The sequence below is a fragment of the Streptomyces sp. NPDC087845 genome, from assembly GCF_044742755.1.
Lineage (GTDB): Bacteria > Actinomycetota > Actinomycetes > Streptomycetales > Streptomycetaceae > Streptomyces.
In genome coordinates this window covers 396726-512068 of the sequence record NZ_JBIUVC010000004.1, presented here as the reverse complement: position 1 = coordinate 512068, position 115343 = coordinate 396726, and the positions used below count along the sequence as shown (strand labels likewise).

Annotated in this window: 90 protein-coding genes, 3 tRNA genes and 3 pseudogenes (2 of these 96 cut by a window edge); 46 read left to right on the top strand and 50 right to left on the bottom strand. The window is 71.9% G+C overall.

Annotation, left to right across the window (positions count from 1 at the left end; genetic code table 11):
• From ACIOMQ_RS14235 to ACIOMQ_RS14225, 3 genes are all read left to right on the top strand, one after another.
• Window positions 1-189 carry the 3' end of an FG-GAP and VCBS repeat-containing protein gene (locus tag ACIOMQ_RS14235; RefSeq protein WP_402189065.1) on the top strand. It extends 1335 nt beyond the left edge of the window, so only the last 189 of its 1524 coding nucleotides appear in the window; its start codon lies off the left edge, out of view; the stop codon is at window positions 187-189.
• A gap of 95 nt (window positions 190-284) precedes the next feature.
• On the top strand, window positions 285-1577 hold the full coding sequence (locus tag ACIOMQ_RS14230) for a sensor histidine kinase (RefSeq protein WP_402189063.1): 1293 nt from the start codon (window positions 285-287) through the stop codon (window positions 1575-1577).
• Entirely contained in the window at window positions 1550-2209 is a 660-nt protein-coding gene (locus ACIOMQ_RS14225) for a response regulator transcription factor (protein ID WP_362206811.1), read from the top strand. Before ACIOMQ_RS14230 ends, ACIOMQ_RS14225 begins: the two co-directional genes overlap by 28 nt.
• Window positions 2210-2434: 225 nt before the next feature.
• Here ACIOMQ_RS14225 and ACIOMQ_RS14220 read toward each other — a convergent pair.
• Window positions 2435-2507, bottom strand: a tRNA-Arg gene (locus ACIOMQ_RS14220).
• Between the two features lie 328 nt (window positions 2508-2835).
• Here ACIOMQ_RS14220 and ACIOMQ_RS14215 point away from each other — a divergent pair.
• The 7 genes and pseudogenes from ACIOMQ_RS14215 to ACIOMQ_RS14185 all read left to right on the top strand — a co-directional run bounded on the left by ACIOMQ_RS14215 (window position 2836) and on the right by ACIOMQ_RS14185 (window position 11920).
• On the top strand, window positions 2836-4488 hold the full coding sequence (locus ACIOMQ_RS14215) for an ATP-binding protein (protein WP_362206850.1): 1653 nt from the start codon (window positions 2836-2838) through the stop codon (window positions 4486-4488).
• The gene (locus ACIOMQ_RS14210; RefSeq protein WP_402189061.1) at window positions 4485-6434 is read left to right on the top strand and encodes a GTPase; all 1950 of its coding nucleotides are present in this window, start codon (window positions 4485-4487) and stop codon (window positions 6432-6434) included. The genes ACIOMQ_RS14215 and ACIOMQ_RS14210 overlap by 4 nt, the downstream gene beginning before the upstream one ends.
• A gap of 100 nt (window positions 6435-6534) precedes the next feature.
• Window positions 6535-6900 (top strand): annotated as a pseudogene (locus tag ACIOMQ_RS14205) (single-stranded DNA-binding protein); the annotation flags it as partial.
• 553 nt (window positions 6901-7453) lie between these two features.
• On the top strand, window positions 7454-8899 hold the full coding sequence (locus ACIOMQ_RS14200; RefSeq protein WP_401753101.1) for an LAETG motif-containing sortase-dependent surface protein: 1446 nt from the start codon (window positions 7454-7456) through the stop codon (window positions 8897-8899).
• 242 nt (window positions 8900-9141) lie between these two features.
• Window positions 9142-10806: an energy-dependent translational throttle protein EttA gene (gene ettA, locus ACIOMQ_RS14195; protein WP_362206815.1), complete on the top strand. Its 1665-nt coding sequence runs from the start codon at window positions 9142-9144 to the stop codon at window positions 10804-10806.
• Between the two features lie 5 nt (window positions 10807-10811).
• Entirely contained in the window at window positions 10812-11234 is a 423-nt protein-coding gene (locus tag ACIOMQ_RS14190) for a thioesterase family protein (RefSeq protein WP_266361441.1), read from the top strand.
• Complete coding sequence (locus tag ACIOMQ_RS14185) at window positions 11231-11920, top strand: hypothetical protein (RefSeq protein ID WP_362206816.1); 690 nt, start codon at window positions 11231-11233, stop codon at window positions 11918-11920. The genes ACIOMQ_RS14190 and ACIOMQ_RS14185 overlap by 4 nt, the downstream gene beginning before the upstream one ends.
• 93 nt (window positions 11921-12013) lie before the next feature.
• On the opposite strand, the gene ACIOMQ_RS14180 is transcribed toward ACIOMQ_RS14185, so the two are convergent.
• The 6 genes from ACIOMQ_RS14180 to ACIOMQ_RS14155 all read right to left on the bottom strand — a co-directional run bounded on the left by ACIOMQ_RS14180 (window position 12014) and on the right by ACIOMQ_RS14155 (window position 22634).
• Entirely contained in the window at window positions 12014-13210 is a 1197-nt protein-coding gene (locus ACIOMQ_RS14180) for a serine hydrolase domain-containing protein (protein ID WP_402189059.1), read from the bottom strand.
• A complete protein-coding gene (locus ACIOMQ_RS14175; RefSeq protein WP_402189057.1) occupies window positions 13207-14739 on the bottom strand; it encodes an alpha/beta hydrolase in 1533 nt (510 codons plus the stop codon). Before ACIOMQ_RS14175 ends, ACIOMQ_RS14180 begins: the two co-directional genes overlap by 4 nt.
• Window positions 14740-14884: 145 nt before the next feature.
• On the bottom strand, window positions 14885-15847 hold the full coding sequence (locus ACIOMQ_RS14170; protein WP_401753107.1) for an ABC transporter ATP-binding protein: 963 nt from the start codon (window positions 15845-15847) through the stop codon (window positions 14885-14887).
• Window positions 15844-18672: an FtsX-like permease family protein gene (locus ACIOMQ_RS14165; RefSeq protein WP_402189055.1), complete on the bottom strand. Its 2829-nt coding sequence runs from the start codon at window positions 18670-18672 to the stop codon at window positions 15844-15846. Before ACIOMQ_RS14165 ends, ACIOMQ_RS14170 begins: the two co-directional genes overlap by 4 nt.
• A gap of 1 nt (window position 18673) precedes the next feature.
• The gene (locus ACIOMQ_RS14160; RefSeq protein WP_402189053.1) at window positions 18674-21991 is read right to left on the bottom strand and encodes an FtsX-like permease family protein; all 3318 of its coding nucleotides are present in this window, start codon (window positions 21989-21991) and stop codon (window positions 18674-18676) included.
• Between the two features lie 238 nt (window positions 21992-22229).
• Complete coding sequence (locus ACIOMQ_RS14155; RefSeq protein WP_362206822.1) at window positions 22230-22634, bottom strand: globin; 405 nt, start codon at window positions 22632-22634, stop codon at window positions 22230-22232.
• Window positions 22635-22744: 110 nt separating this feature from the next.
• Here ACIOMQ_RS14155 and ACIOMQ_RS14150 point away from each other — a divergent pair, with 110 nt between their 5' ends.
• Window positions 22745-23728, top strand: coding sequence for a methyltransferase domain-containing protein (locus ACIOMQ_RS14150; protein WP_402189051.1), 984 nt, complete (start codon window positions 22745-22747; stop codon window positions 23726-23728).
• 13 nt (window positions 23729-23741) lie between these two features.
• On the opposite strand, the gene ACIOMQ_RS14145 is transcribed toward ACIOMQ_RS14150, so the two are convergent.
• The 14 genes from ACIOMQ_RS14145 to ACIOMQ_RS14080 all read right to left on the bottom strand — a co-directional run bounded on the left by ACIOMQ_RS14145 (window position 23742) and on the right by ACIOMQ_RS14080 (window position 43209).
• The gene (locus ACIOMQ_RS14145; protein WP_402189049.1) at window positions 23742-24959 is read right to left on the bottom strand and encodes an FHA domain-containing protein; all 1218 of its coding nucleotides are present in this window, start codon (window positions 24957-24959) and stop codon (window positions 23742-23744) included.
• Between the two features lie 136 nt (window positions 24960-25095).
• The gene (locus tag ACIOMQ_RS14140) at window positions 25096-26454 is read right to left on the bottom strand and encodes a VWA domain-containing protein (RefSeq protein ID WP_401937932.1); all 1359 of its coding nucleotides are present in this window, start codon (window positions 26452-26454) and stop codon (window positions 25096-25098) included.
• A 141-nt stretch (window positions 26455-26595) separates the two neighbouring features.
• A complete protein-coding gene (locus ACIOMQ_RS14135) occupies window positions 26596-28029 on the bottom strand; it encodes a protein phosphatase 2C domain-containing protein (protein ID WP_402189047.1) in 1434 nt (477 codons plus the stop codon).
• 2 nt (window positions 28030-28031) lie between these two features.
• On the bottom strand, window positions 28032-30893 hold the full coding sequence (locus tag ACIOMQ_RS14130; protein WP_402189045.1) for a tetratricopeptide repeat protein: 2862 nt from the start codon (window positions 30891-30893) through the stop codon (window positions 28032-28034).
• 61 nt (window positions 30894-30954) lie between these two features.
• The gene (locus ACIOMQ_RS14125; RefSeq protein WP_362206828.1) at window positions 30955-32280 is read right to left on the bottom strand and encodes a hypothetical protein; all 1326 of its coding nucleotides are present in this window, start codon (window positions 32278-32280) and stop codon (window positions 30955-30957) included.
• A 103-nt stretch (window positions 32281-32383) separates the two neighbouring features.
• Complete coding sequence (locus tag ACIOMQ_RS14120) at window positions 32384-33430, bottom strand: glutamate ABC transporter substrate-binding protein (protein WP_362206829.1); 1047 nt, start codon at window positions 33428-33430, stop codon at window positions 32384-32386.
• An 11-nt stretch (window positions 33431-33441) separates the two neighbouring features.
• Complete coding sequence (locus ACIOMQ_RS14115; protein ID WP_362206830.1) at window positions 33442-34776, bottom strand: hypothetical protein; 1335 nt, start codon at window positions 34774-34776, stop codon at window positions 33442-33444.
• 365 nt (window positions 34777-35141) lie between these two features.
• Window positions 35142-36116 (bottom strand): BadF/BadG/BcrA/BcrD ATPase family protein, encoded by a 975-nt coding sequence (locus ACIOMQ_RS14110; RefSeq protein WP_362206831.1) that lies wholly within the window; start codon window positions 36114-36116, stop codon window positions 35142-35144.
• A complete protein-coding gene (locus tag ACIOMQ_RS14105) occupies window positions 36107-37372 on the bottom strand; it encodes a 6-phospho-beta-glucosidase (protein WP_401264186.1) in 1266 nt (421 codons plus the stop codon). Before ACIOMQ_RS14105 ends, ACIOMQ_RS14110 begins: the two co-directional genes overlap by 10 nt.
• 2 nt (window positions 37373-37374) lie before the next feature.
• Window positions 37375-38277 carry a carbohydrate ABC transporter permease gene (locus tag ACIOMQ_RS14100; protein WP_362206833.1) on the bottom strand — a complete coding sequence of 301 codons (903 nt, stop codon included), beginning with the start codon at window positions 38275-38277 and terminating at the stop codon, window positions 37375-37377.
• Window position 38278: 1 nt separating this feature from the next.
• Window positions 38279-39160: a sugar ABC transporter permease gene (locus ACIOMQ_RS14095; RefSeq protein WP_362206851.1), complete on the bottom strand. Its 882-nt coding sequence runs from the start codon at window positions 39158-39160 to the stop codon at window positions 38279-38281.
• A 79-nt stretch (window positions 39161-39239) separates the two neighbouring features.
• The gene (locus tag ACIOMQ_RS14090) at window positions 39240-40577 is read right to left on the bottom strand and encodes an ABC transporter substrate-binding protein (protein WP_362206834.1); all 1338 of its coding nucleotides are present in this window, start codon (window positions 40575-40577) and stop codon (window positions 39240-39242) included.
• A 70-nt stretch (window positions 40578-40647) separates the two neighbouring features.
• A complete protein-coding gene (locus ACIOMQ_RS14085; protein ID WP_401937922.1) occupies window positions 40648-41871 on the bottom strand; it encodes an ROK family protein in 1224 nt (407 codons plus the stop codon).
• Between the two features lie 270 nt (window positions 41872-42141).
• The gene (locus tag ACIOMQ_RS14080; protein ID WP_362206836.1) at window positions 42142-43209 is read right to left on the bottom strand and encodes a mechanosensitive ion channel family protein; all 1068 of its coding nucleotides are present in this window, start codon (window positions 43207-43209) and stop codon (window positions 42142-42144) included.
• Between the two features lie 342 nt (window positions 43210-43551).
• Between ACIOMQ_RS14080 and ACIOMQ_RS14075 the strand changes: the two genes are divergently transcribed.
• Window positions 43552-44088: an HNH endonuclease gene (locus ACIOMQ_RS14075; protein WP_362206837.1), complete on the top strand. Its 537-nt coding sequence runs from the start codon at window positions 43552-43554 to the stop codon at window positions 44086-44088.
• Window positions 44089-44154: 66 nt separating this feature from the next.
• Here the strand turns inward: ACIOMQ_RS14075 and ACIOMQ_RS14070 are convergent, their stop codons facing one another.
• Window positions 44155-47211 carry a beta-N-acetylglucosaminidase domain-containing protein gene (locus ACIOMQ_RS14070; protein WP_402189043.1) on the bottom strand — a complete coding sequence of 1019 codons (3057 nt, stop codon included), beginning with the start codon at window positions 47209-47211 and terminating at the stop codon, window positions 44155-44157.
• A 310-nt stretch (window positions 47212-47521) separates the two neighbouring features.
• Here ACIOMQ_RS14070 and ACIOMQ_RS14065 point away from each other — a divergent pair, with 310 nt between their 5' ends.
• From ACIOMQ_RS14065 to alc, 5 genes are all read left to right on the top strand, one after another.
• Window positions 47522-47788 carry a hypothetical protein gene (locus ACIOMQ_RS14065; RefSeq protein WP_362206839.1) on the top strand — a complete coding sequence of 89 codons (267 nt, stop codon included), beginning with the start codon at window positions 47522-47524 and terminating at the stop codon, window positions 47786-47788.
• Window positions 47789-49990: a 4-alpha-glucanotransferase gene (malQ, locus tag ACIOMQ_RS14060; RefSeq protein WP_402189041.1), complete on the top strand. Its 2202-nt coding sequence runs from the start codon at window positions 47789-47791 to the stop codon at window positions 49988-49990.
• A gap of 123 nt (window positions 49991-50113) precedes the next feature.
• The gene (locus ACIOMQ_RS14055; RefSeq protein WP_362206841.1) at window positions 50114-50344 is read left to right on the top strand and encodes a hypothetical protein; all 231 of its coding nucleotides are present in this window, start codon (window positions 50114-50116) and stop codon (window positions 50342-50344) included.
• A 148-nt stretch (window positions 50345-50492) separates the two neighbouring features.
• Window positions 50493-51416, top strand: coding sequence for a LysR family transcriptional regulator (locus ACIOMQ_RS14050; protein ID WP_401264171.1), 924 nt, complete (start codon window positions 50493-50495; stop codon window positions 51414-51416).
• Window positions 51417-51471: 55 nt separating this feature from the next.
• Window positions 51472-52611 carry an allantoicase gene (gene alc, locus ACIOMQ_RS14045; RefSeq protein ID WP_401264169.1) on the top strand — a complete coding sequence of 380 codons (1140 nt, stop codon included), beginning with the start codon at window positions 51472-51474 and terminating at the stop codon, window positions 52609-52611.
• Window positions 52612-53370: 759 nt separating this feature from the next.
• Here alc and pepN (ACIOMQ_RS14040) read toward each other — a convergent pair.
• On the bottom strand, window positions 53371-55938 hold the full coding sequence (gene pepN / locus ACIOMQ_RS14040; protein ID WP_362206844.1) for an aminopeptidase N: 2568 nt from the start codon (window positions 55936-55938) through the stop codon (window positions 53371-53373).
• 99 nt (window positions 55939-56037) lie between these two features.
• Between pepN (ACIOMQ_RS14040) and ACIOMQ_RS14035 the strand changes: the two genes are divergently transcribed.
• A complete protein-coding gene (locus ACIOMQ_RS14035; RefSeq protein WP_362206845.1) occupies window positions 56038-56268 on the top strand; it encodes a ribbon-helix-helix domain-containing protein in 231 nt (76 codons plus the stop codon).
• Window positions 56255-56602, top strand: coding sequence for a type II toxin-antitoxin system PemK/MazF family toxin (locus ACIOMQ_RS14030; RefSeq protein ID WP_401264166.1), 348 nt, complete (start codon window positions 56255-56257; stop codon window positions 56600-56602). The genes ACIOMQ_RS14035 and ACIOMQ_RS14030 overlap by 14 nt, the downstream gene beginning before the upstream one ends.
• A 74-nt stretch (window positions 56603-56676) precedes the next feature.
• Here the strand turns inward: ACIOMQ_RS14030 and ACIOMQ_RS14025 are convergent, their stop codons facing one another.
• From ACIOMQ_RS14025 to ACIOMQ_RS14005, 5 genes are all read right to left on the bottom strand, one after another.
• Window positions 56677-57705 (bottom strand): aspartate-semialdehyde dehydrogenase, encoded by a 1029-nt coding sequence (locus ACIOMQ_RS14025; protein WP_402189038.1) that lies wholly within the window; start codon window positions 57703-57705, stop codon window positions 56677-56679.
• Between the two features lie 217 nt (window positions 57706-57922).
• On the bottom strand, window positions 57923-61240 hold the full coding sequence (locus ACIOMQ_RS14020; protein WP_362193796.1) for a S8 family serine peptidase: 3318 nt from the start codon (window positions 61238-61240) through the stop codon (window positions 57923-57925).
• 181 nt (window positions 61241-61421) lie between these two features.
• The gene (locus tag ACIOMQ_RS14015) at window positions 61422-62477 is read right to left on the bottom strand and encodes a hypothetical protein (RefSeq protein WP_402189036.1); all 1056 of its coding nucleotides are present in this window, start codon (window positions 62475-62477) and stop codon (window positions 61422-61424) included.
• Between the two features lie 304 nt (window positions 62478-62781).
• Window positions 62782-63450 carry a response regulator gene (locus ACIOMQ_RS14010; protein ID WP_401264161.1) on the bottom strand — a complete coding sequence of 223 codons (669 nt, stop codon included), beginning with the start codon at window positions 63448-63450 and terminating at the stop codon, window positions 62782-62784.
• Entirely contained in the window at window positions 63447-64589 is a 1143-nt protein-coding gene (locus ACIOMQ_RS14005; RefSeq protein WP_402189034.1) for a sensor histidine kinase, read from the bottom strand. The genes ACIOMQ_RS14010 and ACIOMQ_RS14005 overlap by 4 nt, the downstream gene beginning before the upstream one ends.
• Window positions 64590-64708: 119 nt before the next feature.
• Between ACIOMQ_RS14005 and ACIOMQ_RS14000 the strand changes: the two genes are divergently transcribed.
• From ACIOMQ_RS14000 to ACIOMQ_RS13990, 3 genes are all read left to right on the top strand, one after another.
• The gene (locus tag ACIOMQ_RS14000; protein ID WP_362193808.1) at window positions 64709-64888 is read left to right on the top strand and encodes a hypothetical protein; all 180 of its coding nucleotides are present in this window, start codon (window positions 64709-64711) and stop codon (window positions 64886-64888) included.
• Window positions 64889-64977: 89 nt separating this feature from the next.
• A complete protein-coding gene (locus tag ACIOMQ_RS13995; RefSeq protein WP_401264159.1) occupies window positions 64978-65877 on the top strand; it encodes an ABC transporter ATP-binding protein in 900 nt (299 codons plus the stop codon).
• Window positions 65874-66866, top strand: a complete 993-nt coding sequence (locus ACIOMQ_RS13990; RefSeq protein WP_402189032.1) for an ABC transporter permease subunit — start codon at window positions 65874-65876, stop codon at window positions 66864-66866. The genes ACIOMQ_RS13995 and ACIOMQ_RS13990 overlap by 4 nt, the downstream gene beginning before the upstream one ends.
• A gap of 91 nt (window positions 66867-66957) precedes the next feature.
• Here ACIOMQ_RS13990 and pepN (ACIOMQ_RS13985) read toward each other — a convergent pair whose 3' ends face one another.
• Window positions 66958-69576: an aminopeptidase N gene (pepN, locus tag ACIOMQ_RS13985; protein ID WP_402189030.1), complete on the bottom strand. Its 2619-nt coding sequence runs from the start codon at window positions 69574-69576 to the stop codon at window positions 66958-66960.
• A 132-nt stretch (window positions 69577-69708) separates the two neighbouring features.
• On the opposite strand from pepN (ACIOMQ_RS13985), the gene ACIOMQ_RS13980 reads away from it, so the two are divergent.
• Together ACIOMQ_RS13980 and ACIOMQ_RS13975 are read left to right on the top strand one after the other, a co-directional pair.
• Entirely contained in the window at window positions 69709-70359 is a 651-nt protein-coding gene (locus ACIOMQ_RS13980; RefSeq protein ID WP_362193820.1) for a DsbA family protein, read from the top strand.
• Window positions 70360-70635: 276 nt separating this feature from the next.
• The gene (locus ACIOMQ_RS13975) at window positions 70636-71094 is read left to right on the top strand and encodes a GNAT family N-acetyltransferase (protein ID WP_362193823.1); all 459 of its coding nucleotides are present in this window, start codon (window positions 70636-70638) and stop codon (window positions 71092-71094) included.
• Window positions 71095-71152: 58 nt separating this feature from the next.
• Here ACIOMQ_RS13975 and ACIOMQ_RS13970 read toward each other — a convergent pair whose 3' ends face one another.
• Together ACIOMQ_RS13970 and ACIOMQ_RS13965 are read right to left on the bottom strand one after the other, a co-directional pair.
• A complete protein-coding gene (locus ACIOMQ_RS13970; protein WP_402189027.1) occupies window positions 71153-72079 on the bottom strand; it encodes an NADP-dependent oxidoreductase in 927 nt (308 codons plus the stop codon).
• Between the two features lie 83 nt (window positions 72080-72162).
• Window positions 72163-73377, bottom strand: coding sequence for an MFS transporter (locus ACIOMQ_RS13965; RefSeq protein WP_401937886.1), 1215 nt, complete (start codon window positions 73375-73377; stop codon window positions 72163-72165).
• A 61-nt stretch (window positions 73378-73438) separates the two neighbouring features.
• Here ACIOMQ_RS13965 and ACIOMQ_RS13960 point away from each other — a divergent pair, with 61 nt between their 5' ends.
• Entirely contained in the window at window positions 73439-74434 is a 996-nt protein-coding gene (locus ACIOMQ_RS13960) for an ArsR/SmtB family transcription factor (RefSeq protein ID WP_401753137.1), read from the top strand.
• 19 nt (window positions 74435-74453) lie between these two features.
• Window positions 74454-74588, top strand: a pseudogene (locus ACIOMQ_RS13955) (DUF397 domain-containing protein); the annotation flags it as partial.
• On the opposite strand, the gene ACIOMQ_RS13950 reads toward ACIOMQ_RS13955, so the two are convergent.
• Both ACIOMQ_RS13950 and ACIOMQ_RS13945 read right to left on the bottom strand, forming a co-directional pair.
• Window positions 74578-75417: an MOSC domain-containing protein gene (locus ACIOMQ_RS13950; protein WP_401753139.1), complete on the bottom strand. Its 840-nt coding sequence runs from the start codon at window positions 75415-75417 to the stop codon at window positions 74578-74580. The pseudogene ACIOMQ_RS13955 and the gene ACIOMQ_RS13950 sit on opposite strands and share 11 nt — an antisense overlap.
• Window positions 75414-76064: a CatB-related O-acetyltransferase gene (locus tag ACIOMQ_RS13945; RefSeq protein ID WP_389796262.1), complete on the bottom strand. Its 651-nt coding sequence runs from the start codon at window positions 76062-76064 to the stop codon at window positions 75414-75416. Before ACIOMQ_RS13945 ends, ACIOMQ_RS13950 begins: the two co-directional genes overlap by 4 nt.
• A gap of 77 nt (window positions 76065-76141) precedes the next feature.
• Between ACIOMQ_RS13945 and ACIOMQ_RS13940 the strand changes: the two genes are divergently transcribed.
• The 3 genes and pseudogenes from ACIOMQ_RS13940 to ACIOMQ_RS13930 all read left to right on the top strand — a co-directional run bounded on the left by ACIOMQ_RS13940 (window position 76142) and on the right by ACIOMQ_RS13930 (window position 78480).
• Window positions 76142-76810, top strand: coding sequence for an O-methyltransferase (locus tag ACIOMQ_RS13940; RefSeq protein WP_362193841.1), 669 nt, complete (start codon window positions 76142-76144; stop codon window positions 76808-76810).
• Window positions 76811-77282: 472 nt separating this feature from the next.
• Window positions 77283-77537 (top strand): annotated as a pseudogene (locus tag ACIOMQ_RS13935) (enoyl-[acyl-carrier-protein] reductase FabV); the annotation flags it as partial.
• A 70-nt stretch (window positions 77538-77607) separates the two neighbouring features.
• Window positions 77608-78480, top strand: a complete 873-nt coding sequence (locus ACIOMQ_RS13930) for an alpha/beta fold hydrolase (protein WP_402189025.1) — start codon at window positions 77608-77610, stop codon at window positions 78478-78480.
• Window positions 78481-78606: 126 nt separating this feature from the next.
• On the opposite strand, the gene ACIOMQ_RS13925 is transcribed toward ACIOMQ_RS13930, so the two are convergent.
• The gene (locus ACIOMQ_RS13925) at window positions 78607-79248 is read right to left on the bottom strand and encodes a superoxide dismutase (protein ID WP_362193847.1); all 642 of its coding nucleotides are present in this window, start codon (window positions 79246-79248) and stop codon (window positions 78607-78609) included.
• Between the two features lie 226 nt (window positions 79249-79474).
• Between ACIOMQ_RS13925 and ACIOMQ_RS13920 the strand changes: the two genes are divergently transcribed.
• Entirely contained in the window at window positions 79475-80401 is a 927-nt protein-coding gene (locus tag ACIOMQ_RS13920; protein WP_362193850.1) for an NAD(P)H-binding protein, read from the top strand.
• Window positions 80402-80595: 194 nt separating this feature from the next.
• Window positions 80596-81096, top strand: coding sequence for a pyridoxamine 5'-phosphate oxidase family protein (locus ACIOMQ_RS13915; RefSeq protein ID WP_401264146.1), 501 nt, complete (start codon window positions 80596-80598; stop codon window positions 81094-81096).
• Between the two features lie 125 nt (window positions 81097-81221).
• On the opposite strand, the gene ACIOMQ_RS13910 is transcribed toward ACIOMQ_RS13915, so the two are convergent.
• Genes ACIOMQ_RS13910 through ACIOMQ_RS13875 form a run of 8 tightly spaced genes read right to left on the bottom strand, consistent with a single transcriptional unit; the run spans window position 81222 to window position 90227 of the window.
• A complete protein-coding gene (locus tag ACIOMQ_RS13910; RefSeq protein WP_401986345.1) occupies window positions 81222-82625 on the bottom strand; it encodes an FGGY family carbohydrate kinase in 1404 nt (467 codons plus the stop codon).
• 14 nt (window positions 82626-82639) lie between these two features.
• Window positions 82640-83767 (bottom strand): NAD(P)-dependent oxidoreductase, encoded by a 1128-nt coding sequence (locus ACIOMQ_RS13905; RefSeq protein WP_362193859.1) that lies wholly within the window; start codon window positions 83765-83767, stop codon window positions 82640-82642.
• Window positions 83764-84855 (bottom strand): ABC transporter ATP-binding protein, encoded by a 1092-nt coding sequence (locus tag ACIOMQ_RS13900; protein ID WP_401753147.1) that lies wholly within the window; start codon window positions 84853-84855, stop codon window positions 83764-83766. Before ACIOMQ_RS13900 ends, ACIOMQ_RS13905 begins: the two co-directional genes overlap by 4 nt.
• Window positions 84856-84875: 20 nt before the next feature.
• Window positions 84876-85694, bottom strand: coding sequence for a DeoR/GlpR family DNA-binding transcription regulator (locus ACIOMQ_RS13895; protein ID WP_362193865.1), 819 nt, complete (start codon window positions 85692-85694; stop codon window positions 84876-84878).
• Window positions 85691-86992 (bottom strand): ATP-binding cassette domain-containing protein, encoded by a 1302-nt coding sequence (locus ACIOMQ_RS13890; RefSeq protein ID WP_402189022.1) that lies wholly within the window; start codon window positions 86990-86992, stop codon window positions 85691-85693. Before ACIOMQ_RS13890 ends, ACIOMQ_RS13895 begins: the two co-directional genes overlap by 4 nt.
• On the bottom strand, window positions 86989-87828 hold the full coding sequence (locus tag ACIOMQ_RS13885; RefSeq protein ID WP_362193871.1) for a carbohydrate ABC transporter permease: 840 nt from the start codon (window positions 87826-87828) through the stop codon (window positions 86989-86991). The genes ACIOMQ_RS13890 and ACIOMQ_RS13885 overlap by 4 nt, the downstream gene beginning before the upstream one ends.
• Window positions 87825-88790, bottom strand: a complete 966-nt coding sequence (locus ACIOMQ_RS13880) for a carbohydrate ABC transporter permease (protein WP_402189020.1) — start codon at window positions 88788-88790, stop codon at window positions 87825-87827. The genes ACIOMQ_RS13885 and ACIOMQ_RS13880 overlap by 4 nt, the downstream gene beginning before the upstream one ends.
• 3 nt (window positions 88791-88793) lie before the next feature.
• A complete protein-coding gene (locus ACIOMQ_RS13875; protein WP_362193877.1) occupies window positions 88794-90227 on the bottom strand; it encodes a sugar ABC transporter substrate-binding protein in 1434 nt (477 codons plus the stop codon).
• Between the two features lie 161 nt (window positions 90228-90388).
• Between ACIOMQ_RS13875 and ACIOMQ_RS13870 the strand changes: the two genes are divergently transcribed.
• Together ACIOMQ_RS13870 and ACIOMQ_RS13865 are read left to right on the top strand one after the other, a co-directional pair.
• Window positions 90389-91816, top strand: a complete 1428-nt coding sequence (locus ACIOMQ_RS13870) for an FGGY-family carbohydrate kinase (RefSeq protein WP_401264135.1) — start codon at window positions 90389-90391, stop codon at window positions 91814-91816.
• A gap of 184 nt (window positions 91817-92000) precedes the next feature.
• Window positions 92001-92636, top strand: coding sequence for a histidine phosphatase family protein (locus tag ACIOMQ_RS13865; protein ID WP_362193884.1), 636 nt, complete (start codon window positions 92001-92003; stop codon window positions 92634-92636).
• Here the strand turns inward: ACIOMQ_RS13865 and ACIOMQ_RS13860 are convergent.
• Window positions 92626-94053, bottom strand: a complete 1428-nt coding sequence (locus tag ACIOMQ_RS13860; protein WP_401264132.1) for an amino acid permease — start codon at window positions 94051-94053, stop codon at window positions 92626-92628. The genes ACIOMQ_RS13865 and ACIOMQ_RS13860 overlap by 11 nt on opposite strands.
• A gap of 415 nt (window positions 94054-94468) precedes the next feature.
• Here ACIOMQ_RS13860 and ACIOMQ_RS13855 point away from each other — a divergent pair, with 415 nt between their 5' ends.
• Window positions 94469-95065, top strand: coding sequence for a biotin transporter BioY (locus ACIOMQ_RS13855; protein WP_362193890.1), 597 nt, complete (start codon window positions 94469-94471; stop codon window positions 95063-95065).
• Here the strand turns inward: ACIOMQ_RS13855 and ACIOMQ_RS13850 are convergent.
• Together ACIOMQ_RS13850 and ACIOMQ_RS13845 are read right to left on the bottom strand one after the other, a co-directional pair.
• On the bottom strand, window positions 95046-96359 hold the full coding sequence (locus ACIOMQ_RS13850; protein WP_402189018.1) for an FAD-binding oxidoreductase: 1314 nt from the start codon (window positions 96357-96359) through the stop codon (window positions 95046-95048). The genes ACIOMQ_RS13855 and ACIOMQ_RS13850 overlap by 20 nt on opposite strands.
• Window positions 96360-96456: 97 nt before the next feature.
• Window positions 96457-97905, bottom strand: a complete 1449-nt coding sequence (locus tag ACIOMQ_RS13845; protein WP_362193896.1) for an amino acid permease — start codon at window positions 97903-97905, stop codon at window positions 96457-96459.
• A gap of 281 nt (window positions 97906-98186) precedes the next feature.
• Between ACIOMQ_RS13845 and ACIOMQ_RS13840 the strand changes: the two genes are divergently transcribed.
• Together ACIOMQ_RS13840 and ACIOMQ_RS13835 are read left to right on the top strand one after the other, a co-directional pair.
• Window positions 98187-98675, top strand: a complete 489-nt coding sequence (locus tag ACIOMQ_RS13840) for a ribose-5-phosphate isomerase (protein WP_362193899.1) — start codon at window positions 98187-98189, stop codon at window positions 98673-98675.
• Window positions 98676-98758: 83 nt separating this feature from the next.
• A complete protein-coding gene (locus ACIOMQ_RS13835; RefSeq protein WP_401264128.1) occupies window positions 98759-99568 on the top strand; it encodes an Fpg/Nei family DNA glycosylase in 810 nt (269 codons plus the stop codon).
• A gap of 25 nt (window positions 99569-99593) precedes the next feature.
• Here the strand turns inward: ACIOMQ_RS13835 and ACIOMQ_RS13830 are convergent, their stop codons facing one another.
• Window positions 99594-100826: a GNAT family N-acetyltransferase gene (locus tag ACIOMQ_RS13830; RefSeq protein ID WP_401264126.1), complete on the bottom strand. Its 1233-nt coding sequence runs from the start codon at window positions 100824-100826 to the stop codon at window positions 99594-99596.
• A gap of 105 nt (window positions 100827-100931) precedes the next feature.
• Here ACIOMQ_RS13830 and ACIOMQ_RS13825 point away from each other — a divergent pair, with 105 nt between their 5' ends.
• On the top strand, window positions 100932-102077 hold the full coding sequence (locus tag ACIOMQ_RS13825) for a PP2C family protein-serine/threonine phosphatase (protein ID WP_362193908.1): 1146 nt from the start codon (window positions 100932-100934) through the stop codon (window positions 102075-102077).
• Between the two features lie 223 nt (window positions 102078-102300).
• Here the strand turns inward: ACIOMQ_RS13825 and ACIOMQ_RS13820 are convergent, their stop codons facing one another.
• The gene (locus ACIOMQ_RS13820; protein ID WP_401753161.1) at window positions 102301-103503 is read right to left on the bottom strand and encodes a cation:proton antiporter; all 1203 of its coding nucleotides are present in this window, start codon (window positions 103501-103503) and stop codon (window positions 102301-102303) included.
• 341 nt (window positions 103504-103844) lie between these two features.
• On the opposite strand from ACIOMQ_RS13820, the gene ACIOMQ_RS13815 reads away from it, so the two are divergent.
• From ACIOMQ_RS13815 to ACIOMQ_RS13805, 3 genes are read left to right on the top strand one after another with little or no spacing between them, the layout of a single operon-like run.
• A complete protein-coding gene (locus ACIOMQ_RS13815) occupies window positions 103845-104690 on the top strand; it encodes an ABC transporter ATP-binding protein (RefSeq protein WP_402189016.1) in 846 nt (281 codons plus the stop codon).
• The gene (locus ACIOMQ_RS13810; RefSeq protein ID WP_401753163.1) at window positions 104690-107170 is read left to right on the top strand and encodes an FtsX-like permease family protein; all 2481 of its coding nucleotides are present in this window, start codon (window positions 104690-104692) and stop codon (window positions 107168-107170) included. The genes ACIOMQ_RS13815 and ACIOMQ_RS13810 overlap by 1 nt, the downstream gene beginning before the upstream one ends.
• Before the next feature lie 9 nt (window positions 107171-107179).
• Entirely contained in the window at window positions 107180-107686 is a 507-nt protein-coding gene (locus ACIOMQ_RS13805; RefSeq protein WP_362193919.1) for an HD domain-containing protein, read from the top strand.
• A 10-nt stretch (window positions 107687-107696) separates the two neighbouring features.
• Here the strand turns inward: ACIOMQ_RS13805 and ACIOMQ_RS13800 are convergent, their stop codons facing one another.
• Window positions 107697-108851, bottom strand: coding sequence for an acyltransferase family protein (locus ACIOMQ_RS13800; protein WP_401264120.1), 1155 nt, complete (start codon window positions 108849-108851; stop codon window positions 107697-107699).
• Between the two features lie 478 nt (window positions 108852-109329).
• Here ACIOMQ_RS13800 and ACIOMQ_RS13795 point away from each other — a divergent pair, with 478 nt between their 5' ends.
• A complete protein-coding gene (locus ACIOMQ_RS13795) occupies window positions 109330-109524 on the top strand; it encodes a hypothetical protein (protein WP_362193925.1) in 195 nt (64 codons plus the stop codon).
• Between the two features lie 127 nt (window positions 109525-109651).
• On the opposite strand, the gene ACIOMQ_RS13790 is transcribed toward ACIOMQ_RS13795, so the two are convergent.
• Window positions 109652-109725: transfer RNA gene (locus ACIOMQ_RS13790), tRNA-Gly, on the bottom strand.
• A 167-nt stretch (window positions 109726-109892) separates the two neighbouring features.
• On the opposite strand from ACIOMQ_RS13790, the gene ACIOMQ_RS13785 reads away from it, so the two are divergent.
• The 5 genes from ACIOMQ_RS13785 to clpX all read left to right on the top strand — a co-directional run bounded on the left by ACIOMQ_RS13785 (window position 109893) and on the right by clpX (window position 114627).
• A tRNA-Pro gene (locus ACIOMQ_RS13785) sits at window positions 109893-109969 on the top strand.
• 169 nt (window positions 109970-110138) lie between these two features.
• Window positions 110139-111536: a trigger factor gene (tig, locus tag ACIOMQ_RS13780; protein WP_362193928.1), complete on the top strand. Its 1398-nt coding sequence runs from the start codon at window positions 110139-110141 to the stop codon at window positions 111534-111536.
• A 265-nt stretch (window positions 111537-111801) separates the two neighbouring features.
• A complete protein-coding gene (locus ACIOMQ_RS13775; RefSeq protein ID WP_176729207.1) occupies window positions 111802-112407 on the top strand; it encodes an ATP-dependent Clp protease proteolytic subunit in 606 nt (201 codons plus the stop codon).
• Between the two features lie 80 nt (window positions 112408-112487).
• Window positions 112488-113171: an ATP-dependent Clp protease proteolytic subunit gene (locus ACIOMQ_RS13770; RefSeq protein ID WP_124717721.1), complete on the top strand. Its 684-nt coding sequence runs from the start codon at window positions 112488-112490 to the stop codon at window positions 113169-113171.
• Window positions 113172-113328: 157 nt separating this feature from the next.
• Window positions 113329-114627, top strand: a complete 1299-nt coding sequence (gene clpX, locus ACIOMQ_RS13765) for an ATP-dependent Clp protease ATP-binding subunit ClpX (protein WP_362193931.1) — start codon at window positions 113329-113331, stop codon at window positions 114625-114627.
• A 76-nt stretch (window positions 114628-114703) separates the two neighbouring features.
• Here clpX and ACIOMQ_RS13760 read toward each other — a convergent pair whose 3' ends face one another.
• Window positions 114704-115343: the 3' portion of a hypothetical protein gene (locus tag ACIOMQ_RS13760; RefSeq protein ID WP_362194890.1), read on the bottom strand. 353 nt of this gene lie beyond the right edge of the window; 640 of the gene's 993 nt are visible here — the last part of the coding sequence; its start codon lies beyond the right edge, outside the window; its stop codon occupies window positions 114704-114706.

The window sequence follows — 115343 nt, the reverse complement described above, 5'->3', positions numbered from 1 at the left end:
GACGCCGACCGCGACGGCCGCACCGAACTGATCGTCGGCGCCCCCGGCGAGAACGCGCACGCGGGTTCCCTGTGGGTCTTCCCCACCACGGCGTCCGGTGTGACGGCCAAGGGTTCGTCCACGTTCGGCCACGGGACGCTGGGCACGGTGGGAACGGACGCGGAGCTGGGTTCGTCGTTCAACCGCTGACCATTTCCAGGTCCGGGGGGGGTAGGGCCGGCCCCACCCCCGGGACTCGGGCAGCACGGATGTACGGTCCCGGGACCGTCTCCTACGGTGAGGCCATGCGCCCTCGCACCGTGTGGCAGGCCCTGCCGGCCCCCCGCTATCTGCTGACGTCCTGGCCCTGGCGGTCGGCCGGCTACCTGGTCAGCGGCGCTTCGGCCGGCGCGATCGTCCTGGTGGTGATCGTGACCGGTGCGGTGGTGGGCGGTGCGCTCTCCCTCGTACTGATCGGACTGCCGCTGCTCGCCGTCCTCGCGCTCGCCGGAATTCCGGTCGCGGCCCTGGAGCGGCTCAGGCTCCGCCTGATGGACCGCACCCGCGTCCCCGACCCGCACCGCCGGCCGGCCGAACCGGGCCTGTGGAGCTGGGTGACGTGCCGGCTCCGGGAGCGGGCGACCTGGCGGGAACTCGGCTACGCGCTCCTGTTCGCCGTGGTCCTGTGGCCGCTCGACGCCCTTGCGGTGGGCGCCTGCGCGGGCGTCCCACTGGGAGTGCTGAGCACCCCCGTGGTGATGGAGGTGTACGGGGACGGCGAGGAGGCCCGGGTCGTGAAGCTGTGGACGGTCACGACGTGGCCCGGGGCCTTCGCGACCGCGGCGGGCGGACTCGTACTCCTGGCGCTCGGCTGCTACTTCCTGGGCCTGCTTGCCGGAGCGAGGGCGGAACTGACCCGCCTCCTGCTCACTCGCGGAGCGACCGACCTGGACGCCCGCCTGGGGGAACTCACCCGCTCCCGCGTCCGCCTGGTCGACGCTTTCGAGGCGGAACGCCGCCGCATCGAACGCGATCTGCACGACGGGGCCCAGCAGCGCATCGTCGCCCTCACGATGATGCTCGGCCTGGCCCGCCTGGACGCCCCGCCCGGCCCTCTCGCCGACCAGCTGACCAGGGCCCACGAAGAGGCCGGCAGGGCCCTCTGCGAGCTGCGCGAACTGATCCACGGCATCCACCCCAAGGTCCTTGCCGACTACGGCCTCCAGGCCGCGGTCGCCGACGCCGCCGACCGCTCCGTGATCCCCGTCGACCTCGACCTCGAACTGCCCGGCCGGTTCCCCGAAGCCGTCGAGGCGGCCGCGTACTTCGTGGTCTGCGAGGCACTCGCCAACGTCGCCAGACACAGCGGCGCACACCGCGCCGCGGTCAGCGGAGGCCACGCCGGGGGCCGGCTGTTCCTGGAGATCCACGACGACGGGCGGGGCGGTGCGCACACGTCCGGCGACGGCAGCGGGCTGACCGGTCTGGCCGACCGGGTGTCCGTACTGGATGGCAGACTTGCGCTGTCCAGTCCGGCCGGGGGCCCGACCCGATTGCGTGTGGAGATTCCTTGCGAGTGGACCGATCGCTCCGCGTAGTTCTGGCCGAGGACAGCGTGCTGCTGCGCGAGGGACTGATCGGCCTGCTCGCCCGCTTCGGCCACGAGGTGGCCGCGGCTGTCGGCGACGCGGAGGCGCTCGTGGCGGCGGTGGCGGAACACGGTCCGGACATCGTCGTCACCGACGTACGGATGCCGCCCGGCTTCCAGGACGAGGGCCTGCACGCGGCGGTGAGACTCCGCAGGTCGAGACCCGCCCTTCCGGTACTGGTCCTGAGCCAGTACGTGCAGCGTACGTACGCCGCGGACCTCCTCGACTCCGGGGACGGCACGGGCGTCGGCTATCTGCTCAAGGACCGGGTCGGCCAGGTCGAGGAATTCATCGACGCGTTGAGGGAGGTCGCCGACGGCGGCACGGTCGTCGACCCGGAGGTCGTACGCCAACTCCTGCGCCGCCGCCGGGATCCCCTGGAACGCCTCACCGCGAGGGAACGCGAGGTGCTCGCCCTGGTGGCCCAGGGCAGGTCGAACGGCGCGATCGCCCGCGACCTGGTGGTCTCCGAGGCCGCGGTGGGCAAGCACATCGGCAACATCCTCGCCAAGCTGGACCTCCCACCGGCCGAGGAGACCCACCGCAGGGTGCTGGCGGTCCTGACGTTCCTGCGGTCCTGACGCCCCTGCGGGCGTGTCCCCGCCCTCACCGTTCCTTCCGCGGACTTCCGCGGCCTTCCGCAACAGGGTGACGGCGCGGCGCTGAAATGACAACGGACGGCAGCCCGGCCCACCAGGGAGCCTGTCAGGTCTTACGCTGCCACTACGCCGCGTTCGCTAACGTGCCCCGACCAGCAAAAAGGCCCTCCCGAAGGGAGGGCCGAACGCGTGCGGTGCGTGTATGCGTGCCCCCGGCAGGACTCGAACCTGCGGCCAAGCGCTTAGAAGGCGCCTGCTCTATCCACTGAGCTACGGGGGCCGGGTGGTGGCCTCGGCGGCCTGGAGCCCTGGGGCCTGGCCGGTCGGTGACCTGCCGGGACAAGGATAGGGCTCCGAACGCCTCGACCCGGTTGCTTCACCTGCGTGGCACGATGTGGAGGTTCGGTGAAGCGAACCGATAATCGCAGGTGGGTGGGATTTGCGCATCGCTTTTGACGCCTCGCGCCCCGGGTGTTGTGCACTCGTTATGCCTGCGCCCCACTCGTCCCCTCTGTCCCGACTCCGTCCTGAGGGGAGAACCGGCGCGCAGAGGTGGCTATACGCTTCAAAAAGGCGCCAAAATTGGGCATTCTTCGCATGTGGTGACCTTGGACGTACGGCCTCAGCTCATCGACGCACTTTCCGCCCTGCGCGACCGTGTCGCTGCCGTGCGTCTCCCACTTCCGCTGCCGGGGGCCCCGCGCGCCCGCCAGACCCGGAGCGAGCTGCTCGCCCAGCTCGACGACTATCTGCTTCCCCGGCTCAGGGATCCTGAGGCGCCCCTCCTCGCGGTGATCGGCGGGTCCACCGGAGCCGGGAAGTCGACGCTCGTCAATTCGCTGGTGGGGCGGCTGGTCAGCGAGGCCGGGGTGCTGCGGCCGACCACGCGGACGCCCGTACTCGTCTGCCACCCGGACGATCACCACTGGTTCGCGGGGGTACGCGTGCTGCCGCAGCTGACCAGGGTCTGGCTGCCGCCCGAGGAGTCCGGGGATCCGGGCCGGTGCGACGGCCTCGACGGGTTCGACGGGACCGGGGAGGAGGACGGGACCGTGCTGCGCGTCGAGACGGCCACCGGGCTGCCGCGCGGGCTCGCGCTGCTCGACGCGCCCGACATCGACTCGCTCGTGGTACGGAACCGGGTCCTGGCCGCCGAGCTGATCTGCGCCGCGGACGTGTGGGTGATGGTGACGACGGCCTCCCGGTACGCGGACGCGGTGCCGTGGCATCTGCTGCGCACCGCCAAGGAGTACGACGCCTCGCTCGTCACCGTCCTCGACCGGGTACCGCACCAGGTGATCGCCGAGGTGTCGCGGCAGTACGGAGCGCTGCTCACCAAGGCGGGCCTCGGTGAGGTGCCGCGCTTCACCATCCCCGAGCTGCCCGAATCGGCCGGCGGCGGCAGCGGGCTGCTGCCCACCACCGCGGTCGCCCCGTTGCGGGCCTGGCTCAGCCACCGCGCCCAGGACCCGGCCGCCCGTCAGCAGGCGGTCGGGCGGACGGCGGCCGGGGTCATCGACTCGCTGGACGTGCGGATGCCCGCGCTGGCCGGGGCCGTCGCGGCGCAGTACGCGGCGGCCGTGCGGCTGACCGGTGTGGTCGAGGACGCGTACCGCGCCGAAGGCACCCGGGTCCGGCGGCGGCTGCGGAACGGCGGTGTGCTCGCCGGGGACGCCCGCACCCGGTGGCGCGGGTACCCGCTCTACAGCACCTCCGAGGAACTCCTCGAAGCGCTGGTGGAGAGCCTCGCCGCACTACTGCAGTGCGCCGTGGCCGCCGCCGACGAACAGATCCGCACGACCTGGCGGAGCGAACCCGCGGCCGGGGCGTTCGGCTTCGAGGACGTCGGCCGGGAGGCGGGCGGATGGGGACCGGCCGAGGACATCCGGGGCCGCATCACCATGGCCGTACGGCGGTGGTGGCGGGTGCTGGAGGAGCTGGCCGAGGAAGAGGTGCGCCGGCTCGAACGCAGCGCCGCACCCGACACCGGGACCGTGGCGGCGCTCCTGGCCGCCGCACTGCTCGGCGGCCGGCGCACCCGCGGCGCCGGGGAGCAGCTCGCCGAACGGATCGGCGCCCAGGGCGCGCTGCGGCTGCGCGACAAGGGCGGCGCGCTGCTCACCGGCTGCCTCGACCGGGTGCTGGACGGCGAGCGCGACCGGCGGCTCGCACCGCTCGACGCACTCGACGTCGCCCCCGAGCCGCAGGCCGAACTCATCGCCGCGCTGTCCGTACTGCAGAAGGAGAGGTGGCAGCGATGACTGCCGTCATTGACGAGGGGACCGGCCGGGGCGAGAGTCCCGCACCTCACGAGGGCCGCGATCACCCGGGCCGGGGGAGGACGCCCGGCGGGCGCGCCGGCGTGCCGGAGGCGGGCGGCGGCTGGAACGACGGGCTCATCGCCCGGCGCGCGGCCGCCAAGGAGTCGGACCCCGAACCCGGGACCGCCCCGGACGACGACGTACGACCGCCCCAGGTCGAGGCGTACGTACCGTCCGGCGGTCCGCTCCGGCCTCGGCTCGACGCGCTGCGTGAACTCGTCGGGCTGTCCAGGGCCAGGCTCGACGGGGCCACCCTCGCCGAAGCGGGACGCGTGCTCGACGAAGCGGCGGCCCGGCGACGGCTCTCCTCCCGGCACACCGTCGTCGCCATCGCCGGGGCGTCCGGCAGCGGCAAGTCGACGCTCTTCAACTCCCTCGCGGGAGTCCAGATCTCCGACACCGGGCTGCGCAGGCCGACCACCGCCGCCCCCCTCGCCTGCTCCTGGACCGACGGGGCCGCCGGACTCCTGGACCGGCTCGCCATTCCCGGACGGCTCAGGCGCAGGCCGCAGCAGGGCGGTACGGAAGCCGACGAGGCGCTCCAGGGACTCGTCCTCGTCGACCTGCCCGACCACGACTCGGCGGCGCCCGGACACCGTGAGCAGGTCGACCGGGTGCTCGCGCTGGTCGATGCGGTGATCTGGGTCGTCGACCCGGAGAAGTACGCGGACGCGGCCCTGCACGAGCGCTACCTGCGGCCGCTCGCCGGGCACGCCGAGATCACCTTCGTCGTCCTCAACCAGATCGACCGGCTGCCCGGCGACGCCGCCGACCAGGTCCTCGACGACCTGCGCCGGCTGCTCGACGAGGACGGCATGGCGCTCGGCGAGCACGGCGAACCGGGAGCCACCGTCATGTCCCTGTCCGCGCTCACCGGCGAAGGCGTCGGCGAAATGCGCGAGGTGCTCGGCCGTTTCGTCCAGGGGCGCACGGCGGCCGCGCGCCGGCTCTCCGCGGATGTGGACGCCGCCGCTGCCAGGCTCCGTCCGGTCTACGTCGCCGAAGGGCGGCCCGGACTCGGCGAACGGGCCCGCGAGGAGTTCGCTGACCGGCTTGCGGAGGCCGTCGGAGCGGCCGCGGCGGGCCAGGCCGCCGAGCGTGAGTGGCGCAGGAACGCCGGACGGGCGTGCGGCACGCCGTGGCTGAGGCTGTGGCGCTGGTACGAGTCCACCCGGCGGCCCGGAAGCCTGGAGTGCCCCGTGCGGCCCGCGCCCCCCGAGGAGGAGCTCACCGCCCGGCAACGCGTCGAACAGGCGGTGCGGACGGTGGCGGACGAGGCCGCCGACGGGCTGCCCGGCCCCTGGGCCCAGGCGGTCCGGGAGGCCGCGGTGAACGGTGCGGAAGGGCTGCCGGAGGCGCTCGACGAGCTGGCGGAGAAGGCCGGTGGCGAGGACGGGCGCGGGCGGACGGCGAGCTGCTCCTCGGGCGGGCCGGGCGGCGGTGCGGGCGGTGCGACGGTCATGGCGACGGGAGTGGCCGGGGCCTGCGGTGTGGCGCACAGCGGTCGGGTGGGCGGAAAGCCGCCGCGGCCCAGGTGGTGGCCCGCCGCCGTGCTGGCACAGGCGTCGATGACGCTGCTGCAGATCTTCGGCGGTCTCTGGCTGGTCGGCCAGATCGTCGGCGTTCTCGAACCGGGATTCCTCACGCCCGCCCTGGTGATGCTGGCCGGGGTCGTCGGCGGACCACTGGTGGAGTGGTCGTGCGCGGCCGCGGCCCGGGGACCGGCGCGGCGGTACGGGCAGGAGGCCGAGCGGCAGTTGCGCGAGGCGGCGGCGGCCTGTGGGCGGGCGCGAGTGCTCGATCCGGTGGCTGCGGAACTCGTGCGCTACCGCGAAGTGCGCGAGCGGTACGTGGCGGTGACGGAGTTTTCCACAACTGCCGGGTAGTCCACAGGCGTCAGCGGGAATCCCGCCTCTCCTTCAACCTGGATTCGGTGACCGCGCGGGTGCGGTCACCGGAACCGAAGGCCGAAGGGGAGGCGGAGTCATGAACGACACCTTGGTGACACTGGTGGGCAACGCGGCGACGGGCGTGGAGTTCAGGGAGACCGCGACCGGCGGAATGGCGCGATTCCGGTTCGCGGTGACGCCGCGCCGCTGGGACCGCGAAAAACAGTTCTGGACGGACGGGCACACCAGTTTCTACACCGTGTGGGCCTGGCGAACCCTGGCGTCGAATCTGTCCGGCTCCATTTCCGTCGGAGAACCGCTGGTCGTGCACGGCAGGTTGAAGGTGCGCGAGGAGGAACGGGAGGGCCGGTGGCGGACGTCCGTGGACATCGAGGCGGTCGCGGTGGGACACGATCTGACACGGGGTACGGCCGCGTTCCGGCGCGTGACGAGGGGCGATCCGGGGGCGATGGCACGCGCGGGGAGCGCGGACGGTGCGGTGGACCAGGGCGACGGGCCGGTGCGTTCGGACGAGCCGGACTGGTCGGGCGGCCCGGCGCGGGAGGCACGGGAAGCGCGGGAGGTGAGCGAGGCGCGGCCGGGTGGTTCGCGCGAAGCGTCACGGGCCGAGGGGGACGAGCGGGAGGGGGGAGGCGAGCGGAGCGAGCAGCCCGGTCGGGCCGACCGGGCTGAACAGCCGGAACGGGTCGGGCGACAGCGAGTGCAGCGCCCGACGGGGCGTCAGAAACGCGGTCAGGAACTTGCGTCGGCGTCCTGACCGGACAGGAGCGAGGCGACGGATCTGACGGGAAGTCGGATCGGGGGGCGTCGAGGCGCCGCGCGCGACACCGGCGATAACGATTCCGATTCGGAATGGTTGTACGACGGTATGAGGGGGGATTGTTCATCTCTTCATCCTTAGGATTCCCCCGTACTCACGGGGCACTTGAGTCGACTGGCGGGACAGTCCCCACACGCGCATCAGGCGCGAAGGGTCCCGCCCGGAGGGGAATTCTGTGTTTTCTGCTTCTTCAGCGACCGTTTCGTCGTCCTCGAGGGCGGCCGATTCTCCACGGCGGCGGGGCATGGCCCGGCTGGCCGCGTCGGTGATGGCGTCCGGTCTTGTCATGGCAGGCGCCCTCGTCGGCGCGGGCAGCGCGGTCGCCGACGAGGCGCCGCAGCATCAAGGTGGCGCGGCGGCGGTCCTGGACGGCTTGAAGACCTACGACCGCGCCGTGCTCCACTCGGGCGGCAGGAACCAGGAGCTGCCCGCCGGACTCTTCGAGATGACCGTCGACGGCGGCGGCAAGCTCAAGACGTACTGCATCGACATCCACAACCCCACCCAGGACCAGGCGAAGTACCTGGAGACCCCCTGGAACCAGACCTCGCTCGGCAGCAACAAGAACGCGGGCAAGATCCGCTGGATCCTGGAGCACTCCTACCCGCAGATCGACGACCTCGCGGCGCTCGCCGAGCAGGCCGGCACCGGGCCGCTCACCGAGAAGACCGCTGCGGCCGGCACCCAGGTCGCCATCTGGCGCTACTCGGACAACGTCGACGTCGACGCGGCCGACGGGCAGGCGGGGAAGCTCGCCGACTGGCTGGAGCACAACGCCACCGACCAGGCCGAGCCCAAGGCGTCCCTCGCCCTGGACCCGGCCGCGGTCTCCGGCAAGTCGGGTGAGCGGCTCGGGCCGGTCACCGTCCGCACCAATGCGAGCCAGGTCTCCGTGACCCCGCCCGCCGACGCCGCCAGCGGTGTCAAGGTCACCGACAAGAGCGGCAAGCCCGTGACGGCCGCCGCCAACGGTGCCGAGCTCTACTTCGACGTCCCGGCGGGCGCCGCCGACGGTTCCGCCTCGCTGACCGTCCAGGCCACCACGTCGGTTCCGGTCGGCCGGGCCTTCGCCGGGGTGACCAAGAGCCAGACCATGATCCTGGCCGGCTCCAGCGAGTCCACGGTCTCCGCGACCGCCACCGGCACCTGGGCCAAGCAGGGCGCCATCCCGGCCGTCTCGGCGAAGAAGAACTGCGCCAAGGGCGGCGTGGACGTCACCGCGACCAACAAGGGCGACGAGGCGTTCACCTTCGAGCTGGCCGGGGCGAAGCACACCGTCGAGGCGGGCAAGTCCGAGACCGTGACCGTCCCGGTCGCCGAGGACCAGGCGTACGACATCACGGTCACCGGCCCCGGTGGCTTCTCGGAGACGTTCAAGGGCGTCCTCGACTGCAAGACCAGCGGCAGCGGCACCGGCGGCACCGACACCCAGACCGGCGGGGACAAGCCCGCCCCGGCCACGGTCGGCGGCAGCTCGACCGGTGGCTCCGGTGACCTCGCCGAGACCGGTGGCTCCAGCGCCACCCCGGTCATCGCGGGCGTCGCGATCGCCCTCGTCGTCGTCGGCGGCGGCGCGGTCTTCCTCCTCCGCAGGCGCAAGACGCAGACCTCCGCCCAGTAGTCGCGGCAGGACCACGCCACTGACAGCGGAGTGACGAACGGCAGGCAGAGTGTCACACCTGCCTGATGACGGCCCCGGTACGCGGACGCGCACCGGGGCCGTCGCATGCCCGAAGGCGGGGGCCGGCGGGTGCCGGAGGGCGGACGGGACGTACCGCGGACCGGACTGGGTTTCCGTCCCGGGACGGCCGTCAGGCAAGATGGGGTGTATCTGCCCACACATCGATAGCCGGACGGTTTCTCTTGGCTGAGTACATCTACACCATGCGCAAGACGCGCAAAGCGCACGGCGACAAGGTGATCCTCGATGACGTCACCCTGAACTTCCTGCCCGGCGCGAAAATCGGTGTCGTGGGCCCCAACGGCGCCGGCAAGTCCACGGTGCTGAAGATCATGGCGGGCCTGGAACAGCCGTCCAACGGTGACGCGTTCCTCTCGCCCGGTTTCAGCGTCGGCATCCTCATGCAGGAGCCGCAGCTCGACGAGACGAAGACGGTCCTGGAGAACGTCCAGGACGGCGCCGCCGAGATCATGGGCAAGCTCAAGCGCTTCAACGAGGTCGCCGAGCTCATGGCGACCGACTACTCCGACGCGCTGATGGAGGAGATGGGCAAGCTCCAGGAGGACCTGGACCACGCCAACGCGTGGGACCTGGACGCCCAGCTGGAGCAGGCCATGGACGCCCTGGGCTGCCCGCCCGGCGACTGGCCGGTCGTCAACCTCTCCGGTGGCGAGAAGCGCCGCGTCGCGCTCTGCAAGCTGCTGATCGAGGCACCCGACCTGCTGCTCCTCGACGAGCCCACCAACCACCTCGACGCCGAGTCGGTGAACTGGCTGGAGCAGCACCTCTCGAAGTACGCGGGCGCCGTGGTCGCCGTCACCCACGACCGCTACTTCCTGAACAACGTCGCCGAGTGGATCCTCGAACTCGACCGCGGGCGCGCCCTGCCGTACGAGGGCAACTACTCCACGTACCTCGACAAGAAGGCCACCCGGCTCAAGGTCGAGGGCCGCAAGGACGAGAAGCGCGCCAAGCGGCTCAAGGAAGAGCTGGAGTGGGTCCGCTCCAACGCCAAGGGCCGGCAGACCAAGTCCAAGGCACGTCTCGCCCGTTACGAGGAGATGGCGGCCGAGGCGGACAAGATGCGGAAGCTGGACTTCGAGGAGATCCAGATTCCGCCGGGCCCGCGGCTCGGTTCCATCGTCGTCGAGGTCGAGAACCTCTCGAAGGCCTTCGGCGACAAGGTCCTCATCGACGACCTGTCGTTCACGCTGCCGCGCAACGGCATCGTCGGCGTCATCGGTCCGAACGGCGCGGGCAAGACCACGCTGTTCAAGATGATCCAGGGCCTGGAGACCCCGGACACGGGCTCCATCAAGATCGGTGACACGGTCAAGATCTCCTACGTCGACCAGTCCCGCGCCAACATCGACCCGAAGAAGACCCTCTGGGCCGTCGTCTCGGACGAGCTGGACTACATCAACGTCGGACAGGTCGAGATGCCCTCGCGGGCGTACGTCTCCGCGTTCGGCTTCAAGGGCCCGGACCAGCAGAAGCCGGCCGGTGTCCTCTCCGGTGGTGAGCGCAACCGCCTCAACCTGGCGCTGACGCTCAAGGAGGGCGGCAACCTGCTGCTCCTCGACGAGCCCACCAACGACCTCGACGTCGAGACCCTGTCCTCGCTGGAGAACGCCCTGCTGGAGTTCCCGGGCGCCGCTGTGGTCATCTCCCACGACCGCTGGTTCCTGGACCGCGTCGCCACGCACATCCTGGCGTACGAGGGCGACTCCAAGTGGTACTGGTTCGAGGGCAACTTCGAGTCGTACGAGAAGAACAAGGTCGACCGCCTCGGAGCGGACGCGGCACGCCCGCACCGTGCCACGTACAAGAAGCTCACGCGAGGCTGATCGTCTTGGCACGTCACATCTACAACTGCCCCCTGCGCTGGTCGGACATGGATGCCTTCGGCCACGTGAACAACGTGGTCTTCCTCCGCTATCTGGAGGAGGCGCGCATCGACTTCATGTTCCGGCTGGCGCCGGGGGACGGTTCGCCGTCCTTCTCGGGCGGGTCCGTCGTGGCCCGGCACGAGATCGACTACGTGCGCCCGCTGGTCCACCGGCACGAACCGGTGACCGTCGAGTCGTGGGTCACGAAGATCGGCGCGGCTTCGCTGACGATCGCGTACGAGATCAAGGACCCGGACCAGGTGTATGTACGGGCCTCGACCGTGGTCGTGCCGTACAACCTGGCCGAGGAGCGGCCCCGGCGGATCTCCGCCGAGGAGAAGCTCTTCCTCCAGCAGTACCTGGCCGAGGAGCCCGCCGCAGCATGACGGTGCCCGTGCGGTCGCTGGAGTTCGCCGACGCGAGGGAGGCCGCGGATCTCGCGGCCTTCCTCGGCCGGCTGCTCCACTACGACCGGGCCGCCGCGGTGCGGATGCAGGCGGGCGGCGGCGCGCTGGCCGTGTTCGGCAGGCCGCCGTCGTTCGAGGTCCTGGCGATCCGGGCGGCGCGGCTGGCCGGATCGCACGACTTCGACACCACGGTGTCCGCGGGTGAACTCCTCGAATCCCTCGACGCCGAGGGCGCGGCAGCCGGTTCGGGCTCCCTGCCCGCACCGGTCACCGGACCGCCGTGGACGGGTGTCCTCCCGCCCCGCGGCGGCTGGCGCGAACTGCCGGGCCTGCCCGATCCGGTCGCCCTGCGCACAGCGGTCACCGCGGCGGTGGCGGAGTTCCGCGCCCGCGACGAGGCGCTGCCCGAGGAACGCCGTACCCGGGCGGAGCGCGACCTGATCGGCCGCGAGATCTGGTCCCGGACGCTCGCCGCCACCGGACTTCCGCTGCGGGCCGTCCACGCCGCCCAGTCCCTCGGCTTCCTCCGGCCGGCGCCCGACTTCCCGGTCGCCCTGCTCGCGGCCGGGTCCTGGCTGCGGCTGCGCACCCCGTTCGGCTCGGTCGCCCTGCGCGGACCGGGCGGCGGGCTCGGCACGCTCGCCGTGTCGGTGGGCGCGGGCTGAACACCGGCCCGTCGACGCGGCCCGTCCGGACGGGGTGACCCGCCCGGACCAGCCGCGGGGCACGGTCCAGCCGGACAGGCCGCAAGGCACGCCCTAGCCGGTCAGGGCCCTGTCCACCAGCCGCAGCGCGGCCGCGTCCTGGGCGTCCTGAGCCGGGTCGCCCATCCGCAGCGTGAACGTGGCGCTGGTCGCGGCCCGCGCGCCGTCCGGCGTCACCCCGCTCTCGGAGACGATCCCCAGATGGGTTCCGCCGTGGAACCAGATCCCGCCGCTGCTCCCCGCCACCGGGCGCCAGGCGATGCCCAGTCCGTAGCGGACCCCCGGCGCCGCACTCCAGTCCTCGGCCACCACCGTCTCCTTCATCGCGGCCAGCTGGGCCGGGCGCAGCAGCCGGCCGCTCATCAGGGCGCGCAGGAAGACGCCGTGGTCGTGGGTGGTGCTGATCACGGAGCCGTCCGCCCCGCCGCCGGAGGCGAGCGTCGTGTCCACCGGCCGGGCACAGCCGGGGAACCAGGTGTGCGCGGTGGCCGTGGGACGGGGCACGTACGGGGAGGTTCCCGGTGTGAACGTGTGGCGCAGGCCCAGGGGTTCGATGATCCGGTCGTGGATCTCCTGCGCCCAGGGGTTGCCGGTCACCTGCTCGATGACCAGGCCCGCCACCACGTAGTTGGTGCTGGAGTAGCCCCAGCGCCGTTCCCGGGCGGGGTGTTCGGCGTCCGGCACCCACAGGGGCGGCCGGCTCAGGGCCGCCTTCAGCTGGTCCTCGGGGGCCGTGGTACGGAACCGCGACCGGCGGTAGCCGTCCGGGGTGGACGCATCGGCCGCGTCCGGTGAGACGGCGAGGTAGTCGTTCAGCCCGCTGGTCTGGCGCAGCAGATTGGCGACCGTGATCCTGCGGCCGTCGTTGCCGTTGCCCCGTACGGCGCCCGGCAGCCACCGCTCGACGGTGTCCGTGAGCGCGAGCCGCCCCTCGCCGGCCAGTTGGAGGGCGAGCGTGGCCGTGAACGTCTTGGTGTCGCTGCCGATCCGGTAGTAGGCGTCCCAGGGGACCGGGTGGTGCGGGGCCTCCAGGGCGGCGGATCCGGCGCGGGCCGTCGTCCGGCCGTGGGCGCTCTGCACCTCGGCGAGTACGCCGGTGGCCCCGGTGGCCAGGATCGCGTCCACATCGCGCTGGAGGCGGTTGCGGAGCCCGGGGCCGTGGTGGGGTGCGGCGGCCGTCGCCGCGGGTCCGGACGCTCCGGTGAGCAGGGCCGCTGCCGTGGCCGCCAGGCCCGTACGTCTGCTGATCACCGGTCCTCCCCGGTGCGGGGGCAGGTCAGGTCGGCGCCGGGCAGTGTGCCGTCGCGCAGGTAGTCGTCGACCGCCGCGTCGGCGCAGGGGACGGGGGTGAGGCCGTCGAGTCCGCGTCCGTACACCCCGTGCGAGCGGATGTCCGCCGTCACCAGCCGTGAACCGGTCAGCCGGTGGTGCAGGGCCAAGGCCCCTTCGTAGGGGACGTTGTTGTCGCGCCGGGCCTGGAGCATCAGCACGGGTACGTCGTTGCCGATCACCGTGGCGGGCTCGCGGGACGTGCTCGTCCAGAACGCGCACGGGGCAATCATGCTGTTGACGAGCGGGCCGAAGACGGGCTGGGCGGCGCGGCTGCGTTCCATGTTCCGCCAGTACGTCTCCGGGTTCCCCGGCCAGCCGCCGGCCGGCCAGCCGCGGTCGCCGCACATGAAGAGGGTTCCGCCCAGCATGCTGTCCGCCAGCTCGGGCGACGCGAGCATTTCGAGCATGGCGGCGAGCTCCGGGCCGGGCTCGACCGGCCTGCCCGCGGCGGCGTCGGTCAGGTCGCGCACCGTGCCGGCGAGCGCCGGGTCGTACTCCTCGTGCTGGATGAACTGCCGCAGCATCAGCCGCAGCACCGGCGCGTCGAGCCGGACGCCGGAGACGGTCACCGGGCGCCGCTCGGCCCCGTCGAGCAACAGCTGGACGCTCGCCCGGACTTCGGCCGGTGTGCTGCCGAGCCGGTAGGTGCCGTCCCGCCGCGCGGTCCAGCCGGCCCAGGCGTCCAGTGCCTCTTCGAGCGGCTTGCCCGCCCGCTGGAAGAGTTCGTACTGGGTGGCCGTCGGGTCGGTCGAGGAGTCGATGACGATGCGGTCGGCGCGGCGGGGGAACATCTGGGTGTAGACGGCGCCCAGATCGGCGCCGTAGGAGACGCCGTAGTACGACAGTCTGCGCTCGCCCAGCGCCGCGCGGATCGCGTCCATGTCGCGGGCGACGTTCCTGGTCGTGGCGTGCGGGAGGAGCCGGGCGTTGTCCCCGTGCTCCTGGCAGCGGCGTGCGGTGTCGCGCGCGGACCGTACCGACTGCTCGAAGTCCTCGCGGCGGGTCGTGACCGGTCCGGGCGCGGGCACGGGGGCGGCGGGGTCGCAGGTGAGGGGGGTGGACTCGCCGAGGAAGCGGGGATCGAAGCCGATCAGGTCGTAGCGGTCCGCGACGTCCTTCAACGCGGGCCGCAGATAAAGGGTGCTGGTGAGTCCGGTGCCGCCGGGACCGCCCGGGTTGGACAGCAGGACGCCCCGTCGCTGCCCGTGCTTCGCGGTGGCCTTGATACGGGAGACGGCGATCCGGATGGTCCGGCCCCCGGGGTCGGAGTAGTCGAGCGGGACGGTCACCTTCGCGCACTGCGCGCCCGCCTCGTTCAGTTCCTGCTGCTGCGGCGAGCAGGGGCCCCAGACGAGCCGCTGGTGGGAGGGGGTGGCCGACGCGGGTACGTTGCCCGTCAGCAGAGAGGTCAGGCCCAGGCCGACGGCGGCCAGTGTGGCGACGCGCATGGTGCTCCTCGGGATCAGGTGGATGACTCCCGCACGACGCTAGGGGCGTACGTGGCGCGGGAACATCCGGTCACCCGGTCGAAGCGGCCGGGGGCTGGCCCCACCCGCTCCCGTCACGGGCGGGGGCCGGCCCCACCCGCTCCCGTCACGGGCGCGGCTGGTCGTCCGGCCAGACCCCGATGTGGTCCTGCTCCAGCTCCAGCATCACGCGGTGCTCCATGCCGAGCGCCTCCGTGTAGTCGGCGGGCAGTTGCAGCCGGCCCGCGCGGTCGAGCATCGCGTACTCGCGGGCCACCTGGGACTCCAGGCCCGTCGCCGCGTCGACCTCGGTGCGGCGCAGCACCTCGGAGGACGTACGGCCGTCGCGGATGGCGACGGTGCGGCGGACCTCGCTCGCCACCGCCTGGTCGTGCGTGACGATCACGATCGTGGTGCCGAGCTCCTCGTTGGCGCGGCGGAACGCGGCGAAGACCTGCTCGCCGGTGGCCGAGTCGAGTTCGCCGGTCGGTTCGTCGGCGAGCAGCACCGACGGGTTGTTCGCGAGCGCGACGGCGATCGCCACCCGCTGCTGCTGGCCGCCGGAGAGCTGCTCCGGGCGCCGGTCGCGGCATTCCTCCAGCCCCAGCATGCCGAGCAGCGACTCGGCGCGCGCGGCCCGTTCCCGGTTGCGGCCCCGGCCGCGCAGCTGCATCGGCAGGGTGATGTTCTGGACGGCGGTGAGGTACGGGAGCAGATTGCGGGCGGTCTGCTGCCAGACGAACCCGACGACTTCCCGGCGGTAGTGCAGCCGTTCCTTCGTCCCCATCGCCAGCAGATCGGACCCCGCGACCTTCGCCGACCCGGCCGTGGGCACGTCGAGCCCCGCCAGGATGTTCATCAGGGTCGACTTGCCACTGCCGGAAGCGCCGACCAGGGCCATCAACTCGCCCTCGGTGACCAGCAGGTCGAGGCCCTGGAGGGCCTGCACCTCCACCCCGGCCGCCGAGAAGATGCGGACCACGCGGTCGCAGGCGATCAGCGCGTCGTGCCCGTACGAGGGCCGGTCGCGGTGTGCGGTGGCCCGCTGTTCGAGCTCGGCCAGCGTGGTGTCGGTCGACGGCGACGTCATCGGGGGTCTCCTGACCTGAGTTCGGTGATCGGTCCGCGGCTCCCGGCCCACCAGGCCTGAACGGTGGCCACCGCGGCGGTGAGGACGACCACGCCGAGCGCCGGGAGCGTCAGCGACCACGGGTCGGCCCGCAGCGGAACGGTGTCGAGTGTGCCGGAGCCGGGTCCGGTGGAGAGGGCGAGGTTCAGCAGGTCGACGCCCGGCGCCAGCAGGGCGGTCGTCGCCCATCCGACGAACAGCCCGCCGACGGCGGCCAGCAGCGCCTGAGGCATCGCTTCGAGGCCGAGGAGCCGTCGGCCCTGCCGGGAGGTGAGGCCCATGGTCCGCAGCCGGGCCAGCAGGGCGGTGCGTTCCGGGGCGGTCTGCAGCAGCGACAGCAGGACGGCCAGCAGGGCGTAGCCCGCGCCCGCCGCGAGCGCCGCCGTGTAGATCCCCCCGGCGCCCCGCTGCATGGGGGTGTCGACGAAAGCGCCGCGTGCCTCGGAACGCAGCTGTACGGAGATGCCCTTGCCCGCGTGGTGCGCCGCCGTGCGGAGCGCCTTCGTGTCCAGGGAGCCACCGGTGACCAGCAGCGAGGTGGTCTGCCGACGGGTGAGGGACGCGGCGTCGACGATCAGGAAGTCGCTGTCGGACACGGCCGGAGTGCGGGTGACGGTACCCGCCACCCGGACCTTGAAGTTCCCGGCCGCCGTGGAGAGGTCGCGCGGCCGGTCGCCCAGCCGCTCGGCGACGGAACGCGAGGCGATGACCGGCAGCACCCGGCCATCCGATGCGTCCGCCCCCTCCGACGCGTCCGCCCCCTTCGGCGCCGAGGTCTTCAACCGGTCGGCGGGGAACGCCCCGAGGCCCGTCGCGCGGGCCAGCCGGGCATACGCCGCCGGGTCGACGCCCACCAGGGTGGCGCCCTTCGTGCGCGTGTTCCCGGCCCCGTCGGTCGGCAGTGGAACGCCGTACTCGATCTGCACGCGCGCCACCTCCCGCACGCCGCCCGCTCCCTCCACCTCCCGGATCAGGCGGTCCGGCAGGGCCACGGAGTTGCCCGGACCGCCGATCCTGGCGTCCGCGCCGGTCGCGCGCACCGCCGCGCCGTCCCGCGCGTTCTCGATACCGGCGAGCACCGAGCCGCCGAACGCCGCCGTGGTCAGCGCGATCAGCAGCGCGAGCAGCGGCAGCGTGCCGCCCGCCGAGGTACGCCCGGCGCGGGCCAGCGACAGGAAGCCGACCGCCCCGCGCCGCCGGGCGACGGAGCGCGAGGCGAGACGCAGCGGCAGCGGCAGGATCCGCACGAGGACCAGGGCGGCGATCAGCCCGACGAGTACGGGGGCCGCGCTGACCAGCAGGTCGCTGCCGCCCTCGCCGCCCGTGCCGCGCCGGCGCAGGGCGACGACCGCCCCGACGGCCAGCACCAGCAGGGTGAGTTCGGCGACCGTGCGCGGCCGTGACGGGCGGGCGTGCATCAGGTCGTCGCGGGCTCCGTGCAGCTGCGGCCTGCGGTGCGGCAGCGCCGTACGCAGCGGCAGGGCGGCGCAGACCACGACGGCGACGGCGGCCGCCGCGGCGACCGCGGGCCACAACCGGGCCTCCCCGATGGTCAGTACGGCGATCAGTAGACCCAGCGCCGCCGCGGGCACGGCGGTCACCACCGTCTCCGCGAGCAGCCGGCCGGCGATGCCGTGCAGCGACGCGCCGCGCGAGCGCAGCAGGGCCAGTTCGCTGCGGCGCCGCGCGCCCAGCAGCCCGATGGTCATCAGCAGGACGACGGCGGCGACGGCCCCGATGCCCACGGCGGCGACCGTGACGACCGGGCCGATCGCGGTACGCAGGGTGTCGTACCCGGAGAGGATCTCGTCCAGATCGGTTCTCAGCGCCGCGTTGCTGCCGGCCACCGCGCGCAGTTTCACCAGCCCGGGACCGCCCTCCAGCGAGGCGACCGAGGAGCGCAGTTCCGGCAGGTCGGTGGCGGCGAGGCGGGAGGCGTCCGGCGCGATCCGCCAGAACACTTCCGGCTGGCCGGCGGTGGCGAGCAGCGCGGGCGCGGCATCCGGCGGCAACAGGACGCCGGCGGTCCAGTAGAAACGCGTTCTGTCCTTCGGCGGGGGCACCAGGGACGGGGTCCGGAGCAGCGGCTGGGCCGACCAGTAGGAGGCCTCGGGACGCTTCGGAGCGACGATGCCGGTGATCCGCACGGTCAGCGGCGTCCCGGCCTGGGTCGGTACGGAGACGACCGAACCGGCCTTGATCCTCAGGGCCTTCGCCGTCTCCTCGGTGACCGCACCCTCGATCTCCGGCCCGTCCGTCGTGACCTCGCCGTGGACGGTGGGCCATGTCCCCGCGCGCAGGGTGGCGTGGTCCCGGAGGGCGGGCAGGGTCGAGTAGGTCAGCGCGGGGTCGATGCCGTACGGCCGGGGCAGCCAGGACTCTCCCGCGGCGATCGGTTCCGCGGTGCGGAAGCCGTACGCGGACTGGGTGGTGTCGGGCCGCACCACGTCGGGAAGCCCGGACAGCACCTGGCGGTGGACGGCCGCCAGCGGTGCGTCGCGCACCGCCGCCTCCCGCGCCGTCCGGTCCAGCTGCAGGTCCGGCTGCGGCGCGCTCAGCTCCAGGACGCTGAGCCGGGGGTCCGCGGCGGCGATGTCGTGCCGCAGCCCCTCGGCCTCGTAACGGTCGACGGCGCGCGGGAACGCGGCGGCGAGGAACGCCGTCAGCAGCACCAGCAGCCCGAGCGCCCAGGCCGCACCGGGGGCGGTACGCAGCCGGGTACGGACCCAGGGCGCGCAGGAGGCGGGGGCGCGACGGCCCCGGTCGGAACGCGAACGCGGGCTCATGTCAGTTGTCCCCTTGGTGGCGCAGCGAGGTCGCGGGGTCGGCGCCGCGCAGGGCGAGGCACGCGACGATCACCAGCGGCAGCGCGGCGACGCCGGCCAGCAGCGCCGCGATCTGCCCGGCCGGCAGCTGCACCAGCACGGTGGGCACCGGCGCGGTGGCCTGCCCGGTCAGCACGATGAGCGGCACGACGGCGCGGTTCAGTACGGCCCCGAGCGCCGCCCCGACCAGCAGGGCGATCGCGATCAGCAGGCCCTGCTCGACGGCGATCATCCGGGTCAGCCGCCGGCGCGGCGTCCCCAGCGCCCGCAGGACGGCGAACTCGGCGTTCCGTTCGCGCTGGGCCCCGACGGCGCTCACCGCGAAGCCGACCGCGGCCAGGGCCGCGGCGACGAGCGCCACCGCGGGCAGCGCGGCCTGCGGACCGGCGCCCAGCGGATCGCTGACCAGCTCCTGCGCGATCTCGTCGCGCACCCGGACCTGTGTCGGATCGGTGTCGGGCTGCGCCCGCAGCGCGGCGGCGACCTTTCCGGACTCTCCCGGGCCGGCGCTCAGCCACCACTCGTTGGCGGTCAGCGCGGCGCTCGGGCGGTGGGCGAGGACCTGGCCGACGGCCCTGAAGTCGAGCAGCAGGGCGCCACCGTCCCGGGCCCGGTCGGAGCCGGTCCCGGAGGCGTCGGAGCCGGGGCCCGTGGTCGGCAGCCGGCGTACCGCGTCGATGATCTTCACCCGGACCGTCTCGCCGGCCAGGGTGATGTCGACGCTCTGGCCCTTCTTCGCCCCGGCCGCCGTGAGGTACGCGTCGGTGGCGATGGCGTTCAGTGCCGGGGCCTTGCCGCGGTGCACGGCGGCCCGGACGCTGAAGGAGGGCGCCCATTCCATCGGCAGGGCGTCCGTGGTGGAGCCGGTCTCGTAGCCGAGGGCCAGTGCGGTCTTCGCGGAGGCGGTCGCGGCCACCGGCTGGCTGTTGGGCTCGGTCTCGCCGAATCCGGAGGCGCTCAGCTCGGCGTCCCAGCCGAAACCGCCGGGAACCGTGACCGGCTGCTCGGACCCGCCGGCCGTCACGGCCCTGAGGCCGCTGACGCCGAACCGGTGCGTCTTGCTCCGGCCGGCCGGACGCTTGCCGTCCAGCTCGAACCCGGTCACGGCGAAGTCGCCCGCGGCGGACACCGTGAACGTGAACGGATGCGTCTTCCCGTCGACGGGTACGGTTCCGGCCTGCACCCGGTACGGCAGGCCGTACCGGTCCTCCAGCAGCACGGTGAGGAGCGGTCCGGTGCCGGACGACGACGGCCGCCCGGACCCCCCGGACGAAGTGATCCGCGCGTCGAACCGGACCTGCTCGCTGTTCTTCGGCAGCGGCAGCCCGGCCCGTGCCGCCTTCGGCGGGGCGAGCGAGTCGAGCAGCTGCTCCTTCGGCCGGTCGCTGAGGTCGTCGCGCATCAGCATCCGCTCGCCGGCGTGCGCGGTGTCCAGGACGAGGACGTCGGCCGTGCGGTCACCGGAGAGCTCCGCCGTCGTACGGAACGCGGGCGCCGCGTCCCGTACGCCCGGCATCCGCGCGTACGCGCCCGCCTTCGCCGGATCGCCTTCGATGCCGCCCACCATGCGCAGCGACGCACCGGCCCTGAAGTCCGCCTGGTCGCCCTGCGAACGGTCCCAGGACGCGCGCTGCCCGACCGCCAGCATGCCCATCGCCACCGACAGGATCAGCAGCAGCACCGGCCCGGCATTGCGCAGCGGGCGCCTGCTGAACTGCCAGCCGGCCAGGGCCGTGATCAGTCCCCGGCCGCCCGCCGCACGGCGTTCCGCGAGCCGGGCCGCGGGCGGCAGCAGCCGCAGCGTCAGTACGGTGCCCGCGAGCAGCAGCAGGGCCGGAGCGGCGACCAGCAGCGGGTCGACGCCGAGACCGCCCTGCCGGTCGCCGCTCAGCGCACCGCTGCCCGACCCCGTCGTCTGGCGGTCGAGCTGCCAGTACGCCACGGCCGCGATGACCAGCAGGCCGATGTCGGCGCCCGCCTTCAGCGGTGCGGGCAGGGCGACGGCACGGCGGGAACCGCGCTCCCCGGAACCGGCCGCCAGCGCGGGCGCCACGACGGCCAGCGCACACGTCAGCGCGGTGACGACGGCGACCAGCCACACGGTGGCGGTGGCACCCCCGTCGAGCCTCAGCCCGAGCCGGGACAGCCCGCCGCGGTCCGCGAGCAGCCGGGTCAGCGGCCCGGCGAGCAGCGGGGCGGCCAGCGCGGCGGGCAGGGCGAGCAGCAGCGCCTCGATCGCGGCGAACGCGGTGATGCGGCCACGCGATCCGCCGCGGGCCCGCAGCAGCCGGGTCTCTCCGTCGCGCTCACTGCTCAGCAGCCGGGCCACCAGCAGCAGCGCGTAACCGGCGAGCATCACCAACTGGACGGCCACGATCATCACCGTCGAGCGGGAGACCAGCAGCGCCCGGTCGATCTGCTCCAGCACCTGGGGGAGCGAGGTCCGCACGGTGGCCCCGCTCCTGAACTCGGGCGTGGCCTGCAGCTTCTTGGGCGCGGCCGTGGCGGCGCCGCGCAGTGCGTCCATCCGGCCCGTGGTGACGGTGCGGAAGTCGGCGGACGCCAGCCAGGACATCTCGCCGGAGCTGACCCGTCCGGACCCGGTCACGGAGGGGTCGGCGAGCAGCGGACCGTATGTCGTGAAGTCGACCTTCCGGACGCCACGCCCGCCGAGCTCGTCCAGCTGCCAGTACGGATCGGTCTGGTCGGACACCTCGTAGACCCCGGTGACCAGCACGCGCAGCGGCTTGTCGTCCAGCCGGTCGGTGAGGGTCAGCCGCGAGCCGGGCCCCAGCTTCAGGGCCTGGGCGGCGGTGCGCGGCAGGGCGACCTGGACCGGATCGCCGGCCTTTCCGCTCCCCGCCGCCGGCATGCGGCCCTCGGCGATCCGGATGCGGCTGCGGTCGAGCGAGGCGAAGTGGGTGAGATCCGGGTCGCTTCCCCGGACGGCCGGGGCCCGCGGATCGCGGGGCAGCGCGTACGCCGCCGACGTCTCCAGCGTCCGGACGGTCACGGGAAGGCCGTCGAAGGTGTCGCGGGCGACCCTCCGGGCCGCCGCGTCGGCCGTGTTCCGCTGCGCGGGCTCCACCTGCGCGGACATGACGAGGGAGGCGGCTGCCGCCGCCCGGTGCGTGAGGGAGTGGCGCAGCGCCGCGTCGCCGATGGAGCCGGAGAAGGCGGTGAGCGCGGCCAGTACCGATGTCGTGAGCAGTACGGCGAGCACGGCAGCGGCGAGCAGGAGCCGATAGGCCCTCACCCGGAGAAAGACGAACCCCGTCACACGTGCCCCCCTGGACCCTCACCGCACACACGCCCCCCGGCGTTCCCCGGATGCTTTCAGGCCACACCGGTCATTGGAAAGCACTTGTGTGCACAACTTGATGGGATCGTGACCGTTATCCGGCGACGGGGGTACGCATTTCGTGCCCGAAAGGCCCGATGAATTCGTGTTCGACGGACCCGGGGATTCCGTGCCCGGCGGGCCCGGGGAAGGGGAGGAAGAGGAACGGTTCGAGTCCTCAGCCCTCGGCGTTCACCATCGAGGCTGCGGCATACGTGAGGTAGTCCCACAACTGCCGCTCGTGCTCCGGCGCCAGCCCGAGCTCGTCGAGAGCGATCCGCATGTGGCCGAGCCACGCGTCGTGCGCCGCGCGGTCCACCCGGAACGGGACGTGCCGCATCCGCAGCCGCGGATGTCCGCGCTGCTCACCGTAGGTGCGGGGCCCGCCCCAGTACTGGATCAGGAACAGCCTGAACCGCACCTCGGCCGGACCCAGATCCTCCTCCGGGTACATCGGCCGCAGCAGCGGGTCCTCGGCGACCCCCTGGTAGAAGCGGTGCACCAGGCGCCGGAAGGTCTCCTCGCCACCGACCTGCTCGTAGAAGGTCTGCTCCTGCAGCGTGTCGCGCGGAATCTCTGTCACCCGTCCATCGTCGCAGACGCACCGGCCGAGGTCCGGGGTCCTAGGACTCCGGACCCCGGCCCCCGGCCCGGTTCCTGGCCCCGGGGCCCCCGGCGCAGGAAGGTGGAGGCATGGACGACGCGCACCCCGATCCCTTCGCCGCGGCCGCCGCCGAGGAGCGGTGGGCGATGGTGCGCGGGATCGCGGCCGGCGGGGCGCTGACCGACCCGCGATGGCGGGCCGCGTTCGAAGAGGTGCCGCGCCACCTCTTCGTGCCGTACTACTTCGTGGGCGGCGGAGCGGACCGCCTGTGGTGCCAGGATCCCGACCCGGTGAGGCGGGCCCAGTGGCTGGGCGGGGCGTACGCGGACGGGGCGCTGGCCACCCGGATCCGGGACGGCGAGCTGATCTCGTCGTGCAGCCAGCCGTCGCTGATGGCCCGGATGCTCGAAGAGCTGGCCGTGCGGGACGGGCAGCGGGTCCTGGAGATCGGCGCGGGCAGCGGCTACAACGCGGCGCTGCTCTCGCACCGGCTCGGCGACGGCGCCGTGACCACCGTCGACCTCGACCCGGAGATCACCGAGTCGGCCCGCCGGCATCTGGCGGCGGCCGGATACCGGCCGGCGGTGATCACCGGGGACGGGACGCGGGGCTGGCCCCCGCGCGGCCCGTACGACCGGATCATCGCGACCTGCACCCTGCCGTGCGTACCGCAGACCTGTCTGAGCCAGTGCGCGCCGGACGCACGGATACTGGCGCCGTTCGCCACCGGGCTGATCGCGCTGCGGGTGCACGAAGGGGAACGCGGGACGTACGCCGAGGGCCGGTTCCTGCACACACCCGCGTACTTCGTACCGCTGCGCGGCACACCGCCGAGGCCCGAACGGCGCCCGCACCCGGGCACACTGCCCCGGCGCGTCGGCGAGAACCAGCTCTTCCAGTTCCTGCTGGCGCTGACCGGGGCCGCCCTCGACCCCCGCGAAGCCCTCTCCCTCTGGCAGCGCGAGGGGCGCCCCGAGCGGGAGAGGTTCGGCGTCACGGTCCGGGACGGGCGGCAGTGGGCCTGGCTGGACGACCCCGAGGGGCCGTACGCCTGGCCACTGCCCGGCGGGTAGCGCGGCCCGGTCGTCAGTCCCGGCGGACCGTGATCGTCGTCCACGCCCCGACATGCACCCGGTCGCCGTCCTGGAGCGGGACGGGGACGTACGGCTGGATCGGGTCCTCGGCGCCGTTGAGCGTGGTGCCGTTCGTGGAGTTCTGGTCGACCACGGCCCAGCCGCCGTCGGGCTGCTGCACCAGCACCGCGTGCTGGTGCGAGACGCCCGGGTCCTCCGGCGGCACCGACAGATCGATGTCGGGGGACTCGCCGGTGCTGTGCCTGCGGCGGCCGACGGTGACCTGGCTGCCGGTCAGCGGAAGCTGCTGCTCCGGGGAGTACGCGGGCAGGTTGAGCCCGGTCGCCTCGGGGCCGCTGCGCTGCATCATCGCCAGGAAGTACTCGCGGTCCGGGGCGATGACCGCGGTCCAGCTCGCGGGCGGCTGGTTCTGGTTCTGGCCCGGGAAGGGCGGTTGCTGCTGCGCCGGGGCCGGTGGCTGCGGAGCCTGGGCCCCGGACGGCGGCGACAGCATCCAGTCGTCGTCGCCGCCGGACCGCGGCGGCTGCGCCTGCTGCGGGGCGGGCGGCTGCGGTGCGGGCGGGGCGGGCGGACCGGGCTGGTCGAACGAGGGCGGCGCCGACTGCTGCTGGAACGGCGACGGAAGCGGCGGCCCCTGCTGCTGGAACGGCGGGGGCGGTGCCGACTGCTGCTGGAAGGGCGGCGGAGGCGGCCCCTGCTGCTGGAAAGGCTGCGGCGGCTGCGGCGACTGGGGCCCCTGTACCGCGGGCCCGGGGTGGCCGCCCCGGTCGGCGGAGAGCGGCTCGGCCGGGCGGTTCACCTGCGAGGGCCGCGAGCCCTGGTACTCGAACGGGTCGCGCTGCTGCTGAGGGCCCGGCGGATGCTGGGCCTGGAAGCCCGGCGGCAGGTTGAGACCCGGCGGAGGGCCGGGAACGCTGTGGGACGGCGCCAGCGGGGTGTACGACGTCGCGGTGTTCGTGAGGAAGTTCCAGCGGCACTCCTCGCAGAACGGCGCCATCGCCTCACGCGGCGTGCGGCACTGCGGGCAGAGCTCGGCCTGCTGGGTCTTGTCCGGGCCGGGGCCCTGCGGGTGGCCGTAACCGGGAGCGGGCGGCGGGGGAGGCGGCGGGGGGACGGCACCCGCAGGCGCGCCCGCCCCGGTCATGCGATGGCCGCAGACCTCGCACCAGTCGTCGGAACCCGACTGGTGTCCGTTCGGGCAGGTCGGCATGTCGGCGCTTCCCCCTCTCCTCGTCCGGCCCCGGGGGCCGTGGATTCTTCCTGCTCTGCGCCACCCGGACCCGGAGCGCTCCGGCCGGTCGGCCCGACTGCGCGGCCGTGTGGCTGTGCGGTTGTTCGCCGTGTCGTTACTTCTTGACGCGAACGGTCTTGGTGGAGCGTGTTTCGAGTGTCATCGAGTCCGCTTCCGCGACCTTCGCCTTCAGTCGCACAGTACCGGTCGCCGCGTCGACGACGTCTACCACCTTCGAAAGGAGTTTCGCGGTGTCCTCGTTCCCGGATGCCGAAGCCAGCTGCACCGCGCGGCCCAGTTTCGCGGTCGCGCCGTCGAAGTCTCCCGACTTGCGGGCATCGAGCCCCTGCTGGATGACTTGTGCCAGTTCCGCCTGGCCGGTGTAGTGCGCGACCTGCGGGTTCATCGAGGTGGACGCCGCCATGTCCGCTGTCCACACCGCGCGTACGAGGCCCTGCGAAAGCGTCTGCGGCGCCCCGCCCGACGGGTCGGGGAGGACCAGCGAGACCCGGGACGCCAGCATCTCCTGCCCGATCCCGGCCTCCGGCACCTGGACGCACACGTGGTAGTCGCGGGACTCGTCGCCCCAGGAACCCGTGGGATAGTCCCCGGCGCGGGGGCCCGCCTCGGTGCGGCGGCCGGTCAGGTCGACGACCGCGGGCGCGACCTGCTTCACGAACTTGATCTCGACCCCGACGGGCGTCCAGAGCCGCAGCGCGACATCCGCGACCTCCTTGCCCATCACGTTCTCCATCATCTGTGTGAAGTCCGCGGCCAGCCCCGCCGGGTCGGCGACGATGTCGGCCGTGCCGAGCAGCGCGGACGCGACGGCTGTGACCTCTTTCACCTCCCAGTCGGTGCCGACACCGCGGGCGTCGCAGGTGAAGCGGCCCGCGCAGGACTCCAGCGCGGCCCGCAGGTCCTCCGGCGCCTCGTGCTCGTTGCGGCCGTCGGTGAGGAGGATGCCGTGCCGGATCGCCACATCGGCGGCGCCGAGCAGCCGGTCGGCCAGCCGCAGCCAGGTGCCGATCGCCGTACCGCCGCCGGCGCTGAGCGCGCGCAGGGCCTCCTTCGCCTGGGCCTTGGTCCGTGCGTCGGCGACGGCCAGCCTGCCGTTGCCCGGGTAGACCTCCTTGGCGACGTGCGTGCCGCCGACCACGGCGAACGAGGTGCCGTCGCGCAGGGTGTCGATCGCCGCGGCCGTCGCATCGCGGGCATGGCGCATCTTCGTCGGCGGGTAGTCCATCGACCCGGAGCAGTCGACCATGATCACCACGGCGGCGCTCGGCGCCCGTCCCGGTACCTGCGGGGGCGTCGCGGCCGCACCGGACAGCGGGACGCCGCCGGTGGTGCCGCCTCCGGTCGAGGTGACCGTGACGATCGCGTTGACCTCGCGACCGCCCTCCGGCAGATATTCGTTCTGGTACACCTCGACGAAGAACTGCGGCACGTTCGACTTGGAGAAGTTGGCCATCTGATCGGCTCCTCGGGACTCCAGGTGTCGGATGAAGACAGCTGTGAGGGAAGAAATGCGGGCGAAAGCGGGTGAGTACGGGCTGAGGCGACGGGGCGAAGTGGACGGGCAGAAACGGAATCAAGCGTTACGGAACGGGACTCATGTGTCGCCGCACGCCGATCCTGCCCCCTGCGGCGGTACCGCGAACGGCAGCAGGGCCACTGTTACGTTGTCGTGGCCCCCACCGTCCAGAGCGTGCCCCACCAGCACCTGGGCGCCGTGCAGCGGCCGCAGTTGCGCGTCGGCCGGCACCGCCGCGGCCATGTCGGCCGCCGACTCCGCGTAATTCCACAGGCCGTCCGTGCACACCACCACGAGACCGGGCCGGTCCGGTTTGAAGGACGCGGTGTGCGGCTCCAGTTCGTACGCGTCGGCGCCGAGCCACCCCGTGATGGCGTGGGCGCGCTCGTCCGCGTACGCCTCGGCCTCGTTCATCAGACCCGCCGCCACCATCTGCGCGGCCCAGGAGTCGTCCTCGGTCAGCCGGGCGGGCGGGTGGGTGCGGTCGTCGGGCACCCAGTAGGCGCGGCTGTCGCCGACCCAGCCGACGACCAGCAGACCGCCTGCCATCACCGCGCCGACCAGCGTGCACGCCGGGGCGTTCTGGTGGCGGTGCGGATCGTGCTCCCCGGCCCGGCCGGGCTCCCGGGCCAGGGAGTTGACCGCCTCGGCCGCCACGACGATCGCCTCGTGCATCGCCTGCTGCGGATGGGTGCCGCGGGGCAGCGACTCCAGCAGTGCTTCGTTGGCGGCGCTCGCGGCGGCCGCCGACGCCTCGTCCGGGCGGCTCGCCGAGGAGACACCGTCGCAGACGATCGCGACGACGGCCGGTGAACCGTCGGGCAGGGCGGTGGTCGACACCGCGAACGCGTCCTCGTTGCGGTGGTGGCGCAGGCCCCGGTCGCTGACCGCGGCCACCGATTCGAGCTCCTGCTCCATGTGGTCGCGCTCGCGCGGCTGGGCGTGGCCGCAGTTCTCGCAGTAGCCGTCGGTGTCGACCCGGCCGGCCCGGCAGGCCACGCACAGCTTGGTGCCGGCCGGCGGTGCGGGGGGCAGCTCGACGGCGGGGGTGCGGGGGTCGGGTGCGGGCGCGGACACCTCGGCCGACGGGGCGGACGAGGGCGCGGACGAGGCTCCGGACGCGGCTGCGGGCACGGCCTGAGGTGCGGCTCCGGGCGCGGCTGCGGGCACGGCCTGAGGTGCGGCTCCGGGCGCAGGCCCGGCTCCGGGCGCGGCCAGCTCGAAATCGCCCGATCCGTCCTGTCCGTCCTGTCCGCCCGACCTGTCACGGCCGCCCGGTCCGCCGGGACCGTCGGACCGGACCGCTGCCGGGTGGCCCGCGGGAGTGCGGGCGGCGGCCGCCGCGCCGTTCTCCGCAGGCACGGCCATGGCGATCGTCGGGTGGTCCCGCGGCGGTTCGGGCACGGCCGACAGGTCGTACCCGCACGCACCGCAGAACAGGTCCCCCGGCTCCAGCGGCTCCTCGCAGCCGGGGCACTTCGACAGGGCCGTCTCCTGGGGCTTCTGCGACATTTTCACACCCACGTCCGGGGGCGGAAGCGGTTGGCCCGCTCCACCAGTTCGATCCTCTCGTCGCCGGGCTCCGCGAGCCGGGCGAGCATCCGGTACGAACGCTCCAGCCCCAAACGCAGGCCGCGCTCGTCCAGCTCACTGCCGAGCAGTGTGTTCGGCCCGCTCGTCCCGGCAGGCGCGGGCGACTGCGGGGCCGAGGGCGAAACCGTGGGACTACCGGAGAGTATCCAGTCGAGCGCCGTCCCCAGCACCTCCGTCGACAACTGCTCCCGGCGCACCGCGTCCAGACCCAGCCCGACCAGCGCCGACACCTGGGCCGATGCGGCCGTCAGATCGGTGATCAGCGGCTCGTCCGGGGCCCGTTCACGGAGCCGGGCCCGCACCGCGGCGACCCGGGCCGCCGTGTAGTGGATCGACGCCTCCGGCACGGACTCCAGCGCCCTGACGGCCCCGGCCCGGTCCCCGGCGGCGATCCGCACCCGGGCCAGGCCGAACGCGGCGCTGACGAAGCTGGGGTCGGTCATCCACACCAGCCGGTAGTACTCGGCGGCGTTGTCCAGCTGGCCCAGGACCTCCGCGCAGATCCCCAGCGCCAGCTTGGGCGCCGGCTCACCGGGGAACGCGTCGTACACCGCGTCGAAGGAGAGCGCCGCGTTCTCGTTGTCGCCGGTCACCAGCGAGGTGACGCCGCGGTACCAGACGACCCGCCAGTCGTCCGCGTACTGGCCCTCCAGCTCCGTCAGGGCCTGCCCAGCGGCGCCGAGTTCGTGCAGCTCCAGGCGGGCGCGCAGCTCACGCAGCCGGGTCTCCAGCGACGGCACGGGCACGCCCTGGAGCGCGGTGATCAGTTCGGCGGGGGCGGTGGTCATCAGCCCGGCGAGGAAGCCCGCGTTGGGGTCGGTCGCGTCGACCCGGGGCACGGGCAGCGCGAGCGAGGTGGACGGCACGTCGAGCCGGGCCAGCCGGGGGCCTTCGGGGGCGTACGGCCCCGCAGGCGCTCCGGGCGGGTACGGGCCGGACGGCGCTCCGGCGGCGCCGGCCGGGACACGCGGGGCCGGAACCGCGGCCTGCGTCTGCGCGTACGGGAAGGCCGAGCCGTTCGCGAGGGCCGCGCCGCTCGCCTCCGCGGGGCCGCCGGCCCGGACGTGCGTGGGCGGCGGGGTCAGCGGGCCGGCACCCGGACCGGGGTGACCGGCCGCGGGCGGCGCACCCGTGGGCGGCGCGCCCGGCCCCGGTCCGGCGGGCGGCACCGCGGGCGGGACCGGGGCCGCAGCCCCCGCCCCGGTGCGCCGCCGGCCGAAGCGCCCGGACGCCGCCGGAGCGCCGGCCCGCACCCCCAGCCGCGACACCTCGCCCGCCGGCTCGGCGAACAACCGCGTGTCCGTGACCCGCACTTCCGTACCGAACAGCGTCGACAGCGCCGGCCGCGGCCGGCGCGTCTGCAGCGACACCACCTCGCGCAGCACCCCCGTCAGCTGCTCCGCCATCTCCGCCGCCGAGGCGAACCGCCGCGCCGGATCCGGGTCGGTGGCCCGCACCAGCAGCCGGTAGAACGACTCGTACGTGCGGAAGACCTCGATGTTCTCCGGGTCCGGCAGCGAGTCCACGAAGACGTTGGTGTAGCCCTGGAAGTCGAAGGTGAGCACCGCGAGCGTCCGCGCCACCGTGTACAGGTCGGAGGCGACCGACGGGCCCACCTCCGCGACCTCCGGCGCCTGGTACCCCACCGTGCCGTAGATGGCCGACTCGTCGTCGTCCATCCTGCGGACCGCGCCCATGTCGATCAGCTTCAGCTGGTCCTCGGTCTGGATCGCGTTGTCGACCTTGAAGTCGCAGTAGAGCAGGTTGCGGCTGTGCAGATGACCGAGCGCCTCCAGCGCCTCGATGCCGTACGCGCACGCCTGCTCGACCGGCAGCGGATCGCGCTTCCCGGCCGGGGTGCGGCGCTCGTTCGCGATCTCCTTGAGCGCCTTGCCGCCGACGTACTCCATCACTATGTAGCCGTCGAGCGAGCCGGTGCGCTGGTCGAGATGCTCGACGAAGTTGTAGATCCGGACGATGTTGGAGTGCTCGATCTCGGCGAGGAAGCGGCGCTCCGAGATGGCGGCCGCCATGGCGTCCTGGTCACCGGTGTCGAGCAGTCCCTTGAGGACCACCCAGCGGTCCGACACGGCACGGTCGACCGCGAGGTAGACCCAGCCGAGCCCGCCGTGCGCCAGGCAGCCCGCGACCTCGTACTGGCCGTGCACGATGTCGCCCTCGCCGAGCTTGGGCGCGAAGGAGTACGGATGGCCGCACTTGGTGCAGAACCCCTCCGTGCGGCCCGCCCGTTCGCCGCGGGCCCGGCCCACCGGGGCCCCGCAGTCGGAACGCGAACAGAAACGCTTCCGCTCCGGCACCTCCGGGTTCTCCATCACCGCCGAGCGCGGATCGGGACGCGGCACGTCCGGAACCTGCACCAGGCCCACGCCCAGCCTGCCCCGGGCGGACGAGCCCGTGGACGAACCGGAGGAACGCACCGACACCGAACGGGACGTGGTGCCACCGGACAGCGCCCGCGAGAGCCGCCCCGAAACGGAACGCCGTGACGTCGACGAGCGGGACGAGGAACGCGAGGACGCCCGGGACGAGGCCCGCGCACTGCTGCCGCTGCCCCGACTGCCCCTGCTGCTCGCGCCGCCGCCCGCGAGTCCGGTCGGCGGCGAGCTCACCAGGCCATCCCCAAGTTCTCGGCTTCGCCCGGACAGGGGAGGCCCCACCTGCGACACGACCGGAGCCAGACCGCAGGTGTCGCAGTACAGCTCACCGCCGCCCATGTCCTCGTAACTGCCCTCGCACGCGGGGCGCTGGCACTGCGCACTCATGGTCCGTCCCCCTGTTCGCCCCGCCGCCGCGGCGGCTCTTCCACCCTGCGCTCCTGCGTATTCATCGCCGGTCCTCCGGTCCCGGGGCCCGGCTCTGGGACAGCAGTTCGGCCGCCGTCTCCTGGTAGCGCAGCACCGCCTGCGCGGCGACCCGCAGATCGCACGGCGCGCTCCACAGCATCCGGCGCGCCGCGTCGTACCGCTCGATCAGCAGCGGGTCCTCGGCCAGACCGTGCCGGGCGACCTTCGCCTTGTACGCGTCGAGCCTGCCGCGCAGCTCCGCACGTACGGCCAGCGGGGCCGTGACCGCGGTCAACGACTCCCGGGCCCGCAGCAGTTCCTCCTCGGCCTCCCGCTCCAGCGTCTCCAGGAGCGGTGAGAGCCGATGCCACTGGGCGTGCCTGCGGTACTCCGAAGCGGCGGCCAGCCGCTCCTGGAGCGCGGTCGCCGGACCGCTGACCGCGGGCACCTCGGAGGCGGCGATCTTCGCCAGCACCTCGCCGCGCGCCGACCGGGCCTCGGTGAGGGTGCGGTCCGCACGGGAGAGGACGTCACGCAGCTGGACCAGCCGCTGCTCGGCGTCCTGGCGGACCGCGAGCACCGCCTCGATCTCGCGGCGCACGTCGTCGAGGGCGCGGGCCGCCCGGTCGTAGCGCATCGTGTCCGGGCGCCCGCCGCCGGGCGCCGAACTTCCGGGCCCCGGCAGCCAGAAGGCGAGCGGATCGGAGATCACCTGCACCCGCAGCGTGGTCAGCTCGTGGGTGATCGCCTCCAGGTCGTCGCCCGCCGGGTGCTCGCCCGGCCGTACGCCGACGGAGTGCGCCAGCGAGCGGGTGCGGTGCAGCTCGGCGGCGAGCAGATCTATCCGGGCGGGCAGCGCGGACCACACGGAGTCGGAGGCGACGACCATGTCCAGCGAGCGGGCGTACAGGTCGTTCATCCGGGCGACCAGCTCCTCCAGCGTGAACCGCTCGGAGAGCTTGGCCGGGCCCGTGACCGACGGATGGGGGCGGCCGGCCGCGTGCGCCACGGTGACGCCCTGGCCGCGCAGCAGTTCGGTGAGGGCCACCAGGTCGTCCCGGTTGGGATGGCGCCGGCGTGCCCGTACCGCGCGGGCCTCGGACAGCGCCCCCGCGTAGGCGTCGAAATATCCCCACAGCAGGGTGATCGAGTGCTCGGTGGTGGCCCAGCGCTCCTTGGTGACACCGGTCAGATCGGCGCCCTCCAGGAGCCGGCGGCCCGCGTGGTCCTGCAGGGCGAGGAGCGAGGTCTCGATCGCCTCGTGCTCCGCGCCCAGCCGGGCCAGCGCACGGTCCGCCTCGTCCCGGTCCATGACCGGGCCGGGGGGCCTCCCCGCGTAGCCGGGGAAGGGGCCCGCGACGCCCATCGATCACCTCTCCGCTCCTCCTGCCGGGACGGGCCCGCCAGGATCAGTGCCACTGCCTCGCCGGCCGGATCCGCGCCGTCGCGCGCATCCGGCCGGCCCGGCACTAGTTGCTCCGGTACTTGGGTGCCGGCGGCGCCGTCATCCCCGGCAGACCGTCCTGAAGCCAATGCCGGTACGACTTCATCCAGGGGCTGTCCGCGCCGCCCCTGCGGTAGTCGACCAGGACCTGATTGACCCGGGCCACCAGATCGTCCGCTCCGCGCTTCGCCGCCACGCCGTAGTACTCGGTGGTGAACGGCTTGTCGCCCTTGAGCTCGACCGCCGGGTCCTGGGCGGCCTGGCCGGCCGCCAGCGCGTTGTCCGTGACGATCGCGTCGACCTCGCCCAGCTGGAGCCGCACCAGGCAGTCCAGCTGGTTGGGGACGGTGAGCCGGTCCTCGTCCGCGTCGGTGCCGTCGTGCTCGTCCTTGAAGACCGAGCCGAACGACTGCTTCTGCAGCGCCTCGTAGGCGGTGGAGCCCTCGGCGGTGCAGACCCGCTTCCCGGCCAGGGACTTGTCGAACCCGGTGATCGCCGAGTCCTTCGGCGCGAGGACCTGCTGCCCGGCCTGGAAGTACGCCGTGGAGAACGAGACCTGGTCCAGCCGGGCGCAGTTGATCGTCATCGTCCGGACGACGACATCGACCTTGTCGTTCTCCAGTGCGGCGATCCGCTGGTTGGTGGGGATGGCCCGGAAGATCACGGCGTCGGGGTCGCCCAGGATGTCCTTGGCGATGGCCCGCACCAGATCGATGTCGAAGCCTTCGAGCCCGCCGGTCTCCGGATCGCGGTATCCCCATTGGAAGCTGTTCTGGTCGACACCGGCGATCAGCTTTCCGCGCGCCTTGATCTTCGCGATGCTCGGGCCGTCGGCGCCGGACGGCGGCAGGCTCGCCTCCGGATCCGTGCAGTCGCCGGACCGGGCCTGCACCGCCTGTGCCGCACCCGGCCCCGAGGCGGCGTCACCGCCGAAGGCGCCGGCGCCGCGGTGGGAGAGCGGCAGCAGGGTGAGCGAGGCCGTCACCGCGCAGGCCACGGCCATGCCCGTCACCCCGCCCCAGCCGCGCAGTCCGCCGCGCGTGGACCCAGGGCCCGTGAGCTTCCTGGTCATCGCTCCCCCTCTCACCGGTACTCCGAGAGCCTGCGGTTGACCCCGACGATCGCGGCGACGGCACCCAGCGCGGCCAGCGCCGCGGCCCCTGCCGGCAGCCCGCCCAGCGCCCCGCGCCCGTTCTTCGCGGCCCGGGTGAACTCGCCCTGCTCATGGGCGAGCGCCTGCTCCAGCGCCTTGTCCACCCGGTTGAAGGACTCGCCCGTCGAGTTCTTCGGCCCGATGATCTGCTTCAGCGCGCCCTCGTAGTCGCCGCTGTCGTCGGTCGTGCGGGCGGTCCGGTGGCGGCCCTGCCACTCGGAGGCACCGTTGATGGCGTTCGCCACCGGCCCGCTCCCCTGGGAGTCGTCGGCGAGCTTCCTGGCCTTCCTCAGCTCTTCGCCGAGGGCCTTCATGCCCGTGGTGTAGTCGGTCTCGTACTTGTCGTTCCTGCCGTCCGGGGTGAGCACCGCGCCCCGGGCGACCAGAGTGAGGTTCTCATTGGCACGCGCCTTCAGCGAGTCGATCCGCGCGTGGTTGAGGACATCGAGGGACTGCTGCCCGTGCACATCGGCGTCCAGCAGTGCGGACCGCGCCACCGTGTGCCCCACGGCGAGCCACAGCAGCACCACGGTGGACGCGGCGGTCGCGGCGAGCAGCCCGTGGTTGAAGACCCGGTTCGTCCTGCGGTAGTTGCGCCGCTGCGCCCAGAACAGCGCGGCCAGTGCCACGACTCCGAGCCCGAGCGAGAAGAACGGCCACGCCCTGGCCGAGTCGTTGTCCCCGTCGAGCCTGCCGGTCTCCGCCGTGTACAGCCGCTCGGCGGCCGGCAGCAGCACGTCGGTCATCTTCTGGTTCGCGTACCGGAGATAGGCGCCGCCCAGCGGCAGGCCCTGCCGGTTGTTGGCGCGGGCCCGCTCGATCAGGCCCGTGTACCGGGGGAGTTCCTCGTTGAGCGTGGTGATCTCGTGCCCGGAATCGGTCGACGCGTCCGTGTTGGCCGCGGCCTTCACCAGCAGCCGGGACGCCTCCTTGATGTCCCTGTCGTACCGGTCGTGGACATCGCGCGGCTCCTGCGCCCCGGCCAGGAAGCCGCTCGCCGCCGCGGTGTCGGCATCGGCCAGCGAGCGGTAGATGCCCGCCGCGCCGGCGCTCAGCGGCTGGCTGCGGCTCACCACGTCGTCGGCGGCGGTCGCCCGGTCGGCGATCTCGAACGCCGTCACGGCCCCGAACGCGACGACGAGCAGGGCCAGTGCGGCCCCGATGATCCGGAGCCTGCCCGGTTCGGTCGTCGCCGCCGCCCGCAGCTGTTCCGTCGTCGCGGACAGGGCACCGCGCCGCGGCGGAGCGGGTACGGTCGCGGGCACGGGCGGCTGCGCCCGTGCGTGGTCCGGCGCCGTGCGTACATTCGGCGGGTATGTCACTCGACCTCCCCCTCGGTCACTGACGGTGGCCCGGTCCCCGGCCGATCGGGGGCTGGTGCCCGGCCAGAAGTATGGCCGCAGGGACCGGCATCCACACCATGAACGTCCGGATCCCGCATCGTCCGTGGATGCGATCACCCGCATTCGATCAAGGGCCGCGCCGCCGATCAAGCCGATCGGCGGACCAATCCCCGAAGCGGACCGATCTCTCCACCCCTGAACACGTCCGGGACAACTGATCGGTTCCCTTACGCAAGGGGCGTCCCGCGACGCGAAACGCCGCGGGACGCCCTCAGAGCCCGGCCAAATCAGCTGTACTGTGCACGCAGCCTCTCGTGCACCCCGGCCGCCGCCCCCGTGTGATCGAGGCCGAGCAGCGCGGCTCCCAGCACCGGAGGCTCCGTCACCACCCGGACCACCGCCTTCGGCGCACGTACCGCGAGGAGTTCGGTGATCCTGCCGTCCAGCTGCGGATGACGGGCCGCCAGCACACCGCCGCCCAGCACCACCGGCGCCTCCTCGTCCAGCAGGCCGAGCCGGCCCAGCGCGACCGACGCCATCGCGACGACCTCCTCTGCCAGCCGGTCCACCAGCGAGACCGCCACCGGGTCCCCGGCCGCCGCGGTCGCGAAGAGCACCGGGGTCAGCTCGTGCCGGCGCTCGGACTCGACCCGGCCCAGATGCAGTGCCTCGATCAGCGCGTACATCGAGTCGAGCCCGAAGTGCGCGGGCAGGGTGCGGGCCAGCCCGGTCGGCTCACCGCGGCCGTCCTCGGCCCGTGAGGCGAACCACATCGCCTCCTCGGCCAGTCCCGAACCGCCGCCCCAGTCGCCGGACATCCGGCCTATGGCGGGGAAGCGCGCGGTCCGCCCGTCCGGCACCATGCCGACGCAGTTGATTCCCGCACCGCAGACGACGGCCACACCCCGCGGCTCGTCGACGCCCGCGCGCAGTATCGCGAAGGTGTCGTTGCGCACCTCCACCGTGGTCCCCCAGCCGCGGGCGCGCAGCGCCCGCGCCAACTGCTCCTCCTCCACCGGGAGGTCGGCGTTGGCGAGACAGGCCGACACATGCGCGACGGAGCCGACCGGTTCACCCGACAGCTCCAGCACCTGCCCGACGGCCGCGCCGAGCATGTCCACGGCCGCCTCGACGCCCACGACCGGTGGCTGGAAGCCACCGCCGCGGGACGCCGCCAGCACCGTTCCGTCCTCACCGATCAGTGCCACATCGGTCTTGCTGTTCCCCGCGTCGATCGCGAGGACCGAAGCGTTCACGCCCACGCCAGGTGCTCCCGGTTGTGCGCGATCAGCTTGTCGGTGAGCGCCTCGGCGTACTCGAACTGGCCGATCAACGGGTGCGCGAGCAGTGCCTTGAACACCCGGTCCCGGCCTCCGCGCAGCGCGGCTTCGAGCGCGAGGTCCTCGTACGCGGTGACCTGGGCGATCAGACCGGCGTACAGCGGGTCCAGCCCGGGGACGGCGAGCGGCGTCGCGCCCGTGCCGTCGACCCGGGCCTGCACCTCGATCACCGCGTCGTCCGGCAGGAACGGCAGCGTCCCCTTGTTGTACGTGTTGACCACCTGCACCGGGCTGCCGCCCGAGCCGAGCAGCGAGGACGCCAGGTCCACCGCGGCCTCCGAGTAGAAGGCACCGCCGCGCTTGGCGAGCAGCGCGGGCTTCTCGTCCAGCGCCGGGTCGCCGTACATGGCGAGGAGTTCCTTCTCCATCGCGGCGACCTCGGCCGCCCGGGACGGCTTGGTGCCGAGCTCCCGTACGACCGCGTCGTGCGCGTAGAAGTAACGCAGGTAGTACGAGGGGACGACGCCGAGCCGGTCGACGATCGCCCGGGGCATGCGCAGATCGTCCGCGACGGCGTCGCCGTGCTCGGCGAGCAGCCTCGGCAGGACGTTCTCGCCGTCCGGGCCACCGAGGCGGACGCCGAGCTCCCAGGTCAGGTGGTTGAGCCCGACATGGTCGAGGTGCACCTCACCGGGCGTGACGTCGAGGAGCCGGGCGAACTTCCGCTGGAAGCCGATCGCCACGTTGCACAGGCCGACGGCCTTGTGCCCGGCCTGGAGCAGCGCCCGGGTGACGATGCCGACCGGGTTGGTGAAGTCGATGATCCAGGCGTTCGGGTTGGTGCGGCGGACCCGCTCGGCGATGTCCAGGACGACCGGGACGGTGCGCATCGCCTTGGCGAGGCCGCCGGCCCCGGTGGTCTCCTGGCCGACGCAGCCGCACTCCAGCGGCCAGGTCTCGTCCTGGTTGCGGGCGGCCTGGCCGCCGACGCGCAACTGGAGCAGGACCGCGTCGGCGTCGGCGACACCCGCGTCGAGGTCCGAGGTGGTGACGATCCTTCCCGGGTGGCCCTGCTTGGCGAAGATCCGCCGGGCGAGGCCGCCGACGAGTTCGAGACGGTCGGCCGCCGGGTCGACGAGCACCAGCTCCTCGATGGGCAGCGTGTCCCGCAGCCGGGCGAATCCGTCGATCAGTTCAGGTGTGTAGGTGGACCCGCCACCCACTACTGCGAGCTTCATAGTCAGCCCTTTACTCCGGTCAGTGTGACGCCCTCGACAAAAGCCTTCTGGGCGAAGAAGAAGACGAGGATCACGGGGGCCATGACCAGTACGGTCGCGGCCATGGTCAGGTTCCAGTCGGTGTGGTGCGCGCCCTTGAAGGACTCCAGGCCGTAACTGAGGGTCCAGGCGGCCGGGTTCTCCGAGGCGTAGATCTGCGGGCCGAAGTAGTCGTTCCAGGCGTAGAAGAACTGGAAGAGCGCGACGGCGGCGATGCCCGGCCTGGCCATCGGCACGACGACCCGCATCAGCGTGCGGAACTCACCGCAGCCGTCGACCTTCGCCGCGTCGAGGTACTCGTTCGGGATGGTCAGCAGGAACTGCCGCAGCAGGAAGATGGAGAACGCGTCACCGAAGGCCATCGGGATGATCAGCGGCCAGAGCGTGCCGGACAGGTCCAGCTGCTTCGCCCAGAACAGATACATCGGGATGACGACGACCTGCGGTGGCAGCATCATCATCGAGATGACGAGCATCAGCGACAGGTGACGCCCGCGGAAGCGGAACTTGGCGAGCGCGTACGCCACGGGCAGCGACGACACGACGGTGAGGACGGTGCCGAGCCCCGCGTACAGCAGGGTGTTCCGCCACCAGCTCAGGAAGCCCGGGGTGTCGAACACCTTCTTGTAGTTGCTCCACTCGAAGGGGTGCGGCCACAGATCGCGGGTCAGCGCCTGCTGGTCGCTCATCAGCGAGGTGAGCAGCAGGAAGACGAACGGCAGCACGAAGAAGAGCGCGGCCGCGACGCCGAGCGCGTGCACGGCGATCCAGTTCAGCAGCGCCTTGCGGCGTGCCGTGCGTGCGGCCGGGGTGGCCGGTTCGGCCGCCCCGTCGGCCGCCTTGAGGGTGTCGAGAGCCTGCGTCACGTCACTCACCTGCCTGGATCAGCCCGCTGCGGCGCCGCATCAGCAGTGCGGTGAACGCCATGGCGAGTACGAAGAGGACGAGCGCGACCACGCAGGCGGAGCCGTAGTCGAAGCGCTGGAAGCCGAGGTTGTAGACGAGCTGCGGAAGCGTCAGTGTCGACTTGTCGGGATAGCCCGGTTCGAACTGCTGCCCGGAGCCGCCCATCACCCCCGAGGCGACCTTCCCCGCCACGAGTGGCTGGGTGTAGTACTGCATCGTCTGGATGATCCCGGTGACCACGGCGAACATCACGATCGGCGAGATGTTCGGCAGGGTGACGAAGCGGAACCGCTGGAACGCGGACGCCCCGTCCAGCTCCGCCGCCTCGTACTGCTCCTTCGGTACGTCGAGCAGCGCGGCCATGAAGATCACCATCAGGTCGCCCACGCCCCACACAGCGAGCGCGGTCAGCGCCGGCTTGGACCAGGCGGCGTCGGTGAACCAGCCCGGCGTGGGCAGCCCCAGATCGCCGAGGATCGAATTGACCGGCCCCGTACCCGGGTTGAGCAGGAAGACGAAGCCGAGGGTCGCCGCGACCGGCGGGGCCAGGTACGGCAGGTAGAACAGGGTGCGGAAGACCCCGGTACCCGTCTTGATCCTGGTGATCAGCAGCCCGACGCCGAGGCCGAACACCACCCGGCAGGTCACCATGACCACGACCAGCCAGAGCGTGTTGCGCAGCGCGGGCCAGAACAGCGGGTAGTCGTTGAAGACGAACGACCAGTTCTTCAGCCCGCTGAATTCCGGGGCCGCGAAACCGTCGTAGCTGGTGAAGGAGAAATAGAGCGTGGAGATCAGCGGGTAGGCGAAGAAGACGCAGAACCCGATCAGCCACGGCGACATGAAGGCCGCCGTGCGAAGCGCCGACCGGCGGCGCTTCGAACGGAGTGTGTACGTGCTCGTACGCGTGTTCATCGCGGTGCTACTTCGCCTGTGCGATCGCTGCGTCGATCTCCTCGGCGGTCTTCTTCAGGCCCGCCTCGATGTCCGTCTGCTTGCCCTTCTCGATGTCGAATCCGAGGTTCTGCAGGGACACCAGGTACGCGCCGCCGTTCACCGAGGGCGGCGTGGTGGTGCTCTCCGGGTCCGCGGCGATGTCCAGGAACGTCTTGAACCGCGGGTCGAGCTTCAGCTTCGGCGACTTCAGCGCGGCCAGCGTGGAGGGCACGTTGTGGATCGCGTTGGCGAAGTTCACCACCGCGTCGGTGTCGGTCGTCATGAACTTCACCAGCTCCCAGGCCGCGTTCTGCTTCTTGGAGGTGGCGGCGATCCCGGCGACGGTGCCGGTCAGATAGCCCTTGCCGTAGGTGCCGGCCTCGTCGTCGGCGACGGGCATCGGGGCCACCCCGATCTCGAACCCCGGCTTGGTCGCCTCGGCCATCCCGAGCCGCCACTCGCCGTCCAGCTGCATGGCCACCTGGCCGGTGTGGAACGGGTGCTTGGCGCCCCACTCGTCACCGAACGACGTGCGGAACTTCTCCAGCTTCTCGTAGCCGCCCAGGTCGTCGACCAGCTTCTTCTGGGTGGTGAGCATGGCGGCGAACGCCGGGTCCCGGGCGATGTTCGACTTGCCGTCCGCGTCGAAGTACTTCGGGTTCCAGCCGCCGAGGTAGTGCTCGGTCGTCGTCTCGTAGCCGTGGTAGTTCGGCATGAAACCGAGCTGCTCGTACGAGTCGCCCTTGGTCTTCGTCAGCTTCTTGGCGTCCGCGGCCAGTTCCGACCACGTCTGCGGCGGACGGGAGATGCCGGCGTCCTCGAACGCGTCCTTGTTGTAGTAGAGGCCGTACGCGTCACCGAGCAGCGGCACGGTGCAGCGCACACCGTCGAACTGCGTGTACTCGTTCATCGCCTTGGGGAAGGTCTTGTCCGCGTCGATCCCGTCCTTCTTCAGGAAGGGTTTCAGATCGACGAACGCCTTCGACGAACAGAACTTGCCGACATTGTTCGTGGTGAACGACGAAACGACGTCCGGGGCCTTCGAACCGCCCGCCCGCAGCGCCTGGTTGACCTTGTCGTCGGTCATGTTGCCGACGACCTTCACATGGATGTTGGGGTGCGCCTTCTCGAAGGCGTCGACCGTGTCCTGGATTCCCTTGACCTCGTTCGGGGCGCTCCAGCCGTGCCAGAAGTTGATGGTCGTGTCCTTGGACGCGTCATCACTGGCACCGGAGTTGCTCTGCCCCGTACAGGCGGACGCGAACAGCGACATCGCGGCGGTCGCGGCGAGCGCGGCGGCCGTCTTACGGCGGTTTCCGGACATGGCGGTGACTCCCGGTGAAGGATGGGGACGGAGAGGGGCGAGGGGTGGGGCCGAGGGGACGGGCAAGGGGTCAGCGCGACGTGTCGAAGACTTCGTCACGGGTGGTGGCGAGTGCGCTCTCCAGCGCGCCGCGCAGGACGGGGCGGTACGTGACGGCACCGGCGATCAGCCGGGGCCGGGAGGCCGCCAGTTCGGTGAGCTCGGACGCCACCCGGCAGCGCAGCGGCTCCCCGCCGGCCGCGATCACCTCGCCGGACAGCACGACGACCTCCGGGTCGAGCACGGCGATCATGGAGGCGAGACCGGTCGCGAGGCCGGTGGCGAACAGATCGAGGAGCCGGGGGTACGGGCCGTCCTCGCCCGCCTCCGCGGCCTCGGCGGCGCGGGCGAGCAGCCGGGCGGCGGCCTCGTGGTGGGTACCGGGGGCGCGGATCAGCTCGTCGTCGATGCCGAGCTCCCGGCCCAGCCGGGCCAGCACCTGCGCACCCGCCAGCTCCTGGAAGCCGCCCGCGTTCACCTTGGTGACCTGACGGACCAGCGGGGCGCCCGGCACCGGCAGGAAACCGACCTCGCCCGCGCCGCCGGTGAAGCCGCGGTGCAGCCGTCCGTTGATGACGAGGGCGGCACCGAGCCCCTCCTCGTTCCACAGCAGGACGAAGTCCTCGTGCCCGCGCGCTGCGCCCAGCCGCTGCTCGGCCACCGCGACCAGGTTCACGTCGTTCTCGTACTCCACCGGCATCGGCAGGAAGGCGGCCAGCTCCTCCAGCAGTGTGGGGGAGTGCCAGCCCGGCAGGTGCGAGGCGTACCGCAGCCGCCCGGTGCCGGGGTCGAAGGCGCCCGGGGTGCCGATGACGACCCGGTGCACGTCGGAGCGGGCGAGCCCGGCGTCCTTGACCGCCCCGTCCAGCGCCTCCGCCACCTGCCGCACCACGCTGTCGGCGCGCCGGCCCGGGGTGCGCAGCTCGAAGTGCCCGACCGTCTCACCGGTCACATCGGCGACGGCGGCGACGATCCGGCGGGCGTTCACGTCCAGTCCCGCGACATGGGCGGCCCGCGCGTTCACCGCGTACAGCTGGGCGTTGGGCCCCGGCCGCCCGGCCACGGTCCCGGTGGCGACGACCAGCCCGGCCGCCTCCAGCCGTGCGAGGAGCTGCGAAGCGGTGGGCTTGGAGAGGCCGGTCAGATTCCCGATCCTGGTCCGGGAGAGGGGCCCGTGCTCCAGCAGCAGATCGAGGGCGGCCCGGTCGTTCATGGCCCGCAGAACGCGGGGGGTACCCGGTGTGGTTCCGGCCATGAGCACTGCACCTGCCCTCTGTTAGGAAAGTTTCCTATTCGGTGAAAGGACGGTATGCGCACGTCACCGGAGCGTCAATGGGCAGCGTCCTGGTGGCAACCAAAGCGTTACCTGGGGCGCTTCCGGAATGTGCGGGTCCTTTGTGGCGCATTCCCAATCAGGTCGGGGCCGAACCGAGTTGGGACCGCACCGGCCCGCTCGCCGGCACATGCGCGAGGGGCGCCCCGCGGACTTCGCGGGGCGCCCCTCGCCCATCCGGAGCAGCCGGTCCTACTTCGCCATGTTCGGCGGCGGGGGGATGGGCGTCGCGGCCAGCGACTGCGGGGAGGTCGCCGACGCGTACGCGGACGGGGCGGCCATGGCGGCCGTCGGGTCGGCCGCGGACGGCTCGTCCGCCGGGGCCGGGACACCGCCGGCCATCCGTATGCCCGCCTCGTCGAACGCCCGCTTGATCCGCCAGCGCAGCTCGCGCTCCACGCCCAGCGCCTTGCCCGGCATCGTCTTGACGGCCAGCCGGACCGTCATCGAGTCCAGCAGCACGGCGTCCAGGCCCAGAACCTCCACGGGGCCCCACAGGCGCTCGTTCCACGGGTCCTCCTTGGCCATCGCGGCGGCGGCCTCGGCGATCACCGTACGGACCCTGTCCAGGTCCTCCGTGGGGCGCACCGCCACATCGACGCCGGCCGTGGACCAGCCCTGGCTCAGGTTGCCGATCCGCTTCACCTCGCCGTTGCGGACGTACCAGATCTCGCCGTTGTCGCCGCGCAGCTTGGTGACCCGCAGGCCGACCTCGATGACCTCGCCGGAGGCGACGCCCGCGTCGATGGTGTCGCCCACGCCGTACTGGTCCTCCAGGATCATGAAGACGCCGGAGAGGAAGTCGGTGACCAGGTTGCGCGCACCGAAACCGAGCGCCACACCGGCCACCCCGGCGGAGGCCAGCAGCGGGGCCAGGTTGATCTGGAACGCGCCCAGGATCATCAGGGCGGCCGTGCCGAGGATCAGGAACGACGCGACCGAGCGGAGCACGGAACCGATCGCCTCGGAGCGCTGACGGCGGCGTTCCGCGTTGACCAGCAGCCCGCCCAGCGCGGTGCCCTCCACCGCCTGGGCACTGCGGTTCATCCGGTCGATGAGCTTGGTGAGAGCACGACGGATCGCGATGCGCAACACGATCGCGATCGCGGCGATGAGCACGATGCGCAGACCGGTGTTCAGCCAGGTGGACCAGTTCTCCTCCACCCAGCCCGCGGCGTTGCCGGCCTGCTCGGCGGCCTCGTCCAGCGAGCTACCGGGCCCGGGTGACGGAGCTGCGGCCAACAGGGCGGACGGGAACACGGTGGAACCTCCAGGTGGGCGACGGCAGACCAACCACACTAACGGGGTATCGGAGGTGTTCCGTTGCCGTGAGCGGGGGGAGAGACGCGTCTCACGAGGGGCGCGGCGGCGGCCTGTGGCCGATCGCACATCGGGCCCCGGCTGTCGCGGCGGCGGCCCCGAAGCGCCTGTTCCGCCCTGTGCCGCCGGGGCCGGCGACGGGAGGGCGGCCCGGTGCGCGGAGAAAATCCTCCCGGGCCGTTACCCGCACGTGGTGGCGCTCCGACCAGGCGTGAGGAGAGACTGAGATCGGATCGTCCCGGCGCGAGCCACGCGCCGCCGGCGTACAAGGAGGCATCCACCGTGCCGCATGTCCTGGTTCTCAACGCGTCGTACGAGCCGCTCGGCGTCGTACCGCTCCGCCGCGCTCTCGTCCTCGTGCTCGAAAACAAGGCCATCTGTCTTGAGGAGTCGGGCGCCTTCATGCACAGTGCCACCCGGGCCGTCCCGGCCCCCAGCGTCGTCCGCCTGAAGCGGTTCGTACGGGTTCCCTACCGGGGGCCCGTACCGCTGACCCGCAGGGCGCTCTTCGCCCGGGACGGGGGGCGCTGCATGTACTGCGGCGCCGCCGCGACCAGCGTCGACCACGTCATTCCGCGCAGCCGCGGCGGACAGCACGCCTGGGACAACGTGGTGGCGGCCTGCCGCCGCTGCAACCACGTCAAGGCGGACCGCCACCTGCCGGAGCTCGGCTGGCGGCTGCACCAGCAGCCCGCCCCGCCGACGGGCCTCGCCTGGCGCATCATCGGGACGGGGCACCGCGACCCGCGCTGGTTGCCGTACTTGCAACCGTTCGGCGCGGACGACGCGATGGCCCGGATCGACAGCATCTCAGCGTGAGAGATCCGGGCCTCTGTCGTCCCCGGGGCCGGACGGCGGCCTCCGGGGGCGACAGGGGCCGCCGCGCTACTCCGTCGCGGCGACGGCGTACGCCTGGACCGACCAGAGCGAGTAGCCGAACCCGGTCGCCCGGGCATCGCCCTGGATCCTGAGGTAGCGGGCGTCCTTCGCGTCCATCCGGACCGACTCGCGCCCGCCCCTGCCGTCCCGTACGGTCGCCGCCGTGCGCCAGCTGCGGCCGTCGGCGGAGACCTGGACGCGGTAGCGGGAGGCGTAGGCGTCCTGCCAGTGCAGCACCACCCGGCCGATCCGGGCCGGCCGCGGCAGTTCCGCCTGCCACCAGGCGCCGTCCTCGACCGGTGAGGACCAGCGGGTCTCCGGGTCGCCGTCGGCGGCGGCCGCCGCCGGGAAGTCCGGGGTCTCGTCGCCGGACGAGGAGGCGGTGGCGGTGCGCACCAGGTCGGGGCCCGCGGTGCGCGGGTACGCCCGGACGGTGAGCGTGCTGCTCTCGTCGCCGAAGCTGAACGGCACCTCGTACTCGCCGGCCGGGGTGCCCGCGGGGACCGTGATCTCGACGGGGACCTCGGTACCGGAACCGCGCGGCACCCGCGTCCGCTTCGGGACGCGCACCTCGATGCCCTCGGGGGCCCGTGCGGTGAGCGCTCCCCGCACCTCCGCGGGGCGCCGGGCGGCCAGCCGGGCCGCGACCCGCTGCGGTCCGCCGCCGATCTCCGCGTCCGTCTCGCCGCGTGCGAGATCGAGCCGGGCGGCGGGCTCGTCGCCGAACCACGGCACGAGCGCGTGCACCCGCAAGGACCGGTCCGGCGCGCTTGCGGAGGCACCGCCTCCGGTGCCGCCGCCCAGGCGGTTCTCCGCCCGGTTCTCCGGGACGATGGGCGGCAGCGTGCCCGTGATCACCGGGGGCGTGGACGGACCTCCGGCGGGCCGGCTGATCCGGATCGCGTCGGCCCGCAGTCCCCCGGCCGGAGTCTGGGTCCAGCCGGTCGCCGACACCGGGCCGAGGCCGCGCCATCCCTCACCGGGCACATGGGCCTCCAGCGCCACACCGGCCGCCGGGCCGCCGCCGGGCGCGGTCATCGCCGTCACGGCCTCCACCGGACGGGACCGGTCCAGCCGGACCGTATAGCTGCCCGCGGCCTCGGTCACCGTACCGGCGTCGCGGTCCGCACCCGTCCAGGCGTCCGCCTCCCGGCGCACCCGGTCCAGGAACGGGCCGAGGACGCCCTTGCCGACCGTCGCACCGCTCGCCTTCGCGGCCTTGCGCACCGGCTCCAGCGCCAGCGACGCCTGCCACGCGGCGGCGCCGTCGCCGCGCGACTGGGCACGCAGCAGATCGACGGCCAGCTCGCCCGCCCGGCCGTACCGGGACAACTGCTCGGACCACGGCCGCACTTCGTCGTCGAGACGGCCGTCGGCCAGGTCCTTCAGCCGCTGCGGGGCCTCCCGCATCACGGTGAACGCCTTCCGCAGCCTGCGCGCCGCATCGGCCTGTGCCGTGGCGTCGGCCGTCGCGCGGGACGTCCAGAACGCGTCCAGCAGCGGCCGCAGGTACGCCGACTCGTCGCCGCCCAGCACCGACGTCGCGCTGTTCCCGGCCAGGGCGCGCAGCGCCTCCCCGGTGCGGGCGTCGCCGCCCGCGAGATCGTCGATCGCCGCCTGCCAGGACTCCTGCGGCCGGTAGCCCTCGGGGTTCCACGCGAAGTCGGCGGCGGTGAACAGCGGTATGCGGGACGCGGACGGCTGCTCCATCGCGTTGGCGAGCAGCGCCGCGGAACCGGTGGCCACCGCCGGGTCCCGGCCGGTGTACGGGCCGAGGAAGATACGGTCCTGCGCGTAGTCGTTGACCGGGTAGTTGTCCATCGTGACCAGCGGATGCCGGAACGCGGCACGCGCACCGGCCAGTTCCCCGCCGGTGATGGTCCTCGGTACGACCCCGACCCCGGTCCAGGCGATCTGGACCCGGTCGTCCAGCTCCCCGGCGAGCGCCGTGCGGTACTCCGTCGCCCCGTCCTGGTAGAACTCCGTCGGCATCACCGACAGCGGCTCCGCGCCCGGATGGCGCTCCGCGAGATGCCGCGCCACCTCGCCGGCCACCCGCGCCTGCGCCCTGGCCGCCGCCTCGGGGCCGCTGCCGAAGGTGTCGGCGTCGCTGTCGCAGTGCCACTCGCTGTAGCTGACGTCCTGGAACTGGAGCTGGAAGACCCGCACCCCCAGCGCCCACATCGCGTCGAGCTTCCTCGTCAGTGCCTTCACGTCGTTCTGTGACGACATGCACATGGCCTGGCCGGGGGCGACGGCCCAGCCGAGCGTCACATGCTCGGCGCGGGCCCGCTCGGCCAGCGCCCGGAAATCGTCGCGCCGGCCGGCGGGGTACGGGTCGCGCCAACGGGCCTGCCGGTACGGGTCGTCGCCCGCCGCGTACAGATACCTGTTCTGCTTCGTACGCCCCATGAAGCCGATCTGCGCCAGCCGTTCCGCCCGGGTCCACGGCTGCCCGTAGAAGCCCTCGGCCGTCCCGCGTACGGCGGTCGCCGGCCAGTCCCTGACGGTGACCCCGGCGACGCTTCTGTCCCGGATCAGCTGGCGCAGCGTCTGTACGCCATGGAAGAGGCCGTCCTCACCGACGCCGTCCACGGCCACGGTGTCCCGGCCCGCGACCCGGCCGACGGCGATCCGGTAGCCACCGGAGGGCAGCTCGCCGCGGGCGGGGGCGCGCAGCGTCCGCAGGGCGTCCCGGGCGCCTTCGCCGCCGAGCCGGACGACGGGGCCGCGGCCCGGCAGCGCCCCGTGGACGGTCCGTACGCCCGCGTCCCGCAGGATCTGCCGGAGCGCGTCGACGGCGTACGGATCGGCGTGCGCGTCGGCCACGAGGGTGACCCCGGCGGAGGCGGAGAGCGCCACGGACGGCCCGGACGCCTTGATGGACCGGGGGCGCGGCCATACGGCCGGCACGGCGGCGCCGTCCGTGCGGTCGGCCGCGCTGACAGCGGGGGAGCCGGGCGCCGAAGGAGCCGCGACGGCGGCCGGGGCGGCCGCGGAGAACAGCCCGCCGAGCACGGCGACCGCGACGGCCGTTGTCCGCTTTCCGCGCCTGAGCCGCATCGCTCTTCTCCCTCGCTCCGCCGATGGGATCCGAGCCCACCACCCGCGCGCGAGGGTGTCAATGCGTGGGGTTGTTGTGCCGCAAATGCCCGATGCGGCAGGTGAGGTGAGAGGTGGTCGGCCACCGACGGGTGACGCCAAAGATCACGTCGAATGGCCGAAAACGGCGGACGACTTGCGGAGAAACGGCCTTCGGGGAACGGAATGTGACCCGGAGCACGTTGAACTCGTTGTGATAACGCCTACGTCTGCGGTCGAGTCCGCCGGGTAGGTCTGCTGTGTCCTGTTCCGCCACGGCCAGGAGGCCACCATGCCCGCTCCCGCGCAGCTCCTGCTCTCCGCTCTTCCCAAACAGGCATCCGCCCCCGCCGCGCCGCCCGGCGCGCCCCCGGCTCCCGCACCCGGTCCGCTGACGAGCGAGCCGCCGCTCGCCGATGCGATACCCCTCACCAGCGAGCCGCCGCTCGCCGACGCCACGCCACTGACCAGCGAACCCCCGCTCGCCGCCAACGCCCCGCTGACCAGCGAGCCGGCCGCCTCCGGCGCCGGGTGGGGCATGGAGTCCCCAGGAGTCTGAATGGGCTTGTCCCGGCTCGCCGCACTGCACGGCGTCGCCACCTCCTACTCCCCGTCCGCCGACATCACGGTGCCCGTCTCCGACGACACGGTCGTCGCCGTGCTCGCCGCGCTCGGTGTGGACGCCACCACGCCCGAAGCGGTACGGGAATCGCTCGCCGCCGCCGAGTCCTCGGCCCGCTCCCGGCTGCTCCCGCCGACACTGGTGGCGTGGACCGGGGAGCCGCTGCCCCCGGCACTGACCGCCCTGCCGCCCGGCACCACGCTCGACATCGGACTGGAGGACGCCGGATCGCCCGCGCACCCGCGGATGCGCATCCCGGCCGTCTCGGGGCGAGGCGCGGCCGACGGGGCCATGGGCGCGAGCACCCGTGCGAGTGCGGGTGCGAGTGCGGAGGTGTGCGCGGACGCGGGTGCGGAAGGCGGCGCCGTGACGGCCGGGCCCCCGGCCCCCGTCTGGTGGGTCGAACCACCGCCCGGTGTGCACCGGCTGACCGTACGCGGGCCGGGCGGCCGGAGCGCGAGCTGCACGCTCGTCGTCGCCCCGCCCCACCTGCCCCGGCCGCCCGCCCGCAGCCACGGCTTCCTCGTCCAGCTCTACTCCCTGCTCTCCGCCCGCTCCTGGGGCATGGGCGACCTCGGGGACCTCGCCGACCTGGCCGCCTGGTCCGGGCGGACCCTCGGCGCCGGATTCGTCCAGGTCAACCCGCTCCATGCCGCCGTGCTCGGCAGCCCCACCGACCCCTCCCCGTACCGCCCCTCGTCGCGGCGCTTCCCCGACCCCGTCCATCTGCACGTCGAGTCCGTCCCCGAGTACGGGCACGTGCCGGACCGGGCCACCCTCGACGATCTGCGGCAGGACGCGGCGACGCTCAGCGACACCGTCCTGAACAAGGGCGCCCTGATCGACCGGGACGCCGTCTGGGAACTCAAGCGCCAGGCCCTCGAACTCGTCCGGGAGGTACCCCTCACCCCGGGCCGCCGCGCCGCCTACTGCGACTTCCTGGCCGAGCAGGGGCAGGCCCTGGAGGACCACGCCCTGTGGTGCGCCCTCGCCGAGGTGCACGGCTCCGACTGGCACATCTGGCCGGCCGCGCTCCGCGACCCCCGCTCCGAGGAGACCGCCCGCGCCCGCCGCGAACTGCTGGACCGGGTCGACTTCCACTGCCGCCTCGCCTGGCTGACCGACGGCCAGCTCGCCGCCGCCCAGCGCGCCGCCCTGGACGCCGGAATGGCCGTCGGCATCGTCCACGACCTCGCCGTCGGTGTGCACCCCGGCGGCGCCGACACCTGGGCCCAGCAGGACGCCTTCGCGCACGGCATGTCCGTCGGCGCGCCCCCGGACGCCTTCAACGCCCGCGGCCAGGACTGGGGCCTGCCCCCGTGGCGTCCCGACGCCCTCGCCGCGTCCGGCTACGCCCCGTACCGCGGACTGCTGCGCGGGCTCCTCGCCCACGCGGGCGCCCTGCGCATCGACCACGTCATGGGCCTGTTCCGGCTCTGGTGGGTGCCCGAGGGGCGGCCGCCCACCGAGGGCACCTACGTCAGCCACGACGCCGAGGCGATGCTCGCCGTCCTCGTCCTGGAAGCGCACCGGGCGGGCGCGGTCGTCGTGGGGGAGGACCTCGGCACCGTCGAACCCGGGGTCCGCGAGGCGCTGGCCCGGCGCGGCGTGCTCGGCACCTCCGTGCTCTGGTTCGAACGGGACTGGGCGGGCAGCGGCCGCCCGCTGGCCCCCGAGGAGTGGCGCGAGGGCTGCCTGGCCACCGCCACCACGCACGACCTGCCGTCCACCGCCGCCCGGCTGACCGGCGACCACGTGACGCTGCGCCACCGCCTCGGCCTGCTCACCCGTGGCCTGGAGGAGGAGCTGAGGGCGGACGCCACCGACACCGCCGAGTGGCTGGGGCATCTCTCCCGGCGCGGCCTGCTTCCGGAGGGCGAGGGCGACGAGGAGGGCGCCGTCCGCGCCGTGCACCGCTTCCTGCTGCGCACCCCCGCCCGCATGATCGGCGTCTGGCTGCCCGACACAGTCGGCGACCGCCGCCCGCAGAACCTCCCCGGCACCTGGGACCAGTACCCCAACTGGCGCCTGCCCGTCGCCGACGCGGAGGGCCACCCGGTCACCCTGGAGGAGCTGGCGGCGGCGCCCCGCCTGCACCGGCTGATGGAGATCTTCGGGACCCGGGAGGACCAGCCGTGAGCCCCTGCGCAGCCCCCGCGGAGTCCCACTGGAACCCCACCGCAGCCTCACCGGAACCTCGTCCGGGACCCCGTACGGCACCCCGGGCGCGCGCCCGTCGTGGGCGTTCGCTACGTTTGCACCGTGGACAAGAAGAACGCTATGCGCGCCGGCGCCGTCGCGGCCGGAACGACGCTGATGATGCTGCTCATGTCGTCCCCCGCGCTCGCGCTCACCCGCGACGACGGTGACGACCCCGGTCCGGGCCTGAGCGCGATGGAGACCATCGGGCTGTATGTCGTGGCACCCATCGCCCTGTTCGTGGTCATCGCCGGCCTGGTCATGATCTTCGACAAGTCCAAGAAGCAGGTCTAGCACCCACGCTCTTCGCGCGTGCGCCGCAGGTACCCCGTACCGTGCGGCGCACACGCGTGTCCGGACCCGGAAACCCGGGCCCCGGACCCGGCCCCCGACACCGTCCCGGACCCCGGTGCCCCGTCCAGGGCCCGGGTAGGTTGCGGCCATGATCGAGTGGGACGTCAAGAAGCTCCGGATCCTGCGCACCCTGCGTGACCGGGGCACGGTCACGGCGACCGCCGAGGCCCTGCTGATGACCCCGTCCGCGGTCTCGCAGCAGCTGTCCAACCTCTCCAAGCAGCTCGGTGTACCGCTCCTGGAGGCCCAGGGCAGGCGGGTCCGTCTCACCGACGCCGCGCACCTCGTGCTGCGCCACGCCGAGGCCGTCTTCGCCCAACTGGAGCGCGCCGACGCCGAACTGACCGGCTATCTGCGCGGCGAGGCCGGCCAGGTGCGGATCGCGGCGTTCTCCACGGCGGTGCCCGCCCTCGTCGTCCCCGCGATCCGGCGGCTGCGCGCCGAGCACCGCCCGGGGCCGGACGTGCGGGTGCGGGAGGCGGAGGCCGCGCAGTCCTACGAACTCCTGGTCGCCGGTGACGCGGACCTCGCCCTGTCCCTCGCCGCGCACGCCCCGACGGCCCGCGATCCCCGGTTCGCCGTGCTGCCCCTGCTGGCGGATCCGCTGGACGTGGCCCTGCCCGCCGGCCACCGCCTCGCCGCGGCGCCCGCACTCCGGCTCGCGGATCTCTCCGGCGACCCCTGGATCTTCGGCGGTTCGGGCCCCTGGTCGCAGATCACGACCGCCGCGTGCGAGGCCGCCGGGTTCGTTCCCGAGCAGGCGCACAGCGCCTCCGGCTGGACGGCGATCCTGGCGATGGTCGAGGCGGGCATGGGGGTCGCCCTGATTCCGCGCATGGCGTCGGCGGAACGGCGCAGCCGGGGCGGCGCGGTGATGCGCGCGCTGGAGGCCGACCAGCCGCGACGGCATGTGGTGGCGGCGGTCCGGCAGGGGGCCGAGCGGGGTCCGGCGGTGGCCCGGGTCCTCGATGCCCTCACCGAAGCGGCCGGATCGTTCACTTCGACTGAATAAACAATGCAGAAACTTTCGATGGACCTAATGGGTTTTCCGCCGCGACCGTGGGCGCATGACCTTCGGACAGAATGAGAACCGGCACGAGGACCCCCACGCCAACGACGCGGCCCCGTACGGCGGTGGCGACCCGTACGCCGACTACCGGACCACCGACCTCCCCTTCACCACCCTCGTCGACCTCGCCGACCGCCGCCTCGGCGCGGGCGTGATCGCCGCCAACGACGAGTTCTTCGCCCAGCGCGAGAACCTCCTCGTCCGGGAGCGCGCGGTCTTCGATCCCGGGCACTTCGGCCACAAGGGCAAGATCATGGACGGCTGGGAGACCCGCCGCCGGCGCGGCGCGGACGCGGCCCACCCCTTCCCGGCCCCCGAGGAGCACGACTGGGCGCTCATCCGCCTCGGCGCCCCCGGCATCATCCGCGGCATCGTCGTGGACACGGCCCACTTCCGCGGCAACTACCCGCAGCGCGTCTCGGTCCAGGCGACAGCGGTCGCGGGCGCGCCCGGCCCCGCCGAACTCCTCGCGGACGACGTGAAGTGGGAGGAGATCGTCCCGCCGACCCCCGTACGCGGCCACGCCGCCAACGGCTTCGAGATCACCGGCGGCCGCCGCTGCACCCATGTCCGGCTCTGCCAGCACCCCGACGGCGGCATCGCCCGCCTCCGCGTCCACGGCGAGGTCCTCCCCGACCCGTCCTGGCTCGCGACGCTCGGCACGTTCGACCTGATCTCGGCCCTGAACGGCGGCAGTTGCGAGGACGCCTCCGACCGCTTCTACTCCTCACCGACCCAGATCATCCTGCCCGGCACCTCCCGCAAGATGGACGACGGCTGGGAGAACCGCCGCCGCCGGGTCCGCGACACGAACGACTGGGTCCGCTTCCGCCTCCCCGCCCAGGGCGCGGTCCGCGCGGTCGAGATCGACACGGCCTGCCTCAAGGGCAACGCGGCCGGCTGGATCGCCCTCCAGGGCCGCAACGGCGAGAGCGGCGAGTGGTTCGAGATCATTCCCCGCACGAGGCTTCAGCCCGACACCCTCCACCGCTTCCCCCTCCGCGCCCGTGCGATCGTCACCCACGTCCGCCTCGACGCCTTCCCGGACGGCGGAGTCGCCCGCATGCGCCTGCACGGCAGCCTGACGGAGAGCGGCGCGGCCGAACTGACCCGGCGCCACGAGGAGTCGGGCGCGTAACCCGGCGCCCCCGACCCTGAACGCCCGTACTTCCGCACCCCGCACCCCGCACCCCCGTACCGCCTCTCCTTCCGTCACCCCCTTCTGCCCCCGCTCGTCGGACGGCTGCGCGATGCGCCCGTCCGGCGAGCGGTTTCCACCTCCAAGAGGCTCCGGATTTCCCCCTGTTGCACAGGTGCCCCACGGGGCTACGGTGCCGGCATGGCTGGCGAGAGCAGTCCCGGGCCCGAGTGGATAGAGCCCATGGGGCCGATCCTGGCCGTGATCGCGTGCGTCTTCGGTCTGGCGCTCCTCCTCGGCGGGGCGGGCGTAGCCGTGGCCCTGGGAACCTGGGCGGCTTCCGGCGAGGTGAAGGGCGTGGAGCTGGCGCTGGTGATCGCGGGCGGCCTGTTCGCGGCATTCGTCGCCTACGTGGGCTTCAGCACGGTGCTCTACAACTGGGATCTGCGGCGCGCGACGATCCGGCTCGAAGCCGACGGGGTCGGGGCGACCGCCGAAGTGATCCGGGTCGGCCCGGAGGACGTGAGCGCGGACGGCACCTCCCGGATGATCTGGATTCGCATACGCGTCGAGGGGCGCGGATTCCCGGCGTTCGAGGCGAGCTGCCTGATGCCCTACGGCGTGGCGGCGGCGACCCTGGGCGCGGAGATCGAGGTCGTGGTCGACCCGGCGGTCGGGCGGGGGACGGGGCCGGGCGGGGGGCAGAAGAAAGAGGGGCGCCTCCCGCTGTCGCGAGAGGCGCCCTTCACCACTCGGCCGTTACGCCGCCGCGTCCGCGGCCTGGGCCTTCAGGGCGCGCTCCACGCCCGCGCGCGACTCGGACATCAGCCGGTGCAGGGCCGCGCTCGGCTTCGCCGAGGACAGCCAGGCGTCCGTGGTGTCCAGGGTGGCCTGCGAGACCTGGACGGCCGGGTACAGGCCGACGGCGATCTGCTGCGCCATCTCGTGGCTGCGCGACTCCCAGACGTCCTTGACCGCCGCGAAGAACTTCTCCGTGTACGGGGCGAGCAGCTCGCGCTGGTCGGTCTGGACGAAGCCGGCGATGACGGCTTCCTGGAGGGAGTTCGGCAGCTTGTCGGACTCGACGACCGAGGCCCACGCCTCCGCCTTCGCCTCCTCGGTGGGGCGGGCCGCGCGGGCGGTCGCCGCGTGGCGCTCGCCCGCCGCCGTCTTGTCGCGCTCGTACTCGCCGGCGATCTCGTCCTCGTCGAGCAGGCCGGCCGCGGCGAGCCGCTCCACGAACGCCCAGCGCAGCTCCGTGTCGACGGCCAGGCCCTCGACCGTCTCCTTGCCGTCGAGCAGCGACTGCAGCAGGTCCGTCTGCTGCGGGGTGCGGGCCGTGGCCGCGAAGGCGCGGGCCCAGGCCAGCTGGTGGTCGCTGCCCGGCTCCGCCGCCCGCAGGTGCGCGAGCGTGGCCTCGGTCCACTGCGTCAGCCCGGCCTCGCGCCACTGCGGCGCCGCGTACAGGTCCAGCGCCAGCTTCACCTGGCGGTGCAGCGACTGGACGACGCCGATGTCCGACTCCTTGCCGATGCCGGAGAGCACCAGGGCGAGGTAGTCCCGGGTGGCCAGCTCGCCGTCACGGGTCATGTCCCACGCGGAGGCCCAGCACAGGGCACGGGGGAGGGACTCCGTGAAGTCGCCGAGGTGCTCGGTGACGACGCGCAGCGACTCCTCGTCGAGCCGGACCTTCGCGTACGAGAGGTCGTCGTCGTTGAGCAGGACCACGGCCGGCCGGGCGGTGCCGGCCGGGAACGGCACGGCCGTGCGCGCGCCGTCGACGTCCAGCTCGATCCGGTTCGTGCGGACCAGCTTGCCGGAGCCGTCGAGGTCGTAGCAGCCGATGGCGATGCGGTGCGGCCGCAGCGTCGGCTCGCCCTTCGCACCGGCGGGGAGGGCCGGGGCCTCCTGGAGGACGGTGAACGACGTGACGTGGCCGTTCTCGTCCGTGGTGATCTCCGGGCGCAGGATGTTGATGCCCGCCGTCTCCAGCCAGGCCTTCGACCAGGTCTTCAGGTCGCGGCCGGAGGTCTCCTCCAGCGCGCCCAGCAGGTCGGACAGGCGGGTGTTGCCGAACGCGTGCGCCTTGAAGTACGCCTGGACGCCCTTGAAGAACTCGTCCATGCCGACGTACGCCACCAGCTGCTTCAGGACCGAGGCGCCCTTGGCGTACGTGATCCCGTCGAAGTTGACCAGCACGTCGTCCAGATCACGGATGTCCGCCATGATCGGGTGGGTGGAGGGCAGCTGGTCCTGGCGGTACGCCCACGTCTTCATGGAGTTGGCGAACGTGGTCCAGGAGTGCGGCCACTTCGAGCCCTCCGCGTACGCCTGGCAGGCGATCGACGTGTACGTGGCGAACGACTCGTTCAGCCACAGGTCGTTCCACCACTCCATGGTGACGAGGTCGCCGAACCACATGTGGGCCAGCTCGTGCAGGATCGTCTCGGCCCGCGTCTCGTACGCCGCGTCCGTCACCTTCGAGCGGAACACGTACTGGTCGCGGATGGTGACCGCGCCCGCGTTCTCCATCGCGCCCGCGTTGAACTCCGGGACGAACAGCTGGTCGTACTTGGCGAACGGGTAGGCGTAGTCGAACTTCTCCTGGAACCAGTCGAAGCCCTGGCGCGTGACGTCGAAGATCGCGTCCGCGTCGAGGTACTCGGCCAGCGACGGGCGGCAGTAGATGCCGAGCGGAACGGACTGGCCGTCCTTCTCGTAGCTGCTGTGCACCGCGTGGTACGGGCCGGCGATCAGTGCCGTGATGTACGTCGAGATGCGCGGCGTCGGCTCGAAGGACCAGACGTCGTCCTGCGGCTCGGGCGTCGGCGAGTTCGAAATGACCGTCCAGCCCGCCGGCGCCTTCACGGTGAACCGGAACGTGGCCTTCAGGTCGGGCTGCTCGAAGCTCGCGAAGACGCGGCGCGCGTCCGGCACCTCGAACTGGGTGTAGAGGTACGCCTGCTCGTCGACCGGGTCGACGAAGCGGTGCAGCCCCTCGCCCGTATTGGTGTACGAGCAGTCGGCGACGACCTTCAGCTCGTTGGAGCCCGCGACCAGGTGCGGGAGCGCGATGCGCGAGTCGCGGAACACGGCCGCGACATCCAACGCCTTGCCGTTCAGCTCGACCTCGTGCACGGCGGGGGCGATCAGGTCGATGAAGGTCTCCGCACCGGCTTCGGCAGAGTCGAAGCGCACGGTGGTCACGGACCGGTAGGTGCCGCCCTCCTGTGCTCCGGAGAGGTCGAGATCGATCTCGTACGCGTCCACGGTCAGCAGGCGCGCCCGCTCCTGTGCCTCTTCGCGGGTCAGATTGGTGCCAGGCACGCGGTCATCTCCTTGGTATGTGACGTTTCCGGTCATCCTTCCACGTCGCGCGCGCAAGCGGAGTAGCTATCGATGTGCTACCGCGGTAGCATCGATGGTATGAAGATCAGTGTGAGCCTGCCGCAGGAGGATGTCGCCTTCGTCGACGAGTACGCCACGAGGACCGAGGCGGACTCCCGGTCCGCGGTGATACACGCCGCGATCGAGCTGCTGCGCGCCTCGAATCTGGAGGCCGACTACGAGGCGGCGTTCGCGGAATGGGGCGCGAGCGAGGACGCCGCGTTCTGGGACAAGTTCTCGGGAGACGGGCTGAGCGATGAAGCGCGGTGACATCTACCTGGTCGAGTACGAACCGGTGCGGGGCAGCGAGGCCAGTACGGCCCGCCCATCGGTGATCGTCTCGAACGACGGGGCCAACGCCGCTGTCTCACGGACGGGGCGCGGCGTGATCACCGTGGTGCCACTGACGTCCAACACCTTCCGGGTCTATCCCTTCCAGGTGCTGCTCGCCGCAGCGGAGTGCGGCCTGCCGAAGGATTCCAAGGTGCAGTGCGAGCAGGTGCGCGCCTTGGCCGAGGAGCGCTTTCTGCGGCATGTGGGCACCGTCCCCCGCCGGCGCATGGCCGAGATCGACGCCGCCCTGCGACGCCACCTCTCCCTCTGAACCCACCCGGATGAACGCATACGAAAGGGCGGCCACCGCACCCGGTGGCCGCCCTTTCCCGTGCCCCTCGGGCGTCAGCCGTTCAGCTCGGCCGCCACCAGCTCCGCGATCTGCACCGCGTTCAGCGCCGCGCCCTTGCGCAGGTTGTCGTTGGAGACGAAGAGCGCGAGGCCGTTCTCCACGGTCTCGTCGACCCGGATCCGGCCGACGAACGAGGCGTCCTTGCCGGCCGCCTGGAGCGGGGTGGGGATCTCGGAGATCTCCACGCCCGGGGTGTCCTTCAGCAGCTCGTAGGCGCGCTCGACGCCGATCGGACGCGCGAAACGGGCGTTGATCTGGAGCGAGTGGCCGGTGAAGACCGGCACCCGGACACAGGTGCCGGACACCTTCAGCTCCGGGATCTCCAGGATCTTGCGGGACTCGTTGCGGAGCTTCTGCTCCTCGTCGGTCTCGAAGGAGCCGTCGTCGACGATCGAGCCGGCCAGCGGCAGCACGTTGAAGGCGATCGGACGCTTGTAGACGTCCGGCTCGGGGAAGTCGACGGCCCCGCCGTCGTGGGTGAGCCGGTCGGCCTCGGCGACGGCCTTGGACACCTGGCCGTGCAGCTCGGCGACGCCGGCCAGGCCGGAACCGGACACCGCCTGGTAGGTGGCGACGGTCAGCGCCTGGAGGCCGGCCTCGTCGTGGAGCGGGCGCAGCACGGGCATGGCGGCCATCGTGGTGCAGTTCGGGTTGGCGATGATGCCCTTGGGCCGGTTGGCGACCGCGTGCGGGTTGACCTCGGAGACGACCAGCGGGACCTCGGGGTCCCGGCGCCAGGCGGAGGAGTTGTCGATCACGACGGCGCCCTGCGCGGCGACCTTCTCGGCGAGCGCCTTCGACGTCGCGCCGCCGGCCGAGAACAGCACGATGTCCAGCCCGGAGTAATCGGCCGTCGAGGCGTCCTCGACGGTGATCTCCCGGCCCTGCCACTCGATCGTGGAACCGGCGGAGCGCGAGGAGGCGAACAGCCGCAGCTCGTCGGCCGGGAACTTCCGCTCGGCCAGGATCCTGCGCATGACTGTGCCGACCTGACCGGTGGCGCCGACGATTCCGACCTTCACAGGGACTCCTTCAAACGTACGAACTGGCACGGTTGCCGCTCCATGATGCGTATGTCCGCGGCTTCCTTGTCCAATCCATTGTCCGCGGTACGGACAGTGCCCGCCCGGCGGCGGGCACGGCGGTGGGGCGGGAGCTCCCGGGAGCGCCCGCCCCACCGTCGTGCGTGTCGCACGGATCACACGGCGGCCGCGGTCACGGCGGCCGCCACGGGCTCCGCTACGGCGTGACCTTCTCGATCACGACGCTGCCGGTGCCCGCCGCGGTCCCGCGGCCGTTCACCAGGTGGACCTCGCCGAAGAACTGCCGGCCCTCGGGGGCCGCCCCGGCGACGGAGACCTCGGCACCGATCTGGGCCGAGGCGCCGTTGGCCAGGTTCACGGCCTTCGACTCGTCGACCTTGATCGTGCCGAGCGACGGTGCGTAGTACACGTCGCGGTAGTCGTACGTGGTGGTGCCGGCCGGGACGTCGTAGCCGTCGACCAGGACGGTGTACGTGCCGGCGGCGGGCTTCGCCAGGCTGACCGACTCCTCGGAGCCGGCCGTGGTGGACTTGCCGACCTCGGTGTCGCCCCGGTAGACGTACAGGTCCAGGTCCGCGTTGGCGTCCGCCGTACCGCCGATGGCGACGTCCAGCTTCTCGACGCCCTCACCGATGGTGACCGTGTACTCCTGCTGGTCGCCCGTCTTGATCGACGGCTTGGCGACCTTGGCCGAGCCCAGCGAGCCGCCCTTGAGCGTGCCCTCCAGGTCGCCCGCGCCGTTGGTGACCTTCCAGTTCACCGCGGCGGGCGTGCCGATCTTCGCCTCGGCGAGGGTCTGCACCGCCGGGTCGAAGGTCGCACCGAGCAGGGAGACGTCCAGCTTGTACGGGTTGTCCAGCAGCGGCGACGTACGCCGTGCCTCGACCTCGATCTCCCAGACGCCGGCCTGCGGGTCCTTGTACGAGCGCACGTCCGGCCGGCAGGTGTTGGCCGGGTTCTCGTAGTTCGGGTAGCAGAACGGCGTGCTGCTGTCCTCCATCTGCACCCCGTACGGGTGGATGGAGATGAAGCGGGTCTGGCTGCCCGAGCGCAGCGCGCTCATGGCGACCTCAAGGGTCTTGGCGCCCTCCGGCACGTCCACGAAGTACGACGTGGTGCTGTTGCGCTGCACCGAGCCGGACGCCTTGAACGCGTAGGCGGGCTTCGTCAGCTTCGAGGAGACGACCACCGTGGTGAGGATCTGCTGGTCCACACCGGTGGTCTTGCTGTCGTCGACCCGCAGGATCGCGCTGTGCACGCCCGCGCTGCCCGGCTTCGCCTGGACCTTGACGGTGACCGGCTTGCCGAGCGGCAGCGAGACCGTGCTCGGACCGGTCAGCGTGAAGGTGCCGTCGTTGTTCTTCCACGACAGCTGGTGCTTGACGGCCTTGTCCGGCCCCGTGGTGCGGGTGATCGTGACGTCGTACGACTTCTTCTGGCCGGCCTTCAGGCCGCCCTCGCGGTCGTACAGACCGGTGCCGAAGCCGGGGGTCTTCAGCGCGAAGTCGATCGCGGTGTCGACCGGGGCCTTCACCGAGTACTCGTGCGCCGGGGTGCCCTGCTTCTCGATCTGTTTCCAGGCGCCGACGATGTCGATCAGACCGGAGCCCTGGGCGTGCGCGGGCACACCCTTGATGTGGGTGGCGGTGCTGGTCAGCGCGGTACGCAGATCGGCCGGGGGCAGCTCGATGTGCTTCTGCTTCGCGGCGGACAGCAGCAGCGCGGTCGCGCCCGCGGCCTGCGGCGAGGCCATCGAGGTGCCCTGCAGCATGGAGTAGCCGGCCGGGAGCGAGTAGCCCGACTCCTTGACCGGGCCGCCGGGCAGCCAGGTCTGGGTGGTGTTGATGGCCGCGCCCGGGGCCGTCAGGATCGGCGCGAAGCCGCCGTCCTCACGCGGACCGCGCGAGGAGAAGGGCATCATGTCGTACTTCTTGGTGACGTTCGAGCCGTAGTTGGCGGCCCACGTCTCCTTGGAGATCGACGCGCCGACGGAGATGACGTGGTCGGCGAGGCCGGGGTCACCGATGGTGTTGACCCCCGGGCCGTCGTTGCCGGCCGAGATGATCAGCTGGACGCCGTACATGTCGACGAGCCGCTTGTAGAGCGCGGCGCGGGCGTTGTTGCCGTCGTTGAGCGGCGGCAGTCCGCCGATCGACATGTTGACGACATCGACGCCGCGGTTCACGACGAGGTCGATCATGCCCTCGGTGAGCGCGATGTTGGTGCAGCCGCCCGACCAGGTGCAGGCACGCGACGAGACGATCTGCGCACCGGGCGCGGCACCGCTCATCTTGCCGCCGAACAGGCCGTTCGCGGAGGTGATGCCCGCGACGTGGGTGCCGTGCTCGTTCGCGATGACGCCGATGTTCACGTAGTCGGACGTGTCGCCGGCCGCGTTGTACACGACGTCCTTGCGCGTCTCCACGACGAACGGGATGCGCTCGGCGACATCGGTCCGCGGGTCGTCCTTGCCGAAGTAGGAGACCTGGTGCTTCTCCTTGTACGGCTTCAGGACGGCGTCGTCGGTGAAGTCGCCGTTGCTGTTCAGGTCGACGCGCGTGGTGCCGGTGACCGGGTCGTAGAGCACGGCCCACACGTCGGTGGTGTCACCGTCGCGGTTCAGGTCGCCCGCCATGTCGCCGCCCTTGGTGGCGGCCTCGGCGAACAGCTTGATCCGGTACGAGCCCTTGGGCGCCTTGTACGTACGGCCCTGGTACGTGAACGCCGGGCCGGACACGGCGTCCGTCATCCGCAGCCAGGTGCCGTCGCCGTCGCTGACCGGGTCGGTGGCGGTCACCCAGTCGGCGACCTTGCGGGCACCGGTCGTGGTCTTCTGCAGTGCCGGGTGGCCGAGGTCGACACCCGAGTCGAGGATGCCGATGGTCACCCCGCGGCCGTCGGCCTTCGGGTGCTGCGCGACGAAGTCGACCGCGCCCGTCTCGAAGGACGGGTTGTACGGGTTCTTCGCCGGGGTCTTCTTGCCCGGCGCCGGGTAGGAGCCGGTGGACTTCGTCTTCGCGGCGGTCCCGGACGCGCGGTCGGCCGCGGGCGTCGGGTCGTCCAGCTTGATCTCCTGCTTGAGATCGATGCCGTGGACGGACGACAGCTTGGAGGCCGCCTTGATGGTCGCCTCGGCGGACGCGGTGGGCACGGTGACCCGTACGTAGCCGAGCTTGTCGTACGCACGCCCCAGCACGGACCCCTTGACGGCGTCCAGCTGCTTGGTGACCTGCTCGGTCGCACCGGGAGCGGTGGCGACCATCATGGTGACGTTCTTCTCGCCCTCGGCCTTGGCCTTGGCCAGAATGTCGGCGTCGGCCGCGCCGAGCTTGTCGCCCGTGGCGCCCTTGGCGGCGGACTTGACGGGAGCGGGTGCGGGAACGGGGGCGTCGGCGGCGAACACCGGTGCGGTGCCGGTGGCGGCCAGCGCGGCCACCAGACCGGCGGCAGCCGCGACTCGGGCCGCGCGTCTCGCCCCGGGTATGGAACTGGGGGACTCGGAGGTCATCAGCATCCCTGAAAGTGAAAGAGAAAGTCCGGAATTCGGTACCGGATGACCGCTCACCCTTTCGTAAATGACAGGGGTTTGTGGAGAGTTGGGGGGTACGAGATGGTGACATGGCGGAATTCCGCCACCGGGGCTGATGCGCCAGCAGGGAGGAACCGGTGAATAAGTGGCGTCTGTGGTCCTGCTTTCAGCGAGGCAGGACGCTCACATACGCGGCCGGTTCGCGATCGGCCGCCGCCATCAGCGCCGTACGCACCACGACCGCCTGCTGCTCCCCGGCGTCGCGGAGCTTCTTCGGCGAGAGAGGGACGACGGTGATGCCGAGCCGCTCCAGGTGCTCCCGCTCGGCGGTGTTCGCGGACCACAGCGCCTCGTGGTCCTCCTGGCGCCGGCCGTCGCCGAGCCCGCTGCGCCGGAGCGCCCCGGCGCCGAGGACCACGGCGACCGCCTGCTCGGGCCAGTAGGCGTCCACCCCGCCGAGATGCGGGCCGCCGGGCAGCCGCAGGTCCACGTTCCACAGCGGCTCCGGCAGGCCGTACGACCGCACCGTCTCGTACAGCCGGCCCTCCGCCACCGCCCGCCCCTCGGCCAGCAGCGCGTCGACGGCGTCCACCACGTGGGGGCGGCCCAGCACCCCGGCCCGGCTCAGCTCGCGTACGGCGGCAGCCGGCTCGCAGTACCCGCCGCGGATCGCCTCGGTGAGCAGGCGGCGTACCGCCGAGGCGTCCCCGAGCCCGGCGACCGCGTCCGCGAGCGCCCGCTCCACCGGCGCCACGGGCAGGCCGCCCACCTCCTCGGGGCGGGGCGGCTCGGCGGCCCGCACCAGATGTACGTACCGGACCGAGCGCAGCCGCCGGGTGCGCGGCACCAGCACATCGATCCCGGCCGAGGAGGCGAGCGGCGGCGCGGTCGCGAACCCGTGCAGGGCGAGCGCGGCGAGCCCGGTGACCATGGCCTCGCCGTACCCGGACCCCGTGTCCGCGTCCCGACGGCGACCGGAGGCCGGTGGCCGTCCGGCGTACAGGAGGGCGGAACGCAGCAGTTCCTCGCCGGTGGGCGGTCCCGGGTGCAGGACGTACACGCCGGGCAGCGGCTGCTGCCACGGCCCGCCGGTCCTGCACTGCGCGGCAGCCTCCGCGACGGACACGCCGTGCGCCTTCAACTGCGCTGCGGACAGCACGCGTTGACGGACATCGCCGGCGACGGGGAGGTGGCGGGGGGAGAGCGGGGTGTTCTGGGTCATGCTCCGGGGTATCCCGCGCGCGGTCGCGGTGGTAACCCCTGTTACACACTCGTCGACAATTCAGGACAACACCGTCCTAAAGTACGCGCGTTCGATAGCCGAAAAGGCCCGTCCCACCGGGGATCGCACGCCCGCCTCTTGTACGGGCGGCGCGATCGGCCCCGTGACCGTCGCATCGGCCCCGTGACCGTCACGTCGGCACGGTGACCGTCACATGGCAGACGGCGGCGGCGACACGTGCGCGGCAAACGGGGGCGCGTCTCCTGGAGGGAGGTCCTGGATCGCCGGAGCTCGGGCCATTTCTTCAACGGAGCGGCTTCGTGGCGTCCATGAGGCGGCTTTCCCAGGCCCAGGCCGCGATCTCGACCCGGTTGCGTACCCGGAGTTTGGTCTGGATGGTCGCCAGGTGGCTCTTGACGGTGCTCAGCGAGATGAACAGGGCGGCGGCGATCTCCTGGTTGGTGCGGCCCCGGGCGATGGCCCGGATCACCTCCGTCTCGCGTACGGAGAGCGGCCGGGCGGGCCCGGCCACGGTCGCATGCCGGGCCGGGGCCAGGTTTCGCAGCAGCCGCAGGGTGATCGACGGGGAGAGCAGGGCGTCCCCCGCGGCTGCCGCGCGGACGGCTTCGACCAGCAGGGCGGGCCCGGCGTCCTTGAGGACGAATCCGACCGCCCCGGCCTGCAGCGTGCCGTAGATGTACTCGTCGAGGTCGAAGGTGGTGACGATGACCACTCTCAGAGGGTGCGGCAGGCCCGGTCCTGCCAGGGCGCGGGTGACCTCGATGCCGTCCAGTTTCGGCATCCGGATGTCGACCAGGCAGACATCCGGGCGCAGCCGCCGGGCGAGGTCGACCGCCTCGGCGCCGTCGGCGGCCTCGCCGACCACGGTGATGTCCTCCTGGTCCTCCAGGATGAGTTTCAGGCCGCCGCGGATCATCGCCTGGTCGTCGGCGAGCAGGACCTCGATCGTCACCGGCCCTCCCGCACCAGGACCGGAACCCTGGCGAGCACCGCCCAGCCGGCGCCGGGCCCGGGGCCCGCGGTCAGGGTGCCACCGAGCGCCTCGACCCGCTCGCGCATGCCGATCAGGCCGAACCCGCCCCTCTGCAGATGCCGGGCGTGGCCGGGCGGTGCGTCGTCGGTGATCGTGACGGTGACGCCGGCCGGGTCCTGGACGACGTCGACGGTGGCCGAGCGGGCGTGCGCGGCGTGCCGGGCGATGTTCGTCAGTGACTCCTGGACGATCCGGTGGACGGTGGTGGTCACCTCGGGCGGCCAGGGCGCCTGGTTCTCGGGCAGCCGCAGCCGCACCTTCGGCCCGTGCCCCTCGAACCGCTGGACAAGCTCGGACAGTTGCTCCGGGCCGGGCGTGGCGGGGGAGGTGGTGGCCACGTCCTCGGTGTCGCGCAGCAGGCCGACCACCCGGCGCATCGCGGCCAGCGCCTCACTGCTCGCCGCCTCGATGCCCGCCAGGGTCTCGTCCAGCAGCTCGGGCTGCCGCCTGCCCACGATCCGTGCCGCCTGGGCCTGCACCACGATGCCGGTGACGTGGTGGGCGACCACGTCGTGCAGTTCCCGGGCCAGGGCGAGGCGCTCGTCGCGCCGGACGGTCTCGGCGGCGGTTCGGCGGCGGTGGTCCAGGAAACGCAGGCCGAGACCCAGCCCGAGGGCGAGGATCCAGACTTCCGTTCCGACCCGGGCCGGGGTGCTGGGGGCCTGTGCGGTCAGCCGGCCGACGGCCGTCAGCGCGAGACCGGCGGCCGCGACGGCGCCGGCCTGCCGGTGGGGCAGCGTCCGGATCGCGGAGCAGCCGAGGACGAGCAGGCCCGCCATCGCTCCCGGGCCGGGCTCGCCGGGCAGTCCCGCGAGCCCGGCGATCAGTCCGGCGCTCCCCGCGGCCGCCAGGCCGATGACCGCCGCCCACCCCCGGTGCCGCTCCCGTCCGAGGGCGACCAGGCACACCACCAGACCTGCCCCCGCGTCGAAGACCCAGGGGCGGCCCTGGCTCGCGTACTGGACGGCCATGAAGAGCAGCACTGCGGCGAACACGGCCCCCAGGGCCGCGTTGACCACGGCCCTGGGCCCTCGGAGCGAACGAAGCGCGGTATTCACCCGATTCACGCTATGCGATCGCCGGCCGGCCGCTGAACCGGCCGAAAGTACGAGTGGGGGCGGGCGAACCGTACCTTCGGCCGGTGCGGGCGCCGACGCGTCCTCAGCAGGCTGAGGACATGGCTGAACTCATCTCCGCTCCGATCGTCCTCGCCGTCTCCGCCCAGGCCGAGAAGACCGAGCGAAGTCCGCTGCTGTACGCCTGGTGGGCACTCCAACTGGTAGTCCTCGCCGCCGTCGTCTACGGCCTGTGCCGACTCGCGAAGAAGTGGCGCGACGGCCGCCGCACGCGCGGCTGACCCGGGTGATCCGCCCTTCCCGGCGGACGGGCACCCCCGCCCTCGCCCCGCTGCTTCGACCACTTCGCCGATCCCGATCGAGGAAACACATGACACCAGTACTGGAAGCCGTGCGGCTCGGTAAGCGGTACGGCCGCCACCAGGCGCTGACGGACTGCGACCTGAACATCCCGCAGGGGCGGGTGATCGGTCTGGTCGGTCCCAACGGCGCCGGCAAGTCGACACTGCTGAACATGGCCTGCGGGCTGAGCAGGCCCAGCTCGGGCACGATCCGCGTACTGGGCGCCGAGCCCGCCGCGAGTCCGGCCCATCTGGCGAAGGTCGGCTTCGTCGCCCAGGACACGCCCGTGTACGCCGAGCTGTCCGTCGCGGACCACCTGCGCATGGGGGCCCGGCTGAACCCGGCCTGGGACGGCCCGCTCGCGCAGCGGCGGATCGCCCGGACCGGACTGGACCCGAAGCAGAAGGCGGGCCGGCTCTCGGGGGGCCAGCGCGCCCAGCTCGCCCTGACCGTCGCGGCGGCCAAGCGGCCGGAACTGCTGATCTTCGACGAGCCCGCCGCCGCGCTCGACCCGCTGGCCCGTTCCGGTTTCCTGGACAACCTGATGGAGTCCGTCACCGATCTGGGGGCGAGCGCCATCCTCTCCTCGCACGCGCTGCCCGACGTGGAGCGGGTCTGCGACTACCTGGTCGTGCTGGCCGACTCGCGGGTCCAGCTGGCCGGCGACGTGTCGGAGCTGCTGGCGAGCCACCGCCGGATCACCGGCACCCGTCAGGACCTCGCGGCCCTGCCCCCCGGGGTGGAGGCCATACGCCTCGACCACACGCCGCGGGAGAGCACGGCGATCGTCCGCGCCGGCGGTCCGCCATCACCCGGCCCCTGGCGGGTGGAGGCCCTCGACCTGGAAGAGCTGGTCCTGGCCTACCTGACCCGGGCGGACCAGAACGCCGCCCGGACCGCCCCGGTGCACACGGAGGCCCACCGATGATCTGGCTGACCTGGCGTCAGTCCCGCGTGCAGGCGCTGGTGGGCCTCGGTGCGCTGGCGCTGCTCGCGATCTACCTGCTGGTGCTCGGCAACCAGATCCATGGCGCGTACGACGACACCCTCACCCACTGCGCGGGCCGGGACAGCTGTTCAAGCCAACTGGGCACGTTCGCCGACAAGTACATCTTGCAGGTCGACCTGTTCGGCTACCTGCTGCTGGCCGCCCCCGGCGCCATCGGCATCTTCTGGGGAGCCCCGCTGATCACCCGCGAGCTGGAGTCCGGTACCCACCGGCTCGTGTGGAACCAGAGCGTGACCCGCCGTCAGTGGCTGGCGGCCAAGCTCGGTCTCGGCACCCTGCTCGGCGTGGTCGTCGCCGGTCTGTTCAGCCTTGCGCTGACCTGGGCCTCCGGGCCGGTCGACGCCGTCCTGAACAACCGTTTCGAGCCGCTGCTGTTCAGCTCGCGAAACATCGCCCCGCTCGGCTACGCCGCCTTCGCCTTCGTGCTGGGTACGACCCTCGGGCTGTTCATCCGCCGCACCGTGCCGGCGATGAGTGTGACCCTGGTGGCTTTCGTGGTGCTCCAGATCGTCATGCCCACCGTGGTCCGGCCGCACTACGTCACCCCGGTCCGCACTTCCGTGCCGCTCACCGCCGAACTGGTCGGCAGACTGACGAAGATCGGCACCTACGGCGAGATCGGCGGGTTGCGCGTGCCGGGTGGGCCCTGGGTGGTGAAGACCAGCCCGATGCTCGACTCCACCGGCAGGGAGGTCGGCCACACCGAGTGGTTCCAGGACTGCATGGACAACCACTCGATGGCCGACCTGCCGGCCTGTCTGGCCAAGGGGAACATCCACGTCGACGTCTCCGAGCAGCCGGCCGGTCGCTACTGGACCTTTCAGAGGTACGAGACCGGAATCTTCGCGGTCCTGGCCGCGCTGGTCGCCGGTCTGTGCTTCTGGCGGATTCGCGGCCGGCTCACCTGACGGAGCGCCGGAGAGCCGGGCCGGGGCCGAGACCGAGGACAGAGCCGGGGCGCCCGGCCCCGGCCCCGGCCGTCAGGCCCCGCCCCGGCCGTCAGGCCCCGGCCCCGGCTTCCGCCGCCCTCGCGTCGCACCCCTGCGCCCGCAGCGCCCGAGCCAGATCGTCCCGCGCCTCCAGCACCAGCCGGCGCAGCGCCGGCGCCGCGTCCTCGTGGGCGGTCAGCCACGCGTCCGCGGCCGCCAGCGTCGAGGGGTCGTCCTGGAGCGACGGGAACAGGCCCTTCACCACGGCCATCCCGATCTGGATCGACCGCTCGGCCCACACCCGCTCGATCGCGTCGAAGTACTTGCCCGCGTACGGAGCCAGCAGCTCCCGCTGCGACGACTGCTCGAAGCCGGTGATCGTCGCCTCCACCAACGCGTTGGACAGCGCGTCCGACTCCACGACACCCGCCCAGGCCTGCGCCTTGACCGCGGCCGAGGGCCGCGAGGCCAGGCACCGCACCTGGTGCCGCTTCCCGGACGCCGTGTCGTCGCGGGCCAGTTCGGCGTCGAGCACCGACTCGTCGGCCACCCCGTGCGCGGCCAGCGACGACAGGAACGCCCACCGCAGCTCCTGGTCGACGTCCAGCCCGTCGATCCGCGCCGAACCGTCGAGCAGCCCGGACAGCAGCTGGAAGTCCGTGTCGGAGCCGGCGACCGACGCGAAGAACCGCGCCCACGCCAACTGGTGCTCGCTGCCCGGCTCGGCGACCCGCAGCTCCCGCAGCGCGCCCGCGGCCAGCGCCCGGCCGCCCTCCTCGCGCCACCCGGGCGCCACGTAGTGCACGAGCGCGGTCCGCGTCCAGATGTGCAGCATCTGCAGCACACCGATGTCGGACTCCCGGCCGGAGAAGGCCAGCACGAGCGAGACGAAGTCACGGGCCGGCATCAGCCCGTCCCGGGTCAGGTTCCACAGCGCGGACCAGCACAGCGCCCGCGCCAGGGGGTCGGTCACGTCACCGAGGTGCGCCCGCAGCGTGGCCAGGGACACCTCGTCGAAGCGGACCTTGCAGTAGGTGAGGTCGTCGTCGTTGACCAGGATCAGCTCGGGCCGCTCGGCCCCCGCCAGCTCCGCGACCACCGTGCGCGGCCCCGCCACATCCACCTCGGCGCGGGCGTACCGCACCAGGTCGCCGTCGGCGGCGCGCCGGTACAGGCCGACCGCGACCCGGTGCGGCCGCAGCTCCGGGTGGGACCCGGCCGCCTCCTGGAGGACCGCCAGCTCCGTGATCCGGTCGGCCGAGTCGTATGTCGCCACCGGGGTCAGCGAATTGACGCCCGCGGTCTCCAGCCACGACCGCGACCAGGCGGTCATGTCACGCCCGGACGTCTCGGCCAGGACCGACAGCAGATCGCCCAGCTGCGTGTTGCCGTAGGCGTGCTTCTTGAAGTAGCGCCGGGCGCCCTCCAGGAACGCGTCCCGCCCCACGTACGCCACCAGCTGCTTCAGCACCGAGGCGCCCTTGGCGTACGTGATGCCGTCGAAGTTGAGCTTGGCGTCCTCCAGGTCACGGATGTCGGCCGTGACCGGGTGCGTGGACGGCAGCTGGTCGGCGCGGTACGCCCAGGCCTTGCGGTTGTTGGCGAAGGTGATCCAGCCGTCCTCGAAACGGGTCGACTCCACCATGGCGAAGACGCCCATGAAGTCGGCGAACGACTCCTTCAGCCACAGGTCGTCCCACCACTGCATGGTGACGAGGTCGCCGAACCACATGTGCGCCATCTCGTGCAGGATGACGTTGGCCCGGCTCTCGTACGCCGCCTGCGTCACCTTGCCGCGGAAGATGTACTCCTCGCGGAACGTGACACAGCCCGGGTTCTCCATCGCGCCGAGGTTGTACTCCGGCACGAACGCCTGGTCGTACTTCCCGAACGGGTACGGGTAGTCGAAGTTGTCGTGGAAGAAGTCCAGGCCCTGCTTGGTGACGAGGAAGATGTCGTCCGCGTCGAAGTGCCGGGCGAGCCCCTTGCGGCACATCGCGCCGAGCGGGATCTCCAGCTCCGTACCGTCGTCGAACGTACGGCTGTAGGAGTCGGTGACGTAGTGGTAGGGACCGGCCACGATCGCCGTGATGTACGTGGAGATCGGCTTCGTCTCGGCGAACCGCCGGACCCCGCCCTCCCGCGACTCCTCGGCCCCGTTGCTCCAGACCGCCCAGCCCTCGGGTGCGGTCACCTCGAAGCGGAAGGGGGCCTTCAGGTCGGGCTGCTCGAAGTTCGTGAAGACCCGCCGCGCGTCGGCCGGCTCGTACTGCGTGTAGAGGTAGACCTCGCCGTCCTCCGGGTCGACGAACCGGTGCATGCCCTCGCCGGTCCGGCTGTACGCGCACTGCGCGTCGACCACCAGGACGTTCTCGCCCTCCGGCAGCCCCTCCAGCGCCACCCGCGTCCCGTCGAAGACGACGGCGGGGTCGAGCGGCCGGCCGTTCAGCGTCACCGCGTTCACGCTCGGCGCCACCAGATCCGCGAAGGTCGACGCCCCCGCCCGCGCGGTGCGGAACCGGACGGTCGTCACCGAGCGGAAGGTCCGCGGACCGGCGGCGGCCCCGTCGCCGTCCTCGTCGGCCCCGCCGATGGCGGAACGCAGATCGAGACCGACCTCGTAGCTGTCGACCGTCAGCAGCTCGGCCCGCGCACGGGCCTCGTCGCGGGACAGGTTCTCACCGGGCACGGGCACACTCCTTTGTGTCACGTTCGAATAGTTTGATCCTCCCATGCCGCCACTCGGCCCGGCATAGGGGAATGGCCGGTACGTCCGGAGGCGTTTTCGCGCACAGGTGCGAACGCCTTTACGAGGAGAGACATGTCTGACAACAGCACGGCGACCGGCAGGACACCTGCTGATTTCTGGTTCGACCCGCTCTGCCCCTGGGCGTGGATGACCTCCCGCTGGATGCTGGAGGTGGAGAAGGTCCGCGACGTCGAGGTCCGCTGGCATGTGATGAGCCTCGCCGTCCTCAACGAGGACAAGCTCGACGAGTTGCCGGAGGAGTACCGCGACCTGCTGGAGAACCAGGCGTGGGGCCCGGTCCGCGTCGTCGTCGCCGCCCAGCAGAAGCACGGTGACGATGTCGTCGGCCCCCTGTACACCGCGCTCGGCACGCGCTTCCACAACCAGGGCGAGGGCCCGACCCGCGAGGCGATCGTGGCCGCGCTCGGGGATGTCGGCCTGCCCGCCGAGCTGGTGGACTACATGGACTCCGACGCGTACGACGCCGAGCTGCGCGCCTCCCACAAGGAGGGCATCGACAAGGTCGGCCAGGACGTCGGCACCCCGGTCATCGCCGTCCCGGGCACGGACGGCGAGCAGATCGCCTTCTTCGGTCCGGTCGTCACCCCCGCCCCGAAGGGCGAGGAGGCGGCGAAGCTGTGGGACGGCACGCTGCTGGTGGCGTCGATCCCCGGCTTCTACGAGATCAAGCGGACCCGGACGCAGGGCCCGGTCTTCGACTGACCGCGATGTCCCGCTGACCGTGATCCTCTGCTGATCGCGATTCTCCGCCGGTCGCACACGGTGCGCTGCGGGGTCCGGCCGCCGTCCGGATCCCGCACCCCGCACCCCTCGCCCGCGCGTACGAGGCGTCCGGCTCCGGCAGCCGCAGCGCCACCCGCTCCGTTCCGTCAGAAGTTCGTCGGGCCCACGCGGTGCGGCATGCCGGAGAGGTCTGGCAGTCTCGGATGCGGCGAACCGCCGAAGGACGCGGGGAGACGGAAAGGGGATCGGGCGGAGATGAACGTACGACCGGCACGACGGTCCGAGGCCGGGGCGCTGACCGAGCTGGCCCTGGCGTCGAAGGCCCACTGGGGCTACGACGAGGCGTTCCTCGCCTCCTGCCGTGACGAACTCACCCTGCACCCGGCCGACATCGACCGCCGCCGCACGACGGTCGCCGAGGAGACCGGCCGCGTCCTGGGCTTCACCACCCTGGACGGCACCCCGCCCGAGGGCGCCCTCGGCATGATGTTCGTCGCCCCGGACTCCCTGGGCCGGGGCATCGGCCGGCTCCTCTTCGAGCACACCATGGCGCAGGCCCGCCTACTCGGCTTCGTACGCCTCACCATCGACGCCGACCCGAACGCGGAACCGTTCTACCTCGCGATGGGCGCGGTCCGGATCGGGGCGACTCCGTCGGGCTCGATCCCCGGCCGCGAGCTGCCGCTGCTGGAAGTCGGCCTCACCGCGCGCTGATTCCCTGCCGGTCCCCGGGCCGGGGCCATCAGGCGCTGCCGGGGCAGCCGTACCCGCGTCAGTCCGGCACGATGATCAGCTTGCCGCGTACGTGGCCGCCTTCGCTCTCCCGGTGGGCATCGGCCGCCTGGGAGAGCGAGTACGTCCGCGCCACCGACAGGGTGAGTGCGCCGTCCGCGACCAGCGCGGCTGCCCGCTCCAGACGCTCACGGACCGCACCGGCGCCGGCGAACACAAAGCGCACGCCGTGCTCCTCCGCCCGGTGGTCGGCGATGGTGACCACGCGCTCCGGCCCGCCGGTCACGTCGACGAGCGCCGGCAACGAGCCCTTTCCCGCGGTGTCGAATGCCGCGTCCGCGCCGTTCGGCGCGAGGGCGCGGATCCGCTCGGCGAGCCCCTCGCCGTAGGTCACCGGCTCGGCGCCGAGCGAACGCAGGTACGTGTGGTTGCGCTCGCTCGCCGTACCGATCACGGTCGCGCCGAGACGCCCGGCGAGCTGCACGGCCACGGACCCGACACCGCCGGCGGCTCCGTCCACGACCAGTGTCTCCCCGGCCTTCACCCCGAGGTCGTCGAGCGCCTGGTAGGCCGTGCCGACCGCCACCGGCAGCCCGGCCGCGACCTCCCAGGGCACGTTTTGGGGCCTTCGCGCGATCTGCGCCGCCGGGGCCAGTGCGAACTCGGCGTAGCCGCCGGAGCCGATCGAACCGAAGACCTCGTCACCCGCCGCGAAGCCGGTCACGTCCTCGCCGACGTCCACAACGACACCGGCGACGTCGCCGCCGGGCACCGCGGGGAACTCCACCGGCATCATCGCCGCGACGGCCCCGCTGCGCAGCTGCCAGTCCAGCGGATTCACCCCGGCAGCCCGGACCTCGACCAGCACCTGTCCGTGGCCCGGACGCGGCACCTCGCGCCGCACGACCTCCAGAACATCCGGTCCGCCGTACTCCGTGAACTGCACTGCGCGATACGTCTTTAACATGTTCTCCCTCTGCCCCTTTGCCCATTCAATGTGTACCGAGACTGATCGGGAGCGCTGAAGTCCCCTTAAGGCACACGCTCAAACTATCGAGTGACGGCACTGCCCGACGGCTCACGGGGCGCCCCGCCGTACTCCGCTCCCGCAGCCCGGCGCCCGGCCGCGGCCAGGCTCAGGGTGACCGCGAGGGAGGCCCCCGCCATCACGGACATCGCCGTCCCCGGCGAGGTCCACTGGGCGACCGCACCCGCGAGCGCGGCCGCGACGCCCTGCATGGTGAGCATGCCGGAGGAGTGCAGCCCGAGGGCCTGACCGGTGATCTCGTTCGGGGTCAGGGCCATCAGCCGCTCCTGGAGCAGCAGACTCGCGGAGAACCCGACCGAGGCGAGCGTGGCCAGAGCGATCGCGAGCGGCAGCGCCGGACGCGCGGCGAAGAGCAGATAAGGGGCGGCCAGGAGCAGCAGCATCGGCAGGGCCAGCCGCCCCCGCCACCGCTGTGCGACGAACCGGCCCGCCGCGGTGTCCCCGACGAGCATCCCCAGCGCGGCACAGGCGAAGAGCAGCCCGGCGTGCCCGGGGGCGTACGGGACGAACAGCGACTCGCAGCCGACGATCAGCCCGTTCGGCACCCAGAGGGCGAGATAGACCCGGCGGCGCGGACCCGAGGACCACAGAACGGCATTGGTCCGCCACGTCTCGGCGGCCGACGGCCGCCCGGTGGCGCGCGGCGGACGGCGGGCCAGACCGAACCGGGCGACGGCCGCACCGGTCAGATACAGGGCGGCCGCGACCAGCAGTGTGCCGCGCGCGGACAGCGTGGCCACCAGGAGACCACCGAGCCCGAACCCGCCGATCTGCATCAGACCGACGCACATGTTCAGTACGGAACGCCCCAGCAGATAGCCGTCCTCGGGCAGGACCTCATGGAGCAGGCCGTACCGCACACCACCGCCCACCGCGGCGACCACGCCCTCGATCAGGACGATCGCGAAGACGGCCGGCAGCGGGAGCCCGGGAACGGCGAGGACGGCGGTGGCCAGCCCGAAGGCGAGCGCCATACCGGTCATCGCGGCCCGTGGCGGCAGCCGGTCCGCCGCCGACATCAGCACGGTCGCCCCGATCACCTGGGCCAGCGAGGAGCCGAACATGGACAGGGCGGCGAGCAGCGGCGAATCGGTCGCGGCGTAGACGAGGGTGCCGAGGGCCAGCCCGCTCATCGTCGACCCCGCGACCTGTACGGCACTGGTCGCGAAGAGCGGTCCGAACTGCGGCGCTCGGAAGAGTTCCCGGTAGGTGCGCATGCGGGGAGTCTCAGCGGGTGCGTGCGGCGGCCGTTACTGTTTCGCGCGGAGGCGAAACATCATGGGCCTGTGGCAGATCAACGCGGACACGCTCGCGGGGAGCCGCTTCGTCGTCTCGCCGCTCGCCGAGACCATCTCCGCCCTGAACTCCCTGGAGAGGGAACGGCCCGAGCACCCCGGCGAACGGGCCTGGCTCGACACCCATCTGCCTGCCCACCGGGCGCGGCGGGCCACCGACCCGGTCGCCGCCCGACTCGTACCGGCGGCGCTCGGCGGCAGCTGGAACGCGGACTTCATCACCCCCACACCGACGGGCGAGGGCACACCGTCCTTCGAGGAGGAGCTGGCACCCGTCAGGGCGACCTCGCCCGAACGCGCCCGAGCGGATCTGGAGGTCGCCCTCGGCGGTCCCCTCCCGGCGCTCCTGGACCGCGACGACCTGGCACAGCGCGCCGCCGACGTGCTGGAGTGGGTCTGGCACCGGACCGTACTGCCGGACTGGCCGCGCCGCCGCCGGATCATCGAGGCGGACATCGTCGCGCGGACCGGACAGCTGAGCGAGGGCGGCTGGGCAACCGCCCTGAGCGGCCTGCGCCCGGGAATGCGGTGGCTCGGCGGGAGCCGGCTCCAGATCAACGCGCACGACTACCCGCCGAAGCAACTGTCCGGTGTGCGGCTGCTGTTCGTGCCGGTCACCCAGCGCACCGGCTGGGTCTCCTGGGACGACGACGCCGGGCGGTACGCGGTCGTCTACCCGTGCTCGGGCGCCCTGGCCGACGCGGGACGGGTGCGGGTGCCCGACAGCCTGGGACGCCTGCTCGGTCCCGCTCGGGCGGCCGTCCTCGTCCTTCTCTCCAGCCCGAAGAGCACCACCCAGCTGGTGGCCCTGACCGGCCAGGGGCTGGGGTCGGTCGGCCGCCACCTCAAGGTGCTGCTGGACGCCGGCCTGGCGGGCCGCCGAAGGGCCGGGCGGTCGGTGCTGTACTTCCGTACGGACGTCGGAGACGTGCTGGTGGGCGCCCAGGGGGAGGGGGAGGGGGAGAGACCGAGGGCATGAGCCACTCGACGAGTGCGTCGAGGCCGCCCGTACCGCCGACGGCGGCCGAGCGGTCCGCGACAGCGAGAACCGTGACGGCGGGCTTCCGTTCTACGCCCCCCAGGGGCGGGCCGTGTTCATCGACGGGGTGAAGGCCGGGGCCTTCACGGGCTGAGCCACTCCACGACCTCGACCACGTCGCCGACGGTCACCACGCCCTCGCAGACCACCGCGTTCTTCGCGCCGAAGCTCACCTTGTTCTTGTACTCCGGCTCGCGCCGGTACGTCGCGAGGGTCCGGACCGGTTCCGGGCCCCGGCGGCGGCCGGTGCGCTGGTCGATGAGCGGGACGTTGCAGCGCATCGCCCGTACCGAGTGGGCCAGTTCCACCGTGCCGAGGAGCATCCGGCGTACCCGGTCCTCGAAGTGCGGTTCGTCGTTGCCGGTCAGGACGATGTTGGCGCGGAAGCGGTCCATCGGCACCGGCTCGGCGTCGCCCCTGGCGGTGATGCGGGCGTTGAGGCCGTCCAGGGAGGCCGTCGAGGTGACCAGCACCGCGTGTGCGTCGGCGAAGTTGACCTTGCCGGGGGTGTCGCCCCAGCCGTCCCGGTCGAAGCCGGGGGCCACCCGCACCAGGCGGGACTTCGCGCCGAGCGCGTCGGAGAACCATTCCGCGACCTCGTCACCCTGGTCGGCGGCCACGCCGAGCGGGCGGTCGAACATGCTGACCTCGCGGCGCGGGCCGTCCCGGTCGACCTTCAGGCGGAGTGGCTCGACGCCCTCGCCGGACAGTGCCAACACCGCCCCGGCGTCCAGGACTTCGACCCCGATCGCGGCCATCGAAGGATGGGTGCGCTGGCTGCGGAAGGTGCCGTCCGCCGCGTCCACGACCATGAACGTCCGGTCGTGTTCGAGGCCGGTCCCGAGGACCTGCGCGGAATCGACCGTGGTGCCGGCGCAGCCCTTGACCGGGTAGTACGCCAGTTCTCGAACGGTGATCGTCACGATGTCCCCTCCCGGGCCGCCGCCTCGAGGTCGTCGACGCTGCCGGACATGATGGTGCGGATGTGTCGGGTGAGGTGCTCGATGGGCCAGTCCCACCAGGCCACCGCCAGGAGCCGGGCGATGGTCTCGTCGTCGTACCGGGTGCGGATCAGCTTGGCCGGGTTGCCGCCGACGATGCCGTAGTCGGGTACGTCACCGGTGACGACGGCGCCGGAGCCGATGATCGCGCCGTGCCCGATCCGTACGCCCGGCATCACCAGGGAGCCGTAGCCGAACCAGACGTCGTTGCCGACGACCGTGTCGCCCCGGCCCGGCAGCCCGGTCAGCAGGTCGAAGTGCTCGGCCCAGGAGCCGCCCATGGTGGGGAACGGGAAGGTGGACGGGCCGTCCATCCGGTGGTTCGCACCGTTCATGAGGAACCGCACCCCGGTCCCCAGTGCGCAGAACTTCCCGATGACGAGCTTCTCGGGGCCGTAGTGGTACAGCACGTTGCGGGCCTCGAACGCCGTCGCGTCGTCGGGGTCGTCGTAGTACGAGTAGTCGCCGACCTCGATCAGCTCGGACTTCACCAGGGGCTTCAGCTGCACGACCCGGGGCTGGCCCGGCATCGGGTGGAGAGCGCTGGGGTCGGCGGGAACGACGTTCATGGTGCCCATCATCGCATTCACGCGGATGAGGTAAGTTCCTTTTGGGAACTCAAATCGTTTCGAGAGAGGAACACGCCGTGACACTGGTGCAGTGGACCGAGGTCGACGACTACTTCAACGGCCTGCTGGTCGGTTCGGACGAAGCTCTGGACGCGGCCGTCGAGGCCAGCGACGAGGCCGGGCTCCCGGCGATCCAGGTCGCCGCCAACCAGGGCAAGCTGCTGCATCTGCTGGCGAGGCTCCAGGGGGCGCGCACCGTGCTGGAGATCGGCACACTGGGGGGCTACAGCACCATCTGGCTGGCCCGTGCGCTGCCCGAGGGCGGCAGGCTCGTGACGCTCGAATCCGATCCGCAGTGCGCCGAGGTCGCTCGCGGGAACATCGAGCGTGCCGGCCTGGCGGATGTCGTCGAGATCCGGGTCGGCGGGGCCCTCGACACGCTGCCGGAGCTCGCGGAGGCGGGGTACGGGCCGTTCGACGTCGTGTTCATCGACGCCGACAAGCCGAGCAACCCGGACTACCTGGCCTGGTCGCTGAAACTGACTCGGCCGGGCAGCCTGATCATCGCGGACAACGTGGTGCGGGACGGCGAGGTGGTCGACGGCACCAGTGACGACCCGAGGGTGCAGGGCGTGCGCCGCTTCACCGAACTCGTCGCGGCCGACCCGAGGCTGAGCGCGACCGCACTCCAGACCGTCGGGAGCAAGGGCTATGACGGGCTGTTGATGGCGCTCGTCACCGGTTGACATCTGCTGACTTCGGCCGGGATGCCTGTGGGAGTGGTGCCGAGCGGGCCAACTCGTGCACCGGGGCGGCCGGGCGGGGTGTCGGCCGGGCGGGGGAGTGCCTCTCCCTGTTCGTGCAACGTGACGGTGGGGGCCTCATCTGTCACGTCCGGCGAAGGGCCCCTCACTCCACCTGCCCGCTGCCCTCCTCCGGACCGGGCAGGCGCCATGCGTGGGGGAAGAGGACCCTTCCGTGATCCGGATCGGCTCGTCCGGATCATCGCTCTGCTCCACTTCGGTGATCTCGTGCCGGAAGGGGTCGAAGACGGCGCCGTCGAACGGGCTCATGCCCAGGGCGGTGAACAACTCCAGGTATTCGGCGGAGGAAACCACCGGGCCGGCTGCGAGCGCCTGGTGGAGTACATGTGGCAGGCCGTCCCCGCCCCGTCCCGGGTGCCCGACCGGGCGCCCGTGGCACTGGTCATCGGCTCCTCTCACCGGCGTCCGTCCGCTCGACCTCGACGACGAAGGGCGGGTGCGCCTGGACGCCTGGGAACTCGCCCCCACCGTCCAGGCGGCCGTCACCGAGCGGTGGAACGCCGCCACGACGGAGAACATCACCGAACTCGCCGACCTCGACTGGTTCCACGCCGAAGTGCGGCGCCTGTACGGGTTCGCCGTGCCCGGCATCGACTACGCCGCTCCGGTCGAGACCGACATCCCCTGGCCGGATACGGTCACCCCCTGAAGCGGTCCGGTCCAGGCGGCCGGTGGAAATCCCTTCGACGGGACGCGTGGATCCGGTCATGATCAGAAGTATGACTTTGCGTGTGATTGATCCGGTTCGTATCGGTACAGAACAGCTTCCGGGAGGGCGGCGGCTGGGCTGGGCCGAGTGGGGGCCGGTGGACGGTGTGCCGGTGCTGCTGTCGCCGGGAGCGGCCACCAGCAGGCACCTCGGCTTCGGCGGTGACGTGGCGGACGGTCTCGGGGTGCGGGTGATCTCGTTCGACCGTCCGGGACTGGGTGCCTCCTCGCCCCGGCCCGGCCGCACCTTCGGGGATTTCGCCGACGACATCCGCGCGTTCGCCGCCCTGCGCGGCCTGGAGCGGCCCCTGATGGTCGGCAACTCGCAGGGCGCGCCCTTCGCTCTCGGATGCGCGGCTGCCGGAGTGGTCGGCGCGCTCGCGGTGGTCTCCGGTGCGGACGAGATCGCCGCGCCGTGTTTCGGCGACGCGCTGCCGGGCGAACTGCGGCGCCTCGTCGACCTGGCCGTGTCCGACCCGGCCGCCGCCGAGAAGGTCTTCGCCGGGTTCACTCCGCAGGCGATGTGGGACATGGTCATGTCCGGCAGCCCGGAGTGCGACCTGGCCGTCTATCAGCAGCCCGCGTTCGCGGCCGCCTACCGGCGCGCGCTCGACGAAGCCTTCGCGCAGGGGGCCGGCGGCTATGCCCGGGACACCGTCCTGGTCATGGGCCGCTGGGGGATCGAACTGTCGGACATCGACGTACCGGTGGACCTCTGGTACGGGGAGAAGGACACCGGTCACTCGCCCGACCAGGGGGCCGTTCTGGCCTCGCGGATCCCGGGAGCGGTCCGGCACCTGGTGCCGGACGCGGGCGGAGCGGTGCTCTGGACGCATGCCGAGCAGGTGCTGAGCACGCTGCTGAAGCACGCCCCCAGCACCTGACCCCCGTGCGCGACATGACAGAAGGACCCTCACCTGTCACGTCCAGGTGAGGGTCCCCCCTTCATCCGCCTGCCCGGTGAAGGTTGAGAAGACGATCACGAGGCAGGGCGTTCATGCGCCTCCCCGTCAGGGGGCGAGCAGCAGTACGTCGGCGCGCTCCTTGGCGGCCGCGTAACGCTTCGCCACGTCCTGCCAGTTGACGACGCGCCACATGGCCTCGATGAAGTCGACCTTCTGGTTCTTGTACTGGAGGTAGAAGGCGTGCTCCCAGGCGTCGAAGACCAGGATCGGGACGGAGCCCTGGCCGACATTGCCCTGGTGGTCGTAGACCTGCTCGACGATCAGCTTTCCGCTGACCGGCTCGTACGCCAGGACGCCCCAGCCGGAGCCCTGCGTGGTGGCCGAAGCCTTCGTCAGCTGGGACTTGAAGCCGGCGAACGAGCCGAACGACTCCGTGATCGCGTCCGCGAGGTCACCGACACCGTCCGCCGCGAGGGGCTCGCCGCCGCCGTCGCCGGTCATGTTGTGCCAGTAGATCGAGTGCAGGATGTGGCCGGAGAGGTGGAACGCGAGGTTCTTCTGGAGCCCGTTGATCGCTCCCCAGGCATCCTTGTCGCGCGCCTCCTCCAACTGCTCCAGGGTGTCGTTCGCACCCTTCACATAGGCGGCGTGGTGCTTGTCGTGGTGGAGCTCGATGATCTGCGGATTGATGACCGGTTCGAGCGCCGCGTAGTCGTACGGGAGTTCCGGAAGCGTGTACGTGGCCATGTGGTCGAACCCTCCAGCTGCTGTCCTGTTGTTATTGCAACCTATATGCAAGAGCAGGCTAACAGCAGGAGGAGCTCAGAAGTGATCAGCCCTTCGGACTAGGACCTGCCTCCCCTCCCCACCCCAAGGGCCGGTTCCTTCGCCCTCACGGGCCTGCTGGTATCGCAGCGCCGAGGCTCGTCGGACTCCGGTTGCGTCCTGGCTGCGTGCACCGCAAGCTGCCCCTATGAACCGCAGGGAGGCCGGTGTGCTGCCCATCCTGGTGACGGGCGCAGCGGGCAGCGTCGGCGCCGTCGGACGATCCGTTGTCGAGGGCCTTCGGCGACGGGACCTGCCTGTCCGGGCCATGGTGCGTCGCGACGACGAGCGGGCGCAGGCGCTGCGCGCAACCGGCGCCGAGGTCGTCGTCGGAGACCTGACGCGCGCAGGCGACGTCGCCGGCGCCCTGGCCGGCTGCGCACGCATGTACTTCGGCATGGGCGTGTCGGCGCAGTATCTGGAGGCTGCCGTGACGGCGGCGGTTGCCGCGCGTGCGCACGGGCGCCTGGAAGCGTTCGTGAACATGTCGCAGCTGACCGTCTCCGAGATGGACCTCACCAGCACCTCCGAGTCCGTGCAGCAGCAGGAGCAGTGGCTGGTGGAGCAGGTCCTCGACTGGTCGGGCCTGCCCGTCGTCCAGATCAGGCCCACCGTGTTCATGGAAAACCCGCTGTTCCGTGCCGGCTTCTCCTCGATCGCGGAGTACGGAACCATCAGGCTGCCCTTCGGCCGGGCGAAGACCTCCCCCGTGGCAGCCGGCGACGTCGCCGCGGTCGTGGAAGAGATCCTGGCCGACCCGGCCCCGCACCTCGGCAGAACCTATGAGCTGACCGGCCCGCGCTCGGAGGGCATCGCCGCCATGGCGGCGGAGGTCTCCGCAGTCCTGGGCCGACCGGTCGGGTACACCGACGTCCCCCTGCGGGAATGGATCGACGACGACCTCAGGCCACTGGGGCTGCCCGACCACGTCTTCCAGCACATCGCCACCATGGCCCGCCTTCACGCGGAGAACCGGTACGACCGCGAGGCGGAAGGGGTCCAGCAGGTCACCGGGCGGCCTCCCTCAGGGGTGGCCGACTACGTCCGTGACAACCTCGGCCTCTTCACCCCCTGAAGCGCCTGCCTCACGGACAGTGCTGCTCCCGGCGGGAAGGCTGTTTCGCCGAGGGAGCGAGGGGTGTACGCGAGGCGCTGACCGCCGGCAGTCCGGTCGGCCGCCCGAGGCACAGGCTGAGGAGTTCATCGGCCGCTGGGAGTAGGCCCCGCGCCTCATCCGCGCTTCACGTCTGCTGGCTAGGGTCTGCACTCATGCAGACCACGAAGACGGTTCCTCGTCGGACATCGGAGCGCAGGCGCGACACGCTGGAACGGCTCGTCGCGGAGCGGGATGTCTGGGTGTCGACAGCCCACCCCGATCACGGGCCGCACCAGGTGCCGCTGTGGTTCCTGTGGGACGGGCGAGCGGTATGGATGTGCACCGGTGCGACTTCCGTGACTGCGCGGAACGTCCGCACGGAGCCGCGCGTGCGGCTGGCGCTGCCGGACACCTTCGATGTGGTGCTTCTCCAGGGTGAGGCGGAGTGCTTCCCCGACCAGGAGGTGCCCGATGACGCGGCGGAGGCGTTCGCCGGCAAGTTCGGGTGGGACCCGCGCACGGAGGAGGGCCCCTTTCTGTATGTGCGCGTGGTGCCGAAGACGGTGCGCGCTTGGCGCGGCGAGCCGGAACTGCGCGGCAGAGTCATCATGCGGGACGGGACGTGGCTGGGGCAGCGGCCGTCCGGTTCTCCGCCCGGGCCACCGGAGCACTGAGGGAGCGCCATGGTGGCCGACCGGAGCGCGCGGTGGTCGACTGCGGTGCCCAGCCGCACGTGCTCGCGGGCCCGTCTCCGACCGGCCCCACGGCCGGGGCCCGTCCCCGCGCGGGGAACGTGTCGTCACGCGCGGGCCCGCGTAAGGGCCTCGGCGAGCCGGGTCAGATGGTCCCCGTACGCCTTCGCGTAGAACTCCGAACGTCCCGGGTCCGGTTCGACCACCTTCGTCGGGGCCGTCCACGCGGCCGTGTCCAGTTCCGCGCCGAACCGCTGTGCCGCCGCGAGCACCGCGCCCCGCGCACCGACCTCGCCCTCCACGATCCGGACCGGGCGGCCCAGCACATCGGCGAACAGCCGCGTCCACGCGCGGGAGCGGGTGCCGCCGCCGCACAGGGCGAGGGTGCCGGTGAGGCCCGCGGCCTCCAGGCAGTGGCGGGCGGCGAAACAGATGCCCTCGCAGACCGCGCGGATCAGATCCGCCGGGGTGGTCTCCAGCGACACACCGGTGAGCTCCGCGCGCAGCCGCGGCTCGACGAACGGGGCGCGTTCGCCGGACGGAGCGAAATAGGGCAGCACCTGGACACCGTTCGCGCCGGGCGGGGTGGCGGCGAGGAGCGCGTCGACCTCAGTGTGGCGTACGCCGGTGGTGGCGAGCACCCAGTCGAGAGCCGCGGTGCCGACCATCGCGGGCATGGCGCGCAGCCAGTGGCCGGGGCGGTCGGTGGAGATGTGCAGACCCGCCGGTTCGCCGTCCAGATCGAGCTGTTCCGTGGCCACCAGCGCCGCCAGGCAGGTGCCGACGATCAGCAGGCCGTCACCGGGACGTGCGACACCCGCGCCGAGGGCGCAGGCCGGCAGATCGTACGGGCCGTTGGAGATCGGTACTCCGGAGGGGAGCGTGGCCGTGGCGACGGGGTCGCTGACGGGGGCGAGGAGCGCGGTCCGGTGGCCGAGGCCGAGCGCGGCCACGACATCGGAGGAGTAGGTACGCGTCATCGGGTCCAGAAACGGCATCGACGCGTCGGAGACATCCGTGGCCCGGACCCCGGTCAGCCGCTGGAACACCATGTCCTTGCAGTACAGGGCGGTCGTCGCCGCGTCGAGCGAGGCCGGGTCGTGACGGTCGAGCCAGGCGAGCACCGGACCCGGACAGCCCGGGAACATCGCGCTGCCGGTGCGGCGGTAGACGGCCTCGAAGACGCCGGACTCCAGCCAGGTGTCGACCAGTTCATGGGCCCGGCCGTCCATCCAGGAGATCGCCGTGCGGACGGGGCGGCCCTCCGCGTCCACCAGCCAGACGCCGTCGCCCTGACCGGTGAGACCGGCGAACGCGACCCCGTGCGGGCCCAGCGCGGCCAGGACCTCGCGGACCGCCCCGTACACCTCGTCCATGTCCTGTTCGACGTAACCGCCGCGGATCGTGAGCCCCACCGGGCGGGATTCGACGGCCAGCGCGCGGCCCCGCGGGTCGAAGGCCGCGGCCTTCACCACCGACGTGCCGACATCGATGCCGATGTATCGCGTCATGGGTCCGGCTCCCTTCACAGGGCGTGGGCGAGCGGCTCGCCCCGCACGTAGCGCGCCACCTCGGCCGCCGCGATCCGGGCCGCCTTCTGCGCGACGGCCCGGCTGGCGCCCGCCACATGCGGGGTCATCAGCAGATGCGGGGTCCGGAAGAGCCGCGACGCGGGCGGGGGCGGCTCCTGCTCGTAGGTGTCGAGCGCCGCGGCCCGCAACTGCCCCGAGTCCAGGGCGTCGCACAGCGCGTCCGTGTCCAGCAGCCCGCCCCGGGCCGCGTTCACCAGGACCGCGCCGCGCGGCAGGAGGGCCAGTTCGCGGGCGCCGACGAGATGCCGGGTCTCCGGGGTGAGCCTGGCGTGCAGGGTGAGGACGCGGGAGCGGTCCAGGAGCGCCTCCAGCGAGGCGGCACGCAGGCCGTGGACGTCGCCGCGCACATACGGGTCGTACACCTCGACCCGGGCGCCGAACGCGGTGAGGACCCGGGCCACCCGGCTGCCGACCGCCCCGTAGCCGATCAGGCCGACGGGGGTGTCCTCCAGTTCCAGGCCGCAGTTCTCGTACGTGTAGTGGGAGGCGTCCCAGCGGCCGTCCGTGGCGAGCGAGCGGTGGGCCTCGGGGATGCGGCGCAGCGCGCAGAGCATCAGCCCCACGGTGAACTCCGCGGTTGCCGCCGCGTTGCGTCCGGGCGCGAAGCACACCCGCACCCCCCGGGCCCGTGCGGCAGCCGCGTTCACATTGACCGGGCCGCCCCGGCAGACCACGATCAGCCGCAGATCGGGCGCGGCGGCCAGGACCCGTTCCGTGAACGGTCCCATCTGCGTCACGCACACCTCGACCCCGTCCAGGGCGCGGATCAGCGTGTCCTCGGCGTCGCTCGCCTCGTCGACCTCGGCGACCCGTCCGAAGGGCTCCAGGGGCCAGCGGAGGGTGAGTTCGGCGATATGGGGCTCCGGGCCGAGGGCGTGGTGCAGGGCCTCGGCGACGAGGGAGTTGCGGACGAAATGGTCACCGGCGATCAGAATCCTCGTCGCGGGGCGGACCGTAGCGGGGCCGACAGTCGCGGGGCTGACCGTTGTGGGGCCGACAGTCGCGGGGCTGACCGGCGCGGGGCGGACCGTCGTGGGGCTGATCGTTGTGGGGCGGGTCATCGCAGAGCGTCTCCTGTCCGGGCGTCGAAGACATGGATGTGCCGGGGATCGGCGGTGATGCGTACGGTGTCGTCCCGGTCGAGCCGTATCTCCGGACCGGTCACGACGACCAGCGGCCGCGCCACCCCGTCGAGCGAGAGCGTGGCGATGCCGGACTCCAGCAGGGGTTCATGGGCGGCGACCCGGGCCGGCACGCCCGTGTCGTCCATGTGCGGATCCTCCATGTGCAGATCCTCCGGGCGGATGCCGAGGACCACCGCGCGACCCGCCGCCGGGCTGTGCGGTACCGCGAAACGCACCCCGTCGGAGAGCCGCACCCCGCCCGCCCCGTCGGCCGTCCCCGGGAGCAGATTGATCGCCGGTTCGCCGACGAAGTCGGCGACGAACAGATTCACCGGGGCGTCGTAGATCTGCTCCGGGGTGCCGAGCTGCTGGATCTCGCCGTCCCGCATCACCGCGATCCGGTCGGCGAGCGACAGCGCCTCCTCCTGGTCGTGCGTGACGAGGATCGCGGTGTGGCCGCTGTCTCGCTGGATGCGTTTCAACTCGCGTCGGGTGGTGTCCCGTTGGGCGGCGTCCAGATGGGACAGCGGTTCGTCGAGGAGCAGTACGTCGGGGCTGCGGATCAGGGCGCGGGCCAGGGCGACGCGCTGCTTCTGGCCGCTGGAGAGTCCGGCGGGGCGGGCGTCCAGGAGGTCCGTGATCCCGATGCGCTCGGCCAGGTCGAAGACCCGGCGGCGGATCTCCGCCCGCCCGTACCGGCGGCGGGCGGCGAGTCCGAAACCGAGGTTCTCCGCGACGGTCAGCGGCGGGTACAGCGCGTAGTTCTCGAACGCCACCCCGATGTTGCGCCGCCGGGCCGGGAGCCCCACCACCGACGAGCCGCCGATGAGGATGTCGCCGCCGGTGACCGTCTCCAGCCCGGCGATCATCCGCAGGGTGGTGGACTTGCCGCAGCCGGACGGACCGAGCAGCCCCAGCAGCTCGCCGGAACGCAGCTCGATGTCGAGGGAGCGGACGGCCTCGACGGCGGCCCGGCCCCGTCCGCCGTAGGTCTTGCGCAGCGCGCGCAGGGCCAGTTCAGTCATCCGTCATCGCCGTCTCCCGTTCATCCGTCGTCCCCGCCCGCCGTACCGGACTCCCGGCCGGTGCCGCAGACCTCGTAGGGCACCTTGTGCTCGTCGAGTTCGCGCAGTGCCCGGTCGGACGCCCCGTCGTCGACCAGCAGCAGATCGAAGCGGGAGAGCGGGGCGAGCCGGTGCAGGGCGACCCGGCCCAGCTTGGAGTGGTCGAGCAGCAGCACGTTGCGGCTCGCCGAGTCGAGCATCGCCCGCTTCACGGAGACGATGTGCTGCTCCTGGTGGTAGGCGAATCCGCCGGACACGGCGGAGGTGGAGGTGAAGCAGATGTCGACCTGGAGCGATTGCACCGCCTCCACGCACGAGACGCCGAGGAAGGAGGAGTGCAGCGGGTCGAAGTCGCCGCCGAGGCCCATCAGATGGATGCCGCGCTCCTGCGACAGCAGGTTGATCGCCTCCAGGAAGTTGGTGACGACGGTCAGCGGGGTGATGGAACGCAGCCTGCGCGCTATCTCCAGCGTGGACGTCGAATCGTCGAGCATCACCGCCATGCCGGGCTCTATGAGCCTCAGGGCCCGGTCCGCGACGGCGGCCTTCTCGGCGCGCATCGTCTTCAGCCGGTAGGAGACGTTCGACTCGAAGACACCGGACGGCTGGGCGGTGACGCCGCCGCGGAACTTGCGGACGACGCCCTGCCGTTCCAGCTCGTCCAGATCGCGGTGGATCGTCATCAGGCTGACGTCGAAACGCTCCGCCAGCTCGGCGGCGCTCACCTCGCCCTGCGCGAGGACGTACTCGGCTATGGATGCCTGGCGCGGGGCGGGGCCCCGCTGCGGAACGTTGCTCACGTGCTGATCCTTCGTCCTGGACGTGCCGGCCGGTCGGCCTCGAACAGCAGCAGACTCTCAGGCGGTACGCAGAGCCGCACGGGACGGTCGGGGCTCAGGCCCGCCGCGTCGGCGCGCGGGACGACGAGGGACAGCTGCTGTCCGCCGATCCGGACGGTGACTTCGGTGGCCCGGCCCAGCAGCTCGGTGACGTGGACGGTGCCGGTCAGTGCCAGGGCGGAGCGCCCACCGGTGCCGGCCGGCACCGGGCCGGGGCCGCTGCCCGCACCGGCCGGTTCGCTGCCCGAGCCGGCCGGGTCCGCGCCCGAACCGCTGCCAGCACCGGCCGGGTCCGCGCCCCAACCGCTGCCCGCACCGGCCGGGTCGGCGCCCGGCATGTTGCCGTCACCGGCCGGACCCGGCAGGTCCGGGAGGCCCCTGCCGGGGTCCTGGAGTCCGATGTCCCGCGGCCGTAGGCCCAGCTGGACCGCCGTACCCGGCGGTGCGGGCACCGTCAGCGGCAGCTCGTACGCCCCGTCGGGCGACCGGAAGCGCCCCTCGGACGTCACCGTCCCGGGCAGCAGATTGATGCGCGGCCGGCCGAAGGACCGGGCGACGAACGTGTCGTACGGGCGGTGCCACAGCTCCTCGCGGGTGCCGGTCTGCACCATGCGGCCGTCCCTGATCACCCCGATCCGGTCCCCGAGCGCCAACGCCTCCACCGAGTCGTGGGTCACGTACAGCGTGGTCGTGCGCCGGACCGAGCCGATCGCCTTCAGCTCCGCGCGCATCGCCTGCCGCAGCTTCGCGTCGAGGTGCGACAGCGGCTCGTCGAGCAGGAACGCGCGGGCCGGCCGCACCAGCACCCGGCCGAGCGCCACCCGCTGCCGCTGGCCATTGGAGAGCCGGCCCACCGGGCGGTCCAACAGGGCCCCGATCCCGAGGAGTTCGGCGACCTCCCCGATCCGCTCGCGCGCCTCGTGCGCGGGCAGGCGGTGGCGCGGCGAGCGGAGCGGGGAAGCGAGATTGTCGTACGCGGTGCGGTGCGGATACAGGGCGTACGACTCGAAGCACATGGCCACACCCCGGTCGTACGGCTCCACGCCCGCCATGTCCGCCCCGCCCAGCTCGACGGCCCCGGCGTCCGGCGCCTCCAGGCCCGCGATCGTCTTGAGCGTGGTCGTCTTCCCGGCTCCGGACGGTCCGAGCAGGCAGAAGAACTCCCCCTCGGCCACCTCCAGGTCCAGCCCGTCGAGCGCGGTGTTCCTCCCGTACCGCTTGTGCACGCCGCGCAGCGCGATGGCCGCCGGGCCGGTCACGACTTCACCGCCCCGAACGACAGGCCGCGCACCAGATACCGCTGGATGGTGAGTGCCAGCAGCAGCGGCGGGACCACCGAGACCAGGGCCGCGGCGGCCGTCAGGTTGTACTTGGGCCGGTCGCCGCCGAGGAAGGACAGCGCGCCCACCGTCACCGTCTGCGCGTGGGAGGAGGTCAGGATCAGCGGGAAGACGAAGTTGTTCCACGCGAAGATGAACGCCAGCAGCGAGACGGCCGCGATCCCCGGCTTCACCAGCGGCAGGGCGACCTTGAAGAACGCCTGCTTGCGGGTGTAGCCGTCCAGCAGCGCCGCCTGCTCCAGCTCGGGGGAGAGATCGGAGAAGTACGACCGCATGATCCAGACGATCAGCGGGAGGGTCACCAGTTGCAGCACCCACACCATGCCGACGTACGTGTCGAAGAGACCGAGCTTCTGATAGAGCACGAACAGCGGGACGATGACGGTGAGTTCGGGGGCGAAGCGGAACGAGAGCAGGGTGAACATCAGGTTCTCCGAGCCGCGGAACCGCCACCGCGCGGCGGCGTACGCGGCCGGCAGCCCGACCACCAGCGACAGCGCGACCGCGCCCAGCGACACGACCAGGCTGTTCACGAAGAACCGCACGAACGGCACGCCCTGGTCGCCCCCGGCGCCCAGGACCGTGCGGTAGGAGTCGAGGGTCGGGGTGAACGAGAAGTACGTACTGAACAGCTCGTTCGCCGGCTTCAGCGACAGGACCACCATCCAGGCGACCGGGAACAGCGCGAAGACGAAGTAGAGGATCAGCGCCAGATCGGCGGCGACGGCGAGCACCCTGCGCTTCGGCGCCCTCATCCCGGCACCTCCGCCGCCCGGTTCTGGACCCGGCCCAGATAGCGCACCAGCACCATCGTGACCAGGTACACCACAGCCCACAGCACCACCATGTAGCTGATCCCGAACGAGTAGCGCTGGAAGCGGATCGCCTCCAGATAGGCCCTGATCTGAAGCACCATCGTCGAGTCGCCGGGGCCGCCCTCGGTCAGCGCGTAGATGATGTCGAACACCTTCAGCGAGTCCATGAACCGGAAGATCACGGCGACCAGGACGTACGGCCACAGCATCGGCAGGGTGAGGCGCCGGAAGGTGAACCACCAGCCCGCCCCGTCGACCGCCGCCGCCTCGAACGGCGAGGCGGGCAGCGAGCGCAGGCCGGCCAGTGCGAGGATCGCGACGAACGGCGTGTAGATCCACACGTCCACCGCGATCGACGACAGCAGGGCGCCCGTCGGCGTGTCCGTCCACTGCACGCCGCCGAGGCCGAACGGTTCCAGGAGATGGTTGACGACGCCGACCGACGGCTGGAGCATCAGCTTCCACATGATCGCGGCGATCACCGGCGCGATCATCAACGGCAGGATCAGGATCTTCTCCAGCACCCGCCCGACGAAGCTCGCCCGGTGCAGCAGCAGGGCCACGGTCACCCCGAGCACCGTCTCGACGGCGGCCGCGCCGAGCGCGTAGGCCACCGTCACCCGCGCCGAGTCCCAGAACGCGGGCTGGGTGAAGATCCGCCGGTAGTTGTCGACGCCCACCATGTCCGGCCGCGGTGTGCTCGCCGCGAAGTCGAACACCGTGTAGTAGAGGCCGAGTCCGAACGGGTGGAGGATGCCGCCGGTCAGCAGCAGCGCGGGGACGATCAGCAGGTACGGCCGCAGCGAGCGGCGCCACGCCGGTACCGCCCGCTTCCCGGCCCCCGCGCCGGAGGCCGCCGCCCCGCGGCCGGTCTCCGGCACGGGCGCCACGCGTCCGGACACCGGTCAGCCGACCTTCGACGCGAGATCGCCGGCCAGGGAGTTCAGCACGGACGAGGCGTTCTTGCCGCCGTAGATCTCCTGGAGCGCGGCGGCCCAGCTGGTCGTCGCGTCGAAGAACTGCTCCTGCGGGGTGAACTGGATCCTCGTCCGGTCGACGACCGCCTCGAACGTCTCCAGGAAACCGGGAACGGCGCGCATCTTGTCCTTGTACGCCGGGTCCTGGCCGACCGACTTCCGTACCGGGTCGATGTGGTGGTGCTCGACCGCGCCCTTGCGCAGATGCTCCTTGCCGGTCGCCCACTGGAGGAACAGCCAGGCCGCGGACTTGTTGCGGCTCCTGGCGTTCATGCCGAGCGACCAGATCCACATGTTCGTGGCGAGGGAGCCGCCGGGGCCCTTCGGGCCGGGGTGGAAGGCGATCTTCCCGGACGCGGGGGAGGCCCCCTCCACCGCCTGGAAGTAGGCGGCGGTGTCCGCGTCGAAGAGCATTCCCGCCTTCTGCGCGCCGAGGTCGCTGGAGCACTGGTACCAGGTGTACGAGGTCCAGGACGGCGGTCCGCCCTTCCTGACCATCTCCGCCCAGTCCCGGGTGAAGGCGATCGCCTCCGGGGAGTTCATCGCGGGCTTCAGGCTGCCGCCCTCGACCGTGAAGTCCTTCAGCCCGTTGCGGGCGTACATCGTCATGAAGCCCGGGTGGATCGTCGCCCAGCTGCGCGAGCCGCGCACCGCGACCCCGTACATCCCGTCGAAGCCCGCGCCCGGCGCCCGGCGGGTGAGGGCCCCGGCGACCTCGCGCAGTTCGTCGAAGGTCTCGGCGGGCTTCAGGCCGAGCTTGCTGAACACCTCGGTGTTGTACGCGACGACATTGGTCTCCCAGCCCCACGGCAGCGCGTACTGCCCGCCCTGCCCGAGCGGGGCACCCGCCTTCAGCGACCACCGGTCCGACGAGAGGAGGCTGGGGAAGAAGTCCTCCTGGTCCCATTCGGCCCCGGTCGCCGAGGAGTTGCGCATCCACGGGCCGAGGTCCTCCAGCCAGCCCGGCGGGCCGTACTGCCACACCATGTACGCGCCGAGCATGAACACGTCGTAGGAGGCGCGTCCGCTGGAGAGGTCGACGGTGAGCTTGTCGAAGTAGTTGTCCTCGGGGAAGACGTCGTACTCGACCTCGATCCCGGTCTTCTCGGTGAACGCCTTCAGATCGGCGATCAGGGCATCGGTGTACGGATGCTTGTTGAGCAGGGCCCTGACCGTCCTGCCCCTGGCCCGCTTCCAGTCGAAGGACCCGGTGATGTCGTCGGCGGCGGAGCCGCCGCCCTTGCCGTTGCCGGTCCCGCCGCCGAAGCCGGTGCCGCAGCCGGTGAGCAGCGGGGCGGCGGACGCGGCCGCCGCCGCGCCGAGGGCGAGGAACCGTCGTCGGTCGTGCGCCTGCATGTCCATCCGTGACCTCCACGGTCCGGCCGGGGACGGGTTGCGGTGGGGGGCCCTTCACACGATGAGCCGACTGGTTAACAGAGCTTGGAACAACGGAACTTGGCAGTCAATCCCTCGCGCAACGGAAATTCTCGGTGCAGAGTGAGAAGTTCACAGGGAGGGCCGATATGTGGATGGGCATCGATCTCGGTACGCAGAGCGTCCGTGCGGTGGTGGCAGGAGACCGTGGCGAGATCCTCGGCAGCGGCTGCGCACCGCTCGTGGGCAGACGCGACGGCGTACGGCATGAGCAGCGGCCCCTCGACTGGTGGACGGCCGTGTGCGCGGCCAGCCGCCAGGCGCTGCGCGACTGCCCCGCCCCGCGTGCGCTCGCCGTGTGCGCCACCTCCGGCACCGTTCTGCTCGGCGACCGGGCGGGCCGGCCGCTGACCCCGGGGGTGATGTACGACGACGGGCGGGCGGCGGCCGAGGCGGCCAGGGCCCGGACACCGCCGAGCTGGGCGCTGCCCAAGGTGATGTGGCTGCTGCGGGAGTACGGGGGAGGGGCGGGCGGTGCGGTACGGATCATGCATCAGGCCGATCTGGTCCTGGCGCGGCTCGCCGGGACTCCTCTGCCCACCGACTCCAGCCACGCCCTGAAGACCGGGTACGACCTGGAGCGGGACGCCTGGCCGTACCGGAGGTTCGACAGGCTGGGCCTGCCCGACGGGCTGTTCCCGGAGGTGGTGCGGCCGGGCAGCCGGATCGGTGAGGTGGGGCGGGCGGCGGCGGCGGAGACCGGGATTCCGGCGGGCACGCTCCTGGTGTCGGGGATGACGGACGGGTGCGCGGCGCAGATCGCCTCCGGCGGGCTCACCGTCGGCTCCTGGAATTCGGTGCTCGGCACGACGCTGGTGCTCAAGGGGGTCACCTCGTCGCCGGTCGAGGACCCGGCCGGGGTGGTCTACAACCACCGCGCGCCGGACGGCCGCCGGCTGCCCGGCGGGGCCTCCGGGGTCGGCGGCGGGGCGCTGGCCGCGGCCTTCCCGGGCGCGGACCCGGCCCGTCTGGACGCCCTGGCCCGCGCACACGAACCGGCGCGCGTGGTGGCGTACCCCCTCGCCGGGACGGGCGAGCGCTTTCCCTTCGTCGCGCCGGAGGCGACCGGCTTCCTGATCGGCGAGCCCGCCTCGGACGCCGAGCACTGGGCGGCCCTGCTGACCGGGGTGGGCCTGGTCGAACGGCTCTGCCTCGACTACCTCGACCTGCTGGGCGCCCAGCTGTACGGCCGGCTCACCTTCACCGGCGGCGCGGTGCGCAGCGGCTACTGGAGCCGGCTGCGCGCCGATATCCTGGGCCGGCCCGTGTACATCCCGCAGTACAGCGAACCCGCGCTCGGCATGGCCGTCCTCGCCGCGTACGGGGCGCGGGCCACGACCACGCTGCAGGAGGCGGCGAGCCGCATGGTGCGGCTGCGGCACGTACTGCACCCGCATCCGGTGCGGACGGCGTGGTACACCGAGCCGTACCTCACGCTGGTGGACGAACTGGAGCGACGCGGCTGGCTCCCCGGCCCGGTCGCCGCCCATGCCCGGACCCGGACCGAGGCGCCGTGACCGACCGCACGCGCGGACCGGGAGGCCGGGCTCGACCGCACGCGCGGACCGGTACACCGGGTGCACCAGCACCAGCACCCGCACCGGGAGCCGTGACCGGCTGCCCGGACCGAGAACCGTGACCGCCTTGTCCCGCTTGTCCCGGACCGAGAACCGGGACCGCCCGTACCCGAACGGAGAAGCCATGCCCCAGAGTCCGCCCGCCGTCCTCCTGCTCGTCCGCCACGGTCAGACCGTCTGGCATGCGGAGAACCGCTACGCCGGGGTCAGTGACATCGCCCTCACCGGCGAAGGGCGCCGCCAGGCACGGCAGTTGGGAGAGTGGGCGGCCCGGCACCCGGTCGACGCGATCTGGACGTCGACGCTCACGCGCGCCGTCGAGACGGCGGAGCCGGCCTGCCGGGCGCTCGGCCTCGTCCCCCGGCGCGAACACGACCTGCGCGAATGCGACTTCGGCGAGGTGGAGGGCCGCACGCTGGCGGAGTTCGCGGCCGAGCACCCGGAGCGGGCCCGGGAGTACCGTGCCGACCCGGTGGCCCACCCCTTCCCCGGGGCCGAGGACCCCCGGACGGCGGCGGCCCGGGGGACGATGGCGCTGCGCCGGATCGCGGACGGGCACCCGGGGCAGCGGGTGCTCGTCGTCGCGCACAACACCCTGTTGCGGCTCGTGCTGTGCGAGCTGCTGTCGATTCCGCTGGGTGCCTACCGCAGGGTCTTCCCCCGGCTGCGGAACGGGGCGGTGAGCGAGGTGCGGATCGGGGAGGAGGGCGGTGCGCTGCTCTCCCTCAACGTGCCCTGCGCGCCGGACGTCAGCCCCTGACGTCCCGGACGGCCGCGGCCCGCCGCTGCCGTACGACACCGACGGCGGCCAGGACGAGGGTCAGGGCGCCGGACGCCACCAACTGGTCGCGGGTGCCGGGCTGGCGCAGCATCAGGACGAAGATGCCGAGCATCGCGAGGAGCGCCAGCACCGTCAGGACCGGGAAGAGCCACATCCGTACGACGAGCTTCTCCGGGGCCTCGCGCTCCAGCCGGTCGCGCAGGATCAGCTGGGAGAGGGCGATGAAGATCCAGACGACCAGGATCACCGCACCGATCATGTTGAGCAGCCACGGGAAGACGTCGTCGGGACGCCAGTAGCTGAGCAGCACGCACAGGAAGCCGAACACGGACGAGACCAGCACGGCCGTGCGCGGCACGCCCGAGGAGATCCTGCCGAGCCGCTTCGGGCCCTGGCCGCGGGCGACCAGCGAGCAGGCCATGCGCGAGGCGCCGTAGATGTTGGCGTTCATCGCGGAGAGCAGGGCGACCAGGATGACCACGTTCATGATCTCCGCGGCGCCGCTGATGCCGAGGTGGTTCAGGGCCGCGTAGAACGGGCCGACCTTCACGACCGCCGGGTCGTCCCACGGGACCAGCGTGACGACGACGGCCATCGAGCCGACGTAGAAGAGCGCGATCCGCCACATCGCCGTCCGCACGGCCTTGGCGACACCCCGCACCGGGTTCTCGGACTCGGCCGCCGCGATGGTGACGGTCTCCAGACCGCCGTACGCGAAGACGGAGGCGAGCAGCCCGATCACCAGGCCCTCGGCACCGTTCGGCATGAAGCCGCCCTCGCCCTTGAGATTGGCGGCGCCGGGGGCGTCCGTGCCGGGCAGCACACCGAGGATCGCCAGTACGCCCAGGACCAGGAAGAGCGTGATCGCCACGACCTTGAGGGTGGCGAACCAGAACTCGAACTCGCCGAACTTCTTCACCGAGGCCAGGTTCGTGCCCAGGAACACCACCATGAACAGGGCGACCCAGGCCCACTCCGGCGTACCGGGCAGCCAGCCGGTGACGATCTTCGCGGCGCCGATGCCCTCCAGGCCGACGGCGACACAGAGCAGCACCCAGAACGCCCAGCCCACGGTGAAGCCCGCCCACGGCCCGATCGCCCGTTCCGCGTGGACGGAGAAGGAGCCGGAGGCCGGATTCGCGGCCGACATCTCACCGAGCATCCGCATCACGAGCATGACCAGCAGCCCGGAGACGGCGTACGCGATGATGATCGACGGGCCCGCGGCAGCGATGCCCGCACCCGAGCCGACGAAGAGCCCGGCGCCGATGACGCCGCCGAGGGCGATCATCGACAGATGGCGCTGCTTGAGTCCGTGGGTGAGCACCGAGTCCGTCCCGGCATCGGAGACGGCGGCCGGGGAGCCGGTGGGGGGAGACGCGGAATTCCGGGACATGGACGAGCTCTGTTCGGTAGGAGGCACGGGGGGACGTGGGGGGACGTGCGCGGACAGTCTGAACACGCGCTCCGTTCACAGGGAACCGATGTCCGCTATACGGGCACGATGCTCACACGCGGTGCACACCCGGGTACGGGGCGAGGGGCGGGGTGATCGCCGCTCGGTCTCCGGGCGGATTTGGTGAGAACCTACAGTCTCTCCCGATGGCCTCTCCCGGCAAAATGTGACCCACTCCGCCCCCACCTCAGTGACGAGCATCACGCCGTCGCATGATTGCGTGGACCCCTTTGTGTGAACCCCACCAATGCCTCAACCGCTGCTTTGTGGGCCACTGATGGTGATCGAGCGTTAACCCGTGGGCTAACGTCAGCCTCAGTCCGTCCCCCACCTGCCCTCACCCCGCGGAGTCCCGATGACCACTGCTGCCGCCGTCCCTGCCCGCACCGGAGCGGTCCTCGCCGACCTGCTGCCCGCCGCCAGGCACCGTTACGCCGTCGACACGGCCCTGGTCCTCGGCGGTGCCGCACTCACCGGCATCGCCGCTCAGATCGCCGTCCCGGTGCCCGGCTCCCCGGTCCCGGTCACCGGTCAGACCTTCGCCGCGCTCCTCGTCGGCACGGCGCTCGGCGCCCGTCGCGGCTTCCTCTCCCTCGCCGTGTACGCGCTCGTCGGCATGGCGGGCATGCCGTGGTTCGCGGACGGCAGCTCCGGTGCGGGCGGCGCCTCGTTCGGCTATGTCCTCGGCATGCTGCTCGCCGCCACCGTGGTCGGCGGCCTGGCCCGCCGCGGCGGCGACCGCTCCGTGCTGCGCACCGCGGGCACGATGGCGCTGGGCTCCGCGGTCACCTACGCGGTCGGTGTCCCGTACCTGGCGCTGTCCACCGGCATGTCGGCGAGCGCCGCGATCGCGGCCGGGATGGTGCCGTTCCTGCTCGGTGACGCGCTGAAGGCGGCCCTGGCGATGGGTGCGCTGCCCACGGCCTGGAAGCTCATCGGCCGTCGCGGCTGACGCCGTAACTCCCTCCGAAGAGGCTCGCCGGGTCGTGACGCGACACCAGACCGGCGAGCCTCTGGTGTGTCCGGGCGTCGTGGAAGCCCTCGGTGCGGTCGCCGCCGCCGAAGGAGAAGTTCAGCGAACGGCCCAGGGCGAGCGGGGCGAGCACGTCGGTCACCTCCGCGTACAGGGCCCGGACCGACGCCACGTCCGTACCGTCGAGCGGTGACAGCAGCCGCAGCAGGAACCCGGCGTCGCGGTACGGCACCGCGTTGTCGACGGCGGGCCGCACGGCCAGCGCGCCGCCCAGGTGGTTGAGCTGGACCACGGTCATCATCGGGGCCCTCGGCCCGGTCAGCTCCAGCACGCGCGCGGCGCGCTCCGTGTCCAGATCACCGAGCACCACGCTGTCCCCGTAGTAGGCGTGCGGGAACGGCGGGTCGTTGTGGACGGTGTGGCTCTCGGCGTACGGCATCTCCCGCAGCGAGTCCGTGAGCGCGGGCCCGATCGCCCGCAGCGGCGCGATCAGCCGCTCGCCCTCGGCCGTGCTGCCGGTGTACGCGACCCGCACCGAGAGCACGTACCGGCCGCGCATCGGCTGCGGCAGCTGCGGGACGTCGGGGTAGCGCAGCGCGGACAGCGAGGACGTCAGCGTGTCGGGGACGGTCCGGGTCCACTCCAGATACCGGCGGATCACGTGGCCGCCGCCGTTGCGGGTGCCGCCGTCGAAGGCGACCGAGCCGCCGTACAGCCGTCCGGCCCGGACCAGGCCGATCTCCATGCCGGTCACGACACCGAGCCGGTGCCCGCCGCCGCGCAGCCCCCAGAAGAGTTCGGGCTCGCTGTCGGGGGAGACGTGGCGCGGTGTGCCGTCGGCGGTCACCACGTCGAGCGCGCGCACGTGGTCGGCGGCGTAGCCGAACTCCCTGGCCAGGAGGGAGAGCCCGCCGCCGAGGGTGTAGGAGACGGCGCCGACCCCCGGGGAGGAGCCGTTCAGCGGGGCGAGCCCGTGCGGCGCGGCCGCCTCGATCACCCGGCCCCAGGTGGCGCCCGCGCCGATCCGAACGGTGCGGCGCACCGGGTCGACCTCGACGGAGTCCATGCGGCGGGTGCTGATCAGCACCCCGCCCGCGATGGCCCCGGGCAGTCCGTGACCGGTGGCGTGGACCCGGACGGGGAGGCCGCGCCCGGCGGCGTCGGCCACGGCGGCCCGTACGTCGTCGGCGCGGGCGGCCTCGACGACGAGGTCGGGGCGGACGGCGAAGCCGGTCTGGAAGCCGGCGGGGACACGGGCAGGGGCGGATGTCATGAGGAAGCTCTCCGATCGCTCGCTCGGTGGCGTTGCGACGGAGAGCCTCCCCGGTAAACCTGACATCTGCCGTCAGGTATCGGCGAGGCCGATGGCCTCAGGCACGGACCTTCCGCTGCCGCACCTCACGCACCAGCGAGATCGCCACCACCACCGCCGCCACGAGCAGCGAGAGCAGCACCTGCTGTCGCCCGCCGTCGTCGGTCAGCATGTAGACGAGAACGAACGAGATCATCGCGATGGTCGCCCAGGTCAGGTACGGGAAGAGCCACATCCGTACGACCAGCTTCTCCGGCGACTCGCGCAGGATCATGCCCCGCATCCGCAGCTGGGTGAAGCAGATGACCAGCCAGACGAACAGGGCGACCGCGCCGGAGGAGTTCAGCAGGAACTGGAAGACGGTGTCGGGCCACTGGTAGTTGAAGAACACGGCGACGAAGCCGAACACGACGGACGACAGGATGGCGGCCTGCGGTACGCCCCGCTTGTTGACCCGGGCGAACGCCTTCGGCGCGTCCCCGCGGCCGCCGAGCGAGAAGGCCATCCGCGAGGCGGTGTAGAGGCCGGAGTTGAGGCAGGACAGCACGGCGGTGAGGACGATGACGTTCATCACCTGTCCGGCGTGCGGAATGCCGATGGAGTTGAGGGCGGCGACGTAGCTGCCGTCCTTCACGATCGACGCGTCGTTCCACGGCAGCAGGGTGAGCACGATGAAGATCGAGCCCAGGTAGAAGACGGCGATCCGCCAGATCACGCTGTTGGTGGCCTTCTGGACGGCGCGCTGCGGGTTCTCGGACTCGCCGGCCGCCAGCGTGACGATCTCGCTGCCCATGAAGGAGAAGACGACCATCAGCACACCGGTGAGGATGGCGCCGGGCCCCTTGGGGAAGAACCCGCCGGTGTCGGTGAGATGCGCGAGTCCCGCGCCCGGGTTGTCCGAGCCGGGCAGCACCCCGAAGACGGCGAGCAGCCCGACGACCACGAACGCGCCGATCGCCACGACCTTGATCCCGGCGAACCAGAACTCGAACTCGCCGTACGACCCGACCGAGACCAGGTTCGTCGCGGTGAGTACCACCATCACGATCAGTGCCCATGCCCATTGCGGGACGCCCGGCACCCAGCCCTCCAGGATCTTGGCACCCGCGGTGGCCTCGACGGCGAGCACCACGACCCAGAAGAACCAGTACAGCCAGCCGATCGAGAAACCGGCCCAGCGGCCCAGCGCCTGGTCGGCGTAGGCGGAGAAGGAGCCCGAGCTGGGGCGGGCGGCGGCCATCTCGCCGAGCATCCGCATCACGAAGACGACCATCAGGCCGACGAGGGCGTACGACAACAGGATGGCCGGCCCCGCGGCGGCGATGCCGGCGCCGGAGCCCACGAAGAGGCCCGCCCCGATCACACCGCCGATGGCGATCATCGAGAGGTGGCGGTTCTTCAGGCCCGCCTGGAGTCCGTCGGAGGAATCCGGTGCGTCCGGCCCGTTCGACCGGTCCGGCTTGCCGGGCTGTCGGCCCGGACCGGCCAGAGTCGTCTGCGACGTCATGGATCGACTCCTTACGTTTTCGGATCACGCGATGCGCGCCCGGCTGCCGAAGTGGGGTGCGGCAGCGAGTGATGCATTGAAGCGCGCCGAACCACAAAAGCGGAACCCCTTCTTCCGGATCGTTGACCGGATTGTTGCCGGAGTGGCGTCGGCCACACAGGTCGCGCACAGGAGGGGCACACCCGGCCCCGCCGGCCGGGGCGGACCGGCCGGAGCGGACCGGCCGGAGCGTCCCGACCCCGATGACGGCTACCCGGCGACGCTCGTGCCACACTCGGAACATGCGCGTGTACCTCGGCTCGGACCATGCCGGCTATGAACTCAAGAACCACCTCGTCGAGTGGCTCACGGCCCAGGGCCACGAGGCCGTCGACTGCGGCCCCCACATCTACGACGCCCAGGACGACTACCCGCCGTTCTGCCTGCGTGCCGCCGAGAAGACGGCCGCGGACCCGGACAGCCTGGGCATCGTGATCGGCGGCTCCGGCAACGGCGAGCAGATCGCTGCCAACAAGGTCAAGGGCGTGCGTGCCGCGCTCGCCTGGAGCGAGCAGACCGCTGCGCTGGGCCGCGAGCACAACGACGCCAACGTGGTCGCCATCGGCGGCCGGATGCACTCGGTGGAGGAGTCCACCAAGTTCGTCGAGATCTTCCTCGCCACCCCGTACTCGGGCGAGGAGCGCCACACCCGCCGGATCGAGATGCTGACGGCGTACGAGACGACCGGCGAACTCCCCCCGATCCCGGCCCACCACCCGCAGCAGGGCTGACCGCCCTCCGCCCCTGTGCCGCCGGTACGCCCGGCGGCACAGCCGTTTCCCACGCCGTCACGTCATCGAGGAGAGCCGCCGCCGTGCCCGAGGGACACACGATCCACCGCCTCGCGGCGGACCACCGGGACCGGTTCGCCGGGCGGCCGGTGCGGGTGAGCAGCCCGCAGGGCAAGTTCTCCGGCAGCGCCGGGCTGCTCGACGGCCGGACGTTCACCGGCGTCGACGCCCACGGCAAGCACCTCTTCCTCGGTTTCGAGGACGCCGGCTGGGTCCACATCCACCTGGGCCTCTTCGGCAAGCTGGGCTTCGGCACGGCCCCGGCCCCGCCGCCCACCGACACGGTCCGGCTGCGCCTGGTGAACGAGGACCACCACGCGGACCTGCGCGGCCCCACCACGTGCGCGCTGATCACCGATCCCGAGAAGCGCGCGATACACGACCGCCTCGGCCCGGACCCGCTGCGCACCGACGAGGACGGCGAGCGGGCGTGGCGGCGGATCTCCCGCAGCCGTATCACCGTCGCGGCCCTGCTGATGGACCAGAAGATCATCGCGGGGGTCGGCAACGTCTACCGCGCGGAGGTGCTGTTCCGGCACGGGATCGACCCGTACCGCCTCGGCAAGGATCTCGCACGTGCGGAGTGGGACGCGATCTGGGCGGACCTGGCGGTGCTGATGCGCGAGGGCGTGCGGAACAACCGGATCGACACGGTCCGTCCCGAGCACATGCCGAAGGCGATGGGCCGCCCGCCGCGCGTCGACGACCACGGCGGCGAGGTGTACGTCTACCGCAGGGCCCGGCAGTCCTGCCACATCTGCGGCGGCGAGATCCGCACCGCCGACCTCGCCGCCCGCAATCTCTTCTGGTGCCCGGGGTGCCAGAAGCGGTAGAAGGCTCCTGGTGCCCCTCCCGGTACTAGAACCCGCGCGGCAGCCACGGCGCCACGTCGGACAGGAACGCCGACGACGCCTCCGCCAGCGCGCCCTCCCGCAGCTCCCGCACCCGCCCGGCCAGACCCAGCGAGCTCAGCGACTCGCCGCCCAGATAGGCCGAGCCCAACTCCCGTACCGAGAGCTCCAGATCGGCCGGGTCATCGGTCCGGCGACAGGACGCGACGCCCTTCTCGTCGGCCGTGAGCCGCCAACGCCCCTCGTTCCAGGGGCAGAACGCGTCCTCGACCTCGAACACCACGTCCAGCGGGCCCCGGTACGTCCGGGCCTCCAGCGCCGCCCCCAGCTCCACCAGACGCACATGGAGCGAATCGCGGACCCGGATGTTGCACCGCCGCACGTCCGACACCAGGTGCAGCACCGCGTCGTCGACCGGGCGGTTGCGGGCCACGATCGTCGTCATCAGGTCGATGTCGAAGACGAACCGCCACAGCGCCGCGTACGCCGCCGGGTCCAGCGCGGCCAGGTCGTTGACCACGACGGTGCCCTTGGGGCCGGCCGGCTCCCACTCCGGCTTGATGTGGTACGTCACATTGCCGACGATCTTCCCGTCCCGCTCCGCCAGCACGCACTGCTGCGCCGAGGAGCCCTGCCGGTTGGCGACCGGGTCGACCATGGGCTTGCGCTCCCAGCCGGGCGCGTGGGCCGGGACGCCGGGACGGCCGGAGACCAGCTGCTCGTACACGCCCTCGCACGCCGCCATCGCCTCGTCCGGCTTCGCGTGGCGCAGCCGCACCTCGTCCGTGCCCGGCGGCACGTCCAGCCGGATCCGGTCCTTCTCGATCGTCAGGGACATCTGCCGCGAGGCGGCGCCGTAGCCGAACCGGCCGTAGATCACCGGTTCCGAGGCCGTCAGTACGGCGAACGGCTCGCCCAGCGCGCGGATGTCGTCCAGCTGCCGGCGCATCATCGAGGTCAGCAGCCCGCGCCTGCGGTGCGTGGAGGCGACGCTCACCATCGTGATCCCGGCGGCGGGCACCAGTGCCCCGCCCGGCACCGCGACCCGGAAGCTGAACGCCCCCGCCGTGCCGACCACGTCGTCACCGTCCCAGATACCGAGCGACCGCTCGGGCTCGGTCAGCTGCTCGAACAGCTCGCGCTCCTCGGGAGTCTCCGGGTCCCCGCCGAACGCCAGCTCCAGACACTCGAACCATTGGTTCCATTCGGACGGACGCAGTACACGAAGCTCAGTAGTCATGGGCCATGCCTACCAGGGGGCAGGACGGCGGGGCGACCCGATTTCGAACGCATTGTCACGGGGTCCCCCTGCACCGGAGGCCGTCGGGTGGATAAGGTCCCCGCAATGGCCCGTCGCGCAGGAGCAGACACGTACCCGGCCCGATTGCGGAAATCGGCGCACCGGGCACGCATCGCGCTGCGCAAATCCGGTGTCGACTACTTCCGCGGCGACGGATCGGACTGGATCGCGCTGGTCGGTCTGCTGCTCACCATTCCGGCCATCACCTGCGCCACCCTGCTCACCCCGATGTGGTGCTCACCGGCCGCGCTCGTCCTGCCGATCGTCGCGGGCGGCCTGCTGCTGCGGCCCGCGAGCCTGCTGGGGCTGTACGCGGCCGCCGCCACCGCCCTGATCGTGGAGTCGCTCGGACTCGGCCCGTACCAGGACGGCCCGGCCCGGGTGACGCCCGGCGTCGTCCTGGTGGTCGCGGCCTGCGGCTTCTTCGGGCTGATCCTCGCCCAGTTCCGGGCCAGGGTCGGTGTGCCGTGGCGGCGCGGCGGCACCATGCTCTTCGACCTGCGCGAACGCATCAGGGTGCAGAGCGCCCTGCCCCGGCTGCCGCAGGGCTGGCACCGCGAGATGGCGCTGCGCCCGGCGGGCGGGCAGTCCTTCTCGGGCGACTTCGTCGTCGCGGCCCGTACCAACGGCGGGCGGACCCTGGAGGCCGTGCTCACCGATGTCTCGGGCAAGGGCATGGACGCGGGCTCCCGAGCCCTGCTGCTGTCCGGTGCCTTCGGCGGCCTCCTCGGCTCGCTGCCCCCGCACGGCTTCCTCCCGGCGGCCAACGGCTATCTGCTGCGCCAGGACTGGGACGAGGGTTTCGCCACCTCGATCCATCTGGTCCTGGACCTCGAATCGGGCGACTACGAACTCCTCTCGGCGGGTCACCCGCCGGCCCTGCAACTCCACTCGGGCAGCGGCCAGTGGGAGGAGAAGGCCGCGGAGGGCCCGCTGCTCGGGGTGTACGACGGGGCGGAGTTCGACGCGGTGAAGGGCTCGCTCGCCCCCGGCGACGTGCTGATGCTGTTCACGGACGGTCTGGTGGAGGCGTCCGACCGCGATATCGCGGAGGGCATCGACCGGCTGACCGGCGAGGCCGACCGCTATGTCGTCACCGGCTTCGAGGGTGCGGCCTGGCATCTGATCGAGGCATGCGCCAAGGACGTCAACGACGACCGGGCGCTGCTGCTGCTGTCGCGTACATCCTGAACCGTACGCAAACGGCTCGGACATCCTGAACCGTACGTAAATAGCTCGGGCATCCTGAAACGCACATAAACAGCTCGGGCATCCTGAACTCTGCGCAAACGACTCGAACCGGGCGTACGTCAACGGGGAGCGGTCCGTCACCGGATCGTGGGTCATCCGCCTGCCGGGGTACGAGGGCTCACGCGACGCTCCGCCCTCGTACCCCGGCAGGCCGGCCGACGGCTCAGGCCGGGACCGAGATCTGTCCGGCGCCGCTGCTGCTGCCGCGGCCGCCGTCCTCGCCCCGGTCCCGCCCGCCTGGCAGGATGCGGGCCAGCCAGTGGGATCTCCCGGCGGCCAGCGGTGCGAGGACCGCGAGGACGAGTACATAGCCCGCGATGAACGGGGAGAGCCGTTCGTCCAGCCCCGCGGCCGCCGCCATCGTGGCGAGGATCAGGGCGAACTCGCCGCGGGCCACCAGCGTGGTGGAGATGTTCGCCGTGGCCCGCGGGCCGAACGCGTACACCTTGGCGGCGGCGAGCCCGGCGAGGACGTTCATCGCGAGGGTCACCGCGACGGCGGCCAGCACCGGCCACAGCACGGTCGGCAGATCGCCCGGGTCGATGGAGAGGCCGAAGGCGAAGAAGAAGATCGCCCCGAAGGCGTCCCGCAGCGGGTGGACCAGTTTGAGGATGCGTTCGCCGGACGACGTGCTGCCGAGCATCAGGCCGACCATGAAGGCGCCGATCGCGTCCGCGACCCCGAACCACTCCGAGACCCCCGCCACGAAGACCGCGGCGCCGAGGAAGGAGATGACGAGGAGTTCGTCGTCACGGGTGCTGATCAGCTTGCCGATGGCCCTGGTCCCGAACCGGGCTATCAGGGCGAGCAGCAGCAGGAACCCGAAGGCCTTTCCGCCGTCGACCGCCGCGGCGGAGAGGCTGTCGGCGCCCGACAGGATCGGCTGGAGGGCGGCCAGGTAGAGGGCGAGGAACACGTCCTCGACGACGATGATGCCGAGGATCGGCTTGGTCTCCGGATTGCCGATCCGGCCCAGGTCGACCAGGACCTTGGTGACGATGGCCGACGACGAGATGCCCAGCACACCGGCGAGGACCAGCGCTTCGGACGTGCCCCAGCCCAGCGCGAAGCCGAAGCCGAGCCCGGCACCGACGTTCAGGGCGAGATAGGCGCCACCGGCGAGGGCCATCTTGCGGCCGCCGGCCTTGAGGTCGTCGAGATGGAATTCGAGGCCGAGGTAGAAGAGCAGCAGCACCAGGCCGAGTGCGGAGAGCATCTCCAGGTCGTGCGGGTCGGCGACGAGCACGATGCCGGGCGTGTGCGGGCCGAGCAGGATTCCGGCCAGGATGAACAGGGGGATGGTCGGCAGTCCGATGCGGCTGCCGACGCGGGCGAGTACGGCGGCGGCGAGAAAGGCGCCGCCCATGGCGATGAGCGTGTCTGTGTGTCCGATGAGCCTGATCCTTCAGTCGGTCAAGAGCGCGTCAAGAAATCGTCAGTAATTAGTTTACCGAATGATTGACGTTGCAAGTGTGTCCCTCCGGCGACACCCCGGCAGCACCCCGGCTCCGCCCGCCCCGGCAGCACCCCGGCACCCCGGATCCGCCCGCCCCGGCGCCACCCGGAGTTCTGCCTGCCCCCGCGTCACCCTGGGGTTTGCCCCACCCCCGATCCGCCAGCAGCCGCCATGGTCCGGACCCGCCCGTGATCCGTACGTTCGGGTTACCGGCCGGAGAACCTGCCGGCGAACAACGGAAGGCGGACACCATGGGGCTGCGACGCACCAAGCAGGGCGCGCAGGACAGGCAGTACACGGCGGACCTCCACCGGGGGCCCGGCCACCCGGATCTCGCCGTCGAGCTGCGTGGCGTCCGCAGGCAGTACGGTCGCGGCGGCTCCGCCGTCCATGCCCTGCGGGGCATCGACCTCGACCTCCCGCGCGCCACTTTCACCGCCGTCATGGGCCCCTCGGGCTCCGGGAAGTCGACCTTCCTGCAGTGCGCGGCGGGACTCGACCGCCCCACCGAGGGCTCCGTACGCCTCGGCGGCACGGAGATCACCGGCATGAGCGAGAACCGGCTCACCGAGCTGCGCCGCACCCGCCTCGGCTTCGTCTTCCAGGCCTTCAACCTGCTCCCGTCCCTCACGGTCGAGCAGAACGTCGTCCTGCCCATGCGCCTGGCCGGACAGCGCCCCGGCTCCGCCCGCGGCCGCCGCGAAGCCGCCGAGATGCTCACCCGGGTCGGCCTCGGCGACAAGGGAGACCGCCGCCCCGGCCAGCTCTCCGGTGGCCAGCAGCAGCGCGTCGCCGTCGCCCGCGCCCTGGTCACCCGGCCCGATGTGATCTTCGCCGACGAACCGACCGGCGCCCTCGACACCACCACCGCGGCCGAGATCCTCACCCTGCTCCGGCACGCGGTCGACAGCCTCGGCGCCACCGTCGTCATGGTCACCCACGACCCGGCGGCCGCCGCCTACGCGGACCGGGTGCTCTTCCTCGCCGACGGGGCGATCGCGGACAGCCTGCCGCGCGCCTCCCCCGCGCAGATCGCCGCCCGGATGACCGCGCTGACCGCCCGCACCGCCCCCGCCCACGCAGGAGCAGCAGCCTGATGTTCACCCCGCACGTCCCGAACGGCCTCGCCCGCGCGGCCGTCCGCTTCAAACCCGCGTCGTTCGTCGGGACCTTCGTCGCGCTCCTGCTGGCCGCGGCGATCGTCTCCGCCTGCGGCATCCTGCTGGAGACCGGCCTGCGCGCCTCCGTACCGGCGGAGCGCTACGCCAAGGCGCCCGTGGTCGTCGCCGCCGACCAGCGGGTCCACACGACGGTCGGCAGCGGCAAGGGCGCGCACGACGACGCCACCCCCGTACCGGACACCGCGCGGCTCCCCGAATCCCTGGTGGGCAAGGCCGCCTCGGCGCCCGGCGCGGCGGCCGCGATCGGGGACGTCAGCTACTCCGTACGGCAGGACGGCACCCCCCTCACCGCTCACGGCTGGGGCTCCACCGTTCTCACCGGTACGCGACCGCTCACCGGCGAGGCGCCCGGGACCGGCGAAGTCGTCGTCCCCACCGGCACCGGGGCCCGGGTCGGCGAGAAGATCACCCTCGACACCCCCGCGGGCGTAAGGGAGTTCCGCGTCGCGGGCACCACCGCCACCGAAGCCACCGTCTGGTTCGCCGACCGGCAGGCCGTACAGCTCTCCGGCCACCCCGGGCGGGTCGACGCCATCGCCGTGCTCGCCGCCCGTGGCACCTCCACCGACGCCCTCGCCGACCAGGTACGCAAGTCCGTCGGCCACACCGCCGGAGCCAAGGTCCACACCGGTGACGGCCGGGGCGCCGTCGAGGACGCGGGTCTCGCGGGCGCCCAGGAAGTCCTCGAGGGCCTCGGCGGCTCCTTCGGCGGCGTCGCCACCATGGTCGCCGTCTTCACCGCCGCCGGTACGGTCGCCCTCTCCGTCGGCCAGCGCAGCCGCGAGTTCGCCCTGCTGCGCGCCATCGGCGCCACCCCGCGCCAGCTGCGCCGCACCATCGCCACCGAATCCCTGCTCGTCGCACCGCTCGCCGGAGTGCTCGGCTGCCTGCCCGGAATCGCCCTGGCCCACTGGTGGTTCGGGCAGCTCCAGGACAAGGGAGCCATCCCCGAAGCCGTCGCGCTGCGGGTGTCCTGGCTGCCGCTGACCGTCGCGGCGGCCACCACGATGCTCACCGCGCTGAGCGCCGGATACTTCGCCGCCCGCCGACCGTCGAAGACCAAGCCGGGGCTGGCCCTCGCCGAGTCCGCGGTGGAACGCCCCGCGTTCGGCTGGATCCGCACCCCGCTCGGCATCGCCGCCCTCGTCGGAGGCGTGGCTTTCGCGGGCGTCGCCGCGTCCTCGAGCGGCGAGGACTCGGCGAACGCCGCACTCGGCGTCGTCATGTTCTTCATGCTCGCCGTCGGCCTGCTCGGCCCGCTGATCGCCCGGATCTGCGCCGCCGTCATCGGCCTCCCACTGCGCGCCGCAGGCGCGTCGGGCTCGCTGGCCGCCGCCAACTCCCGGACGAACTCGCGCCGCCTGGCCTCCGCGATCACCCCGATCGTGCTCGCCATGGCCTTCTCCTCCACGCTCGTCTTCATGCACACCAGCGAGAACCGGGTGATCGCACACCAGCAGCGCGACGCCGTCACCGCCGACCACATCGTCTCCGCCCCGGGCGGACTCGCCTCCGACGCGACCGAGCGGGCCGCCGCCACACCCGGTGTCACGGCCGCCGTCGGGCTGCTCCGCGGCTCCGTCCTGGTGCCCACCGGGTCGGGCGGGGACCGGAGGCTCCAGACCACCTCCGCCCAGGGGATCACCGGCTCCGGCGGCGACCTCGCCAAGGTCCTGGACCTCGACGTCCGGACCGGATCGCTGACCGGCCTGCGGCCCGGCACCGTCGCCATCGACACCAGCCTCGCCGGCTCCGCGAAGCGCGGCACCGGTGACCGGCTGACCCTGCGCCTCCCGGACGGCACCGAGGCGTCACCGAAGATCGTCGCCGTCTACGGCCGCGGTCTGGGCACCAGCCTCGTCACGCTGCCCGCCACCGACCTGAAGACCCACGTCACCTCCCCGTACTCCTCCGACCTGCTGGTACGGGCCACCCCCGCCGCCGCACAGAAGCTCGCCGCGCTCGGCACCGTCACCGACCGCTCCGGCTACGCCGCCGCACAGGACCAGAACCGTGAGCTCAACGCCTGGGCCAACACCGTCATGGCCGCGGTCCTCGGTGGATTCGCCGCCGTCGCCGCCGTCAACACCCTGGTGATGACCGTCCTCGACCGGCGCCGTGAGCTGACCATGCTCCGCCTCGTCGGCTCCACCCGCCGCCAGGTCATGGGCATGATCCGCTGGGAGGCGCTCCTCGTCACGGTGGCCGGGGCCGCGCTCGGCACCGCCATCGCACTGGCCACACTCGTCCCGATGATGAAGGGCCTGACGGGCGAATCGCCTTACATCCCACCGGTGTTGTACGGATCCTTCGTCGCCGCCACCATCGGGCTCGGCCTCGCGGCCGTGACGGTCCCGGCCCGTGGGGCCCTGCGCAGGACGGCAGCCCGTCCGTAGAGTCGGGCCATGCCCACTCCACACACACAGCTGACCCTGGCCGAAGTAGTGGCCATCGCCCGTGAGGCGCACGCCGGCCAGCGGGACAAGGCGGGACGCCCGTACACCGAGCACCTCGCCGCCGTCGCCGAAGGCGTACGCGCCCGGGGCGGCAGCGACGAGCAGATCGCCGCGGCCTGGCTGCACGACGCCGTCGAGGACGACGTGCTGTCGGCGCAGTGGCTGGCCGGCGCCGCGCTGCCGCAGAGCGTCAAGGACATGGTCCTCGCCGTCACCAGACGTGACGGCGAGGACCTCGTCGCGTACACCCGGCGCATCCTCGACACCCCGGGCGCCCTGCTGATCAAGGAGTCCGACCTGGCGCACAACGCCGACCCGGCCCGGCTCGCCGTACTGGAACCGGCGACCCGTACCCGACTGGCCGAGAAGTATGCGCAGGTACGGCGGCTGCTCGGACTCGCCCCAGGTGAAGCGCCCGCCGAGCAATCGGTTCAAGCCAACCCGGCGGGGGACTGAACCACCCGGATCAGCGTGTGGACGCGTCCCGCCGGAACGCCCAGTCCATCTCCGGCTCGGTCACCACGCGCAGCACTCTGCGTACAGGAGGCGTACACATCAGCGTCACCGCGCCGGCCGCGACGAGCGAGACCAGGACCAGGCCGGCGGGCGCCGAGAGCCAGTCGCAGGAGTCGAAGACCCCGGCGTACTCGGCGCCCTTGATCAGGAACCCGTGCAGCAGGTAGCCGCAGATGGTCCCGGCGCCGAGCACGGTGAACCACATGGGCCGGCGCGGCACCCAGGACAGGAACCCGATGGTGAGCAGCAGCGCGCAGCCGAACATCGCCAGCGTCATCACGGCACCGGACCACCACGGTGCGCCCATCTCCGGCGCGCTGTTGCTGCGGTAGAACCAGCCCAGCTGCATCCGCGGCGCCACCCAGTACGCGAACGCCAGGGCCCCGGCGAACAGCGGCAGCGCGCAGATCCGCACCTCTCGTCGGCGGACCAGCTGGAAGTGCTCGGGTTTCAGCTGGAGTCCCAGCACGAAGAACGGCAGGAACTGCAGAACCCGCTGGAGATCGAGATCGTCGCCGATCGTCGAGGAGAACGAGGCGAGTACGGCGATGACGAGCGCCACCGGCAGTGGATGGCGCAGGGCCTGCCACAGCGGTGTGGTGAGCCGCCAGATGAACAGCGCGGCCAGGAACCAGGTGAGATACCAGGGGTCGAGCAGGCTGATCGGCTGATCGGGCGAGCCGTCCGCGTACCGCTTGAACAGCGAATACGCCGTCTCGAACACCACGTAGGGCACGGCGACGCCGGTGACCAGGCGTTTCACCTTGGCGGCGGACAGGTCGAAGGAGCGGGAGAAATAGCCGGAGACGATGATGAAGGCCGGCATGTGAAAGGTGTACGCCACCATGTACAGCGCGCGGGTGGTCCGGCTGCCGTCCATGACCGGTTCCCAGGCGTGCGCCACCGCGACGAGCACGATGGCCAGATATTTGGCGTTGTCGAAGTAGGCGTCGCGCCTCTTCGCCGGCGCGGCCGCCGGAGGCTTGTTCGCCACCGGTGCGGGGGATGCCGCGGTGGCGGTCGTCGTCCCTTGGTGTCTGGGCTCCGACTCCCGGGTCGCTGATGGGAGCGGGGCCCTCTGAAATACGTTCGGAGCGGGGAACATCTAAGGCACCTTAGACGGCTCGATTGTAATTCGTAAAACCGCTCACAGATATTTTATGTTCGCGTCCATTCAAAAGCGAAACCGCCAAGAACTGACCGCTATGCCCAGATTCATCCACATTAAATGGTGCATATCGGCAGGCGGTTGAGGTGGGTGAATTTCATCGCACGGATTCCTTGGAATTGCATGTGGATGAAGTGTGCGGATATGGAAACCATCACGGTCGAACGTTCTTGTGATTGTTTTATTCACAGTTCACTCACAGGCGTGCGGGACATCGGCGAGCTCTGTGAGCACCCGGGTGCACTTGTGCGCCCCGGGGCGCACGCGGGGCGCAAGGATGGCGCGATCCAGTCACTTCGATCCGTCACCCGGCAGCGACCACAGGGGAGTTGGTGGCACGATGGACGGAACGGAGGCGTGCTCGGCCGCACACCTCCGGGCCGGCAAGGCGGACCGACCGAGGGTGTGATCAGTTGTGGCCATTTCACTGTCTGTGGTGGTTCTGTTGGCGATCGTCCTGGTGGTCCTGATCCGAGGCGGCTCCATCAAGGCCGGACCCGCGATCGTCGCGGTGCTCTTCGGCTTCTTCCTGGCGTCGACCGGCATGGCGCCGTCGATCAACAAGTTCATGAACTCCATAGCGGAGACCATCAACCAGATCACCTTCTGAGCCGGCCCCCGGGCCGGCCGGCGTCCCGCACCCGGTGCGGGAGGCCCGTCGGCGCGCGCCCGGCGGAGCACGGGCAGAACGCAAAGGGCCCGGTCCGACGAGTAATTCGTCGGACCGGGCCCAAGCATGGAGCGGGCGACGGGAATCGAACCCGCGTAGCTAGTTTGGAAGACTAGGGCTCTACCATTGAGCTACGCCCGCAAGCACTGCACCGCAGGTCCGGGGACCGGCGGCAACGAGAAGCATCGTAGCGGGTCGCGGGCGCTGTCCGCACACCCGATCCGAGTCACCCGGTGCCGCGTCCGGTGCGGGCCGCGCGAAGCGGCGGATGCACCGCCTGTCTGCATGTACCCTACGTGTCGCACCGACGGGGTGTGGCGCAGCTTGGTAGCGCGTCCGCTTTGGGAGCGGAAGGTCGTCGGTTCGAATCCGGCCACCCCGACCATCGGCAAGATCGCAGACCATCGGCGAGAGCGCATTGTGGGAGTCCCTCTCCTTGCCGTTACTATGCAAAATGCGTGCCCGTGTGTCTGATGTACCGGGCTCGGTCCGCGAAGCCGCCAACCGTGCGGCGGAGCAGAACCCCAAGAAGTCAGCCACAAGGAGACCGAACCGTGAAGAGCGCCGTGGAGACCCTGAACCCGACCCGGGTTCGGCTCACTGTCGAGGTGCCCTTCGAGGAGCTCAAGGACAGCCTCGACGCGGCGTACAAGAAGATCAACCAGCAGGTCACGGTGAAGGGCTTCCGCAAGGGCAAGATCCCCGCCCGGGTCATCGACCAGCGGTTCGGCCGCGGTGCGGTGCTGGAGGAGGCCGTCAACGACGCGCTCCCGAAGTTCTACACCGAGGCTGTCAACGAGGGTGAGCTCAACGTCCTCGGCCAGCCCGAGGTGGACATCACCGAGCTGAAGGACGGCGAACTGCTGGCCTTCACCGCCGAGGTTGACGTACGCCCCGAGATCGAGATTCCGGACTACTCCGGCATCGAGGTCACCGTCGACGCCCTTGAGGTCAGCGACGAGGACGTCGAGAAGGCCGTGGAGCAGCTCCGTGAGCGCTTCGCCTCCACCAACCCGGTCGAGCGCGCCGCCGCCGAGGGCGACGTCGTGACGATCGACCTGCAGGCCAAGGTCGACGGCGAGGTCCTGGAGGACGGCGTGGCCGAGGGTGTCTCGTACACCATCGGCTCCGGCGAGCTCCTCGACGGCATCGACGCCGCCGTCACCGGCCTGGAGGCGGGTGGCGAGGCCACCTTCACCTCCGAGCTGAAGGGCGGCTCGGCCGAGGGCAAGGAGGCCGAGGTCACCGTCAAGGTCACCGCCGTCGCCGCCCGTGAGCTCCCCGAGCTGGACGACGAGTTCGCCCAGATGGCGAGCGAGTTCGACACCCTCGACGAGGTGAAGGCGGACAGCCGCAAGCGCCTTGAGAGCACCAAGCAGTACGACCAGGCCACCCAGGCCCAGGAGCGCGTCCTGGACGAGCTGCTGAAGCTCGCCGAGGTCCCGATCCCGGAGAAGCTGCTCGCGGACGAGGTCCAGACCCGCAAGCACAACCTGGAGCACCACCAGCTCGGTCAGATGGGTCTGACCCTCGACAAGTACCTGGAGATCCAGGGCAAGACGGCCGAGGAGTTCGAGGCCGAGACCTCCGAGCAGGCGGTCAAGGGCATCAAGACCCAGTTCCTCCTGGACGAGATCGTCAACAAGGAGAAGCTGAACGTCAACCAGGAGGAGCTCACCGAGCACCTCATGCGGCGCGCTGCTTCCTCCGGCATGAGCCCCGACCAGTTCGCCCAGGCCGTCGTCGAGGGCGGCCAGGTGCCGATGCTCGTCGGCGAGGTCGCCCGCGGCAAGGCGCTGGCCGTGGTCGTCGAGGCCGCCAAGGTCGTCGACACCAACGGCGAGCCCGTCGAGCTGGAGGACGACGAGGAAGAGGCCATCGAGACGGTCGAGGCCGCCGACGGCTCCGCCGAGGCCGTTGCCGACGCCGTCGAGGAGAAGAACGAGGCCTGAGCCTCGCGCTGAACCCGTACGACGGGCTCCGGACGCTGTGGCGTTCGGAGCCCGTCGTCGTATGGCGTACGGTGCCCCACAACCCTTGTGCGGACTGCGGAGCTTGCGCTCCCAGCGAACAGTTGCGGAAGCGGGATGGCGTTGTCCCACCTGCGCGTTAGGGTCCATGAATAGGAAGGGCAGGGGAGCCCCCGCCCACCCGGTACGAAGACGCTGAGACGGCCGGAGCCGTCAGAGACGAGCAGGTGGATACGTGACGAATCTGATGCCCTACGCCGCCGGAGAGCCGTCCCTCGGTGGAGGCCTCGGTGACCAGGTCTACAGCCGACTGCTCGGCGAACGCATCATCTTCCTCGGGCAGCAGGTCGACGATGAGATCGCCAACAAGATCACGGCGCAGCTGCTTCTCCTTGCCGCCGAGCCGGACAAGGACATCTACCTCTACATCAACAGCCCCGGCGGTTCGGTGACGGCCGGCATGGCGGTCTACGACACCATGCAGTACATCCCGAACGACGTGGTCACCATCGGCATGGGCATGGCGGCATCGATGGGCCAGTTCCTGCTCACCGGCGGCACCGCGGGCAAGCGCTTCGCGCTCCCGAACACCGACATCCTCATGCACCAGGGTTCGGCCGGCATCGGCGGTACGGCCTCGGACATCAAGATCCAGGCCCAGTACCTGCTGCGCACCAAGCAGCGGATGGCGGAGATCACCGCCCGCCACTCCGGCCAGACCGTCGAGACGATCATCCGCGACGGCGACCGCGACCGCTGGTACACCGCGGAAGAGGCCAAGGAGTACGGCCTCATCGACGAGATCATCACGATCGCATCGGGCGTTCCGGGCGGCGGCGGCACCGGCGCCTGATCCGGTACCCACCGGATCCGGCCCCACCGCCCCGCGCACCTCTCGTACGCCGAGACACCCAGCCACAGAACGCCACCAGGATGGTGAACACCCACATGAACAACTTCCCCGGCGCCTCCGCGAGCGGCCTCTACACCGGCCCGCAGGTGGACAACCGATACATCGTGCCGCGCTTCGTGGAGCGCACCTCTCAGGGCGTGCGCGAGTACGACCCGTACGCGAAGCTCTTCGAGGAGCGCGTGATCTTCCTCGGCGTGCAGATCGACGACGCCTCCGCCAACGACGTCATGGCGCAGCTGCTGTGCCTGGAGTCGATGGACCCGGACCGGGACATCTCGATCTACATCAACAGCCCCGGCGGCTCGTTCACCGCGCTCACCGCGATCTACGACACGATGCAGTTCGTGAAGCCGGACATCCAGACGGTCTGCATGGGCCAGGCGGCCTCCGCCGCGGCCGTGCTGCTCGCCGCGGGTACGCCCGGCAAGCGGATGGCGCTGCCCAACGCCCGGGTGCTGATCCACCAGCCGTCCTCGCAGACCGGCCGTGAGCAGCTCTCCGACCTGGAGATCGCGGCCAACGAGATCCTGCGGATGCGCACCCAGCTGGAGGAGATGCTGGCCAAGCACTCCACCACGCCGATCGACAAGATCCGCGACGACATCGAGCGCGACAAGATCCTGACCGCCGAGGACGCCCTCGCCTACGGTCTCGTCGACCAGATCGTCTCGACCCGCAAGAGCGCGGCCGGAGCGGCCGCCTGACGTCGGCCTTCACCCCTTGGCACGCAGGGTTTGTCCGGTCTCGGCCGTGTGAACCGTGCCAAGGGGGGCCCGAACGGGGGGCAAGGCAAGGTACCGTCGGATAGAGGCACCAGGAGCCGCTGAACCAAGCTGCTCCCAGGCGAAGGGGAAGCACCTCGTGGCACGCATCGGTGATGGCGGCGACCTGCTCAAGTGCTCGTTCTGTGGAAAGAGCCAGAAGCAGGTGAAGAAGCTCATCGCGGGACCCGGTGTGTACATCTGCGACGAGTGCATCGATCTCTGCAACGAGATCATCGAGGAGGAGCTCGCGGAGACCTCCGAGGTCCGGTGGGAGGAACTCCCCAAGCCGCGCGAGATCTACGAGTTCCTCGAGGGGTACGTCGTCGGGCAGGAGCCCGCGAAGAAGGCCCTCTCGGTCGCTGTGTACAACCATTACAAGCGGGTCCAGGCGGGCGAGAACGGTGGTGCGCAGGGCCGCGACGACGCCATCGAACTGGCCAAGTCCAACATCCTGCTGCTGGGCCCCACGGGCTCCGGCAAGACGCTGCTCGCGCAGACGCTGGCCCGCATGCTCAACGTCCCGTTCGCCATCGCCGACGCGACGGCGCTGACGGAGGCCGGCTATGTCGGTGAGGACGTCGAGAACATCCTGCTGAAGCTGATCCAGGCCGCGGACTACGACGTCAAGAAGGCCGAGACCGGGATCATCTACATCGACGAGATCGACAAGGTCGCCCGCAAGAGCGAGAACCCGTCGATCACCCGCGATGTCTCCGGCGAGGGCGTCCAGCAGGCCCTGCTGAAGATCCTGGAGGGCACCACCGCCTCCGTACCGCCGCAGGGCGGCCGGAAGCACCCGCACCAGGAGTTCATCCAGATCGACACGACGAACGTGCTGTTCATCGTGGGCGGCGCCTTCTCCGGCCTGGAGAAGATCATCGAGTCGCGGGCGGGTGCCAAGGGCATCGGCTTCGGCGCGACGATCCGCTCCAAGCGCGAGATCGAGGCGAGCGACCAGTTCCAGGAGGTCATGCCGGAGGACCTGGTGAAGTTCGGGATGATCCCGGAGTTCATCGGCCGGCTGCCCGTCCTCACCTCGGTCCACAACCTGGACCGCGAGGCGCTGCTGCAGATCCTCGTCGAGCCGCGCAACGCGCTGGTGAAGCAGTATCAACGACTGTTCGAACTCGACGGTGTCGAGCTGGACTTCGACCGCCCGGCCCTGGAGGCCATCGCCGACCAGGCGATCCTGCGCGGCACCGGGGCGCGTGGCCTGCGGGCCATCATGGAGGAGGTCCTCCAGTCCGTGATGTACGAGGTGCCGTCCCGCAAGGACGTCGCCCGCGTCGTCATCACGGCGGACGTCGTCCGCAACAACGTGAACCCGACGCTGGTCCCGCGCGAGCCGCGGACCATCGGCAAGGGCGACGGCGGGCGGCACGAGAAGTCCGCGTAGCGGCAGACGAACACAGACGGAAGGGGCGCCCTGCCAGTTGAACTGGCGGGGCGCCCCTTCCGGTGTTCCGGGCGAGTTACTTGACCTCGACGCGGACGTCGTTGCGGAGCTTAGCCGCGGTGTTGGCTGCCTCGTCCAGCGAGATGGCCTTGCCGGTCATCAGGGCCGCCATGTCCATGTTCATGACGTAGACCAGCGTGCTGTGGTCGCCCCAGATGCAGATGGGAAGGCTGAGCGACTTGGTGCTACCGGTGGTGCTCGAATCGACCTTGGCCTCCTGGCACTTCAGGACCCCGTTCTCGAACCCCGGCGGAGTGAAGGCCTGCGGGCTGCCGACGAGCTCGCCCCCGTTTTCCTTGTCCTTGCTCGCCTCGGACTTGGCGTTGGCGAACATGGCATCCACGACCTTCTCGGGGTCGTCGATGTCCCCATAGACGCCGTTGAACTGCAACATCTTCTGAGAGGCGGCCTCGCCGGCCTGGTAACTGCCGTTGACGTTCTTGGGGTTCTTCACTCCCCACTTCTCGGCCTCCTTGATGTCGCTGGACGACATCTCGGGCTCATCGCCGCTCTGGGCGGAGGCCTTCTTGTACGTCCCGTCGATCACCGTCTCCGGCGTCGTCAGCTTGTACGTCTTTCCGTCGTCGGCAACCGAGCTGCCCCCGCCCGACGTCAGGAAGTACACCCCGCCCGCGATGACCGCCAGTGCCACGACC

What these genes read in the sequence shown, in the direction of transcription:
- ACIOMQ_RS14230 (WP_402189063.1), top strand. Translation starts at nt 285, where the DNA reads ATGCGCCCTCGCACCGTGTGGCAGGCCCTGCCGGCCCCCCGCTATCTG.
- ACIOMQ_RS14210 (WP_402189061.1), top strand. Translation starts at nt 4,485, where the DNA reads ATGACTGCCGTCATTGACGAGGGGACCGGCCGGGGCGAGAGTCCCGCA.
- ACIOMQ_RS14185 (WP_362206816.1), top strand. Translation starts at nt 11,231, where the DNA reads ATGACGGTGCCCGTGCGGTCGCTGGAGTTCGCCGACGCGAGGGAGGCC.
- ACIOMQ_RS14175 (WP_402189057.1), bottom strand. Translation starts at nt 14,739, where the DNA reads ATGCGCGTCGCCACACTGGCCGCCGTCGGCCTGGGCCTGACCTCTCTG.
- ACIOMQ_RS14170 (WP_401753107.1), bottom strand. Translation starts at nt 15,847, where the DNA reads ATGACGTCGCCGTCGACCGACACCACGCTGGCCGAGCTCGAACAGCGG.
- ACIOMQ_RS14165 (WP_402189055.1), bottom strand. Translation starts at nt 18,672, where the DNA reads ATGAGCCCGCGTTCGCGTTCCGACCGGGGCCGTCGCGCCCCCGCCTCC.
- ACIOMQ_RS14150 (WP_402189051.1), top strand. Translation starts at nt 22,745, where the DNA reads ATGGACGACGCGCACCCCGATCCCTTCGCCGCGGCCGCCGCCGAGGAG.
- ACIOMQ_RS14145 (WP_402189049.1), bottom strand. Translation starts at nt 24,959, where the DNA reads ATGCCGACCTGCCCGAACGGACACCAGTCGGGTTCCGACGACTGGTGC.
- ACIOMQ_RS14140 (WP_401937932.1), bottom strand. Translation starts at nt 26,454, where the DNA reads ATGGCCAACTTCTCCAAGTCGAACGTGCCGCAGTTCTTCGTCGAGGTG.
- ACIOMQ_RS14135 (WP_402189047.1), bottom strand. Translation starts at nt 28,029, where the DNA reads ATGTCGCAGAAGCCCCAGGAGACGGCCCTGTCGAAGTGCCCCGGCTGC.
- ACIOMQ_RS14130 (WP_402189045.1), bottom strand. Translation starts at nt 30,893, where the DNA reads ATGAGTGCGCAGTGCCAGCGCCCCGCGTGCGAGGGCAGTTACGAGGAC.
- ACIOMQ_RS14125 (WP_362206828.1), bottom strand. Translation starts at nt 32,280, where the DNA reads ATGGGCGTCGCGGGCCCCTTCCCCGGCTACGCGGGGAGGCCCCCCGGC.
- ACIOMQ_RS14120 (WP_362206829.1), bottom strand. Translation starts at nt 33,430, where the DNA reads ATGACCAGGAAGCTCACGGGCCCTGGGTCCACGCGCGGCGGACTGCGC.
- ACIOMQ_RS14105 (WP_401264186.1), bottom strand. Translation starts at nt 37,372, where the DNA reads ATGAAGCTCGCAGTAGTGGGTGGCGGGTCCACCTACACACCTGAACTG.
- ACIOMQ_RS14095 (WP_362206851.1), bottom strand. Translation starts at nt 39,160, where the DNA reads ATGTCGCCGTGGCTGATCGGGTTCTGCGTCTTCTTCGCCTACCCGCTG.
- ACIOMQ_RS14090 (WP_362206834.1), bottom strand. Translation starts at nt 40,577, where the DNA reads ATGTCCGGAAACCGCCGTAAGACGGCCGCCGCGCTCGCCGCGACCGCC.
- ACIOMQ_RS14085 (WP_401937922.1), bottom strand. Translation starts at nt 41,871, where the DNA reads ATGGCCGGAACCACACCGGGTACCCCCCGCGTTCTGCGGGCCATGAAC.
- ACIOMQ_RS14070 (WP_402189043.1), bottom strand. Translation starts at nt 47,211, where the DNA reads ATGCGGCTCAGGCGCGGAAAGCGGACAACGGCCGTCGCGGTCGCCGTG.
- ACIOMQ_RS14065 (WP_362206839.1), top strand. Translation starts at nt 47,522, where the DNA reads ATGCCCGCTCCCGCGCAGCTCCTGCTCTCCGCTCTTCCCAAACAGGCA.
- malQ (WP_402189041.1), top strand. Translation starts at nt 47,789, where the DNA reads ATGGGCTTGTCCCGGCTCGCCGCACTGCACGGCGTCGCCACCTCCTAC.
- ACIOMQ_RS14050 (WP_401264171.1), top strand. Translation starts at nt 50,493, where the DNA reads ATGATCGAGTGGGACGTCAAGAAGCTCCGGATCCTGCGCACCCTGCGT.
- alc (WP_401264169.1), top strand. Translation starts at nt 51,472, where the DNA reads ATGACCTTCGGACAGAATGAGAACCGGCACGAGGACCCCCACGCCAAC.
- ACIOMQ_RS14035 (WP_362206845.1), top strand. Translation starts at nt 56,038, where the DNA reads ATGAAGATCAGTGTGAGCCTGCCGCAGGAGGATGTCGCCTTCGTCGAC.
- ACIOMQ_RS14030 (WP_401264166.1), top strand. Translation starts at nt 56,255, where the DNA reads ATGAAGCGCGGTGACATCTACCTGGTCGAGTACGAACCGGTGCGGGGC.
- ACIOMQ_RS14020 (WP_362193796.1), bottom strand. Translation starts at nt 61,240, where the DNA reads ATGCTGATGACCTCCGAGTCCCCCAGTTCCATACCCGGGGCGAGACGC.
- ACIOMQ_RS14015 (WP_402189036.1), bottom strand. Translation starts at nt 62,477, where the DNA reads ATGACCCAGAACACCCCGCTCTCCCCCCGCCACCTCCCCGTCGCCGGC.
- ACIOMQ_RS14000 (WP_362193808.1), top strand. Translation starts at nt 64,709, where the DNA reads ATGGCTGAACTCATCTCCGCTCCGATCGTCCTCGCCGTCTCCGCCCAG.
- ACIOMQ_RS13995 (WP_401264159.1), top strand. Translation starts at nt 64,978, where the DNA reads ATGACACCAGTACTGGAAGCCGTGCGGCTCGGTAAGCGGTACGGCCGC.
- ACIOMQ_RS13990 (WP_402189032.1), top strand. Translation starts at nt 65,874, where the DNA reads ATGATCTGGCTGACCTGGCGTCAGTCCCGCGTGCAGGCGCTGGTGGGC.
- ACIOMQ_RS13980 (WP_362193820.1), top strand. Translation starts at nt 69,709, where the DNA reads ATGTCTGACAACAGCACGGCGACCGGCAGGACACCTGCTGATTTCTGG.
- ACIOMQ_RS13975 (WP_362193823.1), top strand. Translation starts at nt 70,636, where the DNA reads ATGAACGTACGACCGGCACGACGGTCCGAGGCCGGGGCGCTGACCGAG.
- ACIOMQ_RS13970 (WP_402189027.1), bottom strand. Translation starts at nt 72,079, where the DNA reads ATGTTAAAGACGTATCGCGCAGTGCAGTTCACGGAGTACGGCGGACCG.
- ACIOMQ_RS13965 (WP_401937886.1), bottom strand. Translation starts at nt 73,377, where the DNA reads ATGCGCACCTACCGGGAACTCTTCCGAGCGCCGCAGTTCGGACCGCTC.
- ACIOMQ_RS13960 (WP_401753137.1), top strand. Translation starts at nt 73,439, where the DNA reads ATGGGCCTGTGGCAGATCAACGCGGACACGCTCGCGGGGAGCCGCTTC.
- ACIOMQ_RS13945 (WP_389796262.1), bottom strand. Translation starts at nt 76,064, where the DNA reads ATGAACGTCGTTCCCGCCGACCCCAGCGCTCTCCACCCGATGCCGGGC.
- ACIOMQ_RS13930 (WP_402189025.1), top strand. Translation starts at nt 77,608, where the DNA reads ATGACTTTGCGTGTGATTGATCCGGTTCGTATCGGTACAGAACAGCTT.
- ACIOMQ_RS13925 (WP_362193847.1), bottom strand. Translation starts at nt 79,248, where the DNA reads ATGGCCACGTACACGCTTCCGGAACTCCCGTACGACTACGCGGCGCTC.
- ACIOMQ_RS13920 (WP_362193850.1), top strand. Translation starts at nt 79,475, where the DNA reads ATGAACCGCAGGGAGGCCGGTGTGCTGCCCATCCTGGTGACGGGCGCA.
- ACIOMQ_RS13915 (WP_401264146.1), top strand. Translation starts at nt 80,596, where the DNA reads ATGCAGACCACGAAGACGGTTCCTCGTCGGACATCGGAGCGCAGGCGC.
- ACIOMQ_RS13910 (WP_401986345.1), bottom strand. Translation starts at nt 82,625, where the DNA reads ATGACGCGATACATCGGCATCGATGTCGGCACGTCGGTGGTGAAGGCC.
- ACIOMQ_RS13905 (WP_362193859.1), bottom strand. Translation starts at nt 83,767, where the DNA reads ATGACCCGCCCCACAACGATCAGCCCCACGACGGTCCGCCCCGCGCCG.
- ACIOMQ_RS13900 (WP_401753147.1), bottom strand. Translation starts at nt 84,855, where the DNA reads ATGACTGAACTGGCCCTGCGCGCGCTGCGCAAGACCTACGGCGGACGG.
- ACIOMQ_RS13885 (WP_362193871.1), bottom strand. Translation starts at nt 87,828, where the DNA reads ATGAGGGCGCCGAAGCGCAGGGTGCTCGCCGTCGCCGCCGATCTGGCG.
- ACIOMQ_RS13875 (WP_362193877.1), bottom strand. Translation starts at nt 90,227, where the DNA reads ATGGACATGCAGGCGCACGACCGACGACGGTTCCTCGCCCTCGGCGCG.
- ACIOMQ_RS13870 (WP_401264135.1), top strand. Translation starts at nt 90,389, where the DNA reads ATGTGGATGGGCATCGATCTCGGTACGCAGAGCGTCCGTGCGGTGGTG.
- ACIOMQ_RS13865 (WP_362193884.1), top strand. Translation starts at nt 92,001, where the DNA reads ATGCCCCAGAGTCCGCCCGCCGTCCTCCTGCTCGTCCGCCACGGTCAG.
- ACIOMQ_RS13860 (WP_401264132.1), bottom strand. Translation starts at nt 94,053, where the DNA reads ATGTCCCGGAATTCCGCGTCTCCCCCCACCGGCTCCCCGGCCGCCGTC.
- ACIOMQ_RS13855 (WP_362193890.1), top strand. Translation starts at nt 94,469, where the DNA reads ATGACCACTGCTGCCGCCGTCCCTGCCCGCACCGGAGCGGTCCTCGCC.
- ACIOMQ_RS13850 (WP_402189018.1), bottom strand. Translation starts at nt 96,359, where the DNA reads ATGACATCCGCCCCTGCCCGTGTCCCCGCCGGCTTCCAGACCGGCTTC.
- ACIOMQ_RS13845 (WP_362193896.1), bottom strand. Translation starts at nt 97,905, where the DNA reads ATGACGTCGCAGACGACTCTGGCCGGTCCGGGCCGACAGCCCGGCAAG.
- ACIOMQ_RS13840 (WP_362193899.1), top strand. Translation starts at nt 98,187, where the DNA reads ATGCGCGTGTACCTCGGCTCGGACCATGCCGGCTATGAACTCAAGAAC.
- ACIOMQ_RS13830 (WP_401264126.1), bottom strand. Translation starts at nt 100,826, where the DNA reads ATGACTACTGAGCTTCGTGTACTGCGTCCGTCCGAATGGAACCAATGG.
- ACIOMQ_RS13825 (WP_362193908.1), top strand. Translation starts at nt 100,932, where the DNA reads ATGGCCCGTCGCGCAGGAGCAGACACGTACCCGGCCCGATTGCGGAAA.
- ACIOMQ_RS13820 (WP_401753161.1), bottom strand. Translation starts at nt 103,503, where the DNA reads ATGGGCGGCGCCTTTCTCGCCGCCGCCGTACTCGCCCGCGTCGGCAGC.
- ACIOMQ_RS13815 (WP_402189016.1), top strand. Translation starts at nt 103,845, where the DNA reads ATGGGGCTGCGACGCACCAAGCAGGGCGCGCAGGACAGGCAGTACACG.
- ACIOMQ_RS13810 (WP_401753163.1), top strand. Translation starts at nt 104,690, where the DNA reads ATGTTCACCCCGCACGTCCCGAACGGCCTCGCCCGCGCGGCCGTCCGC.
- ACIOMQ_RS13805 (WP_362193919.1), top strand. Translation starts at nt 107,180, where the DNA reads ATGCCCACTCCACACACACAGCTGACCCTGGCCGAAGTAGTGGCCATC.
- ACIOMQ_RS13800 (WP_401264120.1), bottom strand. Translation starts at nt 108,851, where the DNA reads ATGTTCCCCGCTCCGAACGTATTTCAGAGGGCCCCGCTCCCATCAGCG.
- ACIOMQ_RS13775 (WP_176729207.1), top strand. Translation starts at nt 111,802, where the DNA reads ATGCCCTACGCCGCCGGAGAGCCGTCCCTCGGTGGAGGCCTCGGTGAC.
- ACIOMQ_RS13770 (WP_124717721.1), top strand. Translation starts at nt 112,488, where the DNA reads ATGGTGAACACCCACATGAACAACTTCCCCGGCGCCTCCGCGAGCGGC.